Raw genomic sequence first — 115,343 nt, forward strand, 5'->3', positions numbered from 1 at the left:
GGCGTAGTAATTGATGAAAAAAAAATGGAAGAAAGCTATGGCAAGTTCGCATGGGTTTATGATCCCGAAGGAAATAAAATCGAATTATGGGAACCGTTAGAGCCTGAAAGTTAAATTCTATTAACTGTAATAGATTTTCCTGTTTTTACCCATACTGGTGTTTTAACAATCACCTTACCTTTGTCGTTCAAAAACCTAGGCTGCCACAGGATTTTCTTTTCCCCATTGTTAGTCAATACTGACTTTTTGTTTCCTTCATGTTTTACCGTAATCAATGTATTTAACACCGGCAAATCCTTCAGTTCCGATGTTACTTCGCTTTTCCCGCGATACAAGGTACTGAGTTTATTAACACGCGCATCTGCTTCTACCCCCATTAATCCTTCTACAAACCCCTTTATCACACCATAAGATACCTCAGGATATTCTCTTCTCTTTGTTTCGGGATTAGTCAAGTGAAGCATATAATTGTGAGCTCTATCAGCCTGTCCATTCTGATACATGATCAACGGAAAATATGATAGGTTTTCAATATTCCAGTCTTTAGACAATAAATGCTGTATGGTCTTCTCTTTCCTATCTCCTTCTTTCAATGCATCGAACCAGAGTAAAAAGGTTTCCCCTTCTTCCATACCAAACTTACCATCATTCGAGTAATACGTATTGTAACGTGAAACCGATTCATTCCACCACAAATCATCTATGCTCTTCTGGTAAGTACCAGCCTTTTCTTTATACAATTTTGCCTTTTGACTTTGTCCTTTTACCTCCAATATAGCAGCGTACGACATCAACCCTCTGTATATCGCTCCAACCAAATCTACGCCCATTTTAATGTTAGGCACCCCTTCCGAATAAGAAGGTAAGCCACGGCATCTGTGAAAAGAATCTTCAATATTAAAAGGTACTGGTGCGTTTGGATGGGTTGGTCTGCTCAAAAGGGAATCAGCCTGTAATACCCACCTATCAATAAAATCTGTTACAGATTTTTCATGGAAATTCTCAAAATTAGCTCCGTTAATATATTCTTGATCGCCCGTCCACAAATACAATTTCCAGTTGGTATTTAAAAGGTCAAAATTTGCATTCAGATTATACCAAAACTCTTTATCGTTACGGTAATCTTCAACAGCCGGTTTACCTAAATGGTTCATTTCCCAATAAGAACACCAGTCTTTAGATTCTGACATGTTGTTAACAAAAAGGCGCAGCATATTTTTGTTCTCTTTGTGTAATCCCAAAATTTCTCCACCTATGCTTTGATGTGAAACATCTCGCATACAGAATGCCGCGCGTGGTGGCAATGCTGATTCATACCATGGGCCAACCGGATCGCTCGGTTTTCCTTTATAGCTTAAAGCCATTTCCTTTGCCCTGCCAAAAGCAGTTTGCAAAGCTGCATCAGATGATGTAAATGTTACTCCATTATTTTGAGCATAAGCACTACAAAAAAGGCAAAGGAATAAGTATAAAAGCAGGGATTTTTTCATGCGTTTAATATACAATTTTATTCCAAAATGGAAATAGATTGGTTTCAGCTTGTCCAGCTTCATCTTTACATATTGATACAGTTAGAGATTTATGTATATTTGACATACAACCTCTAAGTAAATGAACCACAAGGACTTTACTAGGGCAACACAAAAGATCACCCTCACTCTTCTTTTGCTTGTCCCTTACATTTCTTTCAGCCAGCAAAACGACTCGACTGATATTGATGAATTTATTGCGAAACAGGTGTCTGATTATAAGATTCCGGGTCTTGCCATTGGAATCATTAAAGACCATAAAGTAATCTTTAAAAAAGGTTACGGTGTAACCAGCACATCAAAAGGACTACCGGTAAATACCCAAACAATTTTCCCTATATCTTCCTGCACAAAAGCCTTTACTGCTGCTGCACTTGGTATACTCGTAGATGAAGGAAAAATCAAATGGCACGACAAAGTTGTTAAATACTTGCCCAATTTTAAACTGAGCGATCCCTGGATTACCAAAGAGTTGACTATTGTGGATATTTTAAGTCACAGATCAGGCCTAAAAACATTTGATGGCGACCTGCTTTGGTACGGCACGAAATACACTAGAGAAGACATTGCAAAATTAATCCGTTACTCCCCAATCCGAACCAATTTCCGTACTGATTTTGCTTACCAGAATATCATGTACCTGGTAGCAGGACTCGTTGTTGAGTCCATTACCGGAAAAACATGGGACGAATTCCTAAAAGAAAGGATTTTCACACCATTAAAAATGTCGGGCACCGCTACCACCAGAGATTCCATCACCAGCGAAAGTAATTTTGCCTTACCACACATCCAGAATAAACCGATCAAGCCGCTTAATATGCACAACATTGGTCCAGCAGGCAGTGTAGATTCAAACATTGACGACATGCTAACCTGGATGCAAATGTGGCTTGCTAATGGCCGGACTAACGATACTACCTTACTGAATGACGGGACTATTAAAACCATAACCAGTATTAAAACGCTGACCTCAGATAATAAAGACGATGGATACGGATTAGGCTGGTACATTAAACAAACCAAAAATGGCAAGATGATTAACCACAACGGAGGGATGCCAGGCTATATATCCAGCGTTGTTCTATTCCCCGACAGTAGCTCCGGCATAGTAATTCTCACCAATAAAATATCCCAGATTAATGATCAGTTAGTGAAAGAAATTACTAACTACATGACTAAAAAAGACACATTTAACTGGAAGGAAGCCGATAAGGATATGTCTGGAAAAACTACCTTTTTTGATTGGGATAAAAAAAGAAAACCTCAGCCTAAAAAAAGCGATGTAATCCCCAACTTTAATCGCTATCAAGGTGACTATGAAGATCTGACCTATGGCAAAGCAAGAATCAGAAAAGAAAAAGGAAAACCTTTCCTAGAATTACTTCCTACAGAGGACCTTTTTTCAGGGTTTTTATACAACATTGACGCCGATCGATTCAAGATTATCTTTAATGATCCTTTTGTACCAGAAGGCGAGGTAGTTTTTACAAGAGACAACAACAAGAAAATAACCGGATTTAAGCTAAATATCGATTCTAACGACTTCCTATTTAATGACCTGGATTTTGATAAAACACCTTAACTCTTTGCAAACTTATCTGCTATTAAATTCAGGTTGATGCCGTGTTCCAGATAAGCCTTTAGGCCATCTACTACAGTAGTAAAACCACCGCTGGCACCATTGATCTCTGCCAGCAACTCATCTCCTGTCGTCTGAAAACCGTATTGTGTAATGGTAACATAGGTGGTGCCCTCACTTAGGGCCTGAAATTCAAAATCGACAGGGGTCAAATATTCATCCCATTCAATAGCTATTTTTTCATTCGGCACAATCTCTTTAACCAATACCGAGCTGGAAACATTATACATTTCCCACTCCCAGGTAACTGTTTTTCCTTCCTCCAATCTGCTACTTCCTTTGGTAAACCAGAAGTGTTTGGTAATCTCAGGATCAATAAATGCGTCGAATACTACAGCAACTGGTCTTCTGATTAACATTTGCGCTTGTACTCTTGGAGTTTTACTTACTTTTTCCATAGTTATAGATACTTGGTTAAATATAACGAATTTGGGAACAACTTGCTTCTTTCGCAGAAAGCAGGCAGAATGTATACATAAGGTAGACAGAGACTTAGATCAACACTTTTCTAAAAACAAAAAACCTTAAGATTTGTTGACCCTTTAAACCAAACATTAATAATTACGCTAATTCTCACTCTTATGAAAAAACTTTTTACGTTATTATTAGCAGCATCCCTCTATTTCTCTGCTTTTTCCCAAGGTCATTACACAGGTTCATCTTTTAATCCCGGTGACTATTTCGCTCCCCATCCAGGGCTTATTATTCCAGTTTGGTACGGATTCGCTAATATGGATTACCACAATGCTGCCGGCAACAAATCCGATCAACTAATTAATCCTGCTCCTGGAAACCCAACATCACTTAAGATAGCGCAAAATGTAAAAACCCATTCTTTTATCCTTATGGCCATTTATGGTGGAAAAGGTAAAATATTAGGTGCCAACTGGGGAATGATGGCAATTCCTATGTTAAACAGTCCGACAGCGAATATTGCGCTCGATTATTATTCGAGTCAAACTGGCTCTGGAACTTATGTTTTCACCAACAAAAGTATAGGTTTTGGTGATATGTATGTGCAGCCTGTTTGGTTATCATGGACAAAAGGAAAATTCAGCTATGCAGTAAATTATGGCTTTTGGGCTCCTACAGGCAGATATAAACCACATGACCTTGACAATGGTGGCCATGGCTACTGGTCGCACAACATTAGGGTAGCAGGTAGAGTAGAACCGGCTGATAAAGTCACTGTTTCATTGGCTACAACAGTTGAATTAAATTCATGGCAACATGATACTGATTTCAAAGAAGGAAGCCACTTGACAGTTGATTTAGGTGGCACTTATTTATTGAGCAAAAGAGGAGATCAGGTAGGCATATTTAGCCATTACACCAGTCAGATCTCTGATGATAAAGGTACTAACGGAGGCTTTGTTTCCGATCGTATTGCAGGTGTTGGAGGTTTTGTTTCTTACTGGATTACACCAATGAAAGTAGGACTTATGGGTAGGGTAACTCAGAATTTTGGCGCAAAAAACAGATTTGCAGGAACTGCTGTGCAAGCAGGGGTTAATATTTTAATACCATCGCATTAGATAACATAATCGTTATGCTGAAATAAATTCAGCATAACGATTATAACAATTGGCTAAGCAGTATTAATGCCCATGCCCGGCCTCTTCACTGTTTTTCAACTTAGAGAGTAAATCGTAAGTGCCTTTTAAAACAACCTTCCCATTTACATCCATATTCTCTGGAAGCTGAACTTCTAAAAATCCACCATCACTAACTCCGGTAACCACTTCTACCATTTTAAAATGATGGTTTTCTTCCACCCCCTCCTTTTTCACTCCTTCTGAAACAAAGATGTATTTCTTCCCACCAAAGTCTACCACAGCGCTATTTGGCAATGCAAGCACCTTATTAGTGCCCGTTTCGATATATGCTTTCAAATATGCCCCCGGAATAAAGCTTGTACTACCCTTAGAAATGGCGTGAACAGTAATCGTTTTATCAGCATTAATCTCCCGACCAACCAATTGTACAAAAGCAATCTGTTCTTCTGTATCATTAGCCATAGTAAAGCGAACCCTTTGACCAGCCTTAACTTTCGAAGCATCCCTTTCAAACACGTTCAGTTCAACGTGCAGATTCTCGCTGTTTACAATTTCAAACATTGCATCATTTGAATTCACAAATTTGCCCGTATTTACATTTACCTTGGTTACATATCCGCTGATAGGTGCGTAAATATTGATCTGACTTCTGATGTTTGCAGCCGATAAGCTTGCCGGATTAATATTGATCAATTGCAATCTTTGTTTCAATGCACTTTCTCGTGCTAACATCGTTTGAAACTGAGCACGTGCCTGCTGCAATGTTTTCTTTGCATTTACATTCTGCTCGGCAAGTGTTTGCTGCCTCTTGTATTCGGAATCGGCAAGTTCCAGCTGACTTTTACTTTCCAGATAGTCCTGCTGAAGCAATACATATTCCTGGTTTTGTAAAACAGCAATCACCTGTCCCTTGATTACCGTACTTCCCTGTAATAAAGGTGTCGACTTAACAATCCCCCCCATTTGGGTAGTAACACTTACTAGGTTTTGCGGAGGCACGTCAATAAAACCGTTAACTTTTAGTAAACCACTTAAATCTTTTAACTCAGGAGAACCCAAGGTAATGCCTGCTGTTTTATATTGTGCCGCGGTAAATTCTACCGAATTTTCATCTTCATGACCTACTTCTTCCGTTTCTTTAACTTCTTTTTTTTCTTCAGATTTCGGTGTACTTCCTCCGCATGAGGTTAAAACCGCAGCAAATAGGGAGACATAGATGATCCTGCTAATAACTTGAATAGTTCTTTTCATTTTCTTAATTATAAACCACTGAGGTATTGAAGTGTATAAACTGATTGATTGTATTGATTGATAGCCTGCAAATAGCTAAAGTTGGTTTCCGAATACGTCCTTAATCCCTGGAGATATTCCACATAACCGATCTCTCCATTTTGAAAAGCAATCTGCGACTGCTTTAAAATCAGATTGGTATTTGGCAGTGCACTTTTTTTGTAATAATCAATACTGCGGGAGTTTTTAAGCAGCTCCTGATGGGCCTTATTGTATTCGCCCTGCAAATTGGTCTGAAAAAGATCATATTGACTTTCCGATACCTGCTTCTCAATTTTAGCTGCTTTTATGCGGGATGAAAAAGGCTTAAAAAACAGGGGAATGGCAACTCCTGCCTGTACTCCCTGAAACCTTTTACCGCCATTAAAATATAAATCCTGACCGTTTACGTTATGAGTGCCAATAATAGACTGGTTAAAATAGCCAACTGTAAAATCAGGACCGGAACGGGCTTTTTCTACACCCAGTGCTTTATCGGCAATTTCAATCTGCTGTTTTTGTAAAGCAAGCTGTGGATTTGCACTTACACTAGTGCCTGTCGCAATATTCCATTCTGCCTGTTTAAACTGTGCTTTAACAATTTCAATAGGTTCTTGAGTGTTGAGTAAACGCTGCAATTCAGAAGTATAAGCAAGGATATCAGATTCGTTTTTACTCATTTGATTCCTTACCTCATTGTACTGAGTTTCGGCAGTCGTTTTTTCAAGCAGATTAGTCTCCCCTGTTTCATACCTCAAAGAAGCTGCTTTTACAAAATAGCTGTAAAGAGAATCCTGACTCTGATACAGATCCTTTAAAGCAACAAAATAAGCCAATTGCATATAGGTGTTTTTAACCTGATAAGTCAGCTCATTTTGCGTAACAGCCACATTAATCTCAGCACCTTTAATCTGTGCATCATACAAATTACGCTGATTTTTAAACAGCCCAGGATATGGGATACTCTGGGAAACACTAAAATTATTGTCATTCTTAATCCCGTTAAACTGCCCGTATTGAACATCGAGATTTGTTTTCCCTAAGTCGATTGAACTTCCCCTTAATGCCTGCTGCTGATTAACCTGGAGACCTGAAGACTTCATGGCCTGGTTGTTTTTAATGGCAGTTTGCACAGCTTGTTCCATCGTAAGCGGATTGCCTTTTACAGGAGTCTGTTGTGCATTGGCTACAGGCCCCATAAAGGTTAACATCGCGATAATCGCCAGGACTGCTACCGGAACATTTGTTTTAGGCTTTCGCTTATAGCCTTCGAAATAAGTATATAGCACGGGTAATACAATTAAAGTTAGAATAGTAGAGGTAATGAGTCCACCGATTACAACGGTAGCAAGTGGTTTCTGAACCTCTGCCCCTGCTGCTGTAGAGATGGCCATAGGTAGGAATCCCAATGAAGCTACAGTGGCAGTCATTAGCACTGGTCTTAAACGGATGGCTGTGCCTTTAAGCACAATTTCGTCCAATCCATATTTATCAAGTTTTCTCAGTCGGTTAAACTCGGTGATTAGCACAATACCATTTAACACAGCTACGCCGAAGAGTGCAATAAAGCCAACTCCAGCAGAAATACTGAAAGGCATTCCGCGTAACAGCAGTGCAAAAATACCGCCTATTGCCGCCATTGGAATGGCCGAAAAGATAAGTACCGATTGCTTAACCGATCCAAAAGAGAAATACAGTAAAAGCAAGATCAGCGTCAACGCAACCGGAACTGCTATAGAAAGTCTTTGAGTAGCCTCCTTTAGGTTTTCAAACTGTCCACCATAAGTGATGTAATAACCAGTTGGCAGTTTTATCTGCGCATTGATCTTTTCTTCAATCTCTGTTACCACACTGGCAATATCACGTCCTCTTACATTTAGTCCAACAATGATTCTGCGCTTGGTATCTTCACGTTGAATCTGATTTGGTCCTACTTTATATTCTACATCGGCAAGTTGGTCTAAAGGAACTTGATTGCCATTCGGTGCTGTTACATAAACATTTCTAACATCACTAATATCCTGACGGTTTTGCTGAGACAAGCGTACCACCATATCATAACGTTGCTCTCCCTCGTAAACAACTCCGGCGGATTGACCGGCAAAAGCAGTATTTAATGCCTGATTTACCGTTTCAACTGTTAAACCATATTGGGCAATCCTATCGCGGTTGATCTTTACTACAATCTGCGGAAGCCCGGTAGCCTGCTCCAGGTAAAGATCTTTTGCACCTTCAACAGTGGAAACTATCTTTCCTATCTTTTGCGAAATATCGGTTAGTTCTGTTAAGTCATCGCCAAAGATTTTAATACCAATATCTTGCCTTACACCAGAGATCAGCTCATTAGAGCGAAGCTGAATAGGTTGAGAGAAACCAAAGCTTACACCAGGCACATCTTCTAATGCTTTACCCATCAGCTCGGCCAGTTCTACCCTATCCTTGGTAGTAGTCCAGTCCTTTTTATCTTTTAAAATGATGGTAAGATCACAGGCTTCCATAGGCATCGGATCAGTAGGAATTTCAGCTGCGCCAATCTTTCCAATCACCTCTTTTACTTCAGGGAACCGCTTAACCAGAATATCAGAAGCTTGATTTACTTTATCGATTGTTTGAGATAAAGAGCTACCTGTAAGCAAACGGGTTTCTACAGCGAAATCCCCTTCTTCTAAAGTTGGGATAAACTCGCCTCCCATTCTCATAAACAGCACTATACTTACCGCCAAAAGCACCACAGAAGACACAACTACGGCCACACGTTTACGCAATGCAGCTTGTATAACCGGACTATATTGACGTTGAAAGAAATCCATCATACGGTCGGAGAAATTTCTTTTATGTGTTGCTTTCTTACTTAATACCAAAGAGGAAACCATTGGCACATAGGTAAGCGAAAGAATAAAGGCACCAAGAATGGCGAAAGAAACGGTTTGTGCCATAGGGCCAAACATTTTGCCCTCTATTCCTACCAGCGCAAGAATTGGCAGATACACGATCAAAATGATGATTTGTCCGAAAGCAGCAGCACTCATCATGCGCACAGACGATTTCTCTACCTGTTCATCCATTTCAGACTGTGTATAGGCTCTGCCCAATTTATTACCGGCAAGAATATGCATGGTGGCCTCCACTATGATTACTGCCCCATCTACAATGAGCCCAAAGTCAATAGCTCCCAAACTCATCAGGTTTCCTGATACCCCAAAAAGGTTCATCAGGGAAATGGCAAAAAGCATGGATAGTGGGATAACCGAGGCGACGACTAGTCCAGCCCTCAGATTCCCTAAGAAAAGAACTAGCACAAAGATTACAATCAATGCCCCTTCTATAAGGTTTTTAGCTACGGTACCCATTGCACGATCTACCAAAGCACTTCTATCAAGAAATGGCTCAACTACAACGCCTTCTGGCAAGGTTTTATTGATACGCTCAATTTTAGCCTTTACCTTTTTTACAACATCGTTGGCATTTGCACCTTTTAGCATCATAACGATGCCACCAACGGCCTCTCCATGTCCTTTGGTAGTTGCCCTTGTAAGTGCACCATAGCGAATAGAACTGCCCAATTGAACAGTGGCTATATCGCGGATAAGCACGGGAATTCCGTTGGCATTGTTCTTAACTACAATTTTATTGATGTCGTCAAGACTGCCAATTAAGCCCTCACTACGGATAAAATAAGCGTTTGGCTTTTTATCAATATAAGCCCCACCTGTATTTTGATTGCTGGATTCTAAAGCGGTAAAAACATCAGCGATGCTTAAGTTAAAACCCCTTAATTTATCGGGGTCAAGTGCAATTTCGTACTGTTTTAACAACCCACCAAAACTGTTTACTTCAGCAATACCAGGAGTTCCCAGCAATTGCTTTCTGACAATCCAATCTTGAATACTGCGCAATTCACGAGCATCGTATTTATCTTCAAAGCCCGGTTTTGCATGGATTACATATTGGTATATCTCGCCAAGACCTGTTGATATTGGAGAGATTTCAGGATTTCCTAATCCTGAGGGGATGTTATTTTTTGCTTCGGCAAGCTTTTCGTTAACCTGCTGGCGCGCCCAGTAAATGTCTACATCGTCATGAAAAACGATTGTTACTACCGACAAACCAAATCTGGAAATGGAACGTACCTGTTCAATTTCGGGTATGGTAGACATGGTTTGTTCGACCGGATACGAGATTAGCCTTTCCACTTCCTGAGTTGCCAGAGAAGGGCTAAGTGTAATTACCTGCACCTGATTATTTGTAATATCGGGCACGGCATCTATTGGTAATTGTTTTAGTGAATAAACACCCCAGGCAATAAGTCCAAGGGTAAATAAAGCGATCACCAATTTATTCTGTATAGAAAACTGAATGATTTTTTTCAGCATTGAATTTTAAATTATGTTAAATAAAAAAAACATGGTAATGCATCTCGGAATCAACCCATATGGAGATCCGATACAATAAACCTGAAATTTAAATTAACCTAATTTAGGAGGTTGCCAGACTGATGGATCTGCTGGGGTGATATGGCCTGGCGCAACATCAGAATACTCAACACTAACAATAGAAATGGCAGTGTTGGTTAACAAGGTTTGCGTTACAACTGTTGGGGTACTGCAGCAGCAGCAAACACAAAATGGAGAGCAATCATCGTTAGCTAAACTATTGTGATCATCTGCATGGCCTGCTTCTGAAACACTTGTAATCTCAGAAACCTTGGCGTTCACCAAATCCTTGCAAGGCGTAAAGCTTACAACAATAACAATCAAACAAACAAGCCAACTGAAGAATTTCACAGCAAACAATTTTTCCAAAAGTAAAAAAAAATCTAATATTACGTATCTTATCCCCGAAATCTAACCGGTTATTTTTTAAGAAGATATGATAAGACTAGTCGTTTTTTGGAGCATAGCATGTGTACTTGCCGTTTTGGGGAGCATAAAATTTTTAGGTTCAAAAACCAATAAAACTCCTCAGGCAGCAGCTCAACCTAATATTATCGTGATTATTTCAGACGACCATGCTTATCAGGCAATTGGCGCCTATGGTAATAAAATAGCTCATACACCAAATATTGACAGACTAGCCAAAGAGGGTGCAATTTTTAAAAATCAACTGGTTACCAATTCCATTTGCGGACCAAGCAGGGCTTGCTTTTTAACAGGTAAATACAGCCATATTAATGGATACAAAGCTAATGATCGCAAGTTCAATGTAGATCAGCAGATGTTGCCGGGACTATTGAACAAAGCTGGTTACCAGACGGCATGGATTGGCAAATGGCATCTGGGTACTTTACCAGGCAAAGCATTTGACCATTGGGAAATCATGCCGGATCAGGGTTTTTATTACAATCCAGATTTTATCAACCAAAACAACGACACCACAAGAACTGAGGGCTATGTCACCAATATCATTACCGACAAGGCTACGCAATGGCTCGATGCTCGTGATAAAAGCAAACCCTTCTTTTTGGTAGTTGGCGAAAAGGCTACCCACAGGGAATGGCTGCCTGATATACAAGATCTAGGTGCCTACGATGACGTAGATTTTCCACTTCCTACTACTTTTTTTGACGATTATGCAGGCAGGCCTGCCGCACAGCAACAATACATGACCATTGCAAAAGCAATGCAGCTTGACCGTGATTTAAAGGTTAATGTAGATTTCAAGGAGTTTATTCTATATAAAAGAATGAATGCCAGTCAGCGGAAAGCGTTTTCAGAATACTATCAGCAAAAGGTTACTAAAGATTATGAGCAGAAAAACCTATCGGACAAAGCCCTTGCCATCTGGAAGTATCAGCGCTATATGAAAGATTATTATGCTACTGCAAATTCGCTGGATAGGAATATTGGACAGATTTTAAACTACCTGGATAATGAACAGCTGAGCAAGAATACGATTGTAATTTATGCATCAGACCAGGGATTTTATTTAGGAGAGCATGGTTGGTTCGACAAACGCTTTATGTACGAAGAATCTTTAAAAACTCCTTTTATTGTAAGATACCCAGGCAAAGTAAAGGCAGGTAGCTCGGTAAACAATATAGTAGCCAATGTAGATTGGGCACCTACTTTACTGGATGTTGCCGGAGCAAAAATACCTGCGGATATACAGGGAAAATCTTTTTGGCCATTGCTAAAGGGCACCAAAACCGGGAAGCCTGACAAACCTGTTTATTATCATTATTATGAATACCCAGGGCCACATTTGGTAAACCCTCACTTTGGCATCAGAACCAATCAATATACCCTGATCCGTTTTTATGGAAAACTAAATTATTGGGAGCTTTATGATGTAAAAAAAGATCCTAATGAATTAAAGAATTTGGCTGACAGTAAAGAATTTGCACCAACAATGACTGACTTAAAGAAAAAGCTGGAAATCGCCATCAGTGAATACAAGGATGAAGAGGCTGAACAGGTGATAAAAAATTTATAATTTTACATTTATTTGATAATATTCCTTATATTCCGTTATTAAAGGGGGATAGCATTATGAGGTTATTATTCATGCTTACAATTTGTCTGCTAGCTATAAATGCTGTAGGCCAAACAGATTTAGTTTCTGAAAAGGTAAATGTTGTTTACGAAAAGGACATTAAGAAATTGCCTACCGGAACTACGCCAAAGTATTTTCTGGATAGTGCACTGGTTGGTGCCTGCCTCCCACTCTTTAATAAAGAGGAGATCAAAGAAGTTACTGTAAATTCAGATAGTAAGTTCGGTGAGGTTTATATCGCCACAAAAAATCCGGGACTTCATAGATTCATGACACTTGAAGAAATAAAAAGCAAGTATATTGAATCTCCTTCGGCTTCTACATTGTACATGGTGGATAATGATTTAGTAAAAGGTAATATCGCAGACTTTAAAATTGATGAGAATTATATTTTAAGTATTAATGTATTGTGTGAAAACGATTTTGGTTCTTTAAAAGGATCAGTAAAAAGCATGAACATCATCAAGATTACTACTAAAAGTGAAGAAAACCTGGAACGAGCAGGTCGGGTTTACATAAAAGGAACCCAGCTACAAGCTGGGTTATAAAGTATAACTCAAACAAGTTAACCGACAATAGCCGATTAACTTGTAGTCCTATAAAATTTATTGTAAAGGCACTGTATTCAATGTAAGCACAGGCCAAACACCCGGTTTAGGCACACTAACACCCTTGGTTTCGCCTTTGGCAGCATCTGACCCGAAATAATAAAGCGGGTGTCCTTTGTATGTTAACTGGCTTTTACCAACCGAAGTAATCACCGCCAACATATCTTTTGAAAGCACTGAAGGAACATTTAATATTGCTGATTCAAAAATTGGCCACACTGCATTGTTGCTCAAATCAGGCTTGGTAAAATTGTTCTTGTTAAAAGTATCAGGAGTGAAGGCATACAAAGTACGGCCTTTTGCATCTGTCAGGTACAAAGTTACCCCATCTCCCTCCTTAGCATCTGCTGTATAATTTTTACCATCCATACCAACCAATTGTTTGCTGGCCATCATAACTGAATAATCAGGTTTAGCCACAAACCATGCTCCTCCTACACCATCTCCCTTAATCTCTTCTTTGGCTTTATCTCCGTTATAATAATACAGCGGCCATCCTTTATAAGTGGTTTGTTTTTTCCCATCAGCCCTTGTAATGGTGGCAATATCAGCAGCATCTAAACCTGAAGGAGGATTTCCATTAGCAGCATAGTATACCGGCCAGGTAACTAAACAACCATCAACACAAACAGATGTACTATTGGCATCTTTTACAAAACAATAAAGGGTTTTACCTGTTCCATCAGTAAGAACATTCCCGAACGATGCCGAAGCTGCAAGTTTAAGATCCAAAGACACTTCCGGTTCTTTGATTACTTCATTTTTCTTTTTTGAGCAGGCCGTAAAAAGTACTGCAGTTACACTACACAGCACAAGCATTTTTTTAAATAGAGTTGACATAAAGGGTTTTGTTTTTAAGGTGAATTAAATAGCTTACTTATAACTAAAAAGGATTACGGGAAGACCGCATAAATGGTTGCGTAGAACTGAGAAAATAAATATTTATTTTTAAGGCAACCTATTACGTAACTTAAACGTACTATAGCTAGTATAGGTGAAAATGGCCAATGTAAAATCGAAAAAATAGGTGCAGGAAATTATTGAAGGTTGCATCAGGAAGGACAGATCAAGTCAGTATTTGCTCTATAAAGAATTTTATAGTTATGGCATGGCTATATGCCGTCGGTACGCTTTGAATGATGATGATGCGGCAGATGTATTGAATAATGGGTTCATGAAAGTATTTACAAATATTGAAAAATACGACCCCGAAAAGCCTTTTAAAGCATGGTTGGGAAAGATTATAACCAATACTGCTATTGACCATTACAGGAAGAGTCTTAAGTTTTCGAAACATGATGAATTGACTGATCATGAGGACATAGGCGGACCGGCTCAGGTATATGAACAAATGGCCTATAAAGATTTGCTGGTTTTGGTTCAGGGATTGCCTCCAGCTTATCGCACGGTATTTAACTTATTTGCAATAGATGGATACTCGCATGAAGAGATTTCGGAACTTTTAAATATATCAGTAGGGACATCGAAATCAAATTTATTTAAAGCAAGACAAAAGCTGCAAGAAAGGCTTAATTCCTCGGATGGAAATAAGTCGGGGGATATATATATTAACAATTTTAGTGTTCAAAGTGAAATGCCTTCACAAAACAAGATAGCTGTAGATGGAAAAAGATAATGGAATAGATAAGCTGTTTAAAGATGGGTTGCATGATCCTGAAATCCCTTTCAATGAATTGGACTGGGTAAAGATGGAACAAAAACTGGATGCACAGAGCAAGAAAAAGGTTATCCCATTTTGGTTGTTTGCCGCAAGTGGTATTGCTGCTACACTGGTAGTTGGCTTGTTTTGGTATTTCGCTGATTCTAATAATACTATTAAAGAAGATCCTAAAAAAGTTGAAATAGTAAATGCTAAGCCTGTAGTTAATGGCACGGATACCGGTTCTGTTGTAAAAGCAATTCCGGAACCTGCTGAACGTTCTGTTGAATCAACTGTTGAGACACACTTTAAAAACATCGACAAAAATTACGCTAAAACACCAAAAGTTATTGACAACAGTCAGGAACTTGTTAGTGCTCCTGATACTACCATCGCTAAAGAACAGAAAAAACAAGAGCTAATTGCACAAGTTGTAACTCCGGTTGCAACTCCAAAAACTGAAGACAAACCACTTTTAGCTGTAATTGATAGCCCTTTGACAGACAAACCGATAGAAAAGTCGACAGATAAAAAAACTGAGGTTTTAGCACAAACCAATAAACCTGTGGTAAATTCTGGCCTACCTGATCATACAAAACTTACACTTTCTATTATGGCAGCTCCAGACATTTCAAATGTGAAATTGAACGTAGACACCAAGATCAGCAGCAACATAGGTGTATTGGCAACTTATGCCATTACCAATAAAATTAGTGTAACCACTGGCGCAATTTATTCTAGAAAGTTATACAACTATGGTGGAATTGGATCGGCAGGAACTGCCTATTTGAAAAATGCATGGCAGGTTAATGCGAATTGCATTGTATTGGACGTTCCACTTAATGTAAACTATACATTTTTAAAAAGGAGAAACTATTCAATAGGAATAAATTCAGGCCTATCGAGTTATTTTATGCTTAGTGAAAAATACAAATACATAACTGGACCGCAGGGAGGAACTCAAAAGATCTCAGAACTTGAAATCAAAAATCAAAATCAGCATATTTTTGGTGTAGCAAACCTTTCTTTAAGTTTCGAAAGAAGAATAACAAACACACTTAGTTTTGGCGTACAACCATTTGTTAAATTACCACTTACAGGAATTGGTAACGGTAATGCCAGATTAAAATCTACAGGAGTCGCCTTCTCACTGAACCTTGGATTGTTTCCTAAATCGGGGGGCAAAAAATAGATTCTGTTTTAGTTCACAAAAAACTGATTTAGCTTCCTTAACTTTTTTAAAAATGTTACGAGTAAGGGGTTTGGTATTTTATTATAAACCAAGGCACGATAATCGTTAATTAGGGTTTTATACGCCTTACCTATTGAGCCATTGCTCATCCCTCCGTTTCTCATAAGAACCATCAATTTATCAAGGAAAACGACATTGGAACCATTCCTTTTCAATATTCTTAAAATCAATTCATAATCTGCACATGAACCAAAATTCAAAGAATATCCTCCCTCCTCAATAATCAGATTTCTTTTTATGTACATAGTGGGATGAGCTGGCATCCACCCCCTGCCAATATTTTGAAATTGATAAGAATTTGACTTCCACTTCCTCGTTACTTTCTTAAGATTAGCTCTCGATATAAAATTTAAATTCCCATAAACCATATCGCAATTATTTTGCTTAAAACAGTTGACAACAGAAGAAACAACATCATTTGCGGCAAACAAATCATCAGCATTTAATGCCCCAACCAAATCTCCTGTAGCAACTGCTAGCCCTTTATTTAAGGCATCGTACATACCAACATCTTTCTCTGTAATGAAATAATCAATTCTATCGCGATATTTCTGAATGAGCGGAACAGTGCCATCAGTAGAGCCTCCATCAATAATGATGTACTCTATATCATCATAATCCTGACTGATAACAGACCTCATGCACCCTTCGATATAATCTGAACAATTAAAAACAACAGTAACTAAACTAACTCTCATAAAAAAGTATTACACTTGCCTACAAGAATAATTTAATTCTACATTAATAACAACAATTAACTATTAATATCAAATTAATGACTTACAATAAAAACATATGGATTATTTAACAAAACACTAGACTCTATCGCAGTATATTGATTCTACTTAAAATAATTTAAAAACAGGTATGCAGAATGAGTTTTCCAGACCTTTTAAAATTCGAAAAGAGGTTAATTATATTAAGTTATTAAACGTCATTTTAAGTAAATGGCATTGGCTGCTATGCGCTTTGGCTTTTGGTTTAATTTCTGGCTACCTCTACTTGCTGATCGTTCCGCCATTATATGCAACAACTGCTTCACTAAAGTTTGAAGAAAAGAAATCAGAGATTTCTGAGCTGATGAATGTTAGAAATCTGTATGACAAAACAAATAAGGTTGAATCTGAAAAACTGGTAATCCGATCGAGAAATGTTTTACTTAAAGCCATAAATTCTTTAGACTGTGAAGTATCATTCTATGTAAAAAGAAGTTTTGGAGAATTGAGCATTTACCCTCTAAAGCCGCTAGCCATAAAAATATTAGCTAATAAGACTTCTAAAGATTCTCCCGACGAATTTGATTTTAAGGCTTTAAGTAATTCAGATTATCAACTATGCTATGAATTGAATGACAAACGGATTTGCGAAAAATATAAATACGGCCAGACGGTTAGCTTGCCTTATTTAACCTTTAAAATATTAAGGGCTAATAAGCTTATTTTACCCAAACAAGAATATCTAATAAGAATAAACAATGTGGCAGATTTGCTTGAAAGAATTAGCAACTCATTGATACTAGATGATGGTCAGAACATCAACATTCTGAATTTACGTTTTACTGATCATAATCCATATTTCGCTACAGATCTTCTCAATGCAATTTTACAGGAGTACTTGGAGTTTGATAAAATGCAACGTTCTATTTCTGTATCGCAAACAGCTAATTTCATCAACACATTACTAAATACCATGTCTGATACTGTTACGGCATCGGCAAAGGTATTACAGAAATATCGGGAAAGCAATGGCGTCTTGTCTATTTCTTCAAATGCTACCCTCTTGTCCAATCGGTTAACAGAACTTGAAACGGAAAAGCATACACTTGAAATTCAAAATGTTATCGTGAAATTTCTAGAAAAGGATTTAACTAACACTGAGCATATTGAGAAGCTAAATTATAGCTTACAGGGCATTACAGACCCGCACTTAAATGGTTTCATTTCTAAATACAACGACCTGCTCATCAGCAAAAAGACAGCACTAAACACCTACACTCCAAGTTCTGAAGTAGTCATACGAATTAACAATCAATTGGCTGATCTTAAGGAGGCAATTCTCAATAACATCTCGACACAAATAAAGAGTAATACTAAAACTCGTTCTTTTTTAAGCAAGCAAATTGATAGTATTTTTCTGGTTCGGGCTAAGATTCCTAAAACCGAAAGGGACTTTATCACGTTACAATCTAAATTTGAGATCAACCAAAAGATCCACTCCTATCTGGAAGAGAAAAAACTGGAAGCCCAAATATCAAAAGCAGCGGTAATCCCGGGTTCATTTATTATTGATAAAGCTGAATATCCGATTAGGCCAATACTTCCGATACCTAAAAACACCTATACTATTTTTACCCTTGCCAGTCTCTTTTTAGGAACGGCATTAATAGTTATGGTGAGAGTACTCAATCCATATATCTACAATAAAGAATCAATTGAAGAACTTACTACGATCCCAATAATAGGAATAATCAACCGACACAAACAGTCCTCTTATGAATCGAATAAACAAATTCAAAACATTAAAGAGTTCAGATCTGCATTCTCAGAATCAGTACGATCGGTACGAAGTAACCTTAGTTTTTTGGCTTCAGAAAAAAACAGTAAAACCATCTGTATAACATCTGAAATATCAGGTGAAGGCAAATCATTTGTTTCTCTGAATCTTGCCTATTCGTTGACACTAATTAACAAAAAAGTATTACTGGTGGCGGCCGATCTGAGAAAATCAAAGCTACATCATTCGCTAAACACAAGTAACCAAAATGGATTGAGTAAATACTTATCCGGACAAGCTGCTCTAGCAGATATTCTGGTTAAAACCTCAATAGAAAATCTTGATTTTATTTCTTCAGGACCAGTTCCTCCTAATCCATCAGAATTGCTCCACTCCTCAAAAATGCAGGCTTTAATAAATGATTTAAAAGACCGTTATGATTTTATCTTATTGGATTCTGCACCAATCGGTTTGGTAACTGACAGTAAGCCTCTCATAAAAATGGCGGATATTAATTTGTTTATCCTTCGATGCGGGGTTTCAAAATATGAATTCGCTGAAACACCAGAAAGGCTTCAAAGGGAATTTAATTTAACTGACATAGCCATCATTCTAAACGATTTTGAGGATAATAACTTCCATAGAAGCTTCACAATGGGCAAGAGAAATAGTTATCATAAGGATTACTACTATTCAAGCCAGGCAAATTACGCTCACCATAAAGATTATTTTGAACTGTAATGCTATTCCTCACGCTCGATACTTTTAGCAAAACAGGAGGCATTCAAAAAGTATGCAGAACATTGGCATATACGCTAAGTATCATCGCAAAATCAACTCCTGGAAATGTATATTCTTTCAAAATGCTTTCGCTATATGATAAAGATAATGATGCAAAATATGTATACACTAAACAGTTTAAAGGTTTTAATGGCTCCAAAATATGTTTTCTCACTAGTGCTATTTTGAGTGGATTTAGATATAAAACCATCATTGTTAGTCACGTTAATCTGATCAGTGTTGCTCTATTTATTAAAGTAATCGCAAGAAAAGCACAGGTTATTATGCTTGCACACGGAGTTGAGGTTTGGCGAGAAATGCCTCGATGGAAACAATGGTTTATTCAGAATCATGTTAAGGTTTGGACAGTGAGTAATTTTACCGCTCAAATACTAGAACACGAGCATCAAATTAGTAGGTCAAATATTGAAGTGTTAAATAACGCGCTTGATCCATTTTTCTCTATTCCTGATCAATTTAAACAACCACAGTACTTACTTGAAAGATACGGATTACATAAAAATCAACCCATTTTACTCAGCATCACCAGACTCTCAAAATACGAAACAGAAAAAGGATACTATAGGATTATTGAACTGCTCCCACAACTGATTGATGAATTTCCAAATCTCCATTATCTTCTTTGTGGAAAATCAGATGTTGAAGAAAAAAATCGTTTAGAACAGCTCATAGAAAAAGAAAACCTTAAGCAAAACATTTCACTAATTGATTTCATTCCAGAAGAAGAGTTGGTCTCGCATTACCTCCTGGCCGAAACATTTATTTTGCCTAGCAAAAAGGAAGGATTTGGATTGGTATTTATAGAAGCCGCAGCTTGTGGCTGCAAAATCATTTCGGGAAATATTGATGGCAGCACCGATGCAATGCTAAACGGAGAATTGGGTAGAATGGTAAATCCCGATAAACCCGAAGAAATTAAAGAAGCGATTATTAACAGTTTGAACCAGCAGCACAATCATCAAATAGCACTGAGCATTCAAAAGAAATGCCTCGCAAACTTTAGCCATCAAAAATATCTTCAAAGAACGCAGTATCTTTTAATCAAAACACGTAAAGAACGATGAGAAATAAAGAATGGACAATTGAATCTCAACATGATCTATTTAATTTACGATTAAAAGAAATTTTGAATTATAAACACCTGCTCTTTCAATTGGTTAAGCGGGATATAGTAGCACTTTATAAACAAACTATTTTAGGACCAATATGGTTTTTCATACAACCATTGCTCACTACCGCGGTATTCACTTTTGTTTTCGGTAAACTAGTTAAGGTTTCTACGGATGGATTGCCACAGCCACTATTTTATCTTGCCGGTATTATCAACTGGAATTACTTTTCAGAATGTTTAAACAAAACCTCTGCGGTCTTTAAAGACAATACTCAAATATTTGGCAAGGTCTATTTCCCCAGAATTATTGTACCAATAAGCATATCCATCTCTATGCTTTCAAGATTTGCCATTCAGTTATTGGTATTCCTGATTTGCATTATTGTTTACCATTCTCAAGGTGCTCAATTTCATATCACCTCCACCATTTTCATCTTTCCATTAATGGTTGCCTTAATGGCAGCTCTTGGCCTCGGATTAGGCATCATCATCTCTGCTTTAACTGTAAAATATAAGGATCTCTATTTCCTGATTGGCTTTGGCTTACAATTATTGATGTACACTACAACAGTGATTTACCCTCTATCCGCAGCTCCTGAAAACTTAAAATGGTTAATTCAAATGAATCCCATGACAACCGTGATAGAACTTTTCCGCTACAGTTTTTTGGGCAAAGGAGATTTCACAATAGGCAGCCTAGTGTACTCAGTGACAACGACAGTATCTATACTCTTTCTGGGCTTAGTTGCCTTTAACAAAGTGGAGAAAACTTTTATAGACACCATTTAATAACATGACTATGGGCAACATTGTAATCCGCGTAGAGAATATTTCTAAAGTTTACCAACTTGGACAGATAGGTAGCCGAAGTATTAGCCGAGATTTTGAAAGTTGGCGTGCTAGAATTAGCGGAAAAAGCAATCCTCATTCTCGTATAAATGAAACAGGATGTAGAATACCAGACTCTGGTTTATTTTGGGCTTTAAAGGATATTCATTTTGAAATTGAAAAGGGAGAAAGGGTTGCCATTATTGGAAGTAACGGCGCGGGCAAGAGTACTTTACTAAAAATTTTAAGCAGAATTACTGCACCGACCAATGGAAAAATTACGGGTAAAGGCCGTATTGCAAGTCTATTAGAGATAGGCACTGGCTTTCATCCTGAATTAACAGGGGCAGAGAATATATTTCTAAATGGAGCCATGCTTGGTATGCGAAGATCGGAAGTCAGAGGAAAATTCAATGAGATTGTTGGTTTTGCAGAAATCGAAAAACACATACAAACGCCTGTAAAAAGATACTCTTCAGGCATGTATATGCGCCTTGCATTTTCAGTGGCTGCACATCTCGAATCAGAGATAGTGATAATGGATGAAGTATTGGCGGTTGGCGACAAAACCTTCCAACAAAAATGTATCGGTAAGATGCAACAAATCAGCAAAGAAGAAGGAAAGACTATACTCATGGTGAGTCACAACTCCAACGACACAGAACACCTGTTTAGCAAGAAAATACTATTAACAAATGGCCAAATATTACACTGATGAAACTGGCAATTATCTGTACACATCCGATCCAATATTACGTTCCGGTCTTTAAGCTTCTGGCTCAAAAAATTGAACTGAAGGTTTTTTATACTGCAGGTAAAGACAAACATTTTGACAAGGGTTTTAACCAGGCACTCAATTGGGACATTCCTTTATTTGACGGCTACCTGTTTGAATTCTTACTTAATACTGCAAAAGAACAAGGTTCACATCATTTTATGGGCATCAAGAACCCAGATGCAACAAAACACATTTCAAGTTTCGCCCCTAATTATATACTTGTCTACGGATGGGCCTACTTTAGTCATCTTAAGATATTACAACATTTTAAAGGAAAAATGCCAATACTCTTTCGAGGTGATTCTACATTATTGAACAAGCAATCTATTTTTAAAGATTTATTAAAAAGGATTGCGCTCAAATACGTTTACAGTCGGATAGATAAAGCTTTCTATGTGGGCGCAAATAACAAAGCCTATTTCAGAAAGTATGGACTAAAAGAAGAGCAGCTAATATTCGCTCCTCATGCGGTGGACAATGAGCGCTTTTCAAGAAAATCGGCATCTGACATCAGGCTCCAACTGCATATTCAAGAGCAGAAGATATTGATACTATTTGCCGGTAAATTCGAGTCAATCAAAAATCCTGAATTGCTACTGAACGCGTTTACAGCGCTCAATCTTTTAAATGTCCATTTACTTTATGTGGGGAGTGGAGTGTTAGAAACAAAATTAAGATCGATAGCTGTCGGTTACAGAAACATACATTTTATGCCATTTCAAAACCAAAGTATAATGCCGACAGTGTATCAGGCATGCGATTTATTCTGTTTACCCTCAAATAACGATTCCTGGGGATTGGCTGTAAATGAAGCAATGGCCGCCGGAAAAGCCATATTAGTTTCTGACAAAACCGGATCAGCAATAGATTTAGTGCGAGAGCTTAATGGCAATATATTTCAAAGCGGTAATCTAGAGGACTTAAAAAGCAAACTATTGGAACTTGTTTCCAATCGGGAACAGTTACGCTTAAAAGGAAAACACTCTGAAGAGATTATTTCTTCATGGAATTTTGAAAACCAGGTAAAAAACATACTGAATGCGATCGCCAATTAGCCTTTTAATTCTCATTTACATGCCTTTGATATTAGCAGAAATTACAGGATTCTATCCTGCATTATCTTATTCTATTGCCTGGGTAGGTTCATCTTTAATATTTTACTTAACACTCTTCTCCCCTTTCAGGTACCTGAGTCATGATTTGCCATTGCAATATCAGATCATGCGACCCATTATTTTGATACAATTAATTTTTGCCGGGTTTATGTGCTGTACCTCTATATTTTACTTTACAGATCACTTTGATTCCGAATCACTATCAAATATTGCTAAATGTCAACGGCTTGCACTTTTGGCTCATGCAGCTATTGTCACAGGAATGATTCTGCTCACTAAACCACTTCCTATAATAAAATATAAACTTATTAGTTCAGAAGGATTACTCTATAAACTCTGCATCATTTGTTATGTTATCAGTTCTATATTAAACTATGCACCTGCACTAATTCAGTTCAAACATTCGCTTCTATTTATTTCTATTACATCCAGTGCCTACCTATTGATAAAAGGCATGATAAACTGCTTACCAATACCTCTTATTTTTGGAGGTATTTCTTTCGGATTAAACATCTTAAACTCTACCCTCACCGGCTATAAAGAGAGCATTATCATCAACGTTTTGCTACTTGGGTTTTTAGCTTTTCCTTATTACAAGAAAACCATATTAACCTTGGCAATACCATGCATTTATCTTTTAATGTATGCCTTACCAACATTTACATCTGTCATCAGAGCACAATCCTGGCTATCAGGAAAACCTAAAGAATTAGCCAGACAAGAAGCATATCAGACTTTTTTTGATGAAAACAAAGAAGACCTGATCAACACCACTAACAAAGAATTCTTAACCAATCGCTTAAGTGAAATAGGGATGTTTACCCAATATGTAAAACAAGTTCCAAATCAACATCCTTACTATGGATTAGAAATTTTAACCAATTCTCTTTTAGCATTAATTCCAAGAGCTTTTTGGGAAGAAAAACCAGATACAGAAAAAGTTGCGATGGAAAGAGTATACGTACTAAATGTTGCAAATAGGTTATCAAATGTATCTGCTAAAACTAGGCCGGTGGTAGATGGATACCTCAGTGGAGGTGCCTTTGGTGTATTTATCGTTATGCTTACTTATGGACTAACTACTCAATGGCTTTGCAATACGGCAGAAAAACTTTTTGGAGGATATCAATTGGGCTGTATCATCATGTTTAATAGCATATTTCAACAATTATGGCGAGGTAATACCTTCGAGTTTTTACTCAACAACATACTTTATGGCTATGTCCTTATGCTAATTATATTCTGGACAATGAGAATAACAAAACTACTTAACCCAATAACAGATGAGGATTATACATATTAGCCCGTCATACAAACCATCTTTCATTTATGGAGGTCCAACTATATCTATAGCTAAACTATGTGAAGTATTATCTAAAAGATGTATGGTCGAGGTTATGACAACAACCGCTAACGGCAAAACAGAATTACCGGTTTCCTCTCACAGCCCTGTAATTGTTGACGGAGTACGTGTGCAGTATTTCAATCGCATTACAAAAGACCACACACATTTTTCTCCGCACTTATTGTGGGATCTATATAAACGACTCTGTAATAGCAAAACCAAAATGATTATACACATTCATTCCTGGTGGAATCTTGTTGCCATTCTCTCCTGTATTACAGCTAAAATAACCAACACGCCCGTCATTTTATCCCCTAGAGGAATGCTTACTTCATACACGTTCAATAACAGAAACGCTATTTACAAATTACTAATTCACCACATTATTGGAAAGTTTTTAATCACTACCTGCCATGTCCACGCAACAAGCGATCAGGAAAAACAGGATGTACTTAAAATTTCGAGTCCCAAAAGCATTAATGTGATTCCAAATTTCATTACCACACCACCAGCCTATTCATTTAAACCTTTCATCCCCTCAATAGCTTTACCTTTTAAATTGATTTTTCTTTCAAGAATTGAAGAAAAAAAAGGATTGGAACTATTGTTCGAATCTTTAGCCAAATGCGCCTTCCCTTGGCAGCTAACAATTGCGGGAATGGGAGAACCCACGTATATTGAAAAACTGAAAGCACTTTCTCAATCACTAAAGATATCCGCCTCACTCATTTGGGCAGGATACATAACCAATGAAGAAAAGCATAAAGTCTTGAGCAATCACAACCTGCTTGTACTCTTTTCTTACAATGAGAATTTCGCAAACGTTGTTACAGAAAGTCTTCTTAGCGGGACACCGGTTGCAATTTCCATGAAAGTGGGATTATCAGATTATATAAAAGCGAATGATCTTGGATGGGTTTCAGAAATGAATCAAGCCGCGATAACAAGTACATTACATGAGGCATTTCTGGATGTAAAAAAAAGATTAAGGATTAGCAAATCAGCACCCTCATTAATAAAAGCCCACTTTTCAGAAGAACAAATTCTAAATCAATATTTACAGCTTTATCAGAATTTATTGTGAGTAATCCACATTTCTCCTTTATTATTTTAACCTTCAATGAAGAGATGCATCTCCCAAGGTTACTCAACTCTATTAATTCGTTAAATGCTTCAACCTATGTTTTAGATTCAGGTAGCACAGACAGCACGCTCAAAATATGTGCTGATCATAATATTGAGGTAATTGTTCATCCATTTGAAAACCACCCAATGCAATGGGATATCGCTTTAAAATCTTTTGCCATTAAAACACCTTGGGTTATAGGCCTCGATGCAGATCAAATTGTAGCTCCAGAACTTTACAGGCTTCTTGAAAAGTTTAAAAACAACAATTATTTAAATACGAATGGCATATACTTTAATCGTAAAAGTTATTTCAAAGGAAGCTGGATAAAACATGGTGGATTTTACCCCAAATATTTACTAAAAATGTTCAGATATAACATTGGGTATTCAGATTTGACCGAAAAGATGGACCATCGTTTTCAGGTACCTGGAAAAACAATAATTTGGAAAAGCGGTCACCTCATAGAAGAAAACCTCAAAGACAATAACATTTGTTTTTGGGTAGAAAAACACAACAGATATAGCGATCTGCTTGCAAAAGAAGAAGTACTGCGAAAAAACAAAGACTTAAAATCATCAATTAAAGCTAATCTATTTGGTTCACCAAATCATCGGACTGCATTCTTTAAAAGAATATGGTGGCAAATGCCTCCTTACTTCAGACCGCTAATATATCTTATCTATCGCCTGGTTTTTCGTTTAGGAATTTTAGACGGCAAAAATGGGGTCATCTACCATTTTCTCCAGGGATTTTGGTTCAGGCTAATTGTTGACATAAAAATCGAAGAATTATCAGCACCTGGAAAAACTAATACCTCTTATCGCTTTCTCTTTAATTTCTTAGGCCTTTTTTTCTTGTTTTATAGCTTTAATATTCTCTACATTGGAGCAACTACTAAAGGAGGAATTTACTTCCCCTTTTTAGATCAGCATTTAAACTACATTAAGCTTTGGCGACAATTCTGTATTTCTACTTCTGCCCAAACTTTGAAGAGTCTGGGATATATCGTTCACGTTAACAACGCCGGTTTAAGTATCGAAAATCATTCGGGATTTCGACTAATATACTCCTGTCTGGGATATGGAATTATGAGTTGCTTTGCAGCGTTTGTAATTGCATATCCAAAAACACTAAGTTCCAGACTAATATTTCTAAGTATTGGATTAGTTACTATACAATTATTAAACACGTTAAGATTGGTATTAATATCTATTTATTACAAATCCTATCATGCCTTCAACATTGATCATCACACTGTTTTCAATTCGACTTTATATGTCATACTTCTTGGAATCACTTATCTCTGGCTAAATCAGCAGCAAAGAAAATCACCGGGTAAAATTCACACCTTACTTATACGGTATACTTGCCGTAAAATCTAAGATACGCAAACAGAATATTTAATATAATTACCTATATTTAAGCTCCATACAAGTTTTCTCATACGTTCTTTATTTGTCATAAATAACCACTCAAAATGTCGTTTATACACCACATAAAATCTGCTTTTGTAGCATAAATTTACTATTGCAGAAAATATCACGCTAAGTACTAATCAAAAAATCAACCATCTCAAAATATGACTATCTCTAAAACCGCCACAAATTCAAATAAGGTAAGTGCACACATCAAAAGATTAGAGCAACCTATCGCAGCCACAACGCAGTATATACGGCAGATCATTTTAAGTACAGACAAAGAAATTGGAGAACAAATAAAATGGAACTCGCCCTGCTTCTATTATACAGGCCCGATGAAACCCTTTGACCCTAAAGAATATAAAAGAGATATTGTGGTAGTAAACCTACATAAAGGCAATATATTATTGGTTTTTCCTACCGGTGCGAAAGTTAATGATACCACCGGCTTACTTGAAGGCAACTTTCCTGATGGCAGAAAATTAGTAAGGTTTAAAGATCTTGATGATGTAAAAGCTAAACAGGATTCACTAAAAGCAATAATTACCGAATGGCTTAAACTAGTAGAAGTTAATTAGAAAAAGAGCTAATTAGAAAAAGCTCTAAACTAAAAAGAGGGTGTAAAATACACCCTCTTTTTAGTTTAGAAATTACTTGGTAGCAAGTATATACTTTACAATTTTCTCAGCGTCTCCCTGAGTAACAGAAGGGTGTGGTGCCATAGGTATTTCACCCCATACTCCACTTCCACCTTTAATTACTTTTTTAGCTAGCAGAGTAACGTTAGCCGGTGTTGCAGGATATTTCTTTGCAATATCTGAATACGCTGGTCCTACAAGTTTTTCAGTTGGTTTGTGACATGCAAAGCAATCTGATTTTGCAATCAATGCTTTTCCCTGTGCAATATCTGCAGGTGATGAAACACCAGATGCCGGTTTAGCCCCCACTTTACCGGTTTTCTTAGTTTGTGCGTAGCTACTTGAGCATACAGCAAAAACAGAACAAATTAAAAAGACAAAGCTCTTTTTCATATTTAATACATTAAAATTAATTGAGTTCGGTTCATTTGATAATGCAAATAAACTAATTTTTATGATTTAAACGTGAAATCTGGCAAAGGAATTATTTCTCCCCCCTTCATTGCAGATTCATGTGCCAAAATACCTACACAGGTAATGTTCGCAGATTCCTGTGCATCAGGGTATGGAGCTCTGTTTTCAATCAATGCATTTAAAAACTCATTTACAAGATGTGGATGTGAACCACCATGACCAGAGCCCTGAATAAATGAAAGGTGTTGATTATCTTCAGAATCATATACACCCGCAGTTGTAAAATGCTGAATTTCTTTAGGCAGAAGATGTGCATAATCAGGAATCTTCACTTTTTCAGGAGATTCACCGGTATGAATTACGCTATCTTCATGTTCAACCAATGTCCATTCAAAAGATTTTTTAGACCCATACACATCAAAACTTTCACGGTATTGTCTTGCAGTATTAAACAGCGATCGTGTAACTTCTGCAGACAAATCCGAATCACGATATTTGATATGACAAGTTTCAATAGCAAACGGAGAACCATATTTCTCAATAAGATTATCATCAATTTTACCTGAACCAAAACATGAAACGTAAGCTGCCTGTGCCTTTGGTAATGCCAATACTGGCCCTACACAATGTGTTGCATAATGCATAGGTGGCAAACCTTCCCAATACCCAGGCCAACCTGCCATCTCCTGCTGATGAGACGCTCTTAGGAATTGGATTTTACCCAGTTCACCTTTTTCGTAAAGCTCCTTTACAAAAAGAAATTCGCGACTGTAGATAACAGTTTCCATCATCATATAGGTTAATCCGGTTTCTTTAACAGCCTCAACAATCTGGCGGCATTCCTCAACCGTAGTAGCCATAGGCACTGTACACGCCACATGTTTACCGGCTCTTAAGGCTGCAATAGATTGTTCTGCATGATTTTGTATTGGCGTATTGATGTGAATCGCGTCTACATTAGGATCTTTAAGCAATTCCTCATAGCTGGCATATCTTTTCTCTATTCCAAATGCATCTCCTATTTCTTTTAATTTTTCAGGATTACGCTGGCATATAGCGTACATATTTGCATACGGATGTTTTTGATAAATTGGAATGAATTCTGCACCGAATCCAAGTCCTACAATAGCAATGTTTACTTTTTTCTGATTCATCTTATTATTACGATAGTGTGTTTTCTTGGTTTGTTATTTACTCCAATTTCTTAAAAAACTAATTCCTTCGTCAGCAAAATTATCCTGACTTGAAGCAAGGGGACGCCAGATGCAAACCGCTCCGGCCAATTCTTTTATTTCAGGAGTGAAACTTTCAATAGAAACTGCTCCCTGATAGTTGATAGCCTCTAAACCCCTTTTAAAAGTATCCCATCTGGTTTGACCCGTACCCGGAGTACCTCTGTAATTTTCCGAAACCTGTACGTGAAGAAGATTATCTCCTGCCAATAAGATTGCTCTTTCTATATCAGGTTCCTCAATATTCATATGAAAACCATCCAACAATATTTTCGCTGCAGGATGGCCAATATCATTGATCAACTGAACAACATCTTCTGCAGTATTGATCAGATCAGACTCGAAACGATTTAAAGGCTCTATAGCCAATTGAAGACCCCTTTCATCTGCCATTTCACCAACCTTATAAAGATTGGCAACAGCTCTGTCCCACTCTATTTTTTTCTGTTCAGGCGAAACCAAACGTGCTTTACCTACAGCAGAATACATTGGGCCTGCAAAAAAACCTGCTCCAAGTTCATACGCTATTTCCAGGCATGATTCTATATAATCAAAACTGGTATTATGATAGTTCACATCATCATGTGTTAAATCTCTTGTAGGTCCAAATGCCCCACAAATGGCTGCTTCCAGATCAAGTTCTTTAAGCGCTTCTTTAACACTTTTTACATCAATTAAATCAGGGTCTTCAACCGGTATTTCTACCAAATCATACCCCATACTTTTAATCTTTGAAAACAATGAAATGGTATCTGTTTTAAAGGGCGATGTCCATAACCACGTACTAACACCCAACTTAATATTTAAACTCATAATATACCCTTGCTCTAATTATTTGGTTACTTTCATTATACCATTCATGATACTCCAATGCCCAGGGAAAGTACACACAAAAGGATAGTCTCCTGGTTTATCAGGTGCTGTAAACTGCAAAACAACTTTGTCTTCCGGATTCAACAACTTGGTTGAAAACAAAATTTCAGGGATAGCAGGCACATAATTTTTCTCTGCACCATTAGGATCTTTCGCCATTTCATCAGCTGCTGCACCAACTTTTTTAAGTGTACCAGGTTTAGCGATTACCATATTGTGCTGCATAAAATCAGGATTTTCCAGGTTGATAGTTACTGTTTGTCCTGCTTTTACAGTGAATGAGGTTTTATTAAACTTCATCACGTGCTCAACAACCTTAATATTGATCACCACTTCATTAGCAGGATTTGCAGAATGATGCTCCTTTTCAGACGCGACAACTTCTTTAGTTTTTACATTCGGAAGAATTTCTTTAACGATTGTCTGAATATATGGCGACTGACTTGAAGCAGTTTTAGACATTGCTAAAAATCCTTCATGATGCAGTAATGCTGCTGTGTACAATGCCTGAGCAACATACTTATCCTTTGTATTTACTGGATCTGCAGCCGCTTCATATAAAAGGTGGCCAAGGTGAACGGAAGCCGGCATATCTGATATGGCAAGTATAGCAGCTAATCTTACACGCAAATCTTTATCCTTAAGTAAATTGGCTTTTTGGATTAGCCCAATCATTGCATTGTCTTTTGGAAGCGCTTGAATTACTGCTTTTCTTACACCAGCCGCCAGATGATTTAATGCCGACTGCACTATTTTTAAAGCTTCAGCATTAGATCCATCTAAAGTACCTAATCCTTGTAAAGTCCAGATTGCATTTACAGCAGGTCCATTTAAGCCTATTTCGTCAACCTTTTGGCTGTTAATGATTTTGTAAAGACCAGGCAAAACTGACAAGTTTTTAGATTCTACCAGTAAGCGCTGAGCTGTCATCCTCCAGAATAAATTATCATTTTCCAAAGCTGACAATAATCCTTCAGGATTGTCTTTAGACAGCTTAATAGGAGTGTAAGGTTTTGCGTTTTTATATTTAATTCTATAAACACGACCGCGCACACGATCACGCAGTGGGTTTATATAAGCATTACCTTCACCATTCTCAAATCCACGAGGTGTAGGGTTATGCTGAATGATGAAATCGTACCAGTCTGCCACCCATACTGCGCCATCAGGTCCAACTTCGGCATGCACCGGGCCTACCCATTCATCAGAACTTGCTAAAAAGTTCCAGCCATCTTTTTCAATAAATCCGGCACCTTCTTTTTCAAGTATTGCACTGTGGATTACACGACCAGTAGGCTCACAAACAAAAGCTGTTCTATTCCAATAGCTTTTAGGGAAATTTCTGGCTGTATAAAAATTATGCCCTGCCGCAGCAGTGAAACCACCATGCACATCCACCTGCCTTAAATTTGGAAACACCACATGCATCTCATAATGCCCATCAATCTTTTGAACTGACTGAACATTAGAACCCGGCAATACTTTATGCATATACTTTTCAGGCATCGAGAAAAATGCTGTATGTGTATTATTGGCTGTAGAAATAAATACGTCGTTATCTTCTGTAAAGGCTAATCCCCACGTGTTATTACTTGTTCTGCCTTTAAAATCGAAGTTCTTACCATCAGGACTGAAACTGTAAACACCCTGACCAAACTTTAAATTCTGATCGCCAATTTTACCCTCAAAACCGGCATAGCCTACAACTCCCCAGATCTTATTATCAAAGCCATATTTTAAATTAGATGGCCCTGCGTGAGTATCGCTTTTACCCCAACCAGTAATAAGATTCTCACGAACATCAGCTTTATCATCACCATTGGTATCCTTTAAGAAAATAAAATTAGGAGCCTGAGCAACTATGACACCCCCATTTGAAAACATGATACTTGTAGGGATGTTCAAGCCATCGGCAAAAATTGTAAACTTATCGGCCTTGCCATCTCCATCGGTATCCTCACAGATTTTTATTCTATCATCACCTTTACCATCTTTATTTCTTATTGTATTTGGATAGTCAATAGTCTCTATTACCCACAACCTACCCTTTTCATCCCATGCCATTGAAATAGGATTGATAATATCAGGTTCTGAAGCAAATAACTGTATATCAAAATCTACCGGAACCTGAATGCGCTTTTGAGATTCTGCAGCTGTAAAAGCATGCTGAAACCTTGGTGCAGGGTTACGATTTTCGTAATTAGGTATGTTAGCATCTGAATATACACCTACCGGAATTTTATAGTCTAAGATTTGTTTTTGAACCTTATCTCCCAATGCCCATAGTACCCCGTTTCCGATAAGTTTTATAAAATCAGGCTGTTTCCAGGTACTGTCATTGTGACCACTTGCAGTATAAAATACCCTACCCTTACCTTGTTTACGAACCCAGGTATACGGCTCATGTAAGTCGCCCTCCACACGTTCCTGCAAAACGGTCATATCTGGATTTAACTTCGTATGAACATAAGTTTCGTCCCATGATGAAAAAGGGCTAACTCCCTTCATAACCGGATGATTTTTGTTTACAGTTACCGCAGAGAACACCCCCGTTTTATGCGTACTAAACTGTCCACCGACAGCCTTAATGTACCAATCAGAATTTTGAAAGCAGAATGATGCAGAATGGATAGGTATCAATGCTTTTCCACCTTCTACAAAATCTTTAAGCGCTTTTTCCTTATCTGGTGTAATGGTATCATAGTTGCCATAAATAATTACACCATCGTACTTATTAAGTGTTTCTGAGTTTAATAAACTTGTATCTGCTGTATAAGTAACGTTAATGCCCAACTCAAAAAGAGGACTGATTAGCATTGGTGCAAGTTTTGATGAATTGTGATGGGTGCTTTCATTCCCCAAAAATAAAACTTCAGCTCTCCGAGGATACTGCTTTTCTGTGTTTCCACCCACTACCCTTGTTTTATTGGAACAATATTGAAACAGGATACTACTTAGTACGATTAGAAAAATAATCTTTTTCATTTTGGCCATTCTTATATTTGGAAATACAAATAAGCCAATTATTATATCATTATTCTATCTAAATTTTATCAGATTCTAAGTCTATTTTGTCATTGACTTATTTTTACATACTTTCACATTAGATGAAAAGTATTGTTCAAAAATCAGCTATCCCATACTCCAAAGTACTGGTTGTAAAGCGACTGGAGGAATTAAATTTCGATCCCAACTTACACTTACATCCTGAATATCAATTATTTTTGGTACTAAAAGGTTGGGGAACACGCTTTATTGGAGATAACATTAAACCTTTTAATCCCGGCGACCTCGTATTTACAGGGCCAAACCTACCACACCTATGGAGGAACGACCCGGCGGATATTAAAAAGTTATCCAAAACATTAGGTATAGTGATCTACTTTCCCCAAAACTTCCTGGGGGATATCATCAATACAAAGGAGGAATTGGAGAACATCCGCTTACTATTTGAAAATGCAGGAAGAGGTTTGGAAATTCATGGTAAAACCAATAAGGTTGTCAGTAAAATGATGCAGGAATTACTTCATGCAAAAGGCGCAATTAGGATAATTATATTACTTCAAATCTTAAACACTCTAGCTGAGTCTACAGAATGTCATCCCATTACTCATGTTAATTATATCCCGATAAATAACAAAACGGAGTCTGACAGGATGAATAAGATCTATCATTACATTATGAAGAACTTTAAACATAAGATAAGCCTGGAGGTTATAGCCGATCTGATAAACATGACACCTACTTCATTTAGCAGATATTTCAAATCGAGGGTTAATAAGTCCTTTTCAGATTTCTTAAAAGAGCTAAGAATTGATTATGCACGCAAACTTCTGAATGAAAATAAAATCAGTATCAATAGTGTGAGTTATGATGCAGGCTACACAACTCTTTCTAATTTTAATAAGCAATTTAAAGAGGTAACAGGAAAAACTCCTCTTCAGTATAGGAATGAATACCTTAAAATCAGGACAGAAAGCATATAGAATTTTCGACTGCTGCAGACTGCACTAAATGAACAAATTGAACAAATTTGGGCACACCATTGATTTCTCTATTATACAAATGGTTTTAAAGCCAAAAACCCACATTTTAACTATGTAAGTTAACATATACTGTCTTTTGGAAGACCCTAGCTCAACATTGTTTTTTCACTTTTATTACTACTTTCGTTTCAGTGTTGGCCAACATAGGCGTATCCTGAAAAGCCTTTAATGAGTAAGGAATTTAATAATAACAACCCCTATTATGAACAAGTTAGAATTAAACAATCTTGGTGTTCAAGAAATGAACACAGCTGAAATGACAAAAGTTGAAGGTGGTGGTTTACTAGGTGGTATCTTAGATAGTCTTTTGACTTCTGTTGTAGGTACTGTAAACTCTGTAGCTGCTGATACTTCTTCTTTCTTAAGCAAAACATTAACAAATGTTTTGAAACTGGTTTGGAGCCTGTAAGAAAAAATATCTGTAACCGCCATTCTGAAATCCAGAGTGGTGGTTACTCTAATATCCCCCTATATGCCCCTGTCTACCTATTCCGCAGAAACAATTTCAAGTACCTCTCTTGTTTATCGATCACAAATCAATAAGTCAACTAAGCTAATATACCTAATTGCAGTATTTGCAATCCTTGGAACCTTTGCCGCTCTCCCATTTATTAAAACTCCAATCAGTGTAAAAAGCTCTGGTCTATTACAATCTTCAATTGAAAAAACTGAACTAACAATACCTGTAAACGGCAGACTTACCCTGCTTAAGCTTACAGATAATAAGAAACTTAAACAAGGCGATACACTCCTAATTATTGATGGAGCACTCCCCAAACAGCAAGGTGCTTTGGTACAGAACCGTCAGGGACAAATCGGACAGTTCCTGAAAGACATAAGTATGCTGTTGATTTACATTAACCGAAACGGATACAGTTATCCAAGTCTGCAGACAGGTCAATACAATGCTTCCTGGCAGCAATTTGCTCAAGAGCTTGAAAATGCAAGAATAGCAAAAAAGCAAGCCGAGAGCACCTTCAATCGATACAATAAGCTATACCAGAATAAAGTGCTTACAGAGTCTGAATACGACAAGTACAAATTTGAACTTGAACAGGCAGAATCTGCATTTTTAATGGTTAGTACAAAATATAAAACCCAATGGCAAACAGAGGCAAATCAATTGCGTAATGAATTGCGTGAGCTTTCTGGTCAGCAGGTAGAAATAAACGAACAAAAAAAGCAATACATATTAAGAGCACCAATAGCAGGCTCATTACAAAATTTAGTCGGCCTTCAAAAAGGCGCTTATGTTTTTGCCAATCAAAAAATAGGAGAAATATCTCCCGACACGAACATAACGGCCTTTTGCTATATCAAACCTGCTGATATTGGTTTAATAAAAAAAGGACAGCAGGTTCGTTTCCAAATAGATGCATTTAACTATAATCAATGGGGCTTAGCCGAAGGAAAAGTGCTGGACATTTCTGATGATATCATCATAATTAACAATAGCCAGCCCGTGTTTAAGGTAAAATGTAGTCTGGACAGGAATTATTTAGTTTTAAAAAATGGTTACAAAGGATATTTAAAAAAGGGTATGAATTTTACTGCCCGCTTTACTGTAACCGAAAGGAGTTTATATCAATTATTATACGATAAGGTAGATGATTGGGTAAATCCAAATGTTAGCGGAGCGATATGAGAAGGCTATGAGCATCAAAGTAAAACAACATGATATAACTGACTGTGGAGCAGCATGCCTTGCCTCTATAGCATCCCACTATAAATTAGATTTGCCTCTTGCACGTATCAGGCAACTTGCAGGTACAGACAAAAAGGGAACAAACGTACTTGGAATGGTAGAGGCTGCCGAAAAATTGGGCTTTGAGGCTAAAGGGGTTAAAGGTCCGTTTGATAGTCTCTTTAAAATTCCAAAACCGGCCGTTGCACATCTTATTGTTGAAAACATCCTACAACACTATGTGGTGATTTATAAAGTCACCAGTAAATATGTTGAGGTGATGGATCCTATTGATGGGCAGATGCATCGCAAAAGCCACGAGCTGTTCAAAAAAGAATGGACAGGTGCTTTAGTATTGCTTCTCCCTGCTGAAGAATTTCAGGCAGGCAACGAAAAAGTATCCGTACAAGGTCGCTTCTGGAATCTGATACGACCTCACAAAAGCATTCTTTTACAGGCATTATTTGGCGCTATTGTTTATACCATACTTGGATTATCTACTTCTGTATTTGTACAAAAGCTAGTCGATTTTGTTCTTGTAGATGGGAATAGGAATTTACTCAATTTAATGAGTATAGGAATGATTGTCATTCTGGCGCTTCAACTCTTTATAGGCACAGCTAAAACTATCTTCACCCTCAAAACAGGGCAAATGATAGATGCTCAACTGATACTGGGGTATTACAAACACTTATTAAAACTACCTCAACAGTTTTTTGACACCATGCGTGTCGGTGAGATCATTTCAAGGATTAATGATGCCGTAAAAATAAGAGCTTTCCTTAATGATGTGAGCATAAACTTCTTAGTAAACATCTTTATTGTGTTTTTCTCATTTATAATGATGTTTACCTATTACTGGAAGCTGGCCTTAATCATGCTGACAGTAATCCCTTTATACCTTCTGATCTACTACATTACCAATAAACTGAATAAAAAGGCTCAGAGAAAGCTAATGGAGGATTCAGCAGAATTGGAATCACAATTAGTTGAAAGCTTAAATGCTATAGGGACAATAAAGCGATTCGGTTTAGAGGGGCATGCTAATGAAAAAACTGAAACACGCTTTATAAATTTATTGCAAACAGGCTTTAAATCTAACATAAACTCCGTTTTTTCAGGAACCTCTTCTGAATTGGTGTCGCGATTACTTACTATCATCCTACTATGGGTAGGTGCTGGCTATGTATTGGAAAGTAAAATTACCCCAGGTGAACTGCTATCATTTTATACCCTCATAGGCTATTTCACCGGACCGGTATCTTCTTTGATTGGCATGAACAGAACCGTTCAGGATGCTGTTATTGCTGCTGACAGGCTATTTGAAATCATGGACCTGGAGCGAGAAAATGATGAGAATCAGATCGACCTTACACCTGATAAAATAGGTGACATTCATTTTGAAAATGTTTCTTTCCGTTATGGAACCAGGGTTACAGTTTTTGAAAACCTAAACTTAACCATACCTAAGGGAAAATTTACGGCCATAGTTGGAGAAAGTGGTTCGGGTAAATCAACCCTAATGTCTATACTGCAAAACATCTACCCTATCCAAAAAGGGAATGTTAGCATTGGCAAATACGACTTAAAATATATCCGCAACTCCTCGCTTAGAAATGTTGTTTCTGTAGTGCCGCAGAAAATTGATCTCTTCGCCGGAAACGTAATTGACAATATTGCAGTTGGTGATTATGAACCGGATATGCAAAGGATCATTGATATATCTACTCAACTTGGAATTATAGACTTTATAGAAACACTGCCTTCAGGATTCCAAACATACCTTGGAGAAAATGGCACTACCCTATCAGGCGGGCAAAGGCAGCGTATAGCAATAGCCAGAGCAATATATTGTAATCCAGAGATTCTTATCCTTGATGAAGCTACTTCCTCATTGGACTCAGCATCTGAGCAGCACGTGCAAAGAATGATTGAACTATTAAAGGCACAAAATAAAACTGTGATCGTTATAGCCCATCGCCTAAGCACACTAAACAATGCTGATAAGATCATTGTATTAGACAAAGGACTTGTGGTTGAAGAAGGAACTCATAATGAATTGTTATTTGACAAAAATTCTGCCTATGCAAATCTTTGGAAGTTACAAGTTCCTCAATTAACAAGTCAGCTCTAATATTCGTTTTATTCCAGGTAATCAAAAGGTTTCGCTTAAATTTAGAACTTAAAGGTTTCATATCTGTTAACTATTCAATAAACAAATAAATTCTATGAAAACGGAACCAATTGTAATTGAGAGAACACTTAATGCTTCAATAGATAGTGTTTGGCAAGCATTAACTGACAACCAAAAGATGAAACAATGGTATTTTGACATTGAGGAATTTGAACCGGAAGTTGGTTTCGAGTTTAAGTTTTATGGTGGAAGTGAAGAGAAAAAATACCTCCATATTTGTAAGGTAACTGAAGTAGTGCCCAACCATAAACTTATTTACAGTTGGCATTACGACAAGCAACCTGGCATGTCATATGTAACCTTCGAATTATCAGAAGAAGGAGAAAAAACGAGACTAAAGCTTACGCATGAGGGCTTGGAAAGCTTTCCTGCAGATAGGGATTCGGCATTTGCCAAAGACAATTTCACTGAAGGATGGAACATGATTATAGGCACTTTATTAAAGGAATATCTGGAGAAAGAATAATTTTCCCAAGCAAATGTTATACCTTGCGGGGTGTAAAACACTTCTACTATTTATGGCAACATCCCGAAAGGCTGCGTTAAGTTTCATTTTTATCACCTTACTACTTGATGTTATTGGCATTGGCCTTATCATCCCCGTATTTCCTCAGTTAATTGAACAGCTAATTGGCGGCAATATTAGTCAGGCATCTCAATGGAGTGGCTGGTTAACCTTTGCATATGCTATTATGCAATTTGTTTGCGCTCCCATCATCGGAAACCTAAGCGACAAATACGGTCGGCGACCAGTTCTACTTTTATCCTTATTGGGATTCGGAATAGATTATATTTTCCTTGCATTAGCTCCGACGATATGGTGGCTCTTTGTAGGCCGCATAATAGCCGGTGTTTTTGGTGCAAGTATGACTACTGCTACTGCATATATTGCAGATATTAGTACAAAAGAAAACCGCGCACAAAATTTCGGAATGATTGGAGCAGCCTTTGGAGTAGGCTTTATTATTGGCCCTGCTCTTGGAGGTTTACTTGGAGAAATTGGTCCACGTGTACCTTTTGTAGCTGCAGCAATATTAACTTTTGTTAATGTGATTTATGGCTATTTCGTACTACCGGAATCACTAGATAAAGAACATAGACGTGCATTTGAATGGAGAAGAGCTAACCCACTTGGCTCTTTGATGCAGCTTAGAAAATACAAAGGTCTTGGTGGCTTAATTATAGCGCTTGTTTTCCTTTATATAGCTAGTCATTCCGTGCAAAGCACATGGACATTTATCAATATCGAGAAGTTTAACTGGAGTACTTCAATGATAGGAATATCATTAACTGTAGTAGGTGTTCTTGTAGCTGCTGTGCAAGGTGGCTTAATCCGTTTCATTAATCCAAAATTGGGAAATGAAAAGAGCATTTATGTGGGGTTTCTGCTTTATGCAATAGGTCTTTTCCTGTTTGCCTTCGCTTCAGAAAGCTGGATGATGTTCGCTTTCCTGGTTCCTTATTGCCTTGGTGGTATTGCCGGTCCTGCTTTACAAGCAATTATGTCTGGCAATGTACCTCAAAACGAACAAGGAGAATTGCAGGGTGCATTAACAAGCTTAATGAGTGTAACCGCAATTATAGGCCCCATATTCATGACAAACTTATTTGCATGGTTTACAAGGCCCGGTGCGACAGTTAAATTTGCAGGAGCTCCATTTTTAGCCGGAGCTGTATTGATGCTAATTAGTGTGTTAATTGCTTATAGAACAATGAAAGGGCATTCATTTATAAATAGAAAGAATGCTTAGCTATTAATAGCTGCCCAAATCATATCTTTTAATTCAACTAATCCTTTTTGTGCTACAGATGAAATAAATATAGAGGGAATATTTTTAGGAAGTTCCTTCTTCATTTCTTCTACCAATTCCTCATCAAGCATATCTGATTTGGTAATAGCCAGTAAATGTGGCTTTTGCATAAGCTCAGAGTTATAATCCTTAAGTTCTGCCTTAAGTATTTCATACTCTTCAGTTATAGTTCTTTGTGTATCGGCAGGCACCATAAACAGCAATACAGAATTACGCTCTATATGCCTTAAAAACCTATAACCTAAACCTTTACCTTTAGAAGCACCCTCTATAATTCCAGGAATATCTGCCATTACAAAAGATTTGCTATCCCTGTAAGAAACAATACCTAAATTAGGTACAATCGTTGTAAAAGGATAATCTGCAATCTCTGGCTTAGCAGCTGATACTACAGACAACAAAGTCGATTTACCCGCATTAGGAAATCCAACCAGACCAACATCTGCAAGAACCTTAAGTTCAAGTACCATCCACTCTTCTTTACCTGATTCTCCTGGCTGTGCAAAACGGGGAGTTTGCAAAGTAGGTGTTTTAAAATGCCAGTTACCTAAACCGCCTCTTCCTCCAGAAGTAAGAATTTTGGTTTCACCCTCCTGAGTAATCTCAAAAAGAACTTCTCCGGTTTCAGCATCTTTAGCTATAGTACCAAGAGGAACATCAAGAATTTCATCCTTACCCTGTTTCCCTGTTGATGTACCACTAGAACCTGGTGCACCATCCTGAGCTATAATATGTTTACGATATTTTAAGTGAAGCAATGTCCAGAACTGAGTATTTCCCCTTAGTATGATGTGACCACCACGACCGCCATCACCACCATCAGGTCCACCAGTAGAAGTCCGTATATCCCGGTGCAAGTGTGCAGAGCCAGCCCCTCCTTTTCCAGAGCGACAGCATATTTTAACATAATCTACAAAATTGGAACCTTGTGACATAACCTTCTATTTAAAAAAAATAAACCTGAAAGAACCTTTCAGGGTATATGAAAATAGCGGGAAGAACTGAAAATCCGCCCCGCTATTTGTATTATTATTGAATTAGTATTTATCTATTACAGCGCTTAACTCAGCAAAAATGTCATCGATTTTTCCGATACCATTAACTTTACTTAGTTTCTGTTGTCCTTCATAGTAAGGTAAAACGTGAATAGTCTTACTGAAGTACTCTTCTATACGCTTTTGCAATTTATCAGCCTGATCATCAAGACGACCTGTCTCAATTTGTCTTTGCGCAATACGCTTAGTTAGCTCTTCCTGATCTACATCAAGTGCAATTACACCGGCAATTGAACTTCCTTTACTTACAAGAAACTCATCCAATGCTTCTGCCTGAGGAACAGTACGAGGAAACCCGTCGAATATAAATCCTTTAGCTCCAGGATTTTTATCAACTTCTTCTTCCAACATAGCGATTGTAATTTCATCAGGTACAAGTTGTCCTTCTGCAATCAGGGCACTTACTCTCTGTCCCAAAGGAGATTGATTCTTGATATGGGCCCTAAAAAGGTCGCCTGTTGAAATGTGAATTAACTGATACTTCTCAATTAATTTTTCTGATTGGGTGCCTTTGCCTGCACCCGGTGGGCCAAAGAGAACAAAATTAAGCATTCGGGTTGTCTTTAAAGTTAAAAAGCCTTCTGCGCAAGCAGTAAGGCTTTTGATTGTTATTTATACATTCACAGTTAAAAATCTCTGAGAAATTTATTGAAGATTTAATAAAATTAACTTCTACAAATAGAGATTTAACCATTCAAAATAATTTACTTATACCTATTAAATCAGTTGTGATAACTCTCCAGTTCTCAATTCATTAATCTCAATAAATACAGAGAAAAGAAGGTTACTTTTTAGCCTGCAAATATATAATTATTAATTTACTATATCCATTTTTTTACAAATAACCCCTATCAATGGCCATTGCAAGGTAATTAAGCCACTATTACCACCTATTGATAAGCTCCTTTACTAATCAAATTATTCGCAATTCGAGCTTTACCTTCTTTGTCAGTTGCCCCATTTACCGCAGTAGAAATAACCACTCCTGTATTTTTTGCAGATGATGCAGATTTAAGATGAAAATCATAAGCTACAGCATTTACAAACAGAGGATCTGTACCTGACAAAGAGCCATTATCATCTCCACAAGATACATTCCACAAAGCAAAATCAACATAAGGAACATTATTCCATCGCCAAATGCTTAACCCTTTAGAATAGTACAAATTATTGCTGACAACATTATTTGAACCACCAACAACCTGCTTATTAATAAATACGCCCCTATCTGGTCTAGAGTAAATAATGTTATTACTAATCACATTATCATTACAGTTTTCCGTTAACCTGATCTCACCTTCAACTTCATTCGAATAGCCCAAATCTTTGCTATTTTGATACAAAGTATTGTTAACTACGTAACATTTATTAGTCCCACCACCAGTATAACCAATATAGCCACCTAAATATATTCCTGCCAGTGAACAGTTGTAAACGAGGTTATTTCTTACAATACATTCCTGAGTAGGAAAATTATCTGTTTCGCTAACAATTCCAATACCACGACCGCTATCCCTGACCAAATTTCTTTCAACTACAATATTTCTTGCACCATCAATATAAATACCTATAGCTCCATTATGATCTTTAAAAGCAGGAATTGGGCCTGTTTTACCATCAATATTAAACACCACATTGTCCGCAATTATTCCATTACGAACATAATTATAAGCCGGATTAGGATTTGCAGCATAGCCACCCGCAGCCACAATGCCAATATTCTCGCCATTGTAAACCCTGTTTTTCCTGATCTCAAAGCCATCTACATAGCCATTTATAGTTAAGTTTTCGCTGTAGCCTGTATTGCAATCAAAAACCTCATTTTCTTCAACTAAAATTTTTGTAAGTGGAACTTCGGTATTACCAATTACATGTATTCCATGACCACTTCTCCCCTTTTCAGGAGCAGCATTATTCTCAATATTAAATACACGGTTCTTTTTTAAGGTAATGTTATTTGACCCGCCTTTTACTACTATCCCATCAACATTAGCCCATGCATTAGTAGTTTTAAAATCACAAATATCAAAGCCATCGATAACAATAAAGCTTACATTATTTACTGTAACCAATGCCTCATTACCTGATACAGAAAGGCCTTCACCGCTAATGACGGCCTTTTCCCCTTTGTAAGGTTTTAAAGTAATCACTTTACCTTTTTGGCCAGATTTAGAAAAAGAGACCTTTCCTTTGTAAATACCTGCCCTTACAAATACTGTAAAGCCAGGACTAACCAATTCAAGTCCTTTTTGAATGGTATTTACCGGAGCCTTCAGCGTTCCACTATTAGAATCATTTCCATTAACTGATACATAAATATCTTTTCCTGATGCTTCTAATCTATTAGAACCGGCTAAAAAACTTTTCTTATTTAAAGCAAACAGGCTCGTATAATTTAAAAACATAAGCCCCAAAAGGAATATGAATTTAAAACAACCCAACTTAAATGCAATCATTATAAAGATCCAATAAATAATTTCAAGGTCGAAACTACGAAAATTGGCACAAGTTGTTTACATTATTAATCCTTGGCTAACCCAATTACTTTTCGTGTTCCTTCAAATAACTACTATTCTTAGATTTTAAAGAAAAGTCTTTAAGTAATTCTATCTCATGTGAATCATATGGCGTGAAATCACCACGAAAAAGGTCATGTTGCCATACTGCAGGGACAGGATCAGCAGGGCGATGTCCCCATGGAAGATCAGTTTGCGTTTTACCATTTACCAGTCCCCATAAGATACATCCAACCTTTTCATTATAAAAAACAGCCAGATTATCTTTAATTACAGATCCATTAGGCCTATTCATCCATTCTGTATTAATTAATGGTCTGCCATGTGTTTTAAGTTCTGCAATTTGTTTAATCAGCTCATTTTTATTCCCATAATTATGGAAAGAAACGATATCTGAATTTGCAATGGCAATATCGTTCAATTGCTTATCTCCATTCCAGACATCAATTGTTAGCGGTTGAGAAGGGTTAACCTCCCTGGCCCATTTAGCCACCTTTTTAAGTAAAGGAAAACTAGCAGAGCCCAGTCCACCATTTGTAGGCTCATTATACAAATCCCAAATAAAAATACGTTGATCATCTTTAAACCTACCAATTACAGCTTTAACATATTTCTCAATTCGAGGATGCGTGGTAGAATCTACAACCATACTGTGCCCTGGACTTGGCGACCATGCCCATGCATACCATCCTTTAAGTGGCTCCGGCTGTTTACCTACTTTCGGATCATGATCAATTCCAAATACACAATCATCAAACAAGGCAGGCATAAATTTAATATTATGCTTATCGCAAATTGCCAAAAATTTATCAAGCGTATTTAAAAAGTATTCTGGGTCATCCTCATAAACTGCGTACTGAAGCACCGCCCTCAGGCAATTTAACCCGGTTTTTTGAGCCAATGCCAACTCTTTGTCAATAGCTTTAGCATCAAAACTAGTCTTATCCCACATAGCAGTATAGTTAATAGCATAAGCTGGGATGTAGTTAAAGCCGCAATAAAACGGCTGTTTATTGTACCACTCCCATATTTTCTGCTTAGACCATCGTTGGTCCGTTTGTGCTATGGCAGGGCAAACCAATAGCAATAGCAGCAACAAATTTATTGCGTAAAATACCTTTCTCATTACGAAGTTTAAATATTGATTGCCCTTAAAGCACTAATGGATTGATCTCTGATTGAACCAAACCACCTATCGGAGCATTCATCAACCAACGTTCACGGTCATTTACCTGCCAGCTATTTTTTGGATCAGCTACCCTTGCTCCATCAGCAACATAAATAATCGTCATTACCTCCCTCATAATATCAGATTGATTACCAGGAGCACTATGAATAGTGTTTCCATAATGCCAGGTTGCATCCCCAGCCTGCATGGTAGATGAACGCATGATCGGAAAACCATTGTCCTTTACATACTTCTCATACTCAGATTCAGATTCGTCAGAAATTTCATAGTTAAACACTACCCCTTTCTTATGAGAATCAGAAGCAAAAGTTAGCATTCCCATTTCTACATCAATATCTACCAAAGGCATCCACATTGTGACCGTGTTATGCGTATCCAAAGGCCAATAATATTGATCTTGATGCCATGGAGTAGGTCCTCCTCCAGGTTCTTTAAACAAAGCCTGATCATGATAAATGCGTACATTTTCAACACCCAATAAGTCTGCAGCAATTTTACCCATACGCTTAGCAAGTGTAAATTTCTTTGCCTGTTCATCTACTTCCCACAAATTCATGATCTGCAAAAAAGCTTTACCATAAGTATCCCTCTCAGATAAATCTCTCTTTTCTGTATTATATTTATCAGCTGCATTTTTTATTACATCTCTGTAAATAAGCACTTCTTCAGCATTAAGAACATTTGGAATTAAAACATGACCGTTTTGGCGAAACTCTGCAGCTTGTGCATAAGTTAAGTCATGAAACTGGTCTAATTCGGGCAATTTAATTGTCGACATGGCTCTATTTAGTTTAGGTTAACATTTGGTGTTACTATTACTAAATAACTGTTTATATCTAGTTTGCAAAAGGAGTAAATTGTCCTTTTAATGGTTTTTTCTATCCATTTATTAAAATTAACCATTAGCTTTATGAGAATATGAAACAATTACCATGGCAAGAGCTGCATTTGAAGCATTAGACCCATATAATGACAATTCCTTTCTGCTTCGTGAATTCACGGAGTTTACTGCCCCATATCATTTCCATCCTGAGCATGAACTAACACTTATTGTAAAGGGTAAAGGCAATCGCTATGTTGGCAATCACATGGATGTATACAGCTCCGGCGATCTGGTTCTTATCGGTTCAAATCTTCCCCATTGCTGGAAAATAGAAAACAATCAGGAAGAAGAAAGCGATGTTGCATCTGTGGTTATTCAATTTAACAATGACTTTTTAGGTACAGATTTTCTAGCTAAACCAGAGCTTTCTCAAATACTACACCTACTTGAAAGGAGCAAGCACGGAATACAATTTTTAAACAACACCGCAGAAGAAATAACCAATCGCTTAATTCTCTTAGCTAAAGAGCAAAATTCCTTTAAGCGGCTTATAGAATTTCTAGAAATTCTATATACACTTTCAACCTCCAAAGAATACATCCTGTTAGATCAGCAAGACACAAAGGCTCAGCCATCAGGAAAAACGGAACGGATTAACACAGTTCTCGGCTACATCATCGACAATTATAAAAATGAAATCTCACTTGACCAGGCGGCAGCATTAATAAATATGACTCCAAATGCCTTTTGCAAGTACTACAAAAAAACCACAAAGAAAACCTTTATAGAAACAGTAACCGACTACCGAATAAACTACGCCATTCAACAGCTGGTAAACTCAGACAAATCTATTTCCGACATCTGCTTTGAAAATGGCTTTGGCGACCTCTCACATTTCTATAAACTATTTAAAAGAAAGATGAAGCTTAGCCCTTTAAAATATCGAAAGGAATTCAGAAAAGATGTAGCCTAATTTATCTTGCCATTAGCCGCGTCTGGATTCTGTTTTAAATAGATGCGATACAATTCAAAAAAGGTGGGAGCATCTAGTAACTCAACTTTGGGATCTGTTCTCTTTAATTCCTCAACCACTTTTACATACCAGCCAGGATCTTTTAAAATATTGCGAAACCAATGAAATGGTACGGGGCGTTTTCCTACCCTCTCCAAAATATGTTTCACCACTACCGTAGGATCATCCTCGTTAATATCATCATCTGCACGCAAAACTGGCATATTTCCATGTAAAGAAGTTAAAGGCGTTTTCTGAGGAACTATTCCATTAGGGCTAAACTTAGCATAAGCATCCAAACCCTTTTGGTTAAGGCCAGGTGCCTGACCATCAATAATAAACCCCGTGATGCTTAAATCCCACTTGTCGTAATATGGCTTGTTATGGGCAACCCAGGCATCCAACCCATCAGGCAATGCAGAAATTGGTCTGGGTTCTTGTAGCATTCCAGGCATTAAATAACCAGCTCCATTATCAGCCGCAGCAAAATAATCATTCTTTGTAGCCGATTCCCGTCTGTATTCCATTGCCATTGGCACCCGCTCTTGTAAAACCGGACTAATACACCACATCAATGGAACTTTACCTCTTTCGGGACTATCCCATAAGGTAGGCGTAGTTTGAGATACCCATGAGGATGCATCATAATCCCCAACATAAAAAACAAAGAAATTGCGCCCCTTAAAATCAACCTTTCCATCGGGAGTTAAATAACCTCTTTGCTTCAAATCTGCTTCTGTAACCCACTTTTGCTCATATTTCTTTTTAAGCGGATAATGCTGCCAGAAAGATGCATTTGCTAACGCACCAAATCCAATGGCATCCGCGTCTTTAAAAGCATTATAGGCACTGATAACAGCAGAGTATTCCCATTCTGTCGGAACATCTTCGTGGCTACCACCTGCATGTTTTGTATACTTAAAAGCCCAAGGCGGAAAGCCACCAAGGTATGCATAATCCTTCCCCTTGTTATACTGGTAAGCGGTTAGCAATAATTCTTTAAGTGTATTTAGGTCTGTCCCTGTTTTCTGAGTAAGGTCATCAGTTGCTGGTTCATCGCCCCAAGGACTGAGGTCAAAGAAAAAGCCTTTCTTACTTACAAAAAAATCGTGGTTAGTAAGCGTATGATGATTTGGCCCTGCCCCGCGAGGATTTTTCATCCATTGTTGATCAACATAATATGCGCCATACTTTGTATTGGTTTTGCCAGCTTTGGTATACTTCTCCAAAAACCATAAGTAAGCATCATTTTTTACCGAGCCAGTCGACAGACGTTTAGTCCCTGGAATATTACCAGATCCTGTAAATAACGATGATCCATTTTTATTAACCAACCATACCCGAACAGGCAATTTAGGTCCTTGCAATACTAATCGAGTATATAAACTATTTTTACCTGTATCATACCGAACAGCAATTACATCTTCCTGACCTGCAACAGAAGATGCCACATTACTAGTCGCAGCAACATTAGGATCGTAAACCACTACACCTTTAATATCTGATCGGTATGCATTAATCAATCCTACAATATCCTGATAAACAACCGTATCTCTATTGCTTAACCATTTATCTTTTTGGCGATACTTATTCCACCAATACCTATCAATATCTGCCGACCCATTTTTTATCATGTAAACATATAGCTTTGGCGATTTCCGGTTTACTATCCCTTGCAGCGTAGAAACTGCATGCACATCATCCCAAGCCGTTTTTACATCTTCAATCTTACTTAAGTCTTTATTCAAGGTATATCCCAAATCAAATACACCTATTCGATCATTTTTTAAAGATTGAGATTTTAAATAGGGGGAGAGCAGAGCAAAGCAAACAGCTAGGAATATGCCCTTGGTTAATTTAAAAGTTGTCATCAGTTGTGTGTTAATCAGTGAATATAATGAAGTAATATTAAATCCACCTCTCCAATTAAAATCAAATAAGGCATTATCTAAGAAAAGCTATATATTTATTATGAAGTCTCGTAAATATTACAATGTAATACATTTTTGACAAAGACTAAGATAGATCAACCAAAACCAAATAAACCAATATGTATGGCTAAATTCTATTCACTAATGATGTGTCTTTTTATTCTGCTTTCCTGTACTGGATCAAAAAAAGACAATACAAACGCTGTCGCTGAAAACCCACTCTTCACCCTACTTGATTCTTCCAAGACCAATATCATGTTCAACAATGTGATCAAAGAGGATTTCGACGAAAAAATGTTAGGGTTCTATCAGGGTTTTTATGCAGGTGGCGGTGTAGCTGTTGGTGATCTCAACAATGACGGATTAGATGATATTTACTTCTCAGGCAATATGAGCAGCAACAAACTCTATCGCAATATTGGCAGGATGCGGTTTGCCGACATTACTGAAACTGCAGGGGTAGGTGGGCGAGCCTCTGGATGGAGAACTGGAGTCAATATGGTTGATGTTAACGGTGACGGATATCTGGATATTTACGTATGTTATGCAGGCAGACAAGCGGGACCTGAATCAAAAAACCAGCTCTTTATTAACCAGGGATTAAACAAAGACAGCATACCGACATTTAAAGATGAGGCCGAAGCTTACGGATTGGCTGATCCATCCTACAGTACACAATCAGTCTTCTTTGATTATGACCGTGATGGTGATCTGGATCTTTTCCTTGTAAATGACAATATTAATGTACTTAGCAACCTGGATGATAGCGCAATAGAAGAATTAAAAAAACAGGACGACCCTCTTGCAAGCTCCAAACTGTTCAGGAATGACAAAGGACATTTCAAAGATGTGACCAAACAAGCCGGATTACATATGTCCACATTATCGTATGGCCTTGGCGGAGGAGTTGCTGATATCAATGGCGACGGATGGCCTGATATATACCTATCTAATGACTATGCTATTCCTGATCGAATGTACATCAACAATGGAAATGGAACATTTACAGATGAATTGCAGAACAAGCTGGATCACATTTCATTGTTTTCTATGGGTAATAGCATTACTGATGTCAATAATGATGGCTTGCAGGATATATTCACTCTTGATATGCTTCCTGAAGACAATAAACGTCAAAAGCTATTATCAGGCATGGACAACTACGAAGCATTTAACATCAATTTACGTAACGGCTTTTATTACCAATATGTACGGAATATGCTTCATATAAATAATGGCAATGGCACCTTTAGCGAGGTGGGACAGTTGGCGGGTATCTCCAATACGGATTGGAGTTGGGCACCTTTGTTTGCTGACTATGATAATGATGGCTGGAAGGATCTTTTTATAACCAATGGTTTTATGCGCGATTTCACAAACATGGATGTGCTAAAATACAACGAGAATTATATGAGAAACCTCAATGGCCAGGTAGAAGCAAAGGATTTGGTCGCCTTGCTCAGGAAAGTGCCTTCTTCTGATGTGAAAAGCTATATCTATAAAAACAACCATGACCTTACCTTTACGAATAAAGGATTTGATTGGGGAATAAATATACCATCGAACAGCAATGGTGCAGCATACAGTGACCTCGATAATGATGGAGATCTCGACATTGTAATCAATAACATGAATAAGGCAGCTTTTGTCTATCAAAACCAGGGTAGCCCATCAACACACTATCTAAAAGTAAAGCTAAAAGGTTCGGATAAAAACACCGATGGTCTTGGTGCTTTAGTAACGCTATTTAATAAAGGACAGCAGCAGTGCATAGAGCAAATGCCATCTAAAGGCTATCTGTCTAGCGTATCTCAAATTCTGCATTTTGGTTTAGGTAAAGAGAAAGTAATTGATTCCGTTAGAATCGTATGGCTTAGCGGAAAAAAACAGGTCGTCACCAATGTTGCCGCCAACAAACAATTAGTTCTTTTAGAAAGCGATGCCAAAGACACTTACCAAAGACCAAAACCATTAAAACCACTGTTCACAGAAATACCTTCGCCAATTGCATCCACACAGGTTAAAAACGACATCAATGATTATAAGCGCCAGCCCCTGCTTGTCAATGCACTATCCTTCAACGGACCATGCATGACCAAGGGAGATATAAATGGCGATGGGCTTGATGACGTATTTGTTGGTGGCGACATCAATCAACCCGGCGCATTATTTATCCAACAAAAAGGCGGGAAATTCATTAAGAATCAAAAACCATTTATAGCAGATGCAGCAAGTGAAGACACAGATGCTATATTCTTTGACGCCAATGGAGATGGTTACCCGGATCTGTATGTAGTAAGTGGAGGATATGGAAACTTTAAAGACAATGACCCATTATTTCAGGACAGGCTATATCTTAATGATGGCAAAGGTAGTTTTACCAAATCCATTAATTCTCTTCCAGAAATGTATGTGAGTAAGATCTGCGCAAGAGTAGGCGATTTTAATGGTGATGGCAAACCTGACTTATTTGTGGGCAGTCGCGTTACCCCTTCCAAATATCCTGAAGCACCAAAGAGCTTCCTCCTGATAAACGATGGAAAAGGTCACTTCACCAATCAGATTAGAAATATTGCACCAGAATTGGAGCAAATCGGTATGGTTACAGACGCTGCCGTCTTAGATCTAAATGGCGACACGAAACAAGATCTCTTAGTTGTAGGCGACTGGATGCCCATTACCTCATTTATCACTGAAGATGGTAAGCTAAAGAACAGGACAGATAAGTATTTTGACAAGCAATACAGCGGCTGGTGGAACACCCTAAAGGTTGAAGACCTGAATGGCGATGGCAAACCAGACCTTGTAGTCGGTAATCTTGGACTTAACAGTCAATGCAAAGTAAGTGACCAAGAACCGGCAGAGATGGTTTACAAAGACTTTGACGACAACGGAGCCATGGATCCTATTCTATGTTTTTACATTTTGGGTAAAAGCTATCCTTACCTAACCCGAGATGAGATTCTCGATCAAATGAGTATCATGCGCGCACGCTTCCCTAATTATAAAAGCTACTCAGAGGCTGGTATAAATGAAGTTTTCACTCCAGAAGAGCTGAAAGGTTCAAAGAGCTTAAAGGCTAATCACCTCAAAACGGCTTATTTTGAAAGTACCCGTGACGGCAAATTCAAAGAGAAACAATTGCCGATACAAGCACAGTTCGCTCCGGTCTATACTGTCACTTCTCTAGATTACGATGGAGACGGAAATAAAGACCTGCTTTTATGTGGTAATATCAATCAATCGCGCATTCGCTTTGGAAAATACGATGCCAACCATGGCGTGCTGCTAAAAGGTAATGGAAAAGGTGCCTTCAAATATGTTCCTGAATCACAAAGCGGTCTTAAGCTAAAAGGTGATGTAAGAAGTATCCTTACCATCAACAACAGATTATTCGTTGGAATTAACCAGCAGAAGTTAAGGGCATTCCAGTTTAATCAAAGTCAGCCAACACCATAACCAAAAACGCCAGCTTTCAGAGTACTATAGTACTCTGAAAGCTGGCGTTAAAGTATTAATTAACCTTATCTATTAATACTACTTACTTCAAAAACATCTTTCTAATTGCATTATTTCCCGGATCTAAAATGTAAATATTGCCATCTTTATCAATAGCCATATCATCTCTGTTACGGAACTCTGCATCCATCAGCCCTCCATCTTTATACCATCCACTAGTTGATTGGCTAGAAACTGTGCTCAAATCGTTAAGCGTCATGTTCAACTTTCTTGTTGTTTGTCTAAAACCATCAGAGAAATAGAAATTGCCTTTTCCATCATAAATAAATCCTTTTGGTGAAACCAACATCGACTGATTTTTAGGTCCATCAGAACTTCCATACTCACCATTCCCTGCCCATCCTCGCAGATTTAAACCATCCACCAAGCCAAAACGGTTAATGTAAAGATTCTCATTATCTGAATAGTACAAATAGTCACCTATAATAACAGGTCTCGACGCTTCATTACCTCCATAAAAACCTCTTACAACCGATCTCACACCAGATTTATCAACCTTTGTAAGACTATACTGAGTTTGCACATATAAATCGCCATTATCATCAATAGCCAATTTACCAGGACCATTAAGGTTTACTGCATAAGTATTCACCACACCGGCAGGTGTAATTTTACGAATGCTATTGTTTATACCATCGACAACATACAGTATATCCTGCTTATCAATTACAACCCCTGAATTATAGCTAAAATTAAAACGAGCTGCAGTACCAGTACCGTTCTGATTACCTGTTTCCCTTGTCGAACTTCCTGCAAACACCGAAATAACGCCCTCAGGTGTAATTTTTTTAATTACATGGTTACTAACTTCCATCAGAAATACATTTCCATGACTATCTACAGCAATACTTCCACCGCGTTCACGAATATCCAGACCTGTTTGATTTGGCCCACCTGCTAAAGTCATTACACCCGCACGGTTAAAATTAACCGGCGATAATGCACTTTGACCCGCGTTTACCACTTTTACCTGACCCGAGGTTAACGTTGGTGGTGTAATTACTACCAAACTCGTCGTTGATGCACTAACTACCTGTGCCATTACCCCGTTAAAGGTTACTGTATTTGCAGACGCAGTAGTATTAAACCCTGTTCCGGTAATCGTAACCTGTGTACCCGCCAAACCATTATCAGGGCTCATTTTAGAAATACCTAAGCTCTGATCTTTAAAATCCGGGCCTTGTACAATCTGATCATTTACATTCAAAATAACCTTCCCATCACCAGTTCCACCAGGAATAGTTAAGGTAATCTTAAAAGGTGTTGCGGTCAGAACAACCGTACTTTTTCCATTTATAGTTATCTTATTCTCATCTGTATGGGTACTAAAATTCAACCCTAAAATGGTCATTTCAGCGCCCAAAGGTCCGCTTAATGGCGTTACCGACTCAATTACCGGCATCGGCACAACGGTAAACACAGGTCCTGTCGCTTTTTGATCATTAATGGTAACCGATACAGGTCCGGTTTTCACATCGGCAGGCGCAACCACCACCAAATATTCTGCAGTTGCTTCTGTTACCAATGCAGGTTTACCATTAAAATCAACATAGTTACCAGCAATTACCTCATCAAAACCACCACCAGAGATTTTCACGTGCGTACCTTTTCCGCCACTTGCAGGCTTAATACCCGATATAACCTGAAACTTAAAGGTTTGTCCTGAAGCCTCTTTCCCATTTACCTTAACAGTAACTGGCCCAGTCCCAGCACTCTCAGGTACTTCGGCCACCAACAAATTATCACTGGCACTTACTACAATGGCTATTTTACCATTTATATATACCTCAGCAGGGCCCGTAGTACTACTAAAGCCTGCACCGGTAATCCGAACGTGTGTTCCGGCAGCTCCGTTTACCGGACTGATCGTTTGCACACTTAGCTCCTGATAAGTATAATTACCAACGCTGATGCTTTGCCCATTTACCTTCATCTCAATGGCTCCACTCGTTGCCGAAGCTGGTGCACGCATTACCACTGCTGTGCTAGTTGCACTTACAACATCTGCTTTTATACCAGAAAAAGTGGCCGATATTTCATCAGCTTTACTACTAAATCCTGTACCTTCTATTGTTACCAATGTGCCTTGTGCACCACTATTTGGATAATAGTCTGTAACTGCCAGAGGCACATTAACCAATTCTGACTTATCTTTTTTACAAGCACTTATCAGCAGAATAAAAAGGCTCAATATACCGAGCCACTGATGCATCCCGGTATTAAATTTTCTTGAATAACTCATATCGTATATCATTTATAGATTGATCTGTATTACTTTAAAAAGTATATCTCGCACCCAATTGCACCTGTGTTCTTGAACCATAATAGTCAATACTGTAAGGCTTGCCCGGCGATTTAAACTGGTACAACGGATATTCCCCCGGATTTTGTGATGGGGGGAACAATACCGGAGTTAAACCAACACTGGAAGTAGAATTGAAAGTATTTGGAGAGAAATACTGAACTCCCCAACTCTTATTAATCAGATTGGTAAGGTTCATTACATCAGCAGTAAACGTAATAAACTGCTTCTTACTTGCACTAACAAACAAGTCATGAGAAACATGCAAATCAGCCTGTACATTCCATGGTGTACGTCCTTCATTTCTTTCTGTAAATCCACCACGTTTACTGCTTAAATACTTATCTGCATCAATAAAACTATTAAAGGCCTCAGCCTGCTTAATGGCTGTTGCACCTGCATTATCCTGGAAATAACGAACCGCTTCTTCTCTGCGCGGGATATAGGCCAAACTTACCTGTTGCGGCGCCCCTTGTATACTGTTATTAACTACACCATAAGTAAACGGACTGCCAGATTGTGCACTCACAAACAAAGACACATTGGTTTTACCCGCCTTAGCCCACATTTTATTGTAACTAATGGTACTCACAATGCGGTTTCTGATGTCGAAATTGCTATTCGCCAACATAGGATTATTGGGTACCAGCGACTGATTCAACTGCCAGTTAGATTCCATAGAGTTACGCACGCCATTAGAAAGGTCTTTTGATTGACCATAAGTATAAGACACCGAAGCTTGCAGCTGATCAGCAATGCTTTTGCTAATACTAGCTGTTAAGCTGTAACGGTAACCTTTACTGGTATTACTAAGCAAATAAGTGTTCGAAAAACGCTGATCTACTGTTCCGCTATACACTGGCTGCTGATGATTTTTATCATACCCATAATAAGTCGGATTGTCCTGCACGTTTAACTGCTGAAACAAAACATCCTTAATATTTTTAGTATAGATCGCTTCTACCCCGAATTTCCACTGACTAGTTGTAGTATAATCCAAACCTAAGCTGGTACGCAATACCTGCGGCATCACAAAACCGTTGTCAATTAAATCGATCTGGGTTTTACCACTATTAGGATTATTGATCGTTGCTCCATTTTGCTGTATAAAATCAGCAATCCCATTTGCACCACCTGCAAGAGGATTACTGCCCGGCACAAAAGGTTTCTGATCAGCCTTCTGGTCAAAACCACCAAAGCTATCCCCATTGTTATAAAAAGCATAAGCCAACCAGGCCATAGGAATCCGTCCTGTAAAAAGTCCTGCACCGCCACGTAGAATAAGGCTTTGATCACCATTCCAATCATACCTAAAACCTACCCTTGGCGAAAGCTGTATCTTATTCAAATAATTGTTAGTAATCCTGCTCAAAGGTGTATAAGAGTAGGTGTTTCCGAAATAAGGATCGGCCATTGCAGTACGGGTCTTTTCGCTCAATTCAGGCCTATCCCCCAGATAAGCCATATCTGCTCTCAACCCCGGAATCACCTTCAGCTTTTCAGATATACGGATCTCATCCTGAAAATATAAACTGTATAAATTGATATTAAACTTAGCCCCAGGTTGCTGTTCAATATACGGACGACTGTTATTTTCGTAACTATACGCGCCACGAACACGGTAAGGATTGTTGTTCAGGTAATCTTCAATACTTAAATAATCTACCCTTCCGTTCCATGCATTTACAAAACCATAAGTGATATTATAAAACTCATTGTGAGTACCCACAGTAAGGGTATGCTTACCAATGTTCCAGTTTAAATTAGCAGTAAGCTCCAATGTACGCTGCTTCATATCAAAAATACTGGCTTCACGATCGGTACCCACGTAAATGGTAGTACCCGGTGTTCTACCGGCAATTTGTACCTGCGGCAAACTTGGATCGCCAAAAGGATCTCTCGAATCATTTACAGCAGTAAAGCCTGCCAGTAAATTACCCGATAAGCTATTGCTAAATCTACTTTTAAGTTCGGCCACTGTAGAGCTCTGGTTATTCTTTTGCAAAAAGGCCATACTGCTGAACCTGAAATCCTGCTGATCTCTATCCATATGCGAAGCCTCAGAAATGATCGTATTATTTCTAACAGCAAGCTGATGTTTATCATTGATGTTCCAGTCTAAACGGTTAAAAAACTTAGTCGACTTTGCATAAGTATTACCCCCCCCCTGAAGTTCCTGCATTAAAGAAATTTGCGGCTGTGATCTCATCCGCATCTTTAGCACTTAAAATATGGCTGGTTTCGGCAATACCCGCTACCAATTGCGAAGGATCCTGTCTATGAGTGATCTCCTCATTACTAAAGAAAAACAATTTGTCTTTTATGATGGGAAACCCAACACGAAAACCGGTTTGGTAATCATAAAAGTCGCTATTCATTTTCCCTAATGAACCTACCCTATCCTTACCCGTTATTGCAGCATTACGGCCAAAACCATATACCGAACCACTTAAGTAATTGGTTCCACTTCTGGTTACTGCATTTACAGAACCTCCCGTAAAATTACCGATCTTCACATCGTAAGGAGCTAAATAAACCTGCATGTCTTCAATTGCGTCAATGGATATTGGATTGGTCCTGGTCGAACTACCTGCCATTCCAGATGTACCCGACTGCCCTCCCAAGGAAGGACTAAACCCAATCGCATCGTTATTAATGGCACCATCAATTGTTACGTTATTGTACCTGAAGTTGGCACCACCAAAACTATTGTCTTTACTTGCCTGTGGCACTAAACGCGTAACATCAGTAATACTCCGCGACACTGTAGCCATATTACGAACCTGATCGGCACTGATGTTCTTTCCGGAGCCATAAGTACTGGCCTGAGCCCCTTTCTTTGTGGCTTTAATAGCTACTTCCGTAAGTTGCTGTGCTTGATCGCTCAAGGCAAAGTTTAAAATAACTGCCGCACCCAAACGGATAGTGATTCCCTCACGTTTATCGTTTTTCATGCTCATCATATTTGCTTCTACAGAATAAGGACCTCCAATACGAAGATTTGGCAAATAATAATGTCCATTCTTATCTGTAGCAGTTGCATATTTTGTACCTGAAGATTGATGTATAGCCGTAACAGAAGCACCCGGTAACGGTTGTCCTCCGGCATCAAGCACCATTCCATTTAAAGTACCGCTGGTTTCCTGACTTACCGCAGCAAAAGGCAGCAGCATACACAGGAGTAAAAATATTTTGTGAATTGTATTTCTAACTGTCATCTCTAAAATCTTAATTACTGTGTAATTCTCAATAGGCTTCCAATGGTATGCACCACACCGTTACCGGTAAGCACATCCTGTTTGGTTAATTGGATAACCGATGTATTCCCTGTTCCTTTCAATTCTATACCTATAAATGCACCTGCCACCTGCGGGTTGGGCTTAAGGATCACCTGAATAGATTTTCCATCAATCATGGTTTGGTCGCTACGATTAGAAGCTCCCGTACTCAACACATAATCGTACACAAACCTGCGGTCAGATAAAATATGGTAGCGCATTAAACCCTGTAAAACTGTAGGATCCATACTATTGATAGCTTCAATAGTATTCAATCCGAAGGCGACCATTGCTGCATTATTTGGTGCAAACACAGTATATGGCCCCTTGCCATTTAAAGTTTCCGTTAAACCAGAGCGTTGCAAGGCCTGATGAAACAGACTTAGATCCCTGTCTGAAGCAATAGCTTCAATAACCTTACTATGGCTGTATGGCTCCAGTACACGATCAATAACCTGGATTAACCCGTTAGATGCACTTACATTTTTTGAGACTATTTTAGACCCATTAATGGTTAAAATAGTATCGCCTTGTTTTACCCAGTGCGTTACAAAAAGTTTACCTCCGTTCGCAGATTTCACCTCCTGATTAAATAGAAAAGGTAACTTGTTAAATTCATAAACGCCGTTCAGGATATGGTAATTCATGATAGACGAAACCCTTGAGGGATCCATACTCAAAATGGCTGTAGCATTTCCAAAACCTGCATTCCTAAAAGCATCATCCGAAGGTGCAATAGCAGTATATGTACCTTCCTTGTCTGTAACTTTAGCCAACCCTGTTCTTATCAAAGCAGTATTGTAAACAGAAAGATTAAAGTTATCTGCTATAATTGCACTGATCTTATTGTTACTGGCAGTTTTAGCAACATCATCCTTTTTACAGCCGTTAAGGATCAATCCACAACTGATCAGTATAGGGAAAATGCCAAATGGCCTTATTAATATTCTATGTAAATAATTCATGTTTCTATTGATCTTTATGAGCTAATGATACCGGTCAGAATTTAAAACCCTTAGGCGGCATTAAACGGTTTACCACATGTATAGGCCCCATCAATGTGTTGATGTCTCCCTCAACAATAGTGGCAGCCGCGTTAGTGGTTGATTTGACTTTTACAGTTACTTGTCCCGCTTCGTTTTTACCAAATTCAAATGGCACGTACATAATTGGAATAGTCCCTGTATAACCAGAGGAAGTCAGCGCATAGCCCGACAACAGTTTATTGTTCAGATCATTCGAATAAAAACAATCCGGATTATCCTCTCCGGGGCCCCAACCATCCCTTTCTTTAAAAATTCTGCCCCAGCGATGCATGGTCAATAAGGTATCCGTGGCATAACCGGTACCTACCTGCTCATAGGTATCCCAATCAAAATATGGAAGAGGATTACGGTCATTCAATGCCATCAAATCATCAACCGTCTTAAATCCTGCCTGATGAAAAGCTTCATCTGTAGGGGCAAAAATAGATTTGAAGATCAAGTAATTATAGTCAATCGACAATCCTTTCGGAAATCTATCGCGTTCAACCGCTCCCATCATAGCCTCATCCCAAAGCATATCTGTTTTGGTCATAATTTCCACATACATCCCAAAACGGCCATCATCCTGTAAAGCCTCCAACATGGTTTTTTCTGGTTTTTTCAGTACATGGTCTATCGGCCAAAAAGTTCCATTTTTTGCCAAAGTAGCTGTCGCACTTCCGGTCTTTTTGCCATTGATCAGTAGATCTTTACCTAACACATTAATATATTGACGATAGAAATAAGGATCAGTCTGATACTGATTATCATATCCTTTTACTTTTATATAAGTGTTTTCCAGTAAGCTCGTACCGATCGTATTCTCTCCCCTTTCACTTAGGTCTTTAGGGCTAACGGCGGTCGATAGCGTATGGTAAAGCAGTAAGCTATCCAACAATGCCGGGCTGGTATTATTTATAACCTCCAATGTCATTCCATCAGCGATAAATGCAGCATCACTTGGCGCCAACAAGGTTATAGGTGTGTTAATGCCCCTTTTTCCCAAAATACTGGTCATATTACTACGTTTCCATGCCGCTTTAAAAAGTGTATAGGGCGAAGCCTCAAGCACTTCACTAAGCATGATCGTTAAATCTTCTGCAGGTACCTGCACACCCTCTACTTCTGGCTGAAACTCGGCTTTTCTGCAAGATGCCAACGTTATAAATAACAGGCAGATGGCAATTAATTTTATATTCATCTTATTCTTGTTATAGATCATCTAATTATTCTTTATTGCCTGCTCAGGAAGGATTAAAACACCTTGAAGATCCTGCACCAGACCATTATCCGTAAGGTTATCTATGGCTTTCTGATCCTGCCCCTTTACTGAAGTAAGAATCTCATAAGGGAAATTTTTATTGGTTCTTACCTCAATATTATAGCCGATAGATTGATCGTAAATGTTGTTGTAGTTGAACCTACCGGCAGTAATTGTCATGATATAAGTATCATTAGCTATCGGATGGTAGTAAAAGGAATCGCTGTTAATGATACTGAATACCACAAAATCCGACACAAAAAAGTGTTTCTTTCTCATCACGTAACAGCCAAACAGACGGTCGCCGATATAACTATTCACATTTAACCCAGCAATTACCTCTGCAGTCATCCCCTTCGCTTCAAATTCCTTATTTTTTGGGGCCAGTATGGTGTAAGGCCCCTCTGTTGTCAGTTCATCCCAAAATCCAAACTTCTTTAACCCGCTTATCAGGATGCTATATTCCGGCCTTGCAGACAACCAACCTTGCACAGTGGTTTTTGCAGTAGATTTCATTACCCTATCTAATACATGTAAAGTACCATTGGCTAGCGTTACATCTTTTCTGCTGGCAAGAGAACCATTAAAATATAGGGTATTGTTGTTATCTCTACTAACAGTTGAGGCATACAGTTCAGTACCAGCCATTGTACGGTAACGCACATCTATCCCATTAAAAGGAATATCCTTTAGCATTATCCGTTCATTTAAAATATGGCGCTGCACCAAAAACTTTAAAGTATCCGGATTCATTTTATCAAAATCACTTGGGCGGTTTATCCCAATGATATTAAAGGCAGCGTTGCTGGGAGCCAGGATTGTAAATGGCCCCGTACTGTTTAATTCAGCTCCTATTCCTGTTTTTTCTATTGCCGCAGCAAATAAGCTGAGGTCGTAATTATTCTTTACAAAGTCGAAGCCAGGTCTGAAATTGTCATTCGCCTTATCAATATGCAGATCATCGTGCTTACAAGAATTTAAAGCCAGTAACCATAACGCCGACAAGAGGTAAAGGTATTTCTTTAATGATTTGTATTTCATTGTTCTAATTGTTGGATTAAACCATTAGTAAATTGGGGGCGCATATTTACGCTGAATGGTACTGAGATAAACATTTCCGTTTACAATCTCGATGGTATTTACCGTAGCAAACGACCGCGGATTATATGTACCTGAGTGGATATTTACAAGCATATTAGGCAGTACAACCTCATTCCATCGCCTGTAATCCGTAAATGGAGTTAAACAATTTATAGAAGCCCAGTTTCCATCCGTTTCATTTACAGTCGGACCATAAGGAATGTTTCTAATGTCCATTCCAGGTGCCAGAAAATCAAACCGCTGCCACATGTCAGTAAAAATACCTCCGGCACTTGCATCGGCAAACAATGGAAAACTGTAATACGGGCTAACTTCTAACACATCAGAGTTTCTGGTTAAATTGCCCAGGTATTTCCCGTTGTAACCGGTTAATTTCGGCATAGAAACAGTCCTGTTTTTATACAGGGTTACAAAAATGTTCATCTGGTCTTTAATGCCATTTCCCATGGCACCTTTTCCATAAACATTCCCTCCTTTTGCGTTGTTATCTGCCTGCCAGTACCCCTTGGCACTCATGTTATAGAAGTTAACATAAACCGAGGAATCCGATAATGGCAGTTTGTGAAAGTTCTCTTTCCTAAGGTAAATGCCATTCCTTTTTGTCAGGTAATCTTTCTGCAATACATGCAGCGTATACACTTCCTTGCTATCTAACACCATAGTGGTATCAATCAGAAAACTCTTTTTCAGCTTAGGATCCAGGTTAAAAAATGGAACTGTATTTTTTGGGCGGAACATGAACACAATACGGTGCTTACCTGATGGAATCTGTGCCCAGCTGCTTAAATCGAAACCGTTTAAAACAGGCCCTACCAGTACATTTTCTCTACCCGGATACTCTGGGTTGTTTACGCTAGTGCCACTCCCGATATGAGATGGATAAGGTGGTGCATAAGGATCGCGCTGATCAAGAAAATCTCCTTTAATCTTAGCGCTGACAGGCATACCGCCCTGATCCATTTCAGGATCAATCAGCATAGTCAAAAAAGGTAGCATTTCATCCTTATTATCGATCCCGATCTTATAATTCAGGTTGTTAAAAACCCTTAAATAAGCAGGATCATCAATTTTTTTATACTCTACCTTTGAACAGCCCGTTGCAAACCACAACAGAGCGATAGCAGCATAAAATGTGATATTCTTAGTTCTTAATAGTAACATAATTCTGGTTCTTTTATTTGGTGTGTTTCAGAATAATCATCTTTGCTTTTTGACCCGCAGGGGCTGATACGCTGGTGCTTCCAACCAAAGCGATGGTATAAATACCAGGCTCATGATTAGGTAAACCGCCTCTTACATATAATTCAGGTCTGGCAATAAGTTGCTGCCCTGTTAAAACCGGTATATCACTTGCCCAACTTCCCGGAACTATGCCCGGTGTAGAACGGAAGGCCATAATTTTATATGGAATGTTATCCATATCAATCTGTATATAGGGTGCTTCGGTGGTAAAAACACCAGGAGTAAGGTTATTTACCGCAGCCGGATTCTTATTAAAACTATGGAGAAAAGATTGCCCATTATCCTTTGTAAATGTTACATATGGTAAATCCGGACAAAGGTTAAGAAAACGGATACTGAAAGGATAGTCAAGCTTATTGCGAAGATAGGTAGCATCATCAGTTGCCGTAGTACCCGGAATTACCCTGCTTAAATCATTAGCTACCGCACTAATGGTTGCCTTACCACCGGCATCAGGATGAAGCCATAAAGTAAAGTTGGTATTAGGATCCAGCTTCAGCTGACTGCTTGCCAATACATTTCCAGAAGCATCTTTAGCTTCAATGTTATAATTACCTGTTATGTAACTCTGATAATCGGTATGCTCCGTGTATGCCAACCCATTACCCAATGCATTTCCGTTCATGGTAATTTTAATCCCATTTGTACCTACCAGGGTATTTACAGCCTGCACTCTTGCATAAGTAACATTCAGCGGTTCACTGATGTCGTTCATAATCGTGATGGCATTTTGATAATCCGAAACATACTCGCCAGGATTACCAATTAAATAAGGGATATTAAAATTGTACGGTGCAATAATAATGGTGTAAATCCCTCCCGGAGCAAAACTTTTAAAAGCAGTAAAAGTTAAGCGTGTATCTTCAGGTGGCCAGCTACGAACAGAACTAAGGGTTGATGTTGAAGGAAGAATTGGCAATCTGGTAGTACCGGGCACTTGGATTCCACCGGGGGTTAACACCTTTAACTGTGCTGTAGTATAAGGCACTTCGATGTAATCAGAATACTGCCCCGGCAAAATGTTATTCGTCTTACCACTTACTGGTGTACCATCAGCCCAGGCAAGACTCATTGGCCCTACCAGATTTTCCATGCTGTTTACCTGAATAGTGGATGAAAGATTGAGTACCCGTACTTTGAATTTAGTAGGATCTGATGGAGCAGAAACCGCACGAGGAATTTTTAGATATTTAGGTTGCCCACCCACAACACGCTCAGTAGCCAACAGATAATAATCCATAGCCTGCGCTGCATTTTCCTCAAGATCAATTGTCAGTTTATCAGCCGGAGCATTATAACCTCCAATTTCGGTAAAAAAGCGAGCCTTCCCGTTTTTCAATAGCGACTGAGGGATGTTCCAGGTTGAACCCAGTTTACCACCATTTTCAGGAAAATATTTAGTACCAGACACTACCGCGGATATTGGATCCGTTGGCAAAAGATATCTTTTATTGGTCAGCGTATCACCATCCATTACCACCTGCCCATAGCCACCCAAGTTTACAATACGTAGTGATGAACTTTTGCGGGCATCCGTAATTAGCCTATTATCATATTCAAAATCATGCTTTTCCTTTTTACAGGAACCCAGCCCCAGCAATATCAAAAACCCAAGGAATAATGGCAATTGCTGAATGTATTTCGTTAATTTCTTCATCTTTAATACAAATTATAAGTGAACCCCATCATAAATTCTCCACCACGTTTATAGCTACGGTTCAGGTATTTATTCCCATACCATTTACCACCGGTACCAGGATTGGCGTATACGGTTTCAATAGCAGGATTCAATAGGTTTTTAGCATATCCCTTAAAAATTACGCGCTTAGTTAAACGCTGACTGAACACAAAATCTAGCATAGGTACCGGACGGGTATACAGATCCGGTTCTCCGGTTAAATTAATCTGTATCAAACGCTCTCCTACCATGTTAAATGTTCCGGTAAGGCTGGTACCCGATTTCTTGTTATCGTAATTTATCCAACCGTTAATAGAGAAGGGTGCCTGCTCAAACAAAGGACTATTATCAGGCGTATGCCTGTCCAGCGATCTGTTGGCTTCCAATCTTTCAGGTGATTTTTTAATATCACTTTGTGCCAGTAAAAGGTTAGTTCCTGCAAAGAAGTTGCGGAGTGGATCCCAGATTTTGCCCAGATCTTTTACAATCTCAAACTCTACTCCCCACACCTTACCAACGTTCGGATCATTTTCAAATCTGATGGTCGGATATTCAGGATATGTTGCCGCTAAACCACTGGTTTTTAAGCTAAACACTTTATACAACTGGTTTTCAATTCGCTTACCAAATAAGGATACAGCGATAACCTCTCCACTATTAGGGAACCATTCCCACCTAAAATCTAAGTTTTGGGTGTTCTGATTGATTAGCTTAGGATTACCAACAACCAGTCCCATTTGGAAAGCATCAAATTCAAATACATTGGTGATCTCCCTTAATTCAGGTCTGGCCAGTGTAGTATTAAACCCTGCTCTAAAATTCATATTTTCCTTAAGGTTATAGGTAGTATTTAAGGAATAATAAGGCTTATAACCTGGTTTGTAAACCGAGTTAGGGCTCATTAAAGTAAGTGGGATATTGGTGCCCGGAGCTGTTAAAGCAGGATCAAGGAAAACGCCTGATGTATCTACTGCCGATTGGATATTGGTAGATTCGAAGCGAATACCCCCCGTTAACCTTAAATCTTTAGTCACTTTTAAATCCAACATGGCATAAGCCGCCTTGGTCTCAAAAAATCCGGTATAATTGTTTGGAGATTTCTGGCTATTGTATAAAAACCCTCCAACCGGACTCGCACCTTCGCCCATACCTGCTGTTGGTGCATGGATGCCGATAATCTCATTACTCACCAAACGATCCAGATTTCCTGAAACCGTATACAATGGCAACGACTTGTTTGAAGAAAAATTAGAGCCCGGTAAGAACAGCACATTCTCTGTAAATACACGATCGCGGTTCAGGTAATTAACCCCGGTTTTAAACTCCTGCTTTTGTCCGAATAATTTAAATGGCACAGATAAATCTGCCTTATAGTTGTAATTGGTCTCGTCCAGATTTCTGTAACGACGACCGTTTGGCTCAGCCTGAATAATTCCATAAGCACCAAAGCCATTAACATAACCAGAAGAAAGTGCATATAAATGCGTACTGAATACCTGATCAGGATTGGTATTACCATTGCCGGTTGTAGGTCTATCAAAATACCCACCATTACGCGGCGTATAATCTGCCAGCGTTACAAAACGGTAATCAGGATCATTCTGACCAGCCTTAGAAGAAGAAATGTTGTAACTTAACTTAGGCGAGTAGTCTGATTCCAGAAACTTATGCTCGCCCTGAAGGTTAAAGGTATTTAATGTACGATAACTCTGTTTTAAAGAATATATAGTACTTTTTACATCTCCAGGTAAACTGGTATATTGATAAGCACCATACATATTGGTGGCTTGCGTTTCGCCTCCCCAGCTACCCAGGTATTGCATACTGATTTCATTTCGGGCATCGAAGCGATAAGTTAAACCACCTAAAACACCATAATTAAGCGTTTCGTTACCGGTATTTTCCTTATAGGTTTGGTACCTACCCATGTACAGGTTGTTCGGAGTAATATAGTTAGGGATGTTTCTTGGACTGCTTACCTGCGGATTTCCGGTTACCACACCCTGATAGATACTATATTGCTGTATTTCACCACCAGAAATATCTGTAGTACGACGATAATAGTTACCACCCGCTATAACTCCTAGTTTATGCTTTTTAAATAACGTGTAGCTGTTACCAAAAGTGGCAGAATACAACTGGTTTAAAGGAGCCTGTTTATACCTTGTAGTTAGCACAGGATCAAAACCTTGCATAATCCCGTTAATACGACCAACTTCCTGCTTTACTGCAGGGCTATAACCACTGTTCGAGATCATATTCTGGATCTGGTTTAGTCCACCTTTATATTGTGTAGCCAGATTTAAGAAATCGGCAGACAAGTTCTTTTTATTGATCTTATCGCCCAAAAAGCCCATATCACTGTTATAGAAACTATTATACTGACCACCTATCCCGATATTCGAATTAAAGCCTGATTGAATAATTACATTAACCACCATGCTATCGGGCACAGATTTAGTTTTTAATTCAACAATACCTGCCGCAGCATCTGCCGGTTTATCAGGAGTAACTGTTTTATAAATAGTAACGTTATCTAAAAGAGATGCCGGCACCAAATCGAAAGGAATAGAGCTTCTATCCGGGTCAGACGAAGCCAAACGCACACCGTTTAACTGACCAACAACACTCCTATCACCCAAACCGCGGATGGCTACATATTTATCATCAGTAACAGTTACCCCCGGCACTCTTTGCAAGGCCTGTGTGGTGGTGATACTTGCAGTACGCTCTATCTGAACTGCAGAAATAGCATCCTGTACAATGGCCGCTTTTTTACGTTCATCGAGCACTGCAACCTCTGTATTTGTCTTTCTACGCGCCTGAACAGTTACCTCTCCCAATTGAGTAGAAGACGATTTCATTAAGATTTTCAGTTCCTTAGTATTGGCATCTACCTTAATCTCTAAGCTCTGATAACCAATATAAGAGATCACAAGTGTTGCTCCACCCTCAGGTACGGTAATGCGAAACTTACCATTCGTATCTGTAGATGCACCGCCACCCATTGTTTTAATGCGAATACCTACACCAATCAATGTTTCGCCGGTTTTCTCATCCACAATTGTTCCTAAAATGATGATGGGCACAGGTTTTTTGGTAATTACAACATAACCCTCTATTACTTTATATTCCAGGTTAGTATTAGTTAAAACTTTAGCCAATGCATCTGCCACAGTAATTTCTGCAGCATCTAAGCTTATTTTTTTTGTGATTTTACTTAACAAGCTTACCTGTGCATTGATCTGTATGTTCGATTGTTTTTCTATCGTACTCAAACAATTCTCGACACTTGCATTTTCTAGCTTAAGCTTAATTTTCTGATTCAAATTCTGACTGCGAACAGAACTGGCACACAACATTCCAACGAATGTGAGGTTGACAGCGATCAGAAGGAACGAGCATTTCATAAAGAAATAAATTTTATCTGTTACCAGATTGTTATTAGCCACCTCGCTAAACTTCTTTCTGATGATAATAGCACCTTTTAGTAACATGCTAATAAATCGAAAAGAAGAACGCAGATGTAATCCTTTTTGCATATTTTTGATCATTACGGGTTTTCGCCTATGGCGTATATCTGTTAATATTTATCGCTGGGCTGATGCGTCTTCGAAAACAACCAGTCCTTTGATGATTTTTGCGTCCTCCTTTACGGGAGGGCGTTTCTTTTTTAAAGTCTAAGTATTACATATCTTTTCCTTTCCAATTAATTAATAGTAATGTGATTGCCTTGAATATTATATTTGAACTGTCCCGATACACTTAGAATTTTCATCAGTGTATTGATTGGCACATTTGCAGTCAGATTAACTTTCATCAGTTTTAAAGCTGTTTTTTTATCGCTAAAACTAATATCCACGTCATACCATCGCTCCAAAATGTGGGCTATTTCAGATAAAGGAACCTGATTAAACACCAACCGTCCGTCCTTCCAACTACTGATATCAGTAACCACAGCGTTGCCTAAAGTTCTTAAATGGTTGGTTTCATTCCAGGTTACAGTTTGGCCGGGTATTAAAACCGCTATTGATTCTGTTTTGCCTGCGGTATGTCTATCTACCCTAACTTTACCCGTACTTACAGAAACCGTAACCGGCTTACTCAGAAATGCCTCTACTTTAAAAGAAGTACCTAGTACTTTGGTGGTGATTATTCCGGTAAGAATAATAAAAGGTTTCTTTGGATTTTTAGTAACCTCAAAAAAGGCTTCACCCTCTAATTTTATTTCTCTGGTGTTGCCACTAAATTTTTCGGCATAACGCAATTTGCTATCGGGGCCAAGATAAACCGTTGAACTATCGGGAAGGGTGATGATGGTTCTACGCCCGTTACCATTATGCTTTTCTACATAAACTATACTGGTTTGCTCCTGAGTTTTTTTATTGGTAACAACCCATAGCCCGGCTCCAATAAACAATACAGCTAAGATTGCTGCATATTGCCAGTTGGCAATTCTTTTTATAAAGGGAGTGCGAATAGGTACAACAACCGTTTCTGTATTTAAAGACTCCTGATTAATCCGTTGGTGTATTTTATTTTTCCAGTTGGTATTTTGTGCTGAATTAGAGACTACGTTATCTGCTTTAATTTTATCAGCCCATTGCTCATTCCATACTTCATCAAATATTTGTTGCGCGTTTTCCTGCTTAAGAAAATCACGCACCAATTCTAATTCTTTATCATCACAGTCACCATCAAGATATTTTTTGATGAGCGCCTTATCTACTTTTAAATTCATTATTTCTATCCTTCAATTACAAGACACAACTTGTATAGGGATAGGGTGAGTGGAAATGAAAATAAATTAAATAAAGAAAATTAGCACTAGAAACATGGTGATATCAATATGCTCTTTCAGACCTTCTCTAAGATGTTTAAGAGATACAAGCATTTGAGTCTTTATGGTATTTACAGAAAGATTCATACTTTCAGCAATCTGAGGGTAAGTCATTTGCTCCTCTCTGCTTAGCTTAAATATCTTTCGTCGTTGTGGGCTCAGCTGATTCAGTTTTAACTGATAAACTTGTTCAAGCTCTTTGTAATGAAGTTCATGATCGGCAGATTTATCCGTTGTAGCATGTTGCTCTGGAAGCAATTCTATATCGGTAGTTACCAATTCCTTTTTGCGGATGAAATTGAACAGTACATTTTTCATTGCACTAAACAGGTAAACACTTACCTCCCCATTTATTTGTAGTTCGTTTCTCTTTTTCCAGATGTTGAACATCAAATCCATAACCAACTCTTCGGCTACAGCTGTATTTTTAACATAAGTAACTGAGAAATTGTAAAGAACACCAAAATACCGTTCAAATAACTGATCGTATGCTTTAATGTTATCCTCTCGGCATTTTTGAAGCAATATTTGATCTGATAATGTGGTGTAATCTTTAATCATTCGTGGAACAAATAAATCTGACAGCAAAAGTACCGGCCAAAACATACACCTACATTACCGCAATATTAACATATAGTAAAGAATACCTAATGGAATTATGACAAACAAAAAGAGGCAACCCTTTATCAATTAAGGACTGCCTCTTCATCTAAAAAAAGCTGATTATTAATCTTTCACGGCAAATGCACCAGGCTTATAATCTCCTGCCGGAGTGCGAAAAGCAATATTGATACGATTGTAACTGTTAATAGTAGTGATTGCTAATGTTAAATCAATCAATTCCTCTTCTGTGAACTGTTGTGATGCCTGGTTGTATACTTCATCAGAAACATCACCTCCTGATATTTTTGTTACCGCCTCTGCCCATGCCAGTGCCGCACGCTCACGATCTGTATATAACGGTGCATCTCTCCATGCATCCAACACAAACAAACGCTGTTCGGTTTCTCCTTTTACACGAAGATCTTTTGAGTGCATATCTAAACAAAAAGCACAACCATTAATTTGCGATACCCTGAAATAAATTAAGTTTAAAAGTTTTTGTTCTACTGGCGATTTAGAAAGATAAATTCCTAAACCATACATGGCTTTCATTGCGTTTTGGCCTTTTACGAAGGCATTGATTCTTTGTCCCATTTTCATTTTATTCTAAACTGTGATACAATATTTATTTTATACTGTAATGAAGATTGAGATCTCAGAAATAGGACACAAATGGGAAAATATTTTTAAAAAGAACGATTATCTAAAATAGATTACTCCCATCAAAATTGTTTCGGTTTCAGTTTTTGGGCAGCGAGTTCTGCAATTTCCGTAATTCTTTTTTGTCTGGTTTCTGGTCGTTTGGCAAGCACAAGCCATTGCAAAATGCTTTTCCTGACAGACCGACTTAAACTTAAAAAGAAATCCATTGACCCTTCTTTAGTTTCGAATTCTTTTTCAAGGTCTTCGGGTATTATTAATTCTTCTACATCGTCCAAAATCGCCCACGAGCCGTTCTGCTTTGCAATTTCAATGCTTTCGTGGCCTGCTTGTGCAAAAAGTCCTGCATCAATTAACCGTTGAACCTTCGCTTTGTTTATCTTAGACCAAACACTATTTGGTTTTCGCTTGCAGAAAAACTGTATAAATTTATGATCATCAACTGCCCTTCTTGTACTGTCTATCCAGCCAAAGCAAAGTGCTTCATCAACAGCATCAGTATAAGTTATTGAAGCCACATTAGACTTCTTTTTATAATAAAGAACCCAAATGGATTGCTTTGATCTATGATTTTCTTCTAACCATTGTCGCCACTCTTGTAAACTTGCGGGGCAAAAGGTTTCTATTTCATTTTTCTCCATTGCTGTTTCTAGTGAATAAAGGTATTTGTGATAATTATTTCTCCTTTATTGTGATGAGGTATTACAAATTTTTCATTGTTGCGTTTATTAGTACTTACCGACGCGCCTTTTATGTCTTGTTCTATCTTAATTTCTGTTACCAACCCGCTTTTCTTATCAATTTTACTATTGGAGTTCTTGGTGCCAGAAAGCTTAATCCGAATATTAACTTTCTCAGCCATGTCATCGCCACTGTTCATCGCTACATGAGATTTTCCAGTAATCTCGTATGCTGATTCTGTAATTTTATTAAGTGTGTAAACTGCTTCAATTTTTGGCTCCATTAGGCTATTTCCCCCTTTGCGGTTAGCATCCCAACTATCCCCCTGTCTTACTGGCCGTTTAGGATATAAGCACATCAATATTTCAGCATTTGACTTGATCCCTCTATCGCCATAACTATTCAACGCTTGAAATATCATACCTGGTTTGGACTCTCTTGGAATCCCTGGCATTGTTGTAATCAAATCTCTCAACATAGAATCTGCACCCATCGTTTCAATAACGCGGCCTCTGTTTGACATCTTAATCTGATAAGATTTACCTTTTAAAGCATCAAGTACCCGCATCATAGGACTGTTATTCAAAGTGCTGGAATCAACATTAGAGATCATTTTAGTTGATTTGGACTCGTAATCGACTTTGTTTGATATAGACTGGTAAGTTACCTTAAGTGTATAAATGCTATCCTTCAGATCGACCACCTCGAATTTTTGTACTGCATCAAAAGTACTTATGCCCGGAATTTCAGTCCCCATCATATTTATGGCGACAGAGATTCTAGAAAAAGTATGCTGGGTATAACTTTGACCTTTTGTGAGTTTAATCAGTATGTTTTCAGGTTTAGCCTTACAGGCTAATAAACCGGTAACTACGAGAAACAGCAATAGGATTTTTTTCATAGAGCTTTACACTGGTTGTTAATTTATCCTGTTAAGATAATGAAAATTGTTTTATACTGCCTTACCCTTATCTATGCTTGGGATTCAATTTTACAAATATCTATCCCAGTGTTATTTTTTACTTTCAAAATCAAGTTTTAAAAGATATTTTGCACCTTATTAATTAGATAAAGATGGCTTCAGGTTTTTTCGCGATTTTAGATGATATCGCCGCTTTAATGGATGATGTTTCAGTAACTGCTAAAATTGCAGCTAAAAATACTGCAGGTATTTTGGGCGATGATTTAGCAGTAAACGCAGAAAAAGCGACTGGATTCCTGTCTTCAAGAGAACTACCTGTGCTGTGGGCAATTACCAAGGGTTCGTTCATCAACAAAATTATTATTGTTCCCATTGCATTACTACTCAATGCATTTTTTCCGATAGCCATTAAGGTCATTTTAGTTTTGGGAGGTTTTTTCCTGGCTTATGAGGGAGTTGAAAAAATAATTGAATACTTTTTCCATCGTCAAAAGACAGGTGATGAAGTAATTGCAGAGACAAAACAAGACGATAGTGATGCAGAAAAAACAAAGGTTAAATCTGCTGTAATGACTGATTTCATACTCTCAATAGAAATCGTAATTATTGCGTTAGGGAGTGTTTTAGAAGAAAGTTTAACGATACAGATTTTAACGGTTTCCGTTATTGCACTATTGGCTACCATCGGAGTTTATGGCATAGTAGCCATTATTGTTAGAATGGACGATGCCGGCTACAAATTAATCAAACGCTCTGGCGACAAAGGTTTCTTTGCAAGCATTGGTCATTTACTGGTTAAATCATTACCTATTATCATAAGGATTCTGGCTGTAGTGGGAACAATTGCATTGATTTTGGTTTCAGGTGGCATCTTCGTTCATAACATTGAGTTTTTGCACCATTTATTACCAAATATAGCAACGCTAGTTAAGGAGTTGGTGTTTGGATTGCTTGCCGGATTAATTGTAGTAGCAATTGTAAAAGCTGTTACTACAATTTTTGGCAGTTTGAAAAAGAGTCACTAGAATCTGGATAAGAGCGCTTGAGACTCTAGCATATTTAAAAAGACGACATTGCACCAAAATTATCTCCTTTTTTACACTTTGTTAAAAAGAATGGCTGACTCTCACTGATTTCTGTGATTTCAAACAATCCGGCTTTACTGAACTCTAATTTTATTGATTCCTTATCATAAAAAAAAATGTTCACTCCATCAAATATTTCGTAACGATCCTTACTAAGGAATTTACCCTGCCCATAAGTGCGAGCATCTTTCGAAATCATCGTAAAAACCATGTAACCATTCTCTGTCAGTTGATTATAGCAGTCACGGACTAGTTTTTCTCTTTCGCTACGGTCTAATAAATGGATTAAAGCATAACAAAATATTCCATCATATTGGGAATTGTCAAAAGGCATATCTGTTACGGAACCATAATGTATAACCATATCTGTTCCATAGTGTTTTCTTGCCATTTCAATAGCAGTTTTCGAAATCTCAATGCCGGTTACAGCTATCCCATTTTCTCTGAAAATTTGAGCATTCCGTCCGTAACCAATTCCTGGTATCAGGGTGTTTTTTACTGAGTTTTGGATAAAAAAATCCTTTGTCAATACTGCTGACTTTGATGGTTCAAAACCCCACATCTCATGCTTCTCTCCGAATGCTGATTCCCAAAACTCTGGTTTCTCGCTTTCATTTGCCATAATTTCTTCTCTTTATGCTATTGGATATGCAATCTAAAAAGAAATACTAACTTTATTGTCGCAATCCGAGAAGTAAGAGTTCTATTTTGAAATTATTTCTGGACTGCTGATTGTTTTAATAATAAACCTGTTTGATAATTCATTTTCATCAGGAAATTCGCAATCAAATTTGATAGTATGCTTTCCAGATTTTAAGCTCGGAATAGCTTGTTTTAGTGCTACTTCTTTCTTAAAACCACCTTTACTATTGTATATTTTAATAGTTGTTCCATTGCATACTATTGAATTACCCGCTTCATACTCACCGGGTAATTCCAACTTATAATAACCATCCAATTCAATTGAAGGATTGCTGATCACACCTTCTTTACCCATAATGGTAAGCGTAAAATTTAATGGTTGTTCCGCATTATTATTTACAAACTGCCATTCCGAAAAGGTTGGTTGTCCCGGTTGAAGTACTTGTTTGGCATGTTCAAATTTGAATTTTTTAAATGGATAAAGCTTCCAACCCTGATTATTCTGTTCAAGATGAAAATCGTTTTCGGGATTCTTTAATCTTGTCAATTGATCGGCAGAGAAAATTTTCTTTTTATAAGCTTCTTGCCAAAGTTTGATAAGGGCTAACAATTTAGGGGTATTGGGGTTTTTCTGCAAGTTTTTATAGCGTGCAACCAAAGCAAAACCCGCATTATAACCAGCAGCTCTTGCCATCATCCATTCAATATCTTCTTCAGTTGTTGTTGATGAAAGTAAAAACCACCCCAACATATTAGGCATGTAATTTCTTTCCAGAAAAGGCTGATTTTCTAAACGGAAATCTCCCTGAGATTCACGAAATCCACCGTACCATGGCTCTCCCCAATTCCAGTAATGACAAATATGCCAGTAATAATGACTTGACCTACTTGTACCATTAACCAAGGTGTGCTTGGTATCTTTAAAAACCTTTTCCGCAAAAGCCTGCATTCCATAATCACCCTCTCCTGAAGACAAGCATCCTTCGTGACCATCAAAATCCATTTGCGAAACACCTGTTTCAGTAAAGAAACGACCTAAATTCCCAGCAATCTCCTGTTGAAGATTAAAGTTTGTGAAAAGGGTATTGTAAGGATAATCCATCATCATACCTGCTGCGTCTCCTTTTGTATGAGCTGCTGCTTTTGTTCCGTAAGCCCCACGCTGACAATCCAGCAATTTAAAAGGTCGTTCTGATGTCACTTCTCGGAAACGGATAATTTCTTCACCGATTTGCACAGCATGTAATGTACTTGGCTTTATGTTTTTAAAATACTCGTCCGATTCAACTGTAATTTCAGTAGCAGATGAGGTTACATTTTCTGTTAATGTAGAGGAACCCGTTAGGCCAAGTCGTTTATCAGGTATTGGCGTTACATAAGGGTCGTTAGTATTGATAAAATTACTAAGGGTATGTACACCTACACGAATTCCTTTTTTTGCTGCTTTATCAACACAAACTTTCATTCCTGCATTACCATTTGGAAAACTTGTAGGATTTAAAACAAAATGACCCCAGGATTGGAACGGACTTTCATGGTAAACCGACATAAGTTCAGCCTGTTTCGCATAATTTAATAAGGTATCTATGTTACTCTCATCAAAATCAGTAATCATATAAGCCCTTCCGGTTTCTGGCGACTGTTTGTGCCAAACGCCATTAATCAACGGATGTGGAAGCCCCTCGGCAAGCTCTATTACCCCAATACGAGACAACACCTGATTCTCGGAGCATCCAAAAAGTGCAATCTTTGAACCGATAGTAGTTTCATTGGGTATTGCATCAACCGGCATATTAGCATATTGATTCCAAACGGTAATTTTCCGATCTTTTGATCTATCCAGACTAAATGCCTGTAGGCTACTTCCATAAGGCTGACTAACTGCCACAGAACCTCGCGAATAATCTGCCCCTTCAGCATTATTTAAAACCCCGCCAATAGTTTTTACATTTAATGATTGAAGGCCGATTGCATATTCGCCATCGCGCACCACCCCAACAACTTCTCCAATTGTTTGTCCAATAATAGTTGGATACGAACCCCAGTTAACTGCATTTACTTTATCTTTTGCGTTTAAACGAATTAATTCGAAAACCAAATGGGTTTTCTTTTGGGTAACTTTTACTTCAGCAGAAACTTTGGAGTTTGCAAAGTTCAGGGTAATAGTACCCGATTTGCTATTAAATACAGCTTGAGCTGGTTCTTCCCAGTCGTCGGCTGTACGAATCTTTAATAAGGGCGCCTTTTCTCCAATGGCCAGGTAATTTTTTCCCGTCTTAGGATTCAACATTGCGGTGATCTGACCCGATGAGGAAACATTCAGGTTTAAATCATCTGTTTTTAGGTTGATTTGTTGCGCTGAAATATTAAAAAAATAAATAAGCAGCGAAAAAGTAATCAAGATTGTTTTTTTCATCGTGTCATTTGTGTGTGTGTTGACAATTAAACGAATGTGATATTGAAATTAATCATTCCACTTTGTAAAAAAAACAGGAATGAGACCAAATAATAAAAGTCCCGAAAATAGTTATAGAATGACTGATAAACTTCCGTGATTTTGATAAATACCGATGTTTTTTTGACTAATCAACAGAATTACATGTTTTTATTTAGATTTATTATAATTAACATACTTTTACTTACTTTCGCCCAAAAATAAATATGATGATAAAAAACTTACTTGTGCTGCTCTCATTTCTGCTTCTCTCCTTCTCTCAAACCTACGGGCAGAACATTAAAATTCATGGCGTAGTCGCGGATAAAATTTCGGGGGTTCCATTTGTAACCATCGAAGCAAATAAGTCGATAAAAACACAAACCGATACAAAAGGACACTTTACATTATTTGTAGAAGCCGGGAAACCTATAGTATTAAAAACAATAGCTGTAGGTTATAAAAGCCTAAATATAGAACTAGGGTCATTACAACGTGACACAGTCCTAAACTGGATACTAGAGCAAGAAAACAACACATTAGAAAATGTAATAATCTCTGCAACACGAAAACCTGAAAACATACGTAATATAGCTGCATCAGTAAGTGTTGTCTCAAAAAAGAAGCTAGAATCAGAAATGACCATTAACCCTGATTTAAGTACAATTTTAGCCAATCAGGTTCCTGGATTTGCCCCAACTGCACAAACAGGAAATAACGTGGGACAAAATCTTCGCGGAAGGCCAATGCTGGTTATGATTGATGGGGTAAGCCAATCTTCGCCGTTAAGAAATGCTGAGGTAGACCTACGTTCTATCGATCCTGCAGTTTTACAGCGAATAGAAGTTGTAAAAGGTGCAACAGCAATTTATGGAAATGGCGCAGCTGGCGGATTGATTAACTACATTACACTTGTTCCTGATATTGCAGCAAAGTTTGCTGGAAAAACATCTGTAAACCTAAACGGATCGTTGATTAACCCAAAAAATTCTGCAGGTGGTCGCATCAATCAAATGTTTTACGGCAAGGTTGGGAAGATTGATTACGTAGCTAGTGGAACTTATGAACAAACAGGTGAATATAAAGATGCTAAAGGTGATGTAGTTGGTCCAAACTATAGTTTAGGCGAAACTGACAGTTACAACACGTTCTTCAAAATTGGCTATCAGCCAACTAAAAACCAACGTTTACAGCTCATGTACAATATGTACAGCAGTTTACAGAATAGTAATTTCACATTAGTGAATGGTAATCTTGCCACAGGTCAAAAGGCTACAGGTGTATTAGGCAAACCTCTAGGTATACCAACCGGTGTAGATTACAACCACAATATCAACCTGTCATATAAAATAGATAGCATATTATTGAACACCAGTCTAACTATTGATACTTATTTTGAAAAACGTAAAGATGTATTTTATGTTTCTTTAGGCCGTTTTGATGGCGGCGATGGACAATCATTGGCTACAAACGAAAAAAAAGGTGCTCGTTTATTTTTAGAAACACCTGTTTTGCAAACTTCGGCTTTAAAAGCAACACTAGCCTATGGGGCAGATTTTTTAAAGGATAAAACGGCACAGCCTTTAGTTGATGGGAGGACTTGGGTACCCGAAATGGACATGACCAACCTGGCACCATTTGCGCAAGCAAGTATAACTGCATTAAAAGACCTGATATTTACCACCGGAATACGTTTGGAGCATGTAAATATTAATGTTGACGATTACAAAACATTGCGCACTACAAATGCAACGGGAGGCACAGTGACTCCTTCTTTTGATGTTACTGGTGGCAAATTAAAGTACAACACTTATCTGTACAATGCAGCATTAAGGTACAACCGTTTTGCATTGTTTAGTCCTTTTGTAAGTTTCTCTCAGGGCTTTTCGGTAATGGACATTGGCCTTGCACTACGTGAGGCTAAAGTGAATAGCATTGAGAAGATCAATACTGACGCGGTAAAAGTGAATAATTATGAAGCGGGTTTTCAAAGCACATATCAAGACCTAACTTTTCTTGCTTCTGTATACAGAAGTACATCTAAACTTGGTATTGAAGTTGTATACGATGCCGCTACAGGATTGTTTAACACTGCAAGAAGTCCGGAAAGAATATATGGATTTGAACTTGCTGCCAATTATAAATTGATGCCTTCATTAGAATTTGGTGCGAGCTATAGTTATACGGAAGGTAAACGTGACATCGATAACAATGGCAAATTTGACGACAGTGCCGATATGTATATGAATGGCCGCCGAATTTCAGCACCTAAAGTTACCGGAACAGTTACTTATAGTCCATTGAGCATACTAGACCTAACACTTAACTATACCGGAATAGGGTCGCGTAATCGTTTCGAAAAAAATAAAACAGGCGTTTACAATGGCAATGAAGGAGCAGTTAAGGCCTATAACCTCTTCAGTTTTGCAGGTAGCTATAGGGCGAATAAAAATACCAGAATTACTTTAGGTGTGGAAAATCTGTTTAATGAGGATTATTTTCCAGCCAGGGCACAATGGTTTATGCAACCGGGTTTTTATTCTAAAGGCAGAGGAACATCAGTTAACCTGGGGCTGTCTGTAAGCTACTAGGTAAGCACTAAGCCCTACTTTGCTAAACTTCCTTGTAAAAAAGTTTAGCAAAGTAGGGCTTCAGTTATTTATGACAAATATACATTACTCCCGTTTTAACAGTCTGTTTTTCAAGCTTTCCTTGTAATACCAATTCTTCTAATTGTTCCTTTCCTATTTGATCGCTTATACCCATAATAGTAGTATATTCCTTAAGCGCCAAAGTAGGATATTTTCTAAATAGCTGAATCGGATCAGTGTAGCCATGTTCCTTTTTCTTTACTTCAGGAAACATTTTCAACACCGCATTTTCAAAATCTGTGTATGGCCTAAACCCATACAGAGTAACTTGATCATTTTGACCGTTAGAAAAGAACATTGTTGGGAACCCTCTAACACCTAGCTTTCTTCCATAGGCTAAATCTTCCTCAAATAACGTTTTGGCGACTCCATCATAGTTTTGTTTTAGTTGATCTATATCTAACCCTACTATTTCCGCAGCTTCAGCTATTACTTCCCATCTTGTAATATTTCTTTCATCCAGAAAAACAAACTCCCGCAATTTCCTCAAGAAAGCAATTGCTTTTTCATCATCTTGTATTTGAGCCGCCTTTACAGCAATTGAGGGTGGATATGACGAATCAAGCGGGTCATTTAGCCACACTCCGCCTACTATAGGCATCTCGTAATAAGCGCTTACCTCTTCCCAATGCCCGGCAACATCGCTAGGTTTACTGATTCCACCGCTATTGTAACTCCAATCTGGCAATAAACCTCCCATACGATAATCTATTTCCAAATTATCCCCATACTCCAATTTCAATTTGCGAAGCTGAGGCTCAATTCCCCAACATGACGAACAGATAGGATCTGTGTAATAGGTAATTTTAACTGGCTTATTGGTAATTTCAATTTGTTGCAGCTGTTTATCGACAACAAGTCCCGGAATTTCACAAACCCCTGTTGCAGGATCACACATTAGTGGATCACTTTCTTTTTCTGCTTTATTATATGTTTTCAACGTAATTCAGATTTTTAATAATAACTTTAGTACAAAGTTGCACAGTAATTAAATACCCATCAATTAGTCAAAAATATCTGACTACCATTATCACTATGGAAAATAACGATTGCCCTGCTGAAGGGTTACTAAAGCTGCTATCCGGAAAATGGAAGCCGCAAATTTTTCTTTTGGCATGTTCTGAACCTGTTAGGTTTAACTCCTTATTACGGCAACTAAAAGGCGCTAATAAACAGTCAATTGCCACTGCGTTGAGAGAATTGGAAGAAAATGACCTATTGATAAAAATTGTTGTAAAAGAAAAGCCACTGCATATTGAATACAATTTATCTGAAAAAGGTAAATCACTAATTCCTATTTTTCAGAGTTTGGAGAATATTTGATAATGATATAATAAATAATTAAGCCTCTTTCAGATTTGTCCGAAAGAGGCTTAATGTTTAGTTAGAAAACCGTTACAAAATATAGTAAGAACCTATGCCCGATTTTTCAAGTTGAGGCAAATCTTCATACAATTTATTATCATCAAGCATTTGACATAAATCTTTCTCTATATTTCTACAGATCGTAGTGGTAGGTGTATCTGTAGGTTTATTCTCGAATGGATCTTGTAAGTGTACCGCCATTTTTTCGACCAGCAAAAAGAAGGTTGCTATTGCAATAACCAATGGTACTTCCATGTAACCAAAGTATTCAATCAACCCAAATGGTAAAAGAACAATAAACAAGTGGATAGACATGTTAATGTATTTACTGTAAGTAACGGGAAATACAGTGTTTTTGATACGTTCCGATCCTCCCATATGGTTACATAGAGCAGTTATAGATTTATTAATTTCTATTTGCTGATATCTATTTATCCAACCTTCATTTAATGCCTTTTTTAAATCCATAGCATGCAGCTCTAATAAAGCAACTGTAACATTGCGTTGCTTCTTTATAAAGGCAAGTTCATTTTTATCCAAGTATCTTTCTAACCCCTTATGTGCACTAAAGCCTCTTAAAGATTGACTAAGTGCGTTACACCAAGCAATTTGTCTTTTGATAAATCTTTCCTTAAATTCTTCAACTTCTTCTAGCTCGTATGGGTTTTCAACAAATGACAAGATTTGCCTGGATATTGTTCTTGAATCATTGACAATAGCACCCCAAATTATTCTGGCCTCCCACCATCTATCATAAGCCTGATTTGAACGAAAGGCAAGCAGCAATGATATAATTGTACCCAGAAGCGCAGGAACCGCAATAGGTATAGAGATTCGGGATACATGAAAATTCTGGTAAAGTATAACAATGCCTACCGAATAAGCGATTACAAAAATTAACTCTGTTTTAATTTTTCCAAAAATGTAAGTAAGGGGTATATTATTTCGTAACAGCATAACTATTGGGGCTAAATATTAAACTAAACACTTAAAGCATTAATCCTGTCTGCAGGTATTTTGGTATCAAATAATTTCTCTTCTTTAGAGAATTCATGAATATCCAGATCTATCACCTGGCAACCGCAGTGCTTTGTTAAGGAAGCCGGATTGATACTAAACTTGTGAATTGGGTTAAAGTTGTAGTCTTTAGGATAAGCGATACAATCAGCATTAACACCCTCAATGAAATTTTTAAAGGCTGCAACTGTGCTCCCGTAAAAATATTCGATACCAATAAACTTAATATCATTTGGATATTTCTGTTTGTAGGCATCCATTTCATTATAAAATTCATCACTAACCTTTTCGTAGTCCCTGCCCCTGCGACTTAACATTAGCATGTCTGTAATAGAATCTGAAAGTTTAAACGCATGCATAAAGATGACTCCAACATTTTCAGGTTTGTTGGTAAAAACCAGGGAGTCAATAATTTTCAGACTTTCTACATTAAAATCGGTTGGTACTAATACAGTTTTCATAGCTCTTCTTGTTTTAATAAATTGATTAATTATTTATCCAAGTTTCGACTAATGATATTATAGCCAAATAAGAGATACATTAAAAAGTGATTAGAATTTAAAAAACTTGAAATGAAGTACCGAAAAGTTGAATTGGTGATTATTTAATAGGTAGATGAACTTTAATTTCTGTTGCAATATTTTCTTGAGAGCTGATACCGATGCTACCACGATGCAAGCGAATTATATTTAGGGACAAGGGCAGGCCAATGCCGTACCCCTTAAAGTCTGATGTATTTGAAGCTCTATAAAAAGGTTCAAAAATATGTTGTACATCACCGGGAGGAATACCGATTCCATGATCTTTTACTGCTATTGACAACACGTTTGACTTACTTTCTAAGGTTATCAATACTGGTTTGTTATTAGAATATTTGCAAGCGTTACTTACAATATTTGCTATGGCTAACTTAAGTAGATTAATATTTGCTTTTACTGTTATCTGGTCTTCGTCGGCTGGCAACATACTAAAATCGATTTCGATCTTACTTTCAGGGTGCACCTGGTTAACTGTACCTTTGATATCCCAAATCAATTCATCTATTCTTACTTGTTCCCAAGGGTGGTTTTTGCCATTGAAACCGGTTTGAGCCAAACCTAACAAACTTGTTAATATATGTTCTAATCGATCTGATTCATCTTTTATTTTGGCGAGTGTTAAATAGTGATCCTTGCCCTTAGTGTCTGATTTCATTGCAAGTTCTACCTCGCCACTAATAATAGTCAATGGTGTTCGTAACTCGTGCGAAGCATTGCTGATAAAGTTATTCTGTGTTTCGAAAGCTGTCTCTAATCTATTTAACATATTGTTAAAAGTTTGTGAGAGCTGGGCCATTTCATCAGTACCGTGAACATCAAGTCTTAAGTGCAAATTTTCTGCCTTTATCTTTTTTACACTTTTAATGATGTTTCTTAAGGGATTAAGCATGTAGTTGGAGAATTTCCAGCCCACTACAAAAGACATAATTATAGATAGAAAAAAACCGGCGAATAAGATTTTTTGTAAATCCTTTAATTCTCTAAACCCGAAAGGATCATTAGCCGAAACGATAATGATATGATCTTGTTGATTTCCGGCAAAATACTTCCCGGCATAAAAATGATTCTCTTTACGGTAACGGGCTATTTTACCTTCCTTAATTTTATCGTAAAAACTATTTGGCAAATCGACACCTATTTTTACATTACCGATGTCATCTTTTTCAATAACAAATTCTTTCTCATCTGGTAAGCGCTCCAAATATTGATTACGAACTTTAGCATACATGTTGTCACTCTTATCTTCAGCAAGTCTAATTTCGGCAGCGATGTTAACTCTAGCTTCTAATCTTTTGTAAAAATCTTCAAAAGCAAAGTCATTGGCAAAATACCAAACAAACCCGCTTAATAAAGAAATGATAATTGCTGATAGAATGGCGAAAAGAAGAGTTATTTTTCTTGCTATACTCATTAAGCATCTTTTAAAACGTAGCCCAATCCAATTGCTGTATGTATTAACTTCTGAGAGCCAGGTTTATCAACTTTCTTACGTAAGTAATTTACATACACATCAACTACGTTTGTACCAAGATTAAAATCTATATCCCAAACATTTTCCAAAATATCTATCCTGGATAGGATTTTGGATTTATTTTTAGCCATAAACTCTAACAAACGATATTCTGTTGCCGTTAATGTAATTTCAGTATTGGCTCTTTTTACTCTCTTGGCAGACAAGTTTATCTGTAAATCCGCAACAGTTATGATGTTATCGTTAACTATAACACCGCTGTAACGCCTGAGCAGCATCCTTATACGTGCAGAAAGTTCAGCAAAATTGAAGGGTTTGGTAAGGTAATCATCGGCACCATTGTCAAGGCCGTTTACAACATTTTCAGTAGTACCTAGAGCAGTAAGCATAATGATAGGTACGGTAGCTTTGTTTTTCTTAATGATTTTACATAGTTCCAAACCGTTAATACCAGGTAGCATAATGTCCAATATAATCAGATCAAAGTGATTTGTTGTGGCCATTTTCTCTCCAATTAAACCATCGGGAGCTACACTCACGTTAAACCCTTCGTCAGTTAATCCTCTTGAAATTATAGAAACAACTTTAGGCTCATCCTCTACTAGTAATAAATTCATTAATACAAATATTCTAATATTTGGCTATAATCAAAATATTGGAGCTCAAAACACTAACTCATAGCTCTTTTTTAACATAAAAAAGACATAGGCATTTTTATGTTGGCTTATATTTAGTATATGAATTGATTTTAATAGGAATTTTTGTTTGGGTATTGTCTAAATCCCGAGCAGCCATAAAAAGTAAACCCTAATTTCCTTCTTGTTATAAATAACAATACAACAACTCTCCAATAGTAAATAGCATTGATAATTCAGTAAAAAATAGCGTATCTTGGAATGAAGAACCAAATTACTCTCTAACAATGAACAAACGATTTTTTTTCAATCTGCTACTTGTCCTTTCACTGAGTAGCGCAGGCGTAATGGCCCAAAACAACAATCATGTCGGCGAGTGGAAACTTGCTTCACAAAAAGTGACTCTGGCAGATGGCAGGATATTTCAAGGAGACAGTACAAATATTATGCAGCGCAAGATCCTGACTTCACAAAACCAGGTGGTTGTCATCGGAGAGCGTATGATTGACGGTGAGCGCCTGGCATCTTCTGTACATGGCGGTTATTATACCCTTAAAGGAAAAGATTATACCGAGAAACTGGATTACGCAGCTTACAAGGGTTACGAGAAGATTAAATGTAATTTCGAAGTTACCGTAAAAGGCGATGAAATGCACCAGGTAGGTATTCTGGAAGGGGCAGATGGGGTAAAAACTACCTACGATGAAATCTATGTACGCGTGAAGCCACCGACAGCCTCAAAATAACCTTCCTAAACTGGTCTTGCCACGATAACAATTTGAACCATTAACAAGTTCCTTTAAAATTTATAAGGGCTGCAAATATTATCCGCAGCCCTTAAGGATATGTACAATCTGCAAAAGATTATTTCTTTAGCGATCCAAGATGCTTATACGTGTTGAGCAGCACACCTGTAGGTGTGGCCAATGTGCTAACGAATTCGAGTTCGCGCGCATCAAAGCTATCTGAAAGAAGCCGTTTGCCTCTTCCAAGCAATACCGGATACACAATCAGGACAACCTCATCTATCAATCCTGCGTCGAGTAGCAAAGACGTTAGTGATATACTTCCCGAAAGCACCAAATCATGGCCGTCCGTAGATTTAAGTTTGCGAAGCTCTTCGATAATATCCTCGCTCAGATTCTTTACAGGTCCCCATTCGAGACTCTCAGGCCTATGAGTAGCAACATATTTGGTCGCAGCATTAATACCGTTCGCCATCGGAAAGTCCCCTGCATTTGGCCAGTAGCCCAACCACTCATCGTATGTGCGGCGGCCAAGCAACAGGTCAAAGCCAGTACCATATGCATCAAGAAGCATAGCCATCCCCTCTGCGGTTCTGTATGGTGCAGTCCATCCGCCATACGTATAGTTTTTGTCGTGCTCGATCACGCCGTCAAGTGAGATATGTTCGAAGATTCTGATCTTTCTCATTTTGATTCTATTAGTTTACTTATATCCCAAATTTAAAGAGTACGAGGTACATATGTGAGGTGCAATCGCGACAATATGAGGGTGTTTTTTAACCATTTACATTTGTCACTTTATTTAAACATATTTTTTTATCTTTCTCCTACCTATGTTATACATCTTAATCGCCCTAATTTGCTTGTTGATAGTTGGCAGCATATTTTATTACAACACACTTGTGAACAAGAAAAACAGGATGAAAGAAGCCTGGAGCGGAATCGATGTGTATTTGAAGAAACGGTATGAATTGATTCCTAACCTTATCGAAACGGTTAAAGGCTACGCCAATCATGAACAAAAATTGATGCAAGATCTGGTTCGGTTGCGTAATGAAGGACTTCAGACCCAACAAAATCAGGAGAAAATTAACGCCGAGAACCATCTTTCAGAAAACATCAGCAGATTGATGCTCTTTGCTGAGAATTATCCTGATTTGAAAGCAAATACCAATTTCCAACAGCTCCAAACTCAATTGGAGAGCATAGAAACTGAAATTGAACTCTCAAGAAGATATTACAACGGTACAGTGAGGGAAAACAACATTCAAGTTCAATCCTTTCCTTCCAACCTCGTCGCATCTATCTTTGGATTCGAAAACGGCATTTTCTTCGAAATAAACAATTCCATAGAACGCGATCCGGTAAAGGTTTCTTTTTAAATCACCAATATGAAACTTAAACATCTATTTGTGTCGCTTAGGCTGTTACTTATATTACTGCTCACTCCTGCTTTGTTCGTAAAGGCTATGGCGCAGGAACCACCTACAGAACAAAGTGAGCAGGACAACCGATCTGAAAGAATTATTTCTTTTCATACCGACATCACAATTGACACATCAGGGATGATGTACCTGTCTGAAAAAATCAAAGTTTATGCATCTGGCGATCAGATTAAACGTGGCATTGTCAGGAGCATCCCCGTGTATCGTAAAGATATATTTGGCGATAGAAAATCTGCAGATTTTAAAATAGCGAGCATTTTAAAGGATGGGAAGAAAGAAAACTACAAGACAAAAAACGATGGTAGCATCCGCAGTATATACATAGGAAACGAAGATATTATTCTTAATCCAGGCGTATACACATATGAAATCAATTACCAAACTAAAGGACAGATCGGTTTCTTTAAAACCTACGATGAAATTTACTGGAATGTTACCGGTAGTGAGTGGAATTTCGAAATAGAAAAAGCCTCTGCTACCATTGTACTTCCTAATGGAGCCCTAGCTGGCAATACGGCTTGCTATGCTGGTCCTAGTGGTTCAACCAGTAAAAGCTGTAGCATCAGCATCAATCCTGACAAATCCATAAGCTTTAAAACTACCGAAAGTCTACCGTCGGGAAGTGGATTTACTGTGGCCTCAGCTTTTACCAAAGGGATTATACACAGGCCATCCAATTTCGAGCTTTTTTACCAGGACTATCTGAAAATAACCTTGACACTTTTGCTGCTCATTGGTCTTGGAATTTACTATTACATCAGCTGGTCTCGTTATGGACGGGATCCAGAGGAACCGGTCATCATCCCTACCTTTAATGTTCCAAATAACTGGTCTCCAGCCCTACTCCGCTATTTTTACATAAAAAAAATAGATGATAAGTCTTTTGCAATCTCGGTCATCAATATGGCGGTTAAAAAAGTCATAAAAATCAGCAAAGGAGAAGGTCTCAAAAAAGAAGATTATGCTGTTGAAAAATCAACTGGTTTAACAAACGTACTGTCGAAAGAAGAAGATGCCATTTACGTCCGTTTCTTCAACAAAAGAAATAGAATATACATCAATAAATCGAATGGCTCAACCATAAATGCGGCAAAGAATGCTCATCAGGATAGATTAAAACCGCAGCTTAACTTAAAAGACTTTTTCATCAGTCACAAAAAACATTTAATCAAGTCAACACTAATTACGCTTGTAGTCTTTGTTGTATTCATGGTTTTTGTAGAAACGGGTACTCCTTTGATGATGCTTTTTCTAAGTCCTTTTATCGTAATCGGAGGATTTTGCTTCTTTGCAGGATTCAAAATGATAGGCGAATCTGTACCAGTAGGGATTTTCCTGATCATTTGGGGAGCCGGGTTCGGCGGGGTTCCGCTGTATATGCTCCTTTCTAACCTCAACAAACTACCCATAATTTCGCTTGTATTCATCGTAACCAGCACCATCATGTATGCACTATATATTTACCTAATTAAGGCACCTACAGTAGCAGGAACTGATGTTATAAGTAAGATTAAAGGATTTAAAATGTATCTGGAAACAGCAGAGGAACATCGCTTAAACATGTTGAACCCGCCAGAACACACCCCAGAATTGTTTGAGAAATTTTTGCCTTATGCGCTCGCGCTTGATGTAGAAAATGCCTGGGGAGCCAAATTTGAAGAGCTGCTCAATCAAGCAGATTATAGTCCTGATTGGTATGAAGGCCACAAGTTTTATTATCCTCATATTGCCAAAGGTTTAATCGTACCATTTAGCAGCGCGGTAAGTGATAGCAAACCCGATACAGGCTCTTCCTCTGGATCATCCGGAAGTTCAAGCTGGAGCTCTGGAAGTAGTAGCGGTTCTTCTGGTGGAGGAGGTGGTGGTGGAGGCGGTGGTGGCTGGTAAGATTTGTGCTCAAAGACAGATACTACTTAAAATGCTTATCCATAAAATTTAAGTATTGTTCCCAATCATACGTTAATACATCATGATTGCCCTGCCTGATGTGATATTGTATTTGCCCTGAGATGGGCTCATTTAGTCCGGGCATTTGGGTAGTCGATAAACCATTGAAACCAAGTAATTTGTAAACTGGAGTGATTTACTTTGAATAGAGAATTTGTAAAGTCTATACGGTAAACTTTATTAATAATACCTTAATAGTTATTTAATAATGTGGTAGACCATTTACGGTACTTTTGTTTTAGCAAAATACTCTGTAGGCAATGGCTCAAAAAGTAGAAGATTTACCCGACAACATACTCTTAATGCAATGCAGGGAAAGAAGTCAGGATGCTTTCAATATATTGTTCCATCGTTATTTTGATGATCTTCTACAGTTCGCAACCAGGCAACTCAAAGACCGTGAACTGGCCGAAGAACTGGTCATGGACATGATGCTGAAACTCTGGCAGCATTCAGATATAACTAACATTCAGCGGTTAGACCAATATCTATATCGTTCGATAAAAAATGCCATCATCAGCCATTGGAGGAAAAAAGCACTTTCATTTGTTCCACTGGAAGATCTGACCGAAGCCAGGGAACCCCTAACCTCTTCTGCCGATTACAATATGATGGATACAGAAGTGCAAAAAGCATATCAGAATAAACTAGCTGCACTTAGTCCCCAGCGCCGTATGGTGTACACCATGAGCAGAGAGCAGGAAATGACCAATAACGAAATTGCACAGCAAACAAACCTCTCGGTCAATACTGTAAAAAATCACCTTAAAGCTTCTCTCAGTTATTTCCGTGAAAACCTCAAAACCTATACCGAGGCCACACTTATTCTGTTTTTGTCAATTCTTTTTTAAATTTTATTTCCCTGAAAATCAGCATATTATATTTTTATTAAAAAAATATCAGTAGCCATTAGCCCTCAACCCCTTTTTCTGCGTGTGTATATAAGAGAGGCATTCATAAATGGCACAAGAAACAGATAAAATACTCATCCGGAAATTTATAGCTGGAAGCTGTACATCACAGGAACAGGAACGCATGAAAATATTCATGGAGCAGCCTGGTTCACAAGAGCTATTTGATCAGGTCATGGACGAGGACTGGCGAGCGTTTAAAAAAGAAGCCCCTGCTACAGACGAATATATTCTGAGCTTTCAACAGCGGTTAAATAAACGCCATGATGAAAACAATACAAATCCATTCCCGATAATCAGACGAAACAATTTTTACAGATATGCAGCAGTGTGGACGGTATTGATCTTTGGCTTTGCTAGCTATGGACTCTGGCAGGTTAAAAAAGAGACTGTCAGACCACAAACGGTTTCTATCCTATCCAGTCATAACCCCAATGGACAGCGTTCAACCATCACCCTCTCTGATAGTTCGGTAGTCACCCTCGGTGCGGGCAGTAGTATTTCCTATCCTGAACGCTTTACTGACAGTACACGAGAGGTTTCCTTGCAGGGCGAAGCTTTTTTTGAGATTACTAAAAATCCAGAAAAACCTTTTATTGTACAGACCGGTGATGTACAGACTAAAGTCCTGGGTACTTCTTTTAAAATTGAAGCTTTTAAGGGACAGAAAATTGCAGTTGCTGTAGCAACTGGAAAAGTACAGGTCGACCGGAAAATGGCAGGTTCAGGAAAATTAGAATCCCTTGCGGTGTTACTCCCGGGCGATGCAATTGGGTTTAACCCTGTTACAGGTTTAAAGACCAATGTTAACATCCCTGTCGTTGAGCTTACAGGATGGAAAAAAGGTAAGCTTACATTTACAGGAACCCCACTTGGCGAAATGTTGAAAGTTCTGGAACGCTGGTACAATGTTAAAATAGAGCTACGTAACAAGCAAATTGGAAGGTACATGATGAACGTCCAGCTAGACGGCACCAAGCCACTAACACAATCACTGGAAATACTTAAGGCCACCACAAAGGCAGGTTACATCATAAAGGATAAAACGGTAATCATTCAGTAAATCAGACACTATTTTAAGCAGGAGGAATATGATCTAAGAAATTGACTCAAAAAAAACCGCTCCCCAAAACGGGAACGGCCTAAAAATTTACTAAGCCATGGTTTGGACGCCTGGCGGCTTAGTGAAAATAATGATGAGGCTATGAAGCTTCACCACATTAACAGATTTTTTCACAAATGAAATAACCCGATAATATACAAAACTATGCAAAATGTAGTAAAAAGCTACGATAAAGCCTTTATAAATAAACTCATATTCCTGATGAAGCTATCTTTTATCTTCCTGAGCTTACAGCTTACCCTTTCAGGAGTTCTGTTAGCGGCGACAGCGAACAGCCAGGATCTAAGCAAAAAGGTAAAGCTGGATCTGAAAAATATCAGCCTGACAGAAAGCCTGCTGATCCTGCAAGCAAAAAGTGGGATTAAATTCTCCTTTTATGAGCAACTGTTAGATAAGGAAACGAAGAAAATAACAGTCCTTTCAACTGATATTTCAGTCAGCGATGCGCTGAAAAACATATTAAGCAATACCAATCTTCGGTATAAACCCTTTAATGATTTTGTGGTTATCGAAGCTAAACCCATCCCCCATCAACAGACTGGCCGTATAAGCGGCAAGATACTGGATGACCGTGGCGAGCCACTTCCCGGAGCATCTGTAAAAATCCTGCAGATCAATAAAACTATGCAAAGCAGTGTAGATGGCAGTTACAGTTTTAGCATTGCACCGGGAACTTATACCCTCGAAGTAAGTTATATATCCTTCCAGACCAAGCGCATCACTCAGATAGAAGTGAAAGCGGACCAACTAACCGGTCTCAACATTGTTCTGGTTCCGTCAACCAACAAGCTCGATCAGGTTACCGTAACCGGAAGCTTCAAAAAGGAAAGCGTTGCCGGACTATATGCCACGCAAAAGAATGCGGCTTCTGTAACCGATGGTATCTCCGCTGAGCAGATTGCCCGTACCCCCGACAACGACATGGGACAGGTATTAAAACGTGTTACGGGGCTTACAACAGTAAACAACCGCAGTGTGATCGTTAGGGGAATGTCCGATCGCTACAATCAGGCCATGCTAGACGGTGTAGTAATTCCAAGTACCTCACAAAACAAGCGTGATTTTTCTTTTGATATCATTCCTACCGAGATGGTAAGCTCTGTTGTGGTTAACAAAACGGCAACACCGGATGTATCTGCCGAGTTTTCTGGCGGGCAGGTATCGGTAAATACCATCGATATCCCCGAGCAAAATTTCACCAGTGTACAATTGGGTACAGGTGGTAACACTCAAAGTATTGGCAAAGATTTCTACCGCTTAGGCGAGCGCCAAACGAGCGAATATTTTGGCTTCTTTAATAAATCTGCAAAAATGCCAGAAGGTATAAAAACCTGGGAATGGAATAACCGGGCAATGCAACTGGATGCGCCTCCGGGCTATATCCTGAGCGACCCAGAATTGAATGCTACACCGCTCAATCCGACAGAATACGGAAATTCCCTCAAATACAACGACCTGGATGCCATTGCTCAGTCGAAAAGGTTAAACGGCGATGCAATGCGCCTATACAAATACAAAGCTTCACCAAATCAAAATATGCGTTTCTCTTTAGGAAGGGTGTATGACTTTAAAAACGGAAACCGCTTCGGATTTGTCACTTCCGCAAACTTCAGAAATGAACAAAACATTGTTGATTTTAACAATGTGAGACGGTCGCCTAACGGCAACTATATAGACAGCCTAGGCCTTGGTGACAATGGTGCGGGCAAATCTTATCGGTTTAACAGTAGTGGAGGATTAGTCGCAAATATGGGATTGCAAGGACAGCGATTTAAGGTGGCTTTAAAGAATATGTATGCCAGAACTTACAGTGATAACTACAATGAGTCTATCCAGAAACCCCGTGAAGAATCTATTCCGACAGTTACAAAACTGGTTTATCAATTGCCTGAAGCCATGTCTTTGCAGCAACATCAGCTGACTGGCGAATACCAATTGCCCTGGAAGATCAAAGCTGAAGGGATGTTTACCATCAATAAGATTAATCAACAGATCCTGGATGAACGTAAACTCTCGTATAGATTAACCAGTATGATTGACGGTAAACCCTATTTCCAGACACCGGGATTAATGACCCATTCTTCTGCATCAACGGGCAATTCCTTTAAAGACTGGCGTATGTGGACCCGTATTGATGAAACGGATTACAATTGGAGTGCTGCATTTTCCCGCAAATTTGGAGAAGGAGAAACGGTATCTACCCTGCTCAAAGTTGGCTATCAGGCATGGACAAAAAAACGGTCGCTGGATGTCAATAAAATGGTTCCATGGACAAGGTCCTGGATTGAAGGAACTACCAATCAAAGAGCTTCCAACGATATTCCTTACGACCAGCTGTTTACGGCCCAAAATATCGGTAATGGAGATGGTCAGGCCTATTATTACGCGGATGCGCTTGGAGGTAGATACTATGATGGAGATATGAGTTCCCATGCTCTTTTTCTGATGGCCGATCAGAAACTGTGGACTAATCTTCGCCTGGTATACGGTGTTCGGGCTGAATATTTTGGCCTGAATTCGAAGCAGGAAGAGCTTTATAGGCGATCCTATCAGGACGAACCAGATCCTGATGATGTGCAAAGGCACCGATTTGGTGTCAAGGAAAATAACTGGCGGTTCCTTCCCTCTATTAATGCCACCTATAGTTTAACTCCAGAGTTTAACATCCGGGGAAGTTATTCGAGAACAATCATACGCCCCGACTTTAGAGAAGTAGGCATGTTTGCGATGTATGATTTTGAAATAGACGGTTATGTATACGGAGAACATGTTCAGTCTACCTTAATCGATAATATAGATTTACGATTAGAATGGTACCCTTCGCCCGTTGAGATTATTTCATTGACAGGATACCACAAATACCTGGATAAACCCATCGAATTGGTTCATTCAGGAAATGGGACCAACCAATATACCTATGCCAATATGGAAAGTGCAAGGAATCTGGGACTGGAGCTGGAAATCCGGAAAAATTTAAGTTTTATAACCGATCGGGATTGGGCAAAAGATCTGTTTATATCTGCAAATGGGACGCTGCTCAAATCTAAAGTCAATGTGCTAAGTCACTGGGAATGGATAAATAATCCGGAAACACAAGTAGCCGAACGTGTCCAACTACGCTATCCGGGTCAAGACAGACCTTTGATTGGTCAGTCCCCTTGGCTACTGAACCTGGGACTAGGATACTGGGGAGAGCGTTTTGGTACTACTCTAAGCTATAACCACCGTGGTTATCGAACCAATCTGGCCAATGTTAAATTGGCATTGGTGGAGTATGAATTGGCACCGAAGCAATTGGATGCACAATTTTATGCCCGCTTCCTAAAGAAAAAAATGGAGGTTAAGTTCAATATGTCAAACCTGCTGAACGATTGGACCCGATATTATATGAATATGCATGATTATGAACAAGATGACACAAAGCTTGATGTATTAAAAGAAGGCAAATCCATTCAATATAATAAAGAAGAAGGCGACAATATCACCTACCGTAAAAAAGAAGGCCGACGTTTCAGCCTTTCTGTAAGCTATAATTTTTAAATAAAGCGATATGACAAGTTATAAAAGAATTTCTATTTACCTGTTCTCGATCTTGATGAGCTTTAGTTTCATCGGATGCAAAAAAGGAGCATTAGTGGAAGAGCAGGAACTATTGGCAAGAATATCCTTTCGGGCTTATTCGGGTGAAAGTTTGAATATCAAGAAAATATCCATTGATGGCAAATCGACAAAACCAGATGGGGCAACTTTCCAATTCTTCTTTAACAAAAAGGACAGTACTGAGGTGATTGCCTATGATGATAAAGACAATATACTGATCCAACAGCGACTGACGCTGAAATTGGGGGCTAATGTTTTTGGGGTATATCCTAAAAGTCCGCTTGACCCTACATTGGTAGTCGGAAAAAATCCCCTGGAAGAAACGGACCGCATTGAGGGGACCTATCAGTTCAAGATATTGAACTATAACAAGATTATTTCGCCAAACGGTGAACCCATACGGTTAGCTATTTATAAAGGAAACCTGGTCTATGATGAAGAAACATTTTCGGAAGAAATGGTGTTTGAAGAACAACCCCTGGTGACAACGGATTTAATTACAGATGAAATTCCCGATAATTATATTGAGCTCCCAATTACGACATTTTATAGAGCTACGGTCCTTGAGAAAGATGGAAATCCCTTATTGATAGAAGGACAAAATGTATACGTATACCCTCGGATATCAGCACTAATCGATTATAAATCTGGCATCTTCTATTTAACTAATAAAGAAGCTGATTTGATTTTTGAAGATGATTGGACAACCCTGATTGATGGACTGGGCTTTGAATTATCTGATATTTGGCTGAAAAATTAAACTAGATAGTTAAACAATTACATTTATCTCTACTAGAGGTATACTAAAAAATAAGTTTATCTCTAGTAGAGTATTTTAAATACTGTACCAACCAAATCCAAAAAAAAGTAAGGTACCCGTCCGACCTACATGTTCTAAAGCTTCCTTCTGTCCACCTCAATTAATTACAACAAACACTTTGTTTACCAACGAATTAGATGTAAATTTAACTACTAATCTCAACTGGTATGAAACGATTTTTCATCTATCTGTCATTGCTTTTGACAACTGCTGTTGGATGCAAACAAAAAAACACAGAACTCAAATCTCAATCATCAAACAACAAAGATACCCTTCAAATTGCTAGGGAGGACATTTTAGTAGCTGATGTTTTGACAAAGGAGGAACAAGCAAAACTTACACCAACTGATGTGCTTAAAAGGATGATGAAAGGAAACCTGGATTTTACTAAAGACAATTTGACTGTGCGTAACACTACAGAAAGGGTTAGAAAATCTTCACTTGGGCAATATCCAAAAGCAGTTGTGCTTTCCTGCTTAGATTCCAGAGTACCTGTTGAGGATGTGTTTCATAGCGGAATAGGCAATCTTTTTGTAGCTAGGATTGCTGGAAATATCATAAACGATGATATTCTTGGAAGTTTGGAATATGCATGCAAGGTTTCTGGGGCTAAATTAGTTGTAGTATTGGGACACGAATATTGTGGAGCAGTGAAATCTGCCATTGATCATGTTAAACTTGGTAATATCACCACATTACTTCAAAAAATCAGCCCGGCGATTACCACTGCCAAAGCTTCTTTCAAGGGCGATGCAACTTCCTTAAATCCAGCCTTTGTAGAAGCTGTTTGTGATGAAAATGTAAAATTATCTATAAAGGAAATTCACAGTAAAAGCCCAATACTTAAAGAAATGGAAACAAAAGGAGAAATAATGATCGTAGGTGCCGTTTATGACATGAATTCGGGGAAAGTAGAAATACTCGAGCCTGATAAATAATCGAATTGTTATAAGTGAATTGAACATCTCCAATAGAAAATGTATTAAATGCAAAAAGCCCTAGATTCCTCTAAGGCTTTCGGTGCACACCGATATACTTCGAACATACCAATTTCTTAAAGATTTTCGGGTTATTGCAGATATGAAAAAATATATTGATGAGATATCCCATGTGGGAAATTGCTAGGGTTGTTTATTCCCATATGGGATTGCTGATAAATCCTTAGAAATGGCGAAAAATTTACTAGTCAAAGCAATTCTTTCGAGTGAAATCCTTACGAAACCGAATGTAAAAGGAAATCGGTGTCGGATTTAATGTAAAGCATAGCAGGACAGGACAGATAGTAAAAAAGTAGGCCTTAAAAAGTGTTAACCCTGGCTATACTGTTTTAAAATTGCGTCTGCTTGGTTTATCTTAGTGACATGAAATTTTCAACTCCTGTATTTCTTGTGCTTTTTTTTTGTGCAACATTCAGTGTAAATGCGCAGTATTTGGATCAGATGTCCAAACAATTGTACCCGCCATCTGATCTTAAAAAAGATATTGACCTCGTACAAACCACACTGGAAAAAGAACATCCGAATTTATATCTGTACATACCTAAAAAAGCGCTTGACTACAAATTCGACAGTTTAAGAAAAACAATAGATAAGCCAATTACCCCAATTGCACTGTATATTAAGTTACAACGGGTGATCAGCAGGATAGGCGATGGGCATTTGACGGTAGAGATAGATTATTCGAAATTCACTCCGCAGGACATTGCTTTTTTGAAAAAACCATCACTGCAACACCCCATTTATCAGTTCGGCTACTATGTGACCGGAAAAAGGCTATTTATTGCAAAGAATTTATCTGCCGATTCTACAATTATAAAAGGCACAGAGATCATGAGCATTAATGAAGTGCCTGCAACAAGGTTAATTGATAGCCTTTACAGTTACTGCCCCGTCTTTGGAAGCGATGGTCCAAACATCCCGGTTATTTTCCTATCGGATTTAAGCCAATGCCCATCTTTGCCATCCAATTTACCATTTGGATTATCTTTCCAATGAGCTCCCTCCTTCCTCCTCGTACTCCTAAAAGCACGCCCATATAGGTCAATAAATCCTATTGCATTCTTTCTAGCACAGCTGCAAGATGACCTTGATCTTTCTTCTTTGGCCAACGGATACACCACAACGACTACTCAACAAGCAATAACAAACCATTTACTGACAACAAATTAACATCCTATTTTAATTTACATAAAATTAATGAAATGGGAATAAATTTTTAACTCCAAAAACTGCTACTAGCAATAGGAAGAATATGGCAATGAGTAAAGGGACTGCAATTAATATGACTCTATTAAGATTATTATTTTCTTTATCAAAAATCAAAATGATTGATAGAAAAAAGATGAAGAGACAACCAATGTAAAAGGAATATACAAACACATTTCTAATCAAAGTAATTTTTTGAACATCTGAGTCAAACATATACTTAATGAGCCTCTCTTTGACTAGATTCAACACAAATAGAATTACTGTAATGGTAAGAATATAATAATATTTTTCAGATAAGAATTTAAGCATCATTATTGATTTTTATATTTTGGACTTAATTTTGGAAGACTTTTATAGTTCATCATACCCATGCCATACTTCCAGCGATCTTGTATACTCAATAAATTCCCTTGAAATACTGGACCTGGAATAAACTTAGATAAAAAATAGTTCTTTTTTAACGAATTATCTAAAATGGTCAAAGATTTATTAGACAAGTTCCAATAGGAATTATTAATTATATTTTGTTCCTTTAATAACTGCTTTCCATCCCAAGAACCTGCTGCACTGCCTTTAATGGGATCGCCATTATATAAGCTTTGTAAGCCTCCCCAAACATCATCTAGAATTAATTTATTACCAGACTTAACGAAGTTTTTTATTTCATCGTTTGAATAGCCTGTCATACTCGCTCCTATACCTAGTAGGTTTTTTAATTTATCTACAGTGGAAGCAGCTGCTCCTGCCCATCGAGTTTCAAATCCACGGCTATCAGTCTCAGATTGAAACCACCTATAAAAATCTGCTCTTTGATCAAGATTTGCATATTCGTTATGGCCGTCGCTTTTTTGGATATTTGTTTCATTGGCCTTATCCCAAACATCCGTGTTGTTTTCTCTATCAGACTTTAACCAATGGCCATCTTTGCCATCCAGTTTACCATTTGGATTATCTTTCCTATAAGCTTCTTCGTCCTCGTACTCCCTAAAGAACATCCCATCCGGGTCAATGAATCTTATCGCATTGTTTCTGGCATAATTGTACAATGACCATGATCTATCCTGTTCCGCCAGCGGATCAATCACACTCCACCTTCCAATCACTGGATCATAGAACCTTGCCCCGTAATCTAATAGCTTTTCCTGATCCTGTTTCTCCTTACCATTATATTGGTACTTGTTCTCCGTACCAATTAAACTCCGCTGTATGTCAAGACCATAGGCATAATAATCAACTTCCTGAATCTTCCTTGCTACCGTTCCATTTATATCAAAGTACACTCTCCCATTACCCAGATGATCTGTCAGCGTATATTCATAACTATAGCTCGTTGCACTGTTTCGTACCACTCGTCCTTCTGAAGTGCTCATGAACTTCAGCACACCTGTCTCATATTGAATACCACTAATATAATCATTATTTAATGAAGAAGTACCGGTTACTACCTTTCTTAGTTTAGCCCCATTTGTATCATAGGTATAAGTAATGGCTGATCCTCCTGCCGTTAAAGTAACTGGGAGGTTCAGGTGATTATAAGTAATACCCGTCAGGTTGTTTCCAGTACTTGCCGCATTGTTTCTACCCGTCATGTTCCCATTCAGATCGTACGTATACGCAGTAGTTCCAGGAAGCTGGAAAGAGGCTACTGCATTGGTGTTTGCATCAACGATGCTATTCAGTTTGTTGCCTGTGCCTGTGTAACTATAGGTCAGTTGGTCAACTGCGGCTGTTAGTGATTTGCGATCCAGGTAGGTAATATTTCCCATCACATCGTAGGCAATCGTTTCATCATTACCATCACTACTTAAAGCAGTCAGCAATCTATTTTGCTTGTCGTAAGTATAGGTATACTGTTTGTTCAGACTAGAGTTTATGCCCCATTTCTGTCTGCTAATATTTCCATTGTACTGAGCCACCAGTCCCACAGAGTCAAGTTCGTATTTTAGCTCCTGAGCAAACAAAGGTGCACTCTGGCTCTTCAACCAGCCACGTGCATTATAGCTGTAAGCAACCGTCTGGGCAAATGCTGGAGTAGTCAGATTGGTACTATGCAACCCCTTACTGCTCAACTGTCCTATCTCATTGTAGGTATTACGGCTCAGCAGTATTTCTGCATTAGGAGTCGCAGCAACATCTCCAGTTTTCTGGTAGGTATCTTTTAGCCTGCCCATGTGATCATAGGTAAAACGATTAGATACATTTAGCTTTTCAGCCCCGGCTACAAAATGTCTTCTTACGCTACCTGTTAGCTCTCCGGTGATGTTATTATAAGTATTGATTGTTTCATCATAACTGTTGGCGGCCACAACACCTCCTTTATAATGTTGTTGCCATACTTTTGCTATGCGGCCCTCATCATTATAATAGTTCACCGTCCATAAAAACGTGGAGGTTCCAATCACCGCCACTTTACTGGCAGTTAGAAGTCCCTTGGTCTTATTGCTGTAACTGGCGCTCTGGTTATTAGGAATTCCAGGAGCAGTATAATCATCATAGTAATTGACCGTACTTACTTCAAACTGAGGGTAGTTCATCGGATTACTGACATTGGTATACCCTTGAAACCCGCTATTGTCACGTTCCTCCCAGCGTATGATCTGGTTATCAACGCTGTTCTGGATAAAAGCTCGCGTTTGGTCATGCCCTTTCTCTACCCCGGTTAAGATTACTCTTCCCAATCCATCATATTTGATAAAATTACGCTTTAGTGCAACGCGCTGCACAGTATCGGCAGTGAAAACGACCTGATTGAGTTTATTATAGATCAATTCTTCCCAGCCTTTACCAGGAAGTTTCTTCTGAATCAACCGCTTTCGCCCGTCATAACGGTATTGATAACAGAAATTATCCAATACCGCCAAGGTAAGTACTCCGGCTGCATCTGGATTCGCCCCAGGAGGCAACACAAAACTCAGGTTGCCGAAATCATCATATACATAATAAGTAGAAAGCGTCTGAATGGTGGTACTCACTTTATTAAAAGTACGTTTGAGTATCACCCTACCTTCTTTATCCTTATATTCTTCGGTTGTTCCCAGCTTTACATCTGCGGCCGGAATCCCTGTCCAATTCTCATCTTTAGTAATCGTCAAGTACAGTTGATTTGCACCATAATAAGTAGTACCTCCTAAAGTACGAACATGCTCAAGCCCCACAGTAGCAGAGGCTGTGGCTGTATACAGCCTTACGGCAAAGCCGGTGGTGCTGTAAGCTGTAGTACTGTTGTTGGCCCCGTAGCTGGCCACTACTGATCTTCCGGTGGTAGCTGTTCTTGTTCCCGGTTGCCACACGGTTCCAGGAGCCCCCTGCTCCAGCACACGACTTAAAGGACTTGCCTCTAAAATCGTTTTAGAAACTGCCGCATTGCCGGGAATAGTAACTACACCTGGTGCTGTCCATGTTGTACTGGACGGACTGGTATAAAATGAATTCTGATCAGTAATGGCCGTAGTCTTATAACTGCCGTTACTGGTAACAGCCGTAGTGGTATAAGGCAGATATTTTTTATCCTCACGTCCATAAGCATCATAGACTATTGGAGTTACCAGATCTCGCATGTTTGGGCTACCCTTCCATTCAACATTCTGTAGTGGCCTTCCAAGTCCATCAAAATATTGGATATTTGCCTGCACTTTAGTCCGGTCTGAGGTAGCTCCAATTACAGCTGATTCAGTAAGCAACTCAGTCCTTGGTGTATAAGTAATCATATAATTCTGGTCCTGACTCGGCAAAACAGCCGAAACAACACCAGTACTAACCGTAATGCTAATGGTAGCCACATTACTGCTATGGGTAACATTAAAAGCCTGAATCTGATAGTTAGTGGCAGCAGAAACTACTGTAGGCGTTCCACTGATGGTGCCATTGGTTTCATTAAAAAACAGCCCCGCAGGAAGTGCAGGATTAATTGAATAAGCCTTTGTTACCGTTTTACGGATCGAATAATTATTCTGGTCGGCAACATAAAGGTAGCCCATAGCATCCACCGAAAGACCATATGGAGAGTTAAATCGGGCATTAGCACCGGTACCATTCACAAAACCTGGGGTACCTGCTGCCCCTGCCAGTATGGTAACCACTCCTGCTGGGGTAATCTTTCTGACCACCATATTGTTGTCATCAGCAATGTAAACATTCCCAGTAGCATCTACCGTTACCGCATTTGGTCGGTTAAAGCTCGCTGCTGTACCTGTCCCGTCTGCGGAACCTGCTACCCCACTTCCTGCCAAAGTAGAGACGGTACCTCCGCTTATCTTTCTAACTACATAATTCTGCCGATCAGCTACATACATTGTCCCGGAAGCATCAATCGCTATACCCATCGGATTCTTAAACGTGGCCGACAGTGCTGCCCCATTGGTTAAACCTTGGGCACCTGTTCCGGCAAAGGTACTGACTAAGCCGATTGTGGTGATCTTACGAATTTTGTTATTACCATAATCAGAGACATACAAGTTTCCCGAAGCATCCAATGCAAGCCCAATTGGACTGCTAAAGCTTGCTCCTGTGCCTGTACCCTCTGTAGCCCCTGCTGTGCCACTTCCGGCAACTGTAGTAACAACTCCTGCTGGAGTAATTTTTCGAATCCGGTGATTCTGCTGATCAGAGACAAACACATTCCCTCCAGCATCTACGGTAAGAGCGGATGGATGTTTAAAAACTGCCGTTGCTCCTGTACCATCCGCATAACCTGGCAGACCGCTCCCAGCGAGGGTACTTACCACTCCTGCTGGAGTGATTTTGCGAACCATATGGTTACCTGCATCGGCCACATATACATTCCCTGAAGCATCGACCGCTGTATTTAAAGTATTGTTAAAAGTAGCTGAGGTACCTGCGCCATTGGTAGACCCGGCGCTGCCTGTACCCGCAAACGTGATGGTCTGCCCCGCTGAAGCTGCAGGTCCACCAGTCATTGTTGGCGATAAAGGTGTTATGGCTGTCCCCACTGTATAGGTCTGTGATGCTGGATAGCTAATCGTCATGGATTGGCTGAAGCCTTTTGTATAACTAAACAGCAAAATAGCCAGAAGAAGCAATAATCTATAATATGTTTTCATTTCCAAAGAGCGTTTATGGTTTGTAATGGTAGTCGTATTTCTTCAGGATATTCCCATTCTGATCTTTCAAATGCATTAACCGCTGGAAACTATCATATTCATAATACACTGTTTTTCCAGTGTCATCTATGGCACTGGTCATCCCTACCAATGGTTCATAGGTATAAGTACTCATAGCGGCATCAGAAGGTTGGATCCTTAAATCATCAAACCATACTGTCCCAACACTATTATTGTCCAACCTTAAAAACATTTGAGTGACATCAGCCGGAACTAAAAAATCCTTTTTCATATACACCCACTTATTGGTTACCCCAGTCAGCATGCTGTCATTGTAAGTATTATATCCAGTTTCCCCTGCTTTCATCATAAACAGAAACAATTGAACTGTAGGACCATTGCTATACACCCAGCCCGAAAAGGTAAATTTCTTGGGAGCCGCTAAACTGATGTTCAATCTTTTGCTACTATGACTGACCATCTCAGTAGCATTCGGATTAATAATCCTACCCGAGTAGTTACCGGTATGGGGCCTGGTATTGTCATAAATCACATTTGCCTCGAAATCTAGTCCTAATTCCGGTTCTTCAAAGTTCTGACTATAAAATTCATTGACAGCGGAATTTTTGATTTCCGCTATCTGATAATCATTATTATAACCCCATTTATAACTAGACTTTTCCTCATCTGGTGCTCCTTGCTCCAGCAAATTTCCTTTTACGTCATATTTAAATTCATTTCTCTTTTCGTAACGACCATCATATGCAAAACCTAAACTAATACTTTGGGTTGTACCAATAAATGCAGTTGAAATCAGTGGCGAAACAATGTTGGCATCAAAACTACTTTCTAGCAATCCGTTTTCGTAATGGAACATTTTACTGGCTGTCACGTAAGCATTCGTCGACCTAATCTTCATTGTAGTAACTTCAACTGGAGCAGATACTATATTCTTAGTTTTTAGAAAATCCAAATCATACAATTCATTTGTCGAACCATAGCCCGAAGTCAAATTAAAATCTCCGCTATATTTCAAAATAGTCCGGATACTATCGTTTGTTGACCCTGAAGTCGTCTTACTTCTCAATAACCTTGATCCAGCATCATATGTAAACCTACTTTTGGTTACTATCGGCAATGCACCGGTGCCATAATCAGTAATTTCTTCTGTTTTCAAATATGGATCAAAAGTATAAATTGGGTAAGTTATCAGGTTTTGTGCAGCAGGCCCCAAACGGGCATAAACCCTCACAAAAGAATTATACCTAGAGGGATCATCATTATAAGTATTTACTGTTTTCTTAACTAAAGCTTTTGCCACAGAATAGCTAGAAACCGACGTCAAAAGACCGCGTTCTAACTCCAGCTTTCCAAATAGTTTATACTCCATTTGCGTGCTTTTAACTACGCTCATTGAGCTAAATGGTTCCTTATCCAAATAGCCATTATCAAAATTATTGTACTTATAAACAACATACCCTAGTCCGCTTTTCTCTGTCACTTCCGAATAACTAATGTGATTACCATTCGTTGTGTTCAAATAGCTCATTGTTGCGCTTGAAAACTTCTTAAAAGTACCCCAGCTGTTCGTGTGAGCATCATCGTAATATACAGGCTTACTAGCTAATATTCCGCTTGACAGCGTATCATTGCCTATGTAATTCGTTACATAAAAAAATTCTTTCACTTGTGGAATCGCTGTATTACCATCAAATGTTTCCATTTTTCTGATTCTTAACCCACCTCCCAACTTGTTTAGATTTAAGTTAACAAGTGTTAATGTTGGTGACTGTTCTACTTGTTTCGAAAACCTATGGGGTTCAAAATAAAAATCAGAATATCCCCCAGTCGGATAAGTTATCCTTGTTAAAATCTCTGCATCCATATACTCAGCATTAGGTTCTCTTGAAATAAAATAGGAATTTAAATCTGGGACAGCAGTAAGATTTTGATGACTAACCGCACCCCAAAAATTCTTTCCGTTCCAATAACCCCAATGATCTTCCTCGCCAATGTTATAGGCAGGAAGTTTCTTAGCATTATAGGTAAGGCCATATTCATATGTACTTAGTACGCCACTTTTGTCGTGAAACTTTATCCGGTCAAGTTTAAGGCGTTCAGTTACCTTTTCGATATATCCTAAATTGACTCTCCGCTCAACCTTATTATTAAAAGATAGCGTAATGGAATCAATTTTATACGTGGACCAGGACGGACCACTGAAATTATAATGATTAAAACTATCTTGGCTTAACGGTTTACCTTTAAAGATCATAGGCAAATCCTTGGATTGAGATTTATAAAACCTACATATTATATTGTTGTCTGCTTCTATTCGGTCCAAATATGAAGTATAGATCAAAGTTTTAGCATTTTGATTTATATCATAGGTCTTGATCAGTCTGCCGATCTGGTTAAAATTATTTTCTGAGATCTCAGAATAAGTGTTTTGTTGTAAAGTTAAGCCATGTGTGTAGTAAAACCTCACAGACCTGCCTTTAGGAGAAACAATCTCAGACAATCGCCAGGCAGAGGCAGATATCTTACCAGCCACACATTTAGGAGCATTAGTACCAACAAGACAATAATTAATCACCCGCTCTGGTCCAGCTGGGCCAGTAGCATTATAAGGTTCCTGTACACCCGGTAGCGAAGGCACAGAGAATTCTATTGCAGATTGTTCCCTCCCAAAAATATATTTTGTACCATCTCCAGTAGTCATTGTAAATTTTACAATAACAGAATAAATGGGTAATGTGGTTGAGGGAGCCTGCAGGTTTGGGAGGATATAATCACTCTGTCTTTCAAGTTCAATCTTTATCCCTGGGTTATTTGGAGAGTTCACAATCCATTTCCCTTCATGGTTCAACATGAACTTTCCTGATATCCCATTCACATTAAATGAAAATTCATCGGGGGCAAGATTTGGAGTGCCAATCGGCTTCGGTAATGTTGTCCAGTCTGATGCTGCTAGTAAAGCATAATCATCAAGATAATCGAGTTCATCAACTTCACCATTTACGTGCCTGTTAATCACTCCACCGGCCATCAAACTCCAGCTCAAGCCCGTAGAACCGGGCCGCTGATCTGGACGGCAGCCACCGGTTTCATAGCCTAGAACTACTGGAATTTTTATTTCTCCATTATTTATTGTCATTAGCGGGATGTTGACATTTACTGCTCCATTAAATGGAGAGACGGGGATATCTCCATACCTCCCAAAACCGCTAGCATCAGGACTTTGAAAAACAGGAAGGTTAGCAAGAGGCGGCGGAACAGCCTGTGAAAATAACTGCTGGCCCGATCCAGAAAAGACAAAAAACAAAATAGACAATAAAAAGCGATTGTAAAAGTAGACGTTTTTCATATAATGATTGAGTTCATTTAGTGCATACCAAAAAGCGACAAACATCAATGAAAAGAGAAAAAAATGAGCGCTAATTAATCTGGTCACAAAGATAAATTATTATAATATTAAATCATAATTATTCTTAATAACAAGAGCTTATCCCTTCGTTACATCATAAAAAAGATATGAATCACCACATCGAGGGAACTTTTACTGACAGAGGTAATCACTCCAGATGATTACAAACAAATAAAAACTGAAGGAGAAAAAACCATCATAAGACTAGAAGCAAAGATCAATGACTTATCACAAAAAATAGCGTTTGATTACGATATCTTCAGTATAGTAGACGAATCATTGGAAACCCTTAAAAACATTGTTGACTTATACGAGAAGGCTGATATGGAGGGCAAACAATATATTGTTGGTTCGATCTTTCCTGAAAAGTTCGTTTTTGACGGGGAGATCGATCGAACCGCCCGCATGAACCTATGCTTCCATCTTATCTACCACATTAACAATAAATAGAGGGCAAAAAAAAGGAGTTAGTCTTAAATTTAAGACTAACTCCCTCAAAGTGCTCCCTTTCGAACTGAACTCAAAAAAATTTATTGATGATTTAAGGAAAATTGCACGAATTAGTAAGTTGATTAATCAAGAACCCCTTAGTAGAGATTTTACCTTAAAATATAAGCGAACCTGGAAAAAGAAAAAAGGATAAAAGTAGCTTATATGGTGAAATTTGGCAGATATTAACTTAATCAAAGCACCAAAAAATTCAATTCAAACGATGCATTTGTAGTCTCGAGTAGGGTATTTTTATGTGTATAAAACCACACATTTATCTCTACTAGAGATATGCTAAAAAATGAGTTTATCTCTAGTAGAGTGGTTACCCCGTTAATAATCGTGTTTAGGGCTTTGGAAAATGGAATAGCATAACTGCAATTTGAATGATCTTTTTAGAATCATCTGGCAGTTTGAATTCATAGCTCAATCCTTAAAAGAAATCCGAATTATTCATAGCGTTTTTTCCAATCAAATTACGGAATATCAGGATGGAAAGATCTATATCGAACCCGCCTTAGCAGCCCATCTAAGGTGGTTTTTGATTTCATTTCGTTTTTATCAAGTAATGTTTTTTAGCTGATATTTTATTTATACAGTTGTATCATGATAAAACTTTTAGGGCTTTTAAAAACGATGAATGGCACCGAGGAAATTCGATTTGATTTTCTTCTTTATATAATTGTTTATATTAGTGCGAGGAAATCGTCTAATAGTATAACCTTCAATTAACGCCAGATATGTTTAACCCTTTACTTATTTATCATTTTTCCTGGATAGCAGATACGCGTCACTGCTCTTTTGTAAATCCATTCTACTCTGAAACTCAGAAATACTGATGGAGGATACCTTAAGAAAATTCCGCGATCGGCTCAGGATCATTATTATTCTTTACACCTGCTGCGAGCGGCTAGAGGAAGATACTAAGGAATACTATGGGATATTTCGAAGTGAGATAAAAATTCAGGCTTTAGATTTCTTGCTCCGTTATCCTGATTTTCTCTCCATGGAACTGATGAGCCTGATCGACGAGGGTGCAGCCATTGACCAGACTGAAATCAGGGAAATTATCCATCAGATCTACCAACAAAAAGAGCCGGAAATTCGCGTGGAAGAAATGGAAAAATTTTTTAATGGCGCTTATGAAAGTATTGATGAAGTAATTGCCTTTCACGTCAGTATAGGCTTTCTGTACCATGAAAGTAAAAAACGAACAGACGGAAAAAACTACGACAAACAATATTACATCACCAATGACTGTGTCAAGAAAATCGAGGAACATCTAAAAGAAATAGCCGCAGTAAAATGGTATTTCGACAGGTGTGAACTTCTGAAGCGATATTTCAATCATTTTCCAGGCACAGAATTAAAGACCAGACAATACCGTTACACCGAATATAGCGGGGTTTCCTACAAATCCTACATCAAAAATATCAACAGCCGGGTTAGTGCTGCGTATTTTCAACATTTTAAACGTCAGCTGCTATGAGTATCAACAGCATCAAATACACCGAATTTGTCAAATATGTACACCGTCAGTTTGAAGATAAGCTCACTGAAGAACAAATCAATAAAATTCTCTATCTGAAAGAGGGTTACAATAAAGATTCTCCAACATCCCTGGGAAAATCTCTGCTGTTGAACCGGTTGATTTTTTCCGGTCAAAAACGGGACGGTGAAAAGTTTATTCATGATCAACAACTTTTCACAGGAATCAATGTATGGATAGCAGACAACCACAAAGGAAAATCCACAATATTCAAGGTCATTAAATTTGCCCTCACAGGATCAGACAGTATAAAAAAGGATCTAAAACCATGGATTGAAGAAATTATTCTGGAATTCAGAATCGGAATAATTGACTATACCTGTGCCATTGACCGTACAGGCCGAGACCGTGGCTATCTATACAGGATGAAAATGGAACAATTCTTACAGCTACGGACGGACAACAAACTTGATTCTGCAGATAGTGAGCTTGAATTTGAATTTAAGAATAGGACACAGTTTGAGGAAAAGATGCAGGAATTTTTCTTCGACCACTTTTCCTTCTACACCCTTAAATACACCTCGAAAAACAGTGCCAAAGACAATTTTGACCTCAGTACGGCAAACCTCAGTTGGACAACTTATTTCAAATCTATTTACCTAGAATCTAGTAATTATGAGCACCTTTTTTTTAATACAGAAAGTTATGGTGCCCAGGGCAAGAAAATATTTGAAATGATTCTTGGGCTTCCGTTAACCTATCCAATCAATATGCTGAACCTTCAGCTAGAAAAAACGGTGGAGGCAATAGGCAAGATCAAACTCGTAGACAAATCAAAGACAGAACAATCAAAGGAAAGTCTTACAAAACTAGAAAAGCGATACGAAACGGTCATCGCGGAACTTGAAAAAGCCAAAAACGCTGTGAAAGGTACCTTGAGTGAAAGGGCTTTTGTGGAGGAGTATATCCAGATACAAGAAAAGGTTAATAAAATCCGTATTCAACAGCGTTCGGCAGAAGAAAACTACCAACTCGAGAAGATCAAACAGGTACCATTGGAGGAGGAACTATACAATCTGCAAGAAGACAAAAAGAAGATAAATATTGAGATAAACCGGCTCAGTAAACAAGACCTGAACGTTGAACTATACCGGCAGGCAGAAAGTTTTTTCACCAACCTAGAAATAAAAACCTGCCCACACTGCGAAACAACAGTTAGCGAAAAAAAGAAAGTCCAGGAAAGGCAGACACATGAATGTAGTTTATGCGGAGAAACACCGACTCAACAAAAGATTGAAGAGGAGGAATTGCAATTAAAAGCCAAACGGATAAAGGAAGAAATCCTCGTTCACCAGAAAAAACTTGAAGAAGTCAGCAACCTGATTTTAGAAAAGCAGACTGCCTTAAGCCAGTTAAAAGAATTGCTTGCTCAAAAATATGAGGCAATGGTCAAAATCCCATCCCTGGAATCAGACAATGCAAAACTGCAGGAACTGGAGAAGAAAATAGATACCGTACTCAAAGAGCGCGCACAGCAGAAGGATCTATTTGAAAACCGAGAAAAATACATTAAGGAAGAAGCTGTACTCAAATTTCAGATCGATGAATTGAAAAAACAAAAGAGCAGCACAGCCGGACCCGAACTATCAGAATATTACCTAACCCAGCAGGTACTGGAATATGCACTAAGTTCCCTTGCAAAAAAGCGCATCCAGTTGAACGCAGATATATTGTCAAAACTTCAGGACCTGATCCTAAAGGAAGTCAATTCCTTCGGCTTGATCAGTATAGAAAAGGTCGAAATCGATGACAACTTGAACCTTGCCTTGACCCAAAACGGGGTCATTGTTGGATTTTCAGAACTGGAGCCTGGAGAAAAACTCCGTGTTAAACTTGCATTTTATCTTAGCCTGATCCAGCTTGACATCGAACATTCACTGGGGAGACACCCAAGGTTTTTAATCTTTGATTCTCCCGGCAGCGAAGAAATGGTTCCCAAACATCTGCACGGTCTTTCAGATATGTTTAAAAGCATCAACGAGCGATTTAAGGACCATATGCAGATATTTGTTGGATCGGCTCTTAGGGAGTTTGAACAGATTGCTGAGCCCAAAAAGACCTTCATCAAAGCTGAGGAAGAATTTGTATTTTAATGGAAATCAACCTCGCCAGTTCCGAACTCTTTAAAACCGGAAAATACTTTGACCAGGTGAACTTTCTGGACAATTTCCACCATGCTGATCTTAGTAAGTACACAGGAAAGCAACTCTTTGAGTATCTCTCTGAGGTGATCTCAGTAAATTCTAACCTCTTTATCAAAAGGTCGGCATTCAAGGTCTTGTGCGAGCTATTTATCTTAAAAAAGATCGAAACAAGGATACAAGTACTAGGTTTGATCAGCTGCTTTTTGGATGAAAATGAAATGCTTCAAAACATAGCTTTAAAATACCTCGCGCATTTTACACCAATTATTGATGATGATTTGCTACATAAATTAAAGGAATGTTCAGACAGTCCAAATGCAGAAGTAGCCAGTCAAGCCTACATCTGCCTGGGAATATTGGAGTTGACAAAGAGCATCAATGAAAATACACTCACATCACCGCTCAATAGCTTGACTGATTCTTCTGTCTATTTTAAGGCAGCAACCTTAAGCGTGGAGAACCGGGTAGATGCCGATTTCTACCTAACATTTATTGCACTGATAAAATCCATTATTGCTTTTGACGAGTCCGAATTCCTAGGGTTGCTTACAGAACTGAAAACACAGCTACAGGGACGCATTTTATATGAACTTAATCAGGCAGATCTTGAACTGGAATACCTATTGTATAAATTAAGCGAAAATCTGATCGGCCTTTTTAAGCAGAGTGAGAATGCTAACGGCTGGCTGGAGTTCCGTCCAAACATACAAGCCCTATTTGAATTGAAAATCCAAGCCGACCAGCTCTCATTAACGGAAAGCACCAATCGGAATCTACTGTATAAGTACCGGCTCAGCATCTTTGAAAAGCTGGAATCCAAGATACTAAGTGTCAATTTAAAAACCGAACAGCAAAAACTGGAGAAACTCAAAGCATTAACGGGCTGCGAAGAACTGCAGAACTATATCACCTACCTCCTGTCCTTATATCCTGATGAACAGGAACCAACGGAAGATCTACAAATGCTTGCCCTACTTTCGGATAGCTTTGGAGCCAAACAAGGCCTCGAAATCTACCAATCGATCAAAAACAAAGAAACAACTTTAATACAAGCCATTGGCAAAATGTTGAAAAACGAACAAAGTGGTACGCTGCCTTTTCGTACAGGAAGTATTATTGGCCAGCAAATTCTCTTTGACTTGATGAAAGAAATCGGAACATTGCTGCAAAACTATCCAGCCGACAAAATGGAGGTATTTAGTAATATTTTAGAAGAAGTCATACGCTACACCAGGGTCACTTTGGTTGACCATGACAAGGCCCGGCACCAGTTTCTTTACAGTGAACAGGACGGAGGAAAAGGTCAAACGGCATTGGAGGCTGACCTTCAGGACAGTATGATCCTCTATTTCGAGCATTCAAAAATCGCCGACGGCCTGGAACATGAACGAGCTAAATTTGTCGACGGCGGGAGGGTCGACATCCTTTATAAAAAAGACATACTGACCATTCCAATTGAACTGAAAAGATCTCTTTCGCAGCCCGACCAAGCAAGTTTGGAGGACAATTACATTGCACAGGCACAAACTTACACTTCTGGCTATGAGCAACTGGGTATATTTGTCCTGCTAGAGCTGAGCGATAAATCAAAACTTCCGCCACCAAATTTCAAGGACTGGTTCCGGATTCATCATCTCACCCCGTCCAGTAATTTAGAGCTGAGATATCCGGATTATGTAGTTTCAATTGTAATTCCAGGTAACCGGACACTTCCAAGCAGTAAAAGCACCTACAAATAACAACCAAGTTAAATAAGAACAGGACAAAAATTTCACTAAAAATGCCCGGATTAATATTCAAAATATATTTAACACATTCATCCTTTCCAAAAATGCCACCTAGTATTCTAAAAGCTCATCATAACTCAGCAGCCTGACGTCTTTTTGTCCGAACTGTCTCTTGGTCGTATTGATCACTTCAGCATGATCCAATTTTTCTTCCATGCGGCCAATCAGGATATTAAAATCAATTTTACTGGGGAAAAATCCAAACTCCTTTTCGATGTATCTGCGATTCATTTTATCGCCCAGGTAGTCCTTATAACCGCTAAAGAGTCTGTTGCCCTATGAAAATCAACCCTGTTAAAAAATGCACCTTCATGTAGTCAAAATTAGAGATGATACTTAGGCTATCTATCAAAAACTATATATTAGTAAACTATCAAAATATTATTATGGATTTATCTTGCATCAGTAATATTCTAAATTTAGAATTACCGACTCTTTTACGCGAAAACATTAAAAATGAAATATTTAAAGTGAAGTTGTTAAAGTTATCTAAAACTCAATGGGAAGGCTATTACAAATTTTCAATTTCACTACCTAAACCATACAGTGACAAATTAAAATATTACGACATCATTATTTCAAACTGTGTAACAGGATTTTATAAAGAATTTTTACTCAACTTCAATAATTCTGAAAGCATAGAGCACAGAAAATTCCTAATTGACAAATACCTAGATAGAGAAGTAATTCAAAAAATTAAAGATACTGCAAAAGTTATTACCGAGAAAGACCTGCATTGGTCTAATCACTCAAATACTTCTTTTCAGAACCAAAGAGAGGAAATTTTCATCCTAAATTCAATTAAGTATAATTTGATTTGGCTCTATCTCGAAATAAAAGAGATCGCAATCAATACAGTGCCTAAAGATTATCAAGATTTAGAACTTTTGCATGCCGAGCATTTTTTTGAATATATAACAAATTGTTCGTTTATTACGGAAAACTAAAATAATACACTTTAAATTAATTATGGTTAAATTGCTACGTTATATTGTATTTATTCTGGGGATTGTAACTGTATTAATTACGGTAATTTTCATCATTTCAATTTGGAAAAATTTTGATTTAGTTGGTACTGGAAAAATATCATGGGAAAACACATCTCAAATTTCTGATTTTTTTGGTGGTGTTGTCGGCACTCTATTATCAGCAATGGGGTTCATACTTATTTACTTAAGTTTCAATTCTCAAACTGAAAGTCAAATCGATCAAAAAAACCAATTTCTTGAATCGCAAATTGAAAACCGCTTTATTGAATTAATAAAAATTCACAAGGAAACAGTTAAAGACCTTGAATATGAAGGACTCGAAAAAATGAATGGCCAAAAAGTAATTGATTTTATTGTCAACCAATTTGAAGCCTGTTTCAATGAAATCGAACCGTTTTTCAAAGAAATAGATCCCAACAATCTCTATAAAACCGAAATTCTATCGGGGATAAAAGAGATGGCAATTTTAAGATCGCTTAATTTGATACAACTTGCAAAAATTGATATTGCATATTCAATAGTATTTTTTGGAACTTCAAAAGATGACCTCAAATCGCTTAATAGACTTTTGAAACAACAATACAATGAAACATTAATTGACAATGTACTTTCTTTTATAAAACTTAAAAGTTCAAAAACTGAAAATCTTGAAAAATGGGAAATTATCAAAAAAAAGGAATTGTCCTCACAACAAATTTCTACTATACTGAATAAATACAAACAAGATCGTACAGTAAATAAAACACAATTTGATTCAGACTATCAGGATGCATTCGAATTTCTCTTAAACAAAAGTCAAACAGATAAATATTATGGGGGTCACCAGTATAAACTCGGACATTATTTTCGCCATCTGTTCCTAACCGTAAAATATATAAATGATCAAAAGATTATAGATTATAAAAAGAAGTATAACTATGTTAAAATGCTTAGAGCCCAGATTTCAACTATTGAGCAATATTTAATATTTTACAATTCTTTGTCTTTTATGGGAAGGGCTTGGGAATTGGAACATATAAACTCAACACCAAGCAATGACCAGAAAAACAGCTGGCTCTTTACAAAGTACAATTTTGTTAAAAACATACCTGATCTTACTCAGCCACCAGGTCTTGTTTTAAACGATTATTATCCAGAATTGCATTTTGAATTTGAAACAAAACCAACAACGAGAAAAACATTAGAAAAGATTTTCTTCTAATATCTTGCATTTATAAACCAACGCTTGACAAATGAACTTGACTTGTAACATAATTCCATTTTTTATTCCAGGAACTTTAATTCCGTTCTATTTCAAAACGGAAGAGGACTTATCATCACATCGCATACATAAAAATGTTATTCCTGAAAAAGTTGCCCTAACAATGAACCTTAGTGATGAAGTAGAATTTATATATACCAGCTTTAATATATTTCACGAAGGGTATACAGAGGTTCATTTAGACCTAAGTTCTGAAAAACCATCATTTATTAAGAGATTTTACAATTTCAATGTTTACCAATACTTTAAAACGTCCAATGTTTTAGTAAAAAAGAATTTTGTTCAAGATGTACAGGTTTGGATTCCCCAGGAAGACCAAAGTGATTATAAAATATATGATAAATTCACATTAAGATGCCAGATAGGGAGACTAACAGCTTCAGGAGAACTATTATTATCATATGACGGAATCTCAAAAGTCCATGTCAAAACAGTTAACGAGTTGGTTGAAATTCAAACCGAACATTTAGGTTATGTTTTACAGGAAAATCAACTTCTGAGATATCAAGATTTAGATGATCAGCAATTAATTGACAATGACAAGGCATATCCAGTGCTCGGGCTTAAAATATACCGGGATTTAGAAATTCCTTTCCCGCAACCCGACAAAACAAACAAATACAAAAAGTTTATTCCAAAAATATCAAAGTTCGCAAAAGATTTTTTAGACACGGTAGAATTCAAAACGATAATTCCTATAACTCAAATCGCATTCTACAATTTAAAGCAAACGCAGATAGGTAATGTAAAAGCTGAAAGTAATAATCTTATTTTTGGCAACAGTCATATCAATACAGATGCAAGACAAGGAATCAAACAGGGGCCATTAAACAAATCGCCATATACAAATGTCCACTTCTTTTTTATCTATCCAAATGACTCTGTAATAGCGGCAAAAACACTAGATGGATATTATCGGAATGGAATAGAGTTTTTTAAAGGAATAGAAAATGTAACTAAAGTTAGGTATTATACCGAAAAAAACTTCAGCATAGCTTTCGAAAATATTGCCAACCCTATTCCGGAAATTACAAAAGCTATCGAAGGAAGAGATTGGAAACATGATGTAGAATACTTTGCTATATACATCAGTCCATATGATAAACATGAATCAAATAAGGATAATCGGCAGATATATTACTCATTAAAAAAACTATTATTAGAAAAAAGGATACATTCTCAAGTAATCGTCGGCAATAAAATGCTTGAAAAAGGTAGTGATTTTAAATATAGTATGTTAAATATATCAGTAGCAGCACTAGCCAAGTTAGGAGGTGTACCATGGCGAATTCAATCTTCACTAAAAAATGAATTAGTGGTTGGCGTAGGTGCATTTAAAAGTCGAGACACAGGGCTCCAATATGTTGGCAGTGCTTTTTCTTTCCAAAACAATGGAGAATTCAATGAATTTGATTGTTTTTTAAGAACTGATACAGATATTTTAGCTGGAGCCATTCAAGAAGCCATCATTAAATTCACTTCAGTAAACAGTAATCCCGAAAGACTCATCATCCATTTTTTTAAAGATATGAGTCAAAAAGAAATAAAACCCATTTTACACAAATTACATAACCTAGGCTTAAACATTCCTGTTTTTATAATTACAATCAATAAGACTGAATCAAGTGATATTATTACCTGGGATACTGATTGGCCTAACTACATGCCTTATAGTGGTACTTTTGTTAAAGTTGGAAGAAACGAATATCTCCTATTTAACAATACAAGATATAACCAAGAACATAACGCATCAGACGGCTTTCCCTTTCCTGTCAAAATGAAGATTACTTGTACCGATCGTGATCTTTTGACTCCTGTAATTGTTCGTGAACTAATCGATCAGGTTTATCAATTTAGCAAAATGTACTGGAAATCGGTTAAACAGCAACACTTGCCAGTCACAATAAAATATCCAGAAATGGTCGCTGAGATATTTCCATACTTTGACTCTCTTACGCTACCTGAATTTGGTAAAGATAAATTATGGTTTTTATAATGGTCTGATACTGGTTTTGCTTTATAGTTGTAAAGTTATAGGCGGATAAAACCTATCAACAAACCTTCTTAATAATGGTAGTTTTCTAATGCATCAGAAATCGTTTGCTTTATCTTTTTTGATAAACTTTCAGGAAAATCGACCCTCACATTCGATCCGTAAGATAGAATTATTCTTTCGAGTTCTGTGTTGATAATCAATTCTAATCTAATTTCGAGCTCATTATCATTTATCCATTTCGATTTCTGCGAGCCATGTAGTGGTTTAGTTACTACGTATTTACAAGTTTCTCCGAAAAATGTTAATGTTATCTTTTCGATATTTGCATCATCATATTTAGTAACACCTACAATATCCTCAAAGTACTCTTTCCAATTTATTTCTTCATTAGGTACAAAGCAATCATCAATTCTAGAAATTGAAATAATTCTATCTACAGCTAAATTCCAG

At 38.1% G+C, this 115,343-nt stretch carries 83 protein-coding genes and 1 pseudogene (2 of these 84 only partly in view); 42 read left to right on the top strand and 42 right to left on the bottom strand.

The genetic code is table 11. From position 1 onward, the window contains the following. Positions 1-114: the end of a VOC family protein gene (locus J1905_RS03085; RefSeq protein WP_214225747.1), read on the top strand. It extends 255 nt beyond the left edge of the window; the window shows 114 of its 369 coding nt (coding positions 256-369); its start codon lies off the left edge, out of view; its stop codon occupies positions 112-114. On the opposite strand, the gene J1905_RS03090 is transcribed toward J1905_RS03085, so the two are convergent. After that, positions 111-1,490 (bottom strand): hypothetical protein, encoded by a 1,380-nt coding sequence (locus tag J1905_RS03090; RefSeq protein WP_214225749.1) that lies wholly within the window; start codon positions 1,488-1,490, stop codon positions 111-113. The two genes, J1905_RS03085 and J1905_RS03090, sit on opposite strands and share 4 nt — an antisense overlap. A 121-nt stretch (positions 1,491-1,611) precedes the next feature. Between J1905_RS03090 and J1905_RS03095 the strand changes: the two genes are divergently transcribed. Continuing rightward, positions 1,612-3,111 carry a serine hydrolase gene (locus J1905_RS03095; RefSeq protein ID WP_214225750.1) on the top strand — a complete coding sequence of 500 codons (1,500 nt, stop codon included), beginning with the start codon at positions 1,612-1,614 and terminating at the stop codon, positions 3,109-3,111. Here the strand turns inward: J1905_RS03095 and J1905_RS03100 are convergent. Further along, positions 3,108-3,566: an SRPBCC family protein gene (locus J1905_RS03100; RefSeq protein ID WP_214225752.1), complete on the bottom strand. Its 459-nt coding sequence runs from the start codon at positions 3,564-3,566 to the stop codon at positions 3,108-3,110. The genes J1905_RS03095 and J1905_RS03100 overlap by 4 nt on opposite strands. Positions 3,567-3,749: 183 nt before the next feature. Here J1905_RS03100 and J1905_RS03105 point away from each other — a divergent pair, with 183 nt between their 5' ends. After that, positions 3,750-4,703, top strand: a complete 954-nt coding sequence (locus J1905_RS03105) for a SphA family protein (protein WP_214225759.1) — start codon at positions 3,750-3,752, stop codon at positions 4,701-4,703. A 63-nt stretch (positions 4,704-4,766) separates the two neighbouring features. Here J1905_RS03105 and J1905_RS03110 read toward each other — a convergent pair whose 3' ends face one another. The 3 genes from J1905_RS03110 to J1905_RS03120 form a co-directional block, all read right to left on the bottom strand. Then, positions 4,767-5,975, bottom strand: coding sequence for an efflux RND transporter periplasmic adaptor subunit (locus J1905_RS03110; protein WP_214225762.1), 1,209 nt, complete (start codon positions 5,973-5,975; stop codon positions 4,767-4,769). Positions 5,976-5,983: 8 nt separating this feature from the next. Beyond that, entirely contained in the window at positions 5,984-10,366 is a 4,383-nt protein-coding gene (locus tag J1905_RS03115) for a CusA/CzcA family heavy metal efflux RND transporter (RefSeq protein ID WP_214225763.1), read from the bottom strand. 93 nt (positions 10,367-10,459) lie between these two features. Then, positions 10,460-10,777 (bottom strand): hypothetical protein, encoded by a 318-nt coding sequence (locus J1905_RS03120; protein ID WP_214225765.1) that lies wholly within the window; start codon positions 10,775-10,777, stop codon positions 10,460-10,462. 85 nt (positions 10,778-10,862) lie between these two features. Between J1905_RS03120 and J1905_RS03125 the strand changes: the two genes are divergently transcribed. After that, on the top strand, positions 10,863-12,425 hold the full coding sequence (locus tag J1905_RS03125) for a sulfatase family protein (protein WP_214225767.1): 1,563 nt from the start codon (positions 10,863-10,865) through the stop codon (positions 12,423-12,425). 56 nt (positions 12,426-12,481) lie between these two features. Beyond that, positions 12,482-13,033 carry a hypothetical protein gene (locus J1905_RS03130; RefSeq protein ID WP_214225769.1) on the top strand — a complete coding sequence of 184 codons (552 nt, stop codon included), beginning with the start codon at positions 12,482-12,484 and terminating at the stop codon, positions 13,031-13,033. A 57-nt stretch (positions 13,034-13,090) separates the two neighbouring features. On the opposite strand, the gene J1905_RS03135 is transcribed toward J1905_RS03130, so the two are convergent. Then, positions 13,091-13,933 carry a hypothetical protein gene (locus J1905_RS03135; RefSeq protein WP_214225771.1) on the bottom strand — a complete coding sequence of 281 codons (843 nt, stop codon included), beginning with the start codon at positions 13,931-13,933 and terminating at the stop codon, positions 13,091-13,093. A gap of 187 nt (positions 13,934-14,120) precedes the next feature. Here J1905_RS03135 and J1905_RS03140 point away from each other — a divergent pair, with 187 nt between their 5' ends. Together J1905_RS03140 and J1905_RS03145 are read left to right on the top strand one after the other, a co-directional pair. Next, positions 14,121-14,729, top strand: a complete 609-nt coding sequence (locus J1905_RS03140) for an RNA polymerase sigma factor (protein ID WP_350027962.1) — start codon at positions 14,121-14,123, stop codon at positions 14,727-14,729. Then, on the top strand, positions 14,716-15,945 hold the full coding sequence (locus tag J1905_RS03145; protein ID WP_214225773.1) for a porin family protein: 1,230 nt from the start codon (positions 14,716-14,718) through the stop codon (positions 15,943-15,945). The genes J1905_RS03140 and J1905_RS03145 overlap by 14 nt, the downstream gene beginning before the upstream one ends. Before the next feature lie 8 nt (positions 15,946-15,953). Here J1905_RS03145 and J1905_RS03150 read toward each other — a convergent pair whose 3' ends face one another. Then, positions 15,954-16,703 (bottom strand): glycosyltransferase family 2 protein, encoded by a 750-nt coding sequence (locus J1905_RS03150; protein WP_214225775.1) that lies wholly within the window; start codon positions 16,701-16,703, stop codon positions 15,954-15,956. Between the two features lie 169 nt (positions 16,704-16,872). Between J1905_RS03150 and J1905_RS03155 the strand changes: the two genes are divergently transcribed. From J1905_RS03155 to J1905_RS03195, 9 genes are all read left to right on the top strand, one after another. Beyond that, positions 16,873-19,239: a GumC family protein gene (locus J1905_RS03155; RefSeq protein WP_214225777.1), complete on the top strand. Its 2,367-nt coding sequence runs from the start codon at positions 16,873-16,875 to the stop codon at positions 19,237-19,239. Next, positions 19,239-20,363 (top strand): glycosyltransferase family 4 protein, encoded by a 1,125-nt coding sequence (locus tag J1905_RS03160; RefSeq protein ID WP_214225779.1) that lies wholly within the window; start codon positions 19,239-19,241, stop codon positions 20,361-20,363. The genes J1905_RS03155 and J1905_RS03160 overlap by 1 nt, the downstream gene beginning before the upstream one ends. Continuing rightward, a complete protein-coding gene (locus J1905_RS03165; RefSeq protein WP_214225781.1) occupies positions 20,360-21,199 on the top strand; it encodes an ABC transporter permease in 840 nt (279 codons plus the stop codon). Before J1905_RS03160 ends, J1905_RS03165 begins: the two co-directional genes overlap by 4 nt. Before the next feature lie 10 nt (positions 21,200-21,209). Next, entirely contained in the window at positions 21,210-21,953 is a 744-nt protein-coding gene (locus tag J1905_RS03170) for an ABC transporter ATP-binding protein (RefSeq protein WP_214225784.1), read from the top strand. Next, complete coding sequence (locus tag J1905_RS03175; protein ID WP_214225785.1) at positions 21,953-23,071, top strand: glycosyltransferase family 4 protein; 1,119 nt, start codon at positions 21,953-21,955, stop codon at positions 23,069-23,071. The genes J1905_RS03170 and J1905_RS03175 overlap by 1 nt, the downstream gene beginning before the upstream one ends. Then, positions 23,055-24,434 (top strand): exosortase Y-associated Wzy-like protein, encoded by a 1,380-nt coding sequence (locus J1905_RS03180; RefSeq protein ID WP_502928689.1) that lies wholly within the window; start codon positions 23,055-23,057, stop codon positions 24,432-24,434. Before J1905_RS03175 ends, J1905_RS03180 begins: the two co-directional genes overlap by 17 nt. Further along, a complete protein-coding gene (locus J1905_RS03185) occupies positions 24,415-25,560 on the top strand; it encodes an XrtY-associated glycosyltransferase XYAG1 (RefSeq protein WP_214225787.1) in 1,146 nt (381 codons plus the stop codon). Before J1905_RS03180 ends, J1905_RS03185 begins: the two co-directional genes overlap by 20 nt. Next, positions 25,557-26,987, top strand: coding sequence for an exosortase Y (gene xrtY / locus J1905_RS23785; protein WP_214225788.1), 1,431 nt, complete (start codon positions 25,557-25,559; stop codon positions 26,985-26,987). The genes J1905_RS03185 and xrtY overlap by 4 nt, the downstream gene beginning before the upstream one ends. 197 nt (positions 26,988-27,184) lie before the next feature. Further along, positions 27,185-27,601 carry a DUF1801 domain-containing protein gene (locus J1905_RS03195; protein ID WP_214225789.1) on the top strand — a complete coding sequence of 139 codons (417 nt, stop codon included), beginning with the start codon at positions 27,185-27,187 and terminating at the stop codon, positions 27,599-27,601. 72 nt (positions 27,602-27,673) lie between these two features. Here J1905_RS03195 and J1905_RS03200 read toward each other — a convergent pair whose 3' ends face one another. From J1905_RS03200 to J1905_RS03215, 4 genes are read right to left on the bottom strand one after another with little or no spacing between them, the layout of a single operon-like run. Beyond that, positions 27,674-28,054 carry a c-type cytochrome gene (locus J1905_RS03200; protein ID WP_214225790.1) on the bottom strand — a complete coding sequence of 127 codons (381 nt, stop codon included), beginning with the start codon at positions 28,052-28,054 and terminating at the stop codon, positions 27,674-27,676. Between the two features lie 59 nt (positions 28,055-28,113). Further along, positions 28,114-29,229, bottom strand: a complete 1,116-nt coding sequence (locus J1905_RS03205; protein WP_214225791.1) for a Gfo/Idh/MocA family protein — start codon at positions 29,227-29,229, stop codon at positions 28,114-28,116. 33 nt (positions 29,230-29,262) lie between these two features. Beyond that, positions 29,263-30,120, bottom strand: a complete 858-nt coding sequence (locus J1905_RS03210) for a sugar phosphate isomerase/epimerase family protein (protein WP_214225792.1) — start codon at positions 30,118-30,120, stop codon at positions 29,263-29,265. Between the two features lie 18 nt (positions 30,121-30,138). After that, on the bottom strand, positions 30,139-33,165 hold the full coding sequence (locus J1905_RS03215; RefSeq protein ID WP_214225793.1) for a PVC-type heme-binding CxxCH protein: 3,027 nt from the start codon (positions 33,163-33,165) through the stop codon (positions 30,139-30,141). A gap of 122 nt (positions 33,166-33,287) precedes the next feature. On the opposite strand from J1905_RS03215, the gene J1905_RS03220 reads away from it, so the two are divergent. The 6 genes from J1905_RS03220 (at position 33,288) to J1905_RS03245 (ending at position 39,855) form a co-directional block, all read left to right on the top strand. Beyond that, the gene (locus J1905_RS03220) at positions 33,288-34,166 is read left to right on the top strand and encodes an AraC family transcriptional regulator (RefSeq protein ID WP_214225794.1); all 879 of its coding nucleotides are present in this window, start codon (positions 33,288-33,290) and stop codon (positions 34,164-34,166) included. Positions 34,167-34,428: 262 nt separating this feature from the next. Then, on the top strand, positions 34,429-34,635 hold the full coding sequence (locus J1905_RS03225) for a hypothetical protein (protein WP_173092954.1): 207 nt from the start codon (positions 34,429-34,431) through the stop codon (positions 34,633-34,635). 63 nt (positions 34,636-34,698) lie between these two features. Further along, positions 34,699-35,871 (top strand): HlyD family secretion protein, encoded by a 1,173-nt coding sequence (locus J1905_RS03230; RefSeq protein WP_173092952.1) that lies wholly within the window; start codon positions 34,699-34,701, stop codon positions 35,869-35,871. 7 nt (positions 35,872-35,878) lie between these two features. Beyond that, the gene (locus J1905_RS03235) at positions 35,879-38,044 is read left to right on the top strand and encodes a peptidase domain-containing ABC transporter (protein WP_214225795.1); all 2,166 of its coding nucleotides are present in this window, start codon (positions 35,879-35,881) and stop codon (positions 38,042-38,044) included. A gap of 94 nt (positions 38,045-38,138) precedes the next feature. Then, entirely contained in the window at positions 38,139-38,570 is a 432-nt protein-coding gene (locus J1905_RS03240; protein WP_214225796.1) for an SRPBCC family protein, read from the top strand. Between the two features lie 52 nt (positions 38,571-38,622). Next, positions 38,623-39,855: a TCR/Tet family MFS transporter gene (locus J1905_RS03245; protein WP_214225797.1), complete on the top strand. Its 1,233-nt coding sequence runs from the start codon at positions 38,623-38,625 to the stop codon at positions 39,853-39,855. On the opposite strand, the gene obgE is transcribed toward J1905_RS03245, so the two are convergent. From obgE to J1905_RS03270, 5 genes are all read right to left on the bottom strand, one after another. Next, complete coding sequence (gene obgE / locus J1905_RS03250) at positions 39,852-40,850, bottom strand: GTPase ObgE (protein WP_214225798.1); 999 nt, start codon at positions 40,848-40,850, stop codon at positions 39,852-39,854. The genes J1905_RS03245 and obgE overlap by 4 nt on opposite strands. 102 nt (positions 40,851-40,952) lie before the next feature. After that, positions 40,953-41,522, bottom strand: coding sequence for an adenylate kinase (locus J1905_RS03255; protein ID WP_214225799.1), 570 nt, complete (start codon positions 41,520-41,522; stop codon positions 40,953-40,955). Between the two features lie 338 nt (positions 41,523-41,860). Then, a complete protein-coding gene (locus J1905_RS03260) occupies positions 41,861-43,375 on the bottom strand; it encodes a right-handed parallel beta-helix repeat-containing protein (RefSeq protein WP_214225800.1) in 1,515 nt (504 codons plus the stop codon). A gap of 136 nt (positions 43,376-43,511) precedes the next feature. Then, on the bottom strand, positions 43,512-44,612 hold the full coding sequence (locus tag J1905_RS03265) for a glycoside hydrolase family 2 TIM barrel-domain containing protein (protein ID WP_214225801.1): 1,101 nt from the start codon (positions 44,610-44,612) through the stop codon (positions 43,512-43,514). 25 nt (positions 44,613-44,637) lie between these two features. Then, on the bottom strand, positions 44,638-45,453 hold the full coding sequence (locus J1905_RS03270) for a phytanoyl-CoA dioxygenase family protein (RefSeq protein WP_214225802.1): 816 nt from the start codon (positions 45,451-45,453) through the stop codon (positions 44,638-44,640). Positions 45,454-45,607: 154 nt separating this feature from the next. On the opposite strand from J1905_RS03270, the gene J1905_RS03275 reads away from it, so the two are divergent. Next, a complete protein-coding gene (locus J1905_RS03275) occupies positions 45,608-46,471 on the top strand; it encodes an AraC family transcriptional regulator (protein WP_214225803.1) in 864 nt (287 codons plus the stop codon). Here the strand turns inward: J1905_RS03275 and J1905_RS03280 are convergent. After that, a complete protein-coding gene (locus J1905_RS03280; RefSeq protein ID WP_214225804.1) occupies positions 46,468-48,381 on the bottom strand; it encodes a GxGYxYP domain-containing protein in 1,914 nt (637 codons plus the stop codon). The genes J1905_RS03275 and J1905_RS03280 overlap by 4 nt on opposite strands. Before the next feature lie 183 nt (positions 48,382-48,564). Between J1905_RS03280 and J1905_RS03285 the strand changes: the two genes are divergently transcribed. Next, positions 48,565-51,900, top strand: a complete 3,336-nt coding sequence (locus J1905_RS03285) for a VCBS repeat-containing protein (protein ID WP_214225805.1) — start codon at positions 48,565-48,567, stop codon at positions 51,898-51,900. Positions 51,901-51,982: 82 nt separating this feature from the next. Here J1905_RS03285 and J1905_RS03290 read toward each other — a convergent pair whose 3' ends face one another. The 13 genes and pseudogenes from J1905_RS03290 to J1905_RS03350 all read right to left on the bottom strand — a co-directional run bounded on the left by J1905_RS03290 (position 51,983) and on the right by J1905_RS03350 (position 71,532). Next, positions 51,983-54,202: an IPT/TIG domain-containing protein gene (locus J1905_RS03290; protein ID WP_214225806.1), complete on the bottom strand. Its 2,220-nt coding sequence runs from the start codon at positions 54,200-54,202 to the stop codon at positions 51,983-51,985. Positions 54,203-54,236: 34 nt separating this feature from the next. Continuing rightward, positions 54,237-57,480 (bottom strand): annotated as a pseudogene (locus tag J1905_RS03295) (TonB-dependent receptor). A 14-nt stretch (positions 57,481-57,494) separates the two neighbouring features. Beyond that, on the bottom strand, positions 57,495-58,505 hold the full coding sequence (locus J1905_RS03300) for a fasciclin domain-containing protein (RefSeq protein ID WP_250317975.1): 1,011 nt from the start codon (positions 58,503-58,505) through the stop codon (positions 57,495-57,497). Positions 58,506-58,539: 34 nt separating this feature from the next. After that, positions 58,540-59,766 (bottom strand): fasciclin domain-containing protein, encoded by a 1,227-nt coding sequence (locus J1905_RS03305; protein ID WP_214225807.1) that lies wholly within the window; start codon positions 59,764-59,766, stop codon positions 58,540-58,542. Between the two features lie 21 nt (positions 59,767-59,787). Continuing rightward, the gene (locus J1905_RS03310; protein WP_214225808.1) at positions 59,788-60,867 is read right to left on the bottom strand and encodes a fasciclin domain-containing protein; all 1,080 of its coding nucleotides are present in this window, start codon (positions 60,865-60,867) and stop codon (positions 59,788-59,790) included. Between the two features lie 24 nt (positions 60,868-60,891). Continuing rightward, positions 60,892-62,088: a hypothetical protein gene (locus J1905_RS03315; RefSeq protein ID WP_214225809.1), complete on the bottom strand. Its 1,197-nt coding sequence runs from the start codon at positions 62,086-62,088 to the stop codon at positions 60,892-60,894. A gap of 13 nt (positions 62,089-62,101) precedes the next feature. Next, positions 62,102-63,826 (bottom strand): DUF4397 domain-containing protein, encoded by a 1,725-nt coding sequence (locus J1905_RS03320; RefSeq protein ID WP_214225810.1) that lies wholly within the window; start codon positions 63,824-63,826, stop codon positions 62,102-62,104. 2 nt (positions 63,827-63,828) lie between these two features. Beyond that, positions 63,829-67,389 (bottom strand): carboxypeptidase-like regulatory domain-containing protein, encoded by a 3,561-nt coding sequence (locus J1905_RS03325; RefSeq protein WP_250317976.1) that lies wholly within the window; start codon positions 67,387-67,389, stop codon positions 63,829-63,831. A gap of 167 nt (positions 67,390-67,556) precedes the next feature. Beyond that, positions 67,557-68,588 (bottom strand): FecR family protein, encoded by a 1,032-nt coding sequence (locus J1905_RS03330; protein WP_214225811.1) that lies wholly within the window; start codon positions 68,586-68,588, stop codon positions 67,557-67,559. A 66-nt stretch (positions 68,589-68,654) separates the two neighbouring features. Next, positions 68,655-69,248: an RNA polymerase sigma-70 factor gene (locus tag J1905_RS03335; RefSeq protein ID WP_214225812.1), complete on the bottom strand. Its 594-nt coding sequence runs from the start codon at positions 69,246-69,248 to the stop codon at positions 68,655-68,657. A gap of 165 nt (positions 69,249-69,413) precedes the next feature. Further along, entirely contained in the window at positions 69,414-69,884 is a 471-nt protein-coding gene (locus J1905_RS03340) for a carboxymuconolactone decarboxylase family protein (protein WP_214225813.1), read from the bottom strand. Positions 69,885-70,012: 128 nt separating this feature from the next. Further along, complete coding sequence (locus J1905_RS03345) at positions 70,013-70,591, bottom strand: YdeI/OmpD-associated family protein (RefSeq protein ID WP_214225814.1); 579 nt, start codon at positions 70,589-70,591, stop codon at positions 70,013-70,015. Between the two features lie 8 nt (positions 70,592-70,599). Further along, on the bottom strand, positions 70,600-71,532 hold the full coding sequence (locus tag J1905_RS03350) for a DUF6263 family protein (protein ID WP_214225815.1): 933 nt from the start codon (positions 71,530-71,532) through the stop codon (positions 70,600-70,602). A gap of 173 nt (positions 71,533-71,705) precedes the next feature. Here J1905_RS03350 and J1905_RS03355 point away from each other — a divergent pair, with 173 nt between their 5' ends. Continuing rightward, positions 71,706-72,578 carry a DUF808 domain-containing protein gene (locus J1905_RS03355; protein WP_214225816.1) on the top strand — a complete coding sequence of 291 codons (873 nt, stop codon included), beginning with the start codon at positions 71,706-71,708 and terminating at the stop codon, positions 72,576-72,578. Between the two features lie 34 nt (positions 72,579-72,612). Here J1905_RS03355 and J1905_RS03360 read toward each other — a convergent pair whose 3' ends face one another. Together J1905_RS03360 and J1905_RS03365 are read right to left on the bottom strand one after the other, a co-directional pair. Beyond that, on the bottom strand, positions 72,613-73,260 hold the full coding sequence (locus J1905_RS03360; RefSeq protein ID WP_214225817.1) for a class I SAM-dependent methyltransferase: 648 nt from the start codon (positions 73,258-73,260) through the stop codon (positions 72,613-72,615). A gap of 81 nt (positions 73,261-73,341) precedes the next feature. Next, positions 73,342-75,696: a hypothetical protein gene (locus J1905_RS03365; protein WP_214225818.1), complete on the bottom strand. Its 2,355-nt coding sequence runs from the start codon at positions 75,694-75,696 to the stop codon at positions 73,342-73,344. 245 nt (positions 75,697-75,941) lie between these two features. Here J1905_RS03365 and J1905_RS03370 point away from each other — a divergent pair, with 245 nt between their 5' ends. After that, the gene (locus J1905_RS03370) at positions 75,942-78,305 is read left to right on the top strand and encodes a TonB-dependent receptor (RefSeq protein WP_214225819.1); all 2,364 of its coding nucleotides are present in this window, start codon (positions 75,942-75,944) and stop codon (positions 78,303-78,305) included. 64 nt (positions 78,306-78,369) lie between these two features. Here J1905_RS03370 and J1905_RS03375 read toward each other — a convergent pair whose 3' ends face one another. Continuing rightward, positions 78,370-79,305 (bottom strand): DsbA family protein, encoded by a 936-nt coding sequence (locus tag J1905_RS03375; RefSeq protein WP_250317977.1) that lies wholly within the window; start codon positions 79,303-79,305, stop codon positions 78,370-78,372. A gap of 95 nt (positions 79,306-79,400) precedes the next feature. On the opposite strand from J1905_RS03375, the gene J1905_RS03380 reads away from it, so the two are divergent. Then, on the top strand, positions 79,401-79,688 hold the full coding sequence (locus tag J1905_RS03380) for a winged helix-turn-helix transcriptional regulator (protein WP_173092822.1): 288 nt from the start codon (positions 79,401-79,403) through the stop codon (positions 79,686-79,688). A 72-nt stretch (positions 79,689-79,760) separates the two neighbouring features. Here the strand turns inward: J1905_RS03380 and J1905_RS03385 are convergent, their stop codons facing one another. The 4 genes from J1905_RS03385 to J1905_RS03400 form a co-directional block, all read right to left on the bottom strand. Continuing rightward, positions 79,761-80,687 (bottom strand): bestrophin family protein, encoded by a 927-nt coding sequence (locus J1905_RS03385; protein WP_214225820.1) that lies wholly within the window; start codon positions 80,685-80,687, stop codon positions 79,761-79,763. A 23-nt stretch (positions 80,688-80,710) separates the two neighbouring features. After that, entirely contained in the window at positions 80,711-81,208 is a 498-nt protein-coding gene (locus tag J1905_RS03390; protein WP_214225821.1) for a hypothetical protein, read from the bottom strand. Between the two features lie 139 nt (positions 81,209-81,347). After that, on the bottom strand, positions 81,348-82,697 hold the full coding sequence (locus J1905_RS03395) for a sensor histidine kinase (RefSeq protein WP_214225822.1): 1,350 nt from the start codon (positions 82,695-82,697) through the stop codon (positions 81,348-81,350). Continuing rightward, entirely contained in the window at positions 82,697-83,374 is a 678-nt protein-coding gene (locus J1905_RS03400) for a response regulator transcription factor (protein WP_214225823.1), read from the bottom strand. The genes J1905_RS03395 and J1905_RS03400 overlap by 1 nt, the downstream gene beginning before the upstream one ends. Before the next feature lie 305 nt (positions 83,375-83,679). On the opposite strand from J1905_RS03400, the gene J1905_RS03405 reads away from it, so the two are divergent. Then, positions 83,680-84,138, top strand: a complete 459-nt coding sequence (locus tag J1905_RS03405; RefSeq protein ID WP_214225824.1) for a hypothetical protein — start codon at positions 83,680-83,682, stop codon at positions 84,136-84,138. A 118-nt stretch (positions 84,139-84,256) separates the two neighbouring features. On the opposite strand, the gene J1905_RS03410 is transcribed toward J1905_RS03405, so the two are convergent. After that, entirely contained in the window at positions 84,257-84,826 is a 570-nt protein-coding gene (locus J1905_RS03410) for a dihydrofolate reductase family protein (protein WP_214225825.1), read from the bottom strand. A gap of 145 nt (positions 84,827-84,971) precedes the next feature. On the opposite strand from J1905_RS03410, the gene J1905_RS03415 reads away from it, so the two are divergent. The 8 genes from J1905_RS03415 (at position 84,972) to J1905_RS03450 (ending at position 95,978) form a co-directional block, all read left to right on the top strand. Further along, on the top strand, positions 84,972-85,520 hold the full coding sequence (locus tag J1905_RS03415; RefSeq protein WP_214225826.1) for a LemA family protein: 549 nt from the start codon (positions 84,972-84,974) through the stop codon (positions 85,518-85,520). A gap of 9 nt (positions 85,521-85,529) precedes the next feature. Then, positions 85,530-87,470, top strand: coding sequence for a DUF2207 domain-containing protein (locus tag J1905_RS03420; protein ID WP_214225827.1), 1,941 nt, complete (start codon positions 85,530-85,532; stop codon positions 87,468-87,470). Between the two features lie 362 nt (positions 87,471-87,832). After that, complete coding sequence (locus J1905_RS03425; RefSeq protein ID WP_214225828.1) at positions 87,833-88,381, top strand: RNA polymerase sigma-70 factor; 549 nt, start codon at positions 87,833-87,835, stop codon at positions 88,379-88,381. 109 nt (positions 88,382-88,490) lie between these two features. Then, on the top strand, positions 88,491-89,504 hold the full coding sequence (locus J1905_RS03430; protein ID WP_214225829.1) for a FecR family protein: 1,014 nt from the start codon (positions 88,491-88,493) through the stop codon (positions 89,502-89,504). 204 nt (positions 89,505-89,708) lie between these two features. Further along, complete coding sequence (locus tag J1905_RS03435; protein ID WP_214225830.1) at positions 89,709-93,104, top strand: TonB-dependent receptor; 3,396 nt, start codon at positions 89,709-89,711, stop codon at positions 93,102-93,104. 10 nt (positions 93,105-93,114) lie between these two features. Next, on the top strand, positions 93,115-93,924 hold the full coding sequence (locus J1905_RS03440) for a hypothetical protein (RefSeq protein WP_214225831.1): 810 nt from the start codon (positions 93,115-93,117) through the stop codon (positions 93,922-93,924). 227 nt (positions 93,925-94,151) lie between these two features. After that, positions 94,152-94,922 (top strand): carbonic anhydrase family protein, encoded by a 771-nt coding sequence (locus J1905_RS03445; protein ID WP_214225832.1) that lies wholly within the window; start codon positions 94,152-94,154, stop codon positions 94,920-94,922. Between the two features lie 423 nt (positions 94,923-95,345). Then, on the top strand, positions 95,346-95,978 hold the full coding sequence (locus J1905_RS03450; protein WP_214225833.1) for a hypothetical protein: 633 nt from the start codon (positions 95,346-95,348) through the stop codon (positions 95,976-95,978). A 524-nt stretch (positions 95,979-96,502) separates the two neighbouring features. Here J1905_RS03450 and J1905_RS03455 read toward each other — a convergent pair. Next, the gene (locus J1905_RS03455) at positions 96,503-101,251 is read right to left on the bottom strand and encodes a DUF6443 domain-containing protein (protein WP_214225834.1); all 4,749 of its coding nucleotides are present in this window, start codon (positions 101,249-101,251) and stop codon (positions 96,503-96,505) included. A gap of 13 nt (positions 101,252-101,264) precedes the next feature. Beyond that, a complete protein-coding gene (locus tag J1905_RS03460) occupies positions 101,265-104,618 on the bottom strand; it encodes a hypothetical protein (protein ID WP_214225835.1) in 3,354 nt (1,117 codons plus the stop codon). Positions 104,619-106,005: 1,387 nt separating this feature from the next. Between J1905_RS03460 and J1905_RS03465 the strand changes: the two genes are divergently transcribed. From J1905_RS03465 to J1905_RS03475, 3 genes are read left to right on the top strand one after another with little or no spacing between them, the layout of a single operon-like run. Next, positions 106,006-106,656 (top strand): hypothetical protein, encoded by a 651-nt coding sequence (locus tag J1905_RS03465; protein WP_214225836.1) that lies wholly within the window; start codon positions 106,006-106,008, stop codon positions 106,654-106,656. Next, positions 106,653-108,809: a coiled-coil domain-containing protein gene (locus tag J1905_RS03470; RefSeq protein WP_214225837.1), complete on the top strand. Its 2,157-nt coding sequence runs from the start codon at positions 106,653-106,655 to the stop codon at positions 108,807-108,809. The genes J1905_RS03465 and J1905_RS03470 overlap by 4 nt, the downstream gene beginning before the upstream one ends. Next, positions 108,809-110,599, top strand: a complete 1,791-nt coding sequence (locus J1905_RS03475; protein ID WP_214225838.1) for a hypothetical protein — start codon at positions 108,809-108,811, stop codon at positions 110,597-110,599. Before J1905_RS03470 ends, J1905_RS03475 begins: the two co-directional genes overlap by 1 nt. 99 nt (positions 110,600-110,698) lie before the next feature. Here J1905_RS03475 and J1905_RS03480 read toward each other — a convergent pair whose 3' ends face one another. Continuing rightward, positions 110,699-110,878 carry a hypothetical protein gene (locus tag J1905_RS03480; RefSeq protein ID WP_214225839.1) on the bottom strand — a complete coding sequence of 60 codons (180 nt, stop codon included), beginning with the start codon at positions 110,876-110,878 and terminating at the stop codon, positions 110,699-110,701. A 155-nt stretch (positions 110,879-111,033) separates the two neighbouring features. Between J1905_RS03480 and J1905_RS03485 the strand changes: the two genes are divergently transcribed. The 3 genes from J1905_RS03485 to J1905_RS03495 are packed head-to-tail and all read left to right on the top strand — an operon-like array spanning position 111,034 to position 114,893. After that, positions 111,034-111,594: a hypothetical protein gene (locus tag J1905_RS03485; RefSeq protein WP_214225840.1), complete on the top strand. Its 561-nt coding sequence runs from the start codon at positions 111,034-111,036 to the stop codon at positions 111,592-111,594. A gap of 22 nt (positions 111,595-111,616) precedes the next feature. Beyond that, positions 111,617-112,837, top strand: a complete 1,221-nt coding sequence (locus J1905_RS03490) for a putative phage abortive infection protein (protein ID WP_214225841.1) — start codon at positions 111,617-111,619, stop codon at positions 112,835-112,837. Positions 112,838-112,868: 31 nt separating this feature from the next. Beyond that, positions 112,869-114,893 (top strand): Piwi domain-containing protein, encoded by a 2,025-nt coding sequence (locus tag J1905_RS03495; RefSeq protein WP_214225842.1) that lies wholly within the window; start codon positions 112,869-112,871, stop codon positions 114,891-114,893. Between the two features lie 68 nt (positions 114,894-114,961). Here J1905_RS03495 and J1905_RS03500 read toward each other — a convergent pair whose 3' ends face one another. Next, on the bottom strand, positions 114,962-115,343 hold the final stretch of the coding sequence (locus J1905_RS03500) for a helix-turn-helix transcriptional regulator (protein WP_214225843.1). The gene runs 635 nt beyond the window's last position; the window shows 382 of its 1,017 coding nt (coding positions 636-1,017); its start codon lies beyond the right edge, outside the window; its stop codon occupies positions 114,962-114,964.

The organism is Pedobacter sp. B4-66, assembly GCF_018492665.1.
Classification (GTDB): Bacteria; Bacteroidota; Bacteroidia; order Sphingobacteriales; family Sphingobacteriaceae; genus Pedobacter.

Bases quoted from the DNA above. Each gene is read 5' to 3' on its own strand.
- J1905_RS03350 (WP_214225815.1), bottom strand. From the start codon at position 71,532: ATGAAAAAAATCCTATTGCTGTTTCTCGTAGTTACCGGTTTATTAGCC.
- J1905_RS03395 (WP_214225822.1), bottom strand. From the start codon at position 82,697: ATGAGTATAGCAAGAAAAATAACTCTTCTTTTCGCCATTCTATCAGCA.
- J1905_RS03410 (WP_214225825.1), bottom strand. From the start codon at position 84,826: ATGAGAAAGATCAGAATCTTCGAACATATCTCACTTGACGGCGTGATC.
- J1905_RS03100 (WP_214225752.1), bottom strand. From the start codon at position 3,566: ATGGAAAAAGTAAGTAAAACTCCAAGAGTACAAGCGCAAATGTTAATC.
- J1905_RS03325 (WP_250317976.1), bottom strand. From the start codon at position 67,389: ATGCAAAAAGGATTACATCTGCGTTCTTCTTTTCGATTTATTAGCATG.
- J1905_RS03235 (WP_214225795.1), top strand. From the start codon at position 35,879: ATGAGCATCAAAGTAAAACAACATGATATAACTGACTGTGGAGCAGCA.
- J1905_RS03360 (WP_214225817.1), bottom strand. From the start codon at position 73,260: ATGGCAAATGAAAGCGAGAAACCAGAGTTTTGGGAATCAGCATTCGGA.
- J1905_RS03390 (WP_214225821.1), bottom strand. From the start codon at position 81,208: ATGAAAACTGTATTAGTACCAACCGATTTTAATGTAGAAAGTCTGAAA.
- J1905_RS03420 (WP_214225827.1), top strand. From the start codon at position 85,530: ATGAAACTTAAACATCTATTTGTGTCGCTTAGGCTGTTACTTATATTA.
- J1905_RS03330 (WP_214225811.1), bottom strand. From the start codon at position 68,588: ATGAATTTAAAAGTAGATAAGGCGCTCATCAAAAAATATCTTGATGGT.
- J1905_RS03400 (WP_214225823.1), bottom strand. From the start codon at position 83,374: ATGAATTTATTACTAGTAGAGGATGAGCCTAAAGTTGTTTCTATAATT.
- J1905_RS03340 (WP_214225813.1), bottom strand. From the start codon at position 69,884: ATGGGACAAAGAATCAATGCCTTCGTAAAAGGCCAAAACGCAATGAAA.
- J1905_RS03265 (WP_214225801.1), bottom strand. From the start codon at position 44,612: ATGAGAAAGGTATTTTACGCAATAAATTTGTTGCTGCTATTGCTATTG.
- J1905_RS03470 (WP_214225837.1), top strand. From the start codon at position 106,653: ATGAGTATCAACAGCATCAAATACACCGAATTTGTCAAATATGTACAC.
- J1905_RS03200 (WP_214225790.1), bottom strand. From the start codon at position 28,054: ATGAAAAAGAGCTTTGTCTTTTTAATTTGTTCTGTTTTTGCTGTATGC.
- J1905_RS03270 (WP_214225802.1), bottom strand. From the start codon at position 45,453: ATGTCGACAATTAAATTGCCCGAATTAGACCAGTTTCATGACTTAACT.
- J1905_RS03445 (WP_214225832.1), top strand. From the start codon at position 94,152: ATGAAACGATTTTTCATCTATCTGTCATTGCTTTTGACAACTGCTGTT.
- J1905_RS03465 (WP_214225836.1), top strand. From the start codon at position 106,006: ATGGAGGATACCTTAAGAAAATTCCGCGATCGGCTCAGGATCATTATT.
- J1905_RS03365 (WP_214225818.1), bottom strand. From the start codon at position 75,696: ATGAAAAAAACAATCTTGATTACTTTTTCGCTGCTTATTTATTTTTTT.
- J1905_RS03335 (WP_214225812.1), bottom strand. From the start codon at position 69,248: ATGATTAAAGATTACACCACATTATCAGATCAAATATTGCTTCAAAAA.
- J1905_RS03260 (WP_214225800.1), bottom strand. From the start codon at position 43,375: ATGTTTTTAAATTATACGAGCCTGTTTGCTTTAAATAAGAAAAGTTTT.
- J1905_RS03160 (WP_214225779.1), top strand. From the start codon at position 19,239: ATGCTATTCCTCACGCTCGATACTTTTAGCAAAACAGGAGGCATTCAA.
- J1905_RS03165 (WP_214225781.1), top strand. From the start codon at position 20,360: ATGAGAAATAAAGAATGGACAATTGAATCTCAACATGATCTATTTAAT.
- J1905_RS03425 (WP_214225828.1), top strand. From the start codon at position 87,833: ATGCAATGCAGGGAAAGAAGTCAGGATGCTTTCAATATATTGTTCCAT.
- J1905_RS03345 (WP_214225814.1), bottom strand. From the start codon at position 70,591: ATGGAGAAAAATGAAATAGAAACCTTTTGCCCCGCAAGTTTACAAGAG.
- J1905_RS03115 (WP_214225763.1), bottom strand. From the start codon at position 10,366: ATGCTGAAAAAAATCATTCAGTTTTCTATACAGAATAAATTGGTGATC.
- J1905_RS03385 (WP_214225820.1), bottom strand. From the start codon at position 80,687: ATGCTGTTACGAAATAATATACCCCTTACTTACATTTTTGGAAAAATT.
- J1905_RS03240 (WP_214225796.1), top strand. From the start codon at position 38,139: ATGAAAACGGAACCAATTGTAATTGAGAGAACACTTAATGCTTCAATA.
- J1905_RS03285 (WP_214225805.1), top strand. From the start codon at position 48,565: ATGGCTAAATTCTATTCACTAATGATGTGTCTTTTTATTCTGCTTTCC.
- J1905_RS03105 (WP_214225759.1), top strand. From the start codon at position 3,750: ATGAAAAAACTTTTTACGTTATTATTAGCAGCATCCCTCTATTTCTCT.
- J1905_RS03230 (WP_173092952.1), top strand. From the start codon at position 34,699: ATGCCCCTGTCTACCTATTCCGCAGAAACAATTTCAAGTACCTCTCTT.
- J1905_RS03220 (WP_214225794.1), top strand. From the start codon at position 33,288: ATGAAAAGTATTGTTCAAAAATCAGCTATCCCATACTCCAAAGTACTG.
- J1905_RS03185 (WP_214225787.1), top strand. From the start codon at position 24,415: ATGAGGATTATACATATTAGCCCGTCATACAAACCATCTTTCATTTAT.
- J1905_RS03150 (WP_214225775.1), bottom strand. From the start codon at position 16,703: ATGAGAGTTAGTTTAGTTACTGTTGTTTTTAATTGTTCAGATTATATC.
- J1905_RS03490 (WP_214225841.1), top strand. From the start codon at position 111,617: ATGGTTAAATTGCTACGTTATATTGTATTTATTCTGGGGATTGTAACT.
- J1905_RS03205 (WP_214225791.1), bottom strand. From the start codon at position 29,229: ATGAATCAGAAAAAAGTAAACATTGCTATTGTAGGACTTGGATTCGGT.
- J1905_RS03440 (WP_214225831.1), top strand. From the start codon at position 93,115: ATGACAAGTTATAAAAGAATTTCTATTTACCTGTTCTCGATCTTGATG.
- J1905_RS03245 (WP_214225797.1), top strand. From the start codon at position 38,623: ATGGCAACATCCCGAAAGGCTGCGTTAAGTTTCATTTTTATCACCTTA.
- J1905_RS03460 (WP_214225835.1), bottom strand. From the start codon at position 104,618: ATGAAAAACGTCTACTTTTACAATCGCTTTTTATTGTCTATTTTGTTT.
- J1905_RS03195 (WP_214225789.1), top strand. From the start codon at position 27,185: ATGACTATCTCTAAAACCGCCACAAATTCAAATAAGGTAAGTGCACAC.
- J1905_RS03145 (WP_214225773.1), top strand. From the start codon at position 14,716: ATGGAAAAAGATAATGGAATAGATAAGCTGTTTAAAGATGGGTTGCAT.
- J1905_RS03435 (WP_214225830.1), top strand. From the start codon at position 89,709: ATGCAAAATGTAGTAAAAAGCTACGATAAAGCCTTTATAAATAAACTC.
- J1905_RS03310 (WP_214225808.1), bottom strand. From the start codon at position 60,867: ATGAAATACAAATCATTAAAGAAATACCTTTACCTCTTGTCGGCGTTA.
- J1905_RS03495 (WP_214225842.1), top strand. From the start codon at position 112,869: ATGAACTTGACTTGTAACATAATTCCATTTTTTATTCCAGGAACTTTA.
- J1905_RS03280 (WP_214225804.1), bottom strand. From the start codon at position 48,381: ATGACAACTTTTAAATTAACCAAGGGCATATTCCTAGCTGTTTGCTTT.
- J1905_RS03380 (WP_173092822.1), top strand. From the start codon at position 79,401: ATGGAAAATAACGATTGCCCTGCTGAAGGGTTACTAAAGCTGCTATCC.
- J1905_RS03135 (WP_214225771.1), bottom strand. From the start codon at position 13,933: ATGTCAACTCTATTTAAAAAAATGCTTGTGCTGTGTAGTGTAACTGCA.
- J1905_RS03095 (WP_214225750.1), top strand. From the start codon at position 1,612: ATGAACCACAAGGACTTTACTAGGGCAACACAAAAGATCACCCTCACT.
- J1905_RS03430 (WP_214225829.1), top strand. From the start codon at position 88,491: ATGGCACAAGAAACAGATAAAATACTCATCCGGAAATTTATAGCTGGA.
- J1905_RS03125 (WP_214225767.1), top strand. From the start codon at position 10,863: ATGATAAGACTAGTCGTTTTTTGGAGCATAGCATGTGTACTTGCCGTT.
- J1905_RS03370 (WP_214225819.1), top strand. From the start codon at position 75,942: ATGATGATAAAAAACTTACTTGTGCTGCTCTCATTTCTGCTTCTCTCC.
- J1905_RS03275 (WP_214225803.1), top strand. From the start codon at position 45,608: ATGGCAAGAGCTGCATTTGAAGCATTAGACCCATATAATGACAATTCC.
- J1905_RS03255 (WP_214225799.1), bottom strand. From the start codon at position 41,522: ATGCTTAATTTTGTTCTCTTTGGCCCACCGGGTGCAGGCAAAGGCACC.
- J1905_RS03090 (WP_214225749.1), bottom strand. From the start codon at position 1,490: ATGAAAAAATCCCTGCTTTTATACTTATTCCTTTGCCTTTTTTGTAGT.
- J1905_RS03450 (WP_214225833.1), top strand. From the start codon at position 95,346: ATGAAATTTTCAACTCCTGTATTTCTTGTGCTTTTTTTTTGTGCAACA.
- J1905_RS03170 (WP_214225784.1), top strand. From the start codon at position 21,210: ATGGGCAACATTGTAATCCGCGTAGAGAATATTTCTAAAGTTTACCAA.
- J1905_RS03175 (WP_214225785.1), top strand. From the start codon at position 21,953: ATGAAACTGGCAATTATCTGTACACATCCGATCCAATATTACGTTCCG.
- J1905_RS03130 (WP_214225769.1), top strand. From the start codon at position 12,482: ATGAGGTTATTATTCATGCTTACAATTTGTCTGCTAGCTATAAATGCT.
- J1905_RS03415 (WP_214225826.1), top strand. From the start codon at position 84,972: ATGTTATACATCTTAATCGCCCTAATTTGCTTGTTGATAGTTGGCAGC.
- J1905_RS03405 (WP_214225824.1), top strand. From the start codon at position 83,680: ATGAACAAACGATTTTTTTTCAATCTGCTACTTGTCCTTTCACTGAGT.
- J1905_RS03480 (WP_214225839.1), bottom strand. From the start codon at position 110,878: ATGAATCGCAGATACATCGAAAAGGAGTTTGGATTTTTCCCCAGTAAA.
- J1905_RS03315 (WP_214225809.1), bottom strand. From the start codon at position 62,088: ATGTTACTATTAAGAACTAAGAATATCACATTTTATGCTGCTATCGCT.
- J1905_RS03290 (WP_214225806.1), bottom strand. From the start codon at position 54,202: ATGAGTTATTCAAGAAAATTTAATACCGGGATGCATCAGTGGCTCGGT.
- J1905_RS03305 (WP_214225807.1), bottom strand. From the start codon at position 59,766: ATGAATATAAAATTAATTGCCATCTGCCTGTTATTTATAACGTTGGCA.
- J1905_RS03215 (WP_214225793.1), bottom strand. From the start codon at position 33,165: ATGAAAAAGATTATTTTTCTAATCGTACTAAGTAGTATCCTGTTTCAA.
- J1905_RS03355 (WP_214225816.1), top strand. From the start codon at position 71,706: ATGGCTTCAGGTTTTTTCGCGATTTTAGATGATATCGCCGCTTTAATG.
- J1905_RS03180 (WP_502928689.1), top strand. From the start codon at position 23,055: ATGCGATCGCCAATTAGCCTTTTAATTCTCATTTACATGCCTTTGATA.
- J1905_RS03455 (WP_214225834.1), bottom strand. From the start codon at position 101,251: ATGAAAACATATTATAGATTATTGCTTCTTCTGGCTATTTTGCTGTTT.
- J1905_RS03300 (WP_250317975.1), bottom strand. From the start codon at position 58,505: ATGAATTATTTACATAGAATATTAATAAGGCCATTTGGCATTTTCCCT.
- J1905_RS03475 (WP_214225838.1), top strand. From the start codon at position 108,809: ATGGAAATCAACCTCGCCAGTTCCGAACTCTTTAAAACCGGAAAATAC.
- J1905_RS03210 (WP_214225792.1), bottom strand. From the start codon at position 30,120: ATGAGTTTAAATATTAAGTTGGGTGTTAGTACGTGGTTATGGACATCG.
- J1905_RS03320 (WP_214225810.1), bottom strand. From the start codon at position 63,826: ATGAAGAAATTAACGAAATACATTCAGCAATTGCCATTATTCCTTGGG.
- J1905_RS03110 (WP_214225762.1), bottom strand. From the start codon at position 5,975: ATGAAAAGAACTATTCAAGTTATTAGCAGGATCATCTATGTCTCCCTA.
- J1905_RS03485 (WP_214225840.1), top strand. From the start codon at position 111,034: ATGGATTTATCTTGCATCAGTAATATTCTAAATTTAGAATTACCGACT.
- J1905_RS03225 (WP_173092954.1), top strand. From the start codon at position 34,429: ATGAACAAGTTAGAATTAAACAATCTTGGTGTTCAAGAAATGAACACA.
- J1905_RS03155 (WP_214225777.1), top strand. From the start codon at position 16,873: ATGCAGAATGAGTTTTCCAGACCTTTTAAAATTCGAAAAGAGGTTAAT.
- obgE (WP_214225798.1), bottom strand. From the start codon at position 40,850: ATGTCACAAGGTTCCAATTTTGTAGATTATGTTAAAATATGCTGTCGC.